Below are 110,554 nucleotides of genomic sequence, written 5' to 3' on the forward strand. Positions count from 1 at the left end.
CTCGACGGCGGCCTTGGCCCAGCCGTACGAACCGGCGCCAGTGTGTGCGGAGATGGACCCGATGGTGATGATTCGGCCGTTGTCGGCGATACGGTCGCGCAAACCCGCCGTGACCAACGCGGCGGTGAAGACATTGGCGCGGAAATTGGCCGTCCAGGCGGTGTTCAGGGTGGCGAGGTCGATGTTGTCGTCGCGGAGGAAATCGGTGTTACCGCCGGCGTTGTTCACCAATACCTCAACGCGTTCCGGCAAGGCCGGCAAGGCCGCCTCGACGGCCTCGTGATCGCCGGCGTCGAACGCGACCGCCTTCGCACCGAGCAGCGCCGCGGCCTCGGCGAGCACGCTCTCGCGGCGGCCGGTGATCGTCACGCGGTCGCCGGCGCGCGCGAACGCCGCCGCGATGGCGTAGCCGATTCCCGTGCCACCGCCGGTGACCACTACTTCCCGGTTCATCACTTACATCCTTTCCCCAGTGGACGAACACAGACCGTACCGGGATCGGCCTAGGATCTGCCGTATGACTGAGATCGACCCCGCGTCGACGGCGCTCGTGCTCGTCGACTTCCAGGAGCGCATCGTCGCGATGCCGACGACGCCGTTCGCCGGGCCCGAGGCCGCCGCCAACGCCGTGCGCCTGCGCGACGCGTTTTCCGAAGCCGGCGCGCAGATCGTGATCATCCAGGCGATGCGCCCGGGCTCCGAGGGCGCGCCGGGCAGCGACGTGATCCCGGAGCTGAAGCCGCGCAACGGCGAAAAGCTCGTGGTCAAGGCCACGATCGGCGGCTTCTACAACACCGATCTCCACGCGCACCTGCGCGACGCGGGGCGTGCGCACCGTCGTGTTCGGCGGCATCGCGACGGAGTTCGGCGTGGAGTCGACGCTACGCGCCGCCGCGGACCACGGGTACGCCGTGATCGCCGTGTCCGACGCGATGACGGGCCTTTCGGACGTGTCACACGAATCGTCCACCACGAAGATCTTCCCGCGGCTCGGCACGGTGCTCACCACGACCGAAACCCTAGCGGCGCTGGGATGATCGACAAACTCGCGTGGCTGCACGTGGTGGACGGCCGCGTGCTCGCGGCGGTGTCTTCGGGCAAGGACACGTGGTACCTGCCGGGCGGCAAGCGCGAGCCGGGCGAGTCGGACGCCGAGGCGCTGGTGCGGGAGATCGCGGAGGAGCTGACGGTCGCGCTGGACCCGTCGTCGCTCGCGCCCGCCGGCGTGTGGGAGGCGCAGGCGGACGGGCGTTCGGCGGGCACGGTGGTGCGGATGACCTGTTACACCGGCACGTTTTCCGGCACCTTGGCGGCTTCGAGCGAGATCGCCGCCTTCGATTGGCTGGGTTTCGAGGACCGTCCCCGGGTGTCCGCGGTGGTACAGCTCATCTTCGACGACCTGCACGCGCGCGGCGTGCTCTAGCTGTCGCCGAGCTGCTTCTGCATCGCCGCGGCCAGCGCGTTGAGCCCCGACAGCGGGCGCACCATGACGACGAGCTCGTCGATCTCGCCGGCTCCGTTGGTGCGCAAGAAGTCGCAGCCCTCCACTTCACGGTCGCCGACGCGCGCGGTGAAGACGAGGGCGTGGCCGTGGTCGTCTTTCAGTTCCCGCTGGTAGCCGAAGTCCTCGAACACCGCGAACGCCGCGCGCAGGATCGCCGCGACCTGCTCGCGCCCCTGGTAGGGCCGGTGCACGGCGGGGCTGCGGAACACGGCGTCCTCGGCGAACAACGCGATGGCGGCGTCGAGGTCTTTGGTCTCGACGGCTTCCCGGAAAGTCTTCATCGGATGATCGTCAAGCACCGGCGCCGTTCGGACAAGCCCCCAGCTCAGCCCAGCAACCTCGGCTTGTGCTCCAAATGCGACAACCCGTTCCAAGCCAAGTTCACCAGATGCGCCGCCACCTCATCCCGCTTCGGCTTGCGCGCGTCCAGCCACCACTGGCCCGTCAACGCCACCATCCCCACCAAAGCCTGCGCGTACAGCGCCGACAGTTTCTCCTCGTACCCGCGCGCCGCGAATTGCTGGGCGAGGATGTGTTCGACCTGGCCCGCGATGTCGTTCAGCACGGTGGAGAAGGTGCCCGTGGAGCTGGCCACCGGGGAGTCGCGGACGAGGATGCGGAAGCCGTCGTGGGAGTCCTCGACGTAGCTGAGCAGGGCGATCGCCGCTTGTTCGAGCATGACGCGCGGGTGGCCGCCGTGGAGGGTGTTGACCATGCGGTCGAGCAGGAGCTGCGTTTCGCGGTCCACGACGACCGCGTAGATGCCTTCCTTGCCGCCGAAGTGTTCGTAGACGACGGGTTTCGAGACGTTCGCGCGGGAGGCGATCTCTTCCACCGAGGTGCCGTCGAAGCCCTTCTCCGCGAACAACGCGCGCGCGACGAGGAGCAGCTGTTGCCGGCGCTCGCTGCCCGTCATGCGGACGCGCGTCACCGGCGCCGCCGGTCGCGCACCGGTGACCGCTGCTTCGCGCTTCGCCCTTCGTCTCCCCGCCATGCGCAGCAGGGTAGCCGCAGCGTGTCACGCCATCGGAGTGAGCACCGTTCGTGAGAAGGCGCCGCCCGAAGCGGCGGAGTGCGCGACAGCCTTGTCGACCTCGGCCAATCCGAACCGCGTCACCCGCTCCGGTGCCAGGTCGAGCGCACCCGACGCGACAAGGCGGATGATCCCGACGTTGGCCGCGCGCGGGTACATCCATTGGCCCCGCACCGTCACCGAGTTCCGCATCAGCCACGGGTACGGCAGGGACAGATCCGCGCCACCGAGCATGCCGACACCGCCCATCAGCACCACGCGGCCGTGTTCGCGCACGGTCATCGCGGCGGCGCGGGCGACGGACGCCGGGGCCCGCGGCGGGAGCAGGTCGAGCACGAGGTCGACGGGACCGTTCGCGCCCATCGCGGCACGGTCCGTGTCGGCGTCGCCGCAGAGCTCGACCGGCCGCACGCGCGTGCCGAACCGGTCGGCCAGCAGGTCGAGCACCGCCCGGTTGCGGCCCGGCGCCACGACGCGGCCGGCACCCATCGCCAGGGCCACGGCCACCGCGCAGCTGCCCAGATTGCCGGTCGCGCCGCTGACCAGCACCGTCTCTCCGGCCGCGAGCCCGCCCGCGAGCAGGCCGCCATACGGGATCACGTGCACGCCCAGCGCCGCCCACCGCACGGGATCCACGCCGGCGGGCAGCGGATGGACGTTTTCAGTGGGCACGCGCATGAGCTCGGCGAACGCGCCGTCGTGGAAGTACCGCGACAGGCGCGCGCCGCCCTCTCCGCGGGAGCTCCAGCCCTGCAGCGTGATGTCGGGGGTGAGGGCATCGTCGCGGGCGCGAACGGTCGAATCGCACCACACGAGGTCACCCGGAGTCAGTTTGGTCGCGTCCGTCCCGACGCGTCGCACCCGCCCGATCCCCCCGATGCCGGGCACCACGGGCGGTTCGAGCGGATACCGCCGTTCACCGCTGAACACTTCGGCGGCGTACGGGGGCACGATCGTCGCGAGGACCTCGACGAGCACTTCGCCGTCCGGCGGATCGGGCACCTCGCCGACGACGAGCGGGGAACCGAAAGCGGTCAGGGTGGCTGCGCGCACGGGAAAGCCTTTCTGCTCAAGCACTTTCCCGAACGGTAGGACCACGCGAAGGCATGCCGGAAGCGAAGATCAGTCAACCCGGGTGTGCGTGATCCGCATGGTCCGGGCACGACACGAGCCGCCGGCGAAGACGCGGCGCGCTCAGGCGAACGCGGTGTTGCGCGCGTGACCCTCCCAGGCCGTCAGATCGGCGCGCACCTGGTCGAGGTGGCCGCCGATGGCGTCGACGGCGTCCGCGCCGAGGGCCAAGCGCAGCGGGGTGTCCGGGGCGTCGAGCGCGGTGAGGATGGCCGCGGCGGCCTTGGCGGGGTCGCCGGCCTGCGTGCCGTCGGCGTCGACGACGAGGCGGCGCGTGGGGCCGACCGAATCGGCGTAGTCGTCGATCTCGCCGCTGCGGCTCGTGCTGCCCCACAGACCGGTGCGGAATGCGCCCGGCTCCACGATCAGCACCTTGATCCCCAGGCGGCCCACCTCGTCGGCGAGCCCCTCCGACAGCCCCTCCAACGCGAACTTCGTGCCGCTGTAGGCCGAGAACCCCGCGAACGACAGCTGCCCGCCCATGCTGCTCAGCTGCACGATCGCGCCGGAACGCCGCTCGCGCATGTGCGGCAGCGCGGCGCGCACGAGGGCCGCGGGGCCGAAGACGTGCACGTCGAACAGCGACCGCAGCTCCTCGTCGGTGGTCTCCTCGAACGCGCCGACGTGGCTGCGGCCGGCGTTGTTCACCAGCACGTCGAGCCGGCCGTGCCGAGCGATCACCGACGAGACAATGGCGTCGACCGCCGCGAGGTCCGTGACGTCGAGCGCCACCGCCTCCACCTGGTCCGGGTGCGCGGCGACGACGTCGGCCAGCGTTTCGGTGCGCCGCGCCGCCGCGACCACCACGTCGCCGGCCGCCACCGCGGCCTCGGTAAGCGCGCGGCCGAAGCCACTGTTCGCGCCGGTGATCAGCCAAACCTTGTTCATGTCCTGAGCCCCTTTCGCTTCCACCGACTCTGGGCGAAATTCGCTCGCGGGTCCAAGACCTGCTGTGATAACCATTGGCTATGGACGTGCACGGCCGCGATCTGCGGTACTTCGTCACGGCCGCCGAGGAGCTCCACTTCACGCGCGCGGCCGAGCGCCTCTACGTCTCCCAGCCCGCACTGAGCAAGCAGATCCGCATGCTCGAACGCCAGCTCGGGGCGCCATTGTTCGATCGCGACCGCCGCGAGGTCCGGTTGACGCCGGTGGGCGAGGCCTTGCTGCCGCACGCCCGCCGGGTGCTCGCGGAGTGGGACGCGGCGCACGACGCCGCCACGCAGGCGAAGGCCGAGCAACGCGGCACGCTCGTCGTCGGCATGAGCACGAGCCCCGGCCGCGGCGGCATGCTGCCCGCGATCCGGTCGAGGTTCACCGACGAGCACCCGAACGCCCGGCTCACGCTCCGCCAGGTCGGCTGGCACGACTCCACGGCGGGGCTCGCCGACGGCTCGACCGACGTCGCGTTCGTGTGGCTCCCGGTGCCGGGCGCCGAACGCTACAGCTGGGTCGTGGTCGCCGAGGAACCTCGTCTGGTCGCGATGTCCGCCGCCCACCCGCTCGCCGGGCAGTCCACAGTGGACTTCACCGACCTGCTCGACGAACCGTTCCTCGCCCTGCCCGCCGACGCCGGCCCGCTGCGCGACTACTGGCTCGCCCCGGAAGCCCGCGGCGGCCACGCCCCCGTGATCGGCGCCGAGATCAGCAGCGCGGACGAAACCTACGAGGCCCTCGTCGACGGCCGCGGCGTCTGCCTCATCGCCGCCGGCAACGCACCCCTGCTCACCCGCGGCGACGTCGTCGCCCTCCCGGTGCGCGGCGTGTCCCCGAGCCGCCTCGCGCTGGCGTGGCGCAAGGACGACACCCGGCCGCTGGTCCACGGGTACGCGCGCGCCGCCCGGCTGGCCACCCAACGCGATCCGGAGCGGTGAAACCCGGCCCGGTCGAACCAGCCCTCAAATAAAAGCGGACCACCGAAAACCGGTGGTCCGCTAAGAAAACAGAAAGACTCAGCCCTCGGAAGCGATCCTCGCCAGCCGCTGCGGAGTCGGCCAGCGCACGTCGTGCACCCAGCCGAACTTCTCGAACATCCAGATCAGGCGGGCCGACATGTCGATCTGGCCGCGCTTCACGCCGTGGCGGGCCGAGGTCGGGTCGGCGTGGTGCAGGTTGTGCCAGGACTCACCGAAGGAGAAGATCGCCAGCGGCCAGAAGTTGGCCGAGCGGTCACGCGCCGCGAAGGGGCGTTCGCCGATCATGTGGCAGATGGAGTTCACGGACCAGGTCACGTGGTGCAGCACGCAGATGCGCACGAGGCCGGCCCAGAAGAACGCGGTGAGCGCACCCCAGAACGACCACGAGATGAGGCCGCCCAGCAGCGCCGGCAGCGTCAGCGACAGGAGCGCCCAGAGCCAGAACAGGTCGTCGACCTTCCGGATGGCCGAGTCCTTCACCAGGTCGGGCGCGAAGCGGGCCTGGTTGCTCGTGTCACGCTCGAACAGCCAGCCCATGTGCGCGTGCCAGAACCCGCGGGCGATGGCGGCCGGCGAGGTGCCGAACATCCACGGCGAGTGCGGGTCGCCGTCGCGGTCGGAGAACGCGTGGTGACGACGGTGGTCGGCCACCCAGGTGATCACCGGGCCCTGCAAGGCGATGCTGCCGGCGATGGCCATCACCACACGCAGCCACGGCTTGGCCTTGAACGACCCGTGGGTGAAGTACCGGTGGTACGCGACGGTGATGCCCAGGCCGCTGACGCCGTAGAACACCACGAACAGCGCGACGTCGACCCAGGTCAGTCCCCAGCCCCACGCGAACGGGACGGCGACCAGCAGGGCCACCAGCGGCGCGAGCACGCCGAAGTACACGGACAGCTGCACGCCGATGCCGCGCTGACCTTCGATGATCGGCTTGGGGCCCTTCGGGGCCGGCGGCTCTCCAGCGGGCTGGGAACGGTCGAGGGTGGCCGTCATACAGTTCACTTCTTCCTACGAGCCCCTGCGAAGGGTGACCTAACCTACGATGCCGTAAGTTACGGTACAGGAGGTTTCGAGCCCTGGGGAGGCCCGAAATGTCTGTTCCGGTCCGGCGCGGTTCAACCCGTGAAGTACCCCGGGCGCGGGCGCTTCACCCTCCCGCCACCACTGTCGCCGATCATCGCTATCCTGACCAGGATCGATCCGCCGTAGTGTAATCGGCAGCACTTCAGATTTTGGTTCTGACAGTTCAGGTTCGAATCCTGGCGGCGGAGCAGGCGTGTGACCAACCCGAGGCGAGACAGCGAAGCGATGGGGGTGTGGGGCGGCTGAGCGATGGAGCGATCGACCCCGGAACCGCCCGGCGTCCGACTCTCGTCGAGATGTCCGACGCGTGGCTGGTCGGCCGCGCGCGTGAGCTGATCGCCGCCGTCCAGCGGCAGGAGTTCGACAAGCAGCTCGAGATCGTCGAGATCATGGACGGGCTGCTCGAGGAAACCCTGCGCCGCGGCGAACCGACGCTGGTCGCGCAGCTGCTGCGCGCGTCGGCGTTCGCCCGCCTGGTCACGCGCGGGCTGGCCGCCGAAGCGGAGCCGCGGCTCGACGAGATGCTCGCCCACACCCGCCGCCACGGCCTGTCACTGCTGCGCGCCGACGCGCACGCGTTGCGCGGGCGCCGGCTGGTGCTGGCCGCGCAGGAAGATGCCGCGCTCACTGAGATCGCCCGCGCGCTCGCGATCCTCGACGACTCCACGATCCCCGACCGCCAGGTCGGCGTGCGCAACTGGAACCGCATGCAGTCGATGGCGCTCATCGACTGCTGGATCGTGCTCAACCAGCTGGGCGTGTACGAGGCGGCCGAAGAGGTCATCAGCCGCGCCCACCAGGCGATCCGCGAGAGCGCGAGCCCCCACGAGATCACGCTGCAGCTGATGAACCGCGTGAAAATGCTGGTGGGCTGGGGCCTGCGCCTGGAGCGCATCGAGCAGTACGACGAGGCGGCGGAGAAGTTCCGCACCGCCGCGTCGATGGCGGTGGCGGCCGAGGGTCCGTTCGCCGAATCGCTGTTCCCGCGCAAGGCCGGCGTCTCGGCCGTGGACCAGGTGGGCGTACTCGCTTCGGCGCTGGCGCTGCACAACCCGGCCGCGGAACACGTCGACCGCCTCAACCAGATGCGCCACGGCCACCACTTCCCGCACGAGCAGGAGATCGTCGCCATCGCGCTCGCGCGTTGCCTCGACCGAGCCGGGCGCCGCGAAGAAGCGCTCGACGTGCTGCGCGAGACGCGCAAGGCGATGTCCGAGGACATCTCCCAGCCGTCGATGCGCCTCAACATCGCCCGCGAGCTCGCGCGGCTCGACACCACGCCGGACTACGCGTCGGGCGCCAGCAAGTCGCTGATCGACTACGCGACCACACTCGAGGCCGAGATGTGGACGCTGCGCGAGTCGCAGATCGCCACGCTCAACGCGCGCCGCGAACACGAACGGCTGTCGGCCGAACACGGTGCGATCACGCAGCAAGCGCTGCAGGACCCGCTCACCGGCCTGCCCAACCGCCGCGCGCTCGACGAACGCCTGCGCGCGCTGGCGTCGTCGGCCGACGCGCAGCCGCTCGCCGTCGGGCTCGTGGACCTCGACGGGTTCAAGGGCGTCAACGACAAGCAGTCGCACGCCGAGGGAGACAACGTGCTCCGCGTCGTCGCGAGCACGCTGCGTGACGCCCTGCGCGGCGACGACGTTGTCGCGCGCTACGGCGGGGACGAGTTCATCGTCCTGCTGCCGGGCGCGCCCGCGTCGGCCGCGAAGATGGCGCTGGGGCGCGCGGTGAAGTCGGTGGCGGAGCTGCCGCACCACCTTTCGCACGGCGTCACCCTGTCCATCGGGCTGGTGTCGCTGCGGCCGCAGGAGCGGGCCGAGCAGGTGCTCGCGCGCGCGGACGCGGCGATGTACGAAGCAAAACGCGGTGGGGGCAACCAGGTCACCTCCGCGAATTCGATGGCGGGCGACGCCGGCGCGAGCTGGCCCGCGGAGAGCATCCCGGCCGACCCCTCGTGGGGCGCCGAGGAGCCCACGTAGGATCGTTGCCCGTCGGAACGAGCCGGTAAATCGTTGTTGGGAGTCTCGTTGAGCGGCCCGCTGAGCACGCTGATCCTCGCCGCGGGTGAGGGCACCCGCATGCGTTCGTCCACCCCGAAGGTGCTGCACCCGATCGCCGGGCGCCCCTTGGTGGAACACGCCGTCCGCGCCGCGGCCGGACTGAACCCCGAACACCTGGTGGTGGTGATCGGCCACGGCCGCGAAGCCGTCGGTGCCGAGCTGGCGCGCGTCGGCGAAGTGCTGGGCCGCGAGGTCACCACGGCCGTGCAGGCCGAGCAGAAAGGCACCGGCCACGCCGTGTCGTGCGCGCTGCACGAGCTGCCCGCCGGCCTCACCGGCACCGTGCTCGTGAGCTACGGCGACGTGCCGCTGCTCGACACCGAGACCCTCGCCGCGCTGCTGGCCGAGCACACCGGCTCGGGCAACGCGGTCACCGTGCTCACCGCCGTGGTCGAGAATCCGGCCGGCTACGGGCGGATCGTGCGCGACGACGCGGGCGTGGTCCAGTCGATCGTCGAGCACAAGGACGCGACGCCGGCGCAGCACGAGATCACGGAGATCAACTCGGGCGTCTACGCGTTCGACGCCGCGGTGCTCACCGACGGTCTCTCGCGGCTGTCGACGGACAACGCGCAGGGCGAGCTGTACCTCACCGACGTGCTGGGCATCGCCCACCACGACGGCAAGGGCGTCGGCGCGCTGGTGGTCGACGACCCGTGGGTCACCGAGGGCGTGAACGACCGCGTGCAGCTGGCGACGCTGGGCGCCGAGTACAACCGCCGGATCGTGCGCCGCTGGCAGCGCGAGGGCGTGACCGTGACCGACCCGAACACCACGTGGATCGAAGCGGACGTAACGCTCTCGCGCGATGTGCTGCTGGAGCCGAACACGCAGCTCAAGGGCACCACGTCGATCGGCGAAGGCTCCGTGGTCGGCCCGGACACGACGCTGACCTCGGTGACGGTCGGGGCCGGCGCGTCCGTGGTCCGCGTACACGCCGACCAGTCCGAGCTGGGCGACGGCGTGAACGTCGGCCCCTACACCTACCTGCGGCCCGGCACCAAGCTGGGCGCGAAGGGCAAGCTGGGCGCGTTCGTGGAGACGAAGAACGCGCAGATCGGCACCGGCACGAAGGTGCCGCACCTCACTTACGTGGGCGACGCGACCGTCGGCGACCACAGCAACATCGGCTGCTCCAGCGTCTTCGTGAACTACGACGGCGTGAACAAGCACCAGACCGTCGTGGGCTCCCACGTGCGACTCGGTGCGGACAACACACTCGTGGCGCCGGTGCGGATCGGTGACGGCGCTTACAGTGGAGCGGGTGCGGTGATCCGGGAGGACGTGCCGCCTGGTGCACTTGCGCTCTCGGCGGGGCCCCAGCGCAACGTCGAGGGCTGGGCGGTCCGGCGCAGGCCGGGCACGCCCGCGGCGGAGGCGGCGGAAGCCGCGCTCGCCGCGAGTGAGGACACCGCCGTGTCCGTGTCGGAAGCAGGAAACGACGGGGAGTCGCCAGCATGAGTCCGAAGCAAGGTACGCCGAAGAAGAATCTGATGCTCTTCTCCGGCCGGGCGCACCAGGAGCTCGCGGAAGAGGTCGCCAAGCACCTCAACGTGACCATCACCCCGCAGACCGCGCACACGTTCGCCAACGGTGAGCTGTTCGTGCGGTTCGAGGAGTCGGTGCGCGGTACGGACGCCTTCGTGATCCAGGCGCACACCACGCCCATCAACGAGTACGTGATGGAGCAGCTGATCATGGTGGACGCGCTCAAGCGCGCCTCCGCCAAGCGGATCACCGTGGTCATGCCGTTCTACCCGTACGCGCGGCAGGACAAGAAGCACAAGGGCCGCGAGCCGATCTCGGCCCGGCTCATCGCCGACCTGTTCAAGACCGCGGGCGCCGACCGGATCATGACGGTCGACCTGCACACCGCCCAGATCCAGGGCTTCTTCGACGGCCCGGTCGACCACCTGATGGCGCAGTCCGTCCTCGCGGACCACATCAAGGCGACTTACGGCGACGCCGACATCACGGTCGTTTCGCCCGACTCGGGCCGCGTGCGGCTGGCGGAGAAGTGGGCGCAGCAGCTGGGCGACCGGCCGATCGCGTTCATCCACAAGACGCGCGACCCGGACAAGCCGAACCAGGCCGTGGCCAACCGCGTGGTCGGCAAGGTGCAGGGCAAGCTCTGCGTGCTGATCGACGACATGATCGACACCGGTGGCACGATCGTGAAGGCCACGGAGGCTTTGATCGAGGAAGGTGCCGCCGACGTCGTCATCGCCACGACGCACGGGATCTTGTCGGACCCCGCGACCGAGCGGCTTTCGCAGTGCAAGGCGCGCGAGGTCATCGTGACGAACTCCCTGCCGATCCCCGACGAGAAGCGGTTCCCGGGGCTGACGGTGCTGTCGATCGCGCCGATGCTGGCGGAGGCGATTCAGCAGGTGTTCGAGGATGGCTCGGTGACTTCGTTGTTCGACGGGGCTGCCTGACAGTTTTGGGTTTTCCTTTTCGCCGTCGGTGGATTTCGATCCGCCGGCGGCGAAACTGTGTGTGCCGCGTGGCGTGGCGCGGCTAGGTTCGTGCGTCATGGGGAACTTCAAGTTCGGTGTCAGTCTGCGGACTGTCGATTCGTCGTTCGTCGGCTTGTGCCGGCGGGCCGAGGAGCTCGGGTACGACGCGATCAGCGTGCCCGACCACCTGGGCGCCGGCCGCCCCGCGCCGTTTCCCGCGCTGGTGGCCGCGGCGGCTGCCACTTCTCGACCGCGCGTGGGGACGTTGGTGTCGAACCTGCCGTTCTACAACGTGGCTTTGTTCGCGCGAGATGTGGCGAACACCTGGGTCCTGACCGGTGGGCGGTTGGAGCTGGGGCTGGGTTCGGGCCACATGAAGTCGGAGTTCGACGAGGCCGGGTTGCCGTGGCTGAAGGCTGCCGATCGGATCGCTTACCTGCGTGATGGCTTGGCCGAGCTGCGTTCTCGGTTCGGCGCGGATCTTCCGCCGCTGCTGATCGCGGGCAACAGCGACGGGGTGCTGTCGCTGGCGGCGTCTGATGCGGACATCGTGGGGTTCGCCGGTCTGCGCCAAGCCCCGGGTAAGCCGCCGGGGACGTTCGTGCTGGATCCGGCTTCGGCGATGGATGCGCGGGTGGCGTACTTCCGGTCACTCGCGGGAGGTCGGGAAATCGAGTACAACATGCTGGTCCAGCGGGTGGTCGTGACCGACGATCGCCGCGCCGCCGCCGCGGAATGGCAGGCGTTGACAGACCCGGAACCCGGCGTCGACGAGCTCCTCGAAGCTCCGCAGCTGTTGCTCGGAACGGTCGACGAAATCGTCACGCAGCTCGTCGAGCGCCGGAAACGGTACGGGTTTTCGTACATCACGGTTTTCGACTCGATGATGGAGACGCTGGCACCGGTGGTCGCTCGGTTGCGCGGCCGTTGACCACCGAGTGATCCACAACTCGATCATCCCCGTGCGCGGTTCTCCGTCACCCGGTCGACCAAGCCGTACACGAGGGCCTCGGCCGCGGTGAATCGCCGCTGCCGCTCGGCATCCGCGCGAACTCGCTCGACGGGTTGACCACTGCCGGCCGCGATCAACCCCACGACTTCGCTGGTCCACTTGTCGAGCAGAGCGAGCCGCACCGGCGACGGATCCGGCTGGAGCTGAGGAAGGCTCAACGCGACCACGGCCTGCGGGATGGCGGACCGCTTGCCGGGCGTGCCACTCGACACGAGCAGCTGTGCCATGCCGGCGGCCAGCCCCATGGCGCAGGTGGCGACGTCCGGTTTGACGAGGTCCATCGTGTCGAGGATGGCCATGCCGGCCGTGACGGAGCCACCGGGCGAGTTGATGAAGAAGGTGATGTCGGCACTCGCGTCCGCGTCCTCGAGGAGCAGCAGCTGCGCGGTAATCGTGTTGGCGATCGCGTCGTCGATCTCGGCGCTCAGGACGACGATGCGCTTTCGCAGCAACTGTTCGGCGTGCGCACTGAGGTCAAGGCTGCGAGAACCGGCCGGCTCTCGCTCGCTGTGGCCGGCGTGGTCTGCCGACGCCGGGTGCCGGCCGGAACCGGGGTGCCGAACCTCGGAGGGGCCCGAAACGTAGTGGGAGACAATGCCTCCCCCGGTCTCGTCGATGTCGCGGCGGCCGGGCTCTTCGCCGGTTCCGCCCGCCCTCTCGGCGGCGACCGCGGATTCGGAAGCCAGCTCGTCACCCAGGTCCCGCTGCGCCCGCACGGCTCCGGTCGAGGGGCGGAGAATCCCGCGCAGCCGCCGAGCCACGTCATCGCGGCGCGTCACAGCCGGACCTCGCGCCGTCCAGAGCACGGCGGTTCGCGATCAGTGGCGTGGCTTCCGAGCGGCTCAGTCATACGCGCGACGGTAACCATGCGCTTCGGGAGCGGTCCCGGGCAACGCAGCGGACACGGTTTTCAGTCCCCGGCCACGCTTTCCGCCGCGGAACGCACGGCAGCCACCGCGTCGCCGGCGATCAACGTCAGGACGCGGCCCAGCAGGCCCTCGGGGACGGCTTCGTCGTCGATGTCCCCTTCCACGGCCAGGCCGTTGCTCAGCGCCAGCAGGATCACCGCGAACTCTTCGGCCGGCAACGGCAAGGAGAAGCCGAACCCCGAAGCCAAGCGCTCCAACGCGGCCGCGATCGTCCGCCGGACAGCGCGGCGACGGTCGCGCAAGGCAAGTCTGCGGTCAGCGTCGTGGTGCGCCAGGGCGAAGAACTCCGCCAACAGCCGGTGCCACACCGCATCCGTGCGCATTTCGTGCATCAACACCGCCGCGACGTCCGCGAGGCCGGCCGCGCCGGTGCCGGCGGAGGCGAAGCTCTCGAGGCTGGCGGAAAGCCGGTGCGCCGCGTGTTCCTCCATCAACGCCAGCACCAGTTCGTCTTTCGACGCGAAGCTGGAGTAGACCGCGCCCTTCGTCAGGCCGGCGGCGGCCGCGACCTCGGTCAGCTTCGAGGCCTCGATGCCCCGGTCGCCGAAGACCTGGAACGCCGCGTCGAGGATTCGGCGGCGCGTTTCAGCGCGCGTCGGCCGCGTGCGGCCCGGTGCGGGCATCGGGGTGAATCCTCCTGATCAAGGGCTTGACTTTCACGAAGTCAACTCAATACCTTCAGGTATCCAATACCGGGAGGTATTCGATGTCAAGCGCACAGCGGTACCTCGAGAACGGCACCTGGCACGAGCGCACGTTCGCCCAGCTCCACGAAGACGTCGCCCGCTCCCACGAGTCCAAAGTGGACGATCCTCTGGTCATCACCCTGCCGGAAGAACCGCTCCCCGCCGCCATCGAGAACGAACTGCCGCGTTCTCCCTCGAAACCGGGATCAATCCGGACAAACACACCTGGCACGCCGACGAACGACTGCGCTCGGTCATCGCCCGTGACGTGGAGTCGGTGAACGCACGCTATTCTCCGCCCGAGCGAGTCCGGGACTTCGCGCTCGTACGCAAGCTGTTCTCCGTCGAGTCCGGTGAGCCGACCCCGGCCCTCGAGATCCGCAGGAACGTCGTCGCCGCGCTCTACCCCACCCCCTGAACCACCGGCAACGCCGCCGGTGACCGTGAGGAAGGACCCTTCTCCATGAGGAAACTGCGGACCAAAGCGGCTGTGCTGGCCGCCGTGGCGCTCGTGGCGGCCGCGTTCACCGCCGCGCCCGCGCAGGCGGCCGGCGGCAACAACGACCCGTCATGCCGCCCGAGCGCGGCGCACCCCCGGCCCGTGGTCTTCCTCCACGGCTTGGGCGCCACCTACTACGAGGACCTCAACTTCCTGCAGTCGGCCGTCGCGGCCAAGGGCTACTGCACCTTCAGCCAGACCTACGGCGCCTACCCGGGCTTCCCCGTAGTCGGCGGGCTGCGCCCGATCGCCGACTCGGCGGGCGAGATCAAGCAGTTCATCGGCCAGGTGCTCGCCGAGACCGGGGCGTCGCAAGTGGACATCGTGGGCCACTCCGAGGGCGGCTTCCAGTCCCTCTACGTCACGAAGACCCAGGGCATCGCGGACAAGATCGGCTCGGTCGTGTCCATCGCGCCGCCCACGCACGGGACCACGTTCGCCGGCCTCACCAAGCTCGCCTACCTGCTCGGGCAGGGCGAGCGCGACGCCGTCGGCAAGGCCCTGTCCACGCTCGGCTGCCCCGCCTGCGACGACCTGATCACCGACGGCGCCGCCGTGAAGAAGCTGACCACCGGTCCCATCGCACAGGCCGGCGTGAAGTACACCGTGATCACCTCGCGCTACGACGAGCTCGTGACCCCCACCGACACGTCGTTCGTGCGCGAGCCGGGTGTGGTGAACGAATACGTGCAGGACACGTGTCCGTTCGACCCGGTGGGCCACATCGGCGAGGCGTATGACCTCAACGTCTGGAACCTCGTCACGAACGCCCTCGACCCGGCCCACGCCACGAAGTTCTTCTGCACCGTCGGCTCCCCGGGCTGACCCGAGCCGGGGCCCCTCGGTTTCGAGGGGCCCCGTCCGCGGTCAGTACGCGACGGTGAAGCGCGCCCGGCTGTGGCGCGCCTCGTCGATCTCGTCCACGAACGCGATCGCGAAGTCGTCACCGCCGATCTGCGAACGGCCCTCCTCGTCGGACAGCAGCACGTCGCCACCCACACGGAACGACCCCGTGCGCTCGCCGGCGTTCCACGCGCCGAACTCCGCGGCCGGGCTCACGTAGAACCATTCGACGTCGCCGGGCAGCTCGCGCAGGGCGGCCAGAACCTCGGCGTGGCTGCTCGCCTCGGGCTTGTACGCGTCCGGGAAGTCCGGCGTGTCCAGCAGCCGCGGGCCACCCTCGGCCACGAGCAGCGAGGCCGCGCCGCCCACGAACGACAGCCGCGCACCGGCCGCGCGGGCCGCGTCGGCGAGCGTCGGCAACGCGTCGAGCAGCTTCTGCCCCTCGTCGTTCACCCGGCCCGGGGTCGCGATCACGATCACGTCGGCCCCCTTCGTCACGTCGGCGACGAACCCGGCGTCGTGCATCGAGCCCGTGCGGGCCTCGACCTCGGCGGGCAGGCCCTCGGCCTTGCGCGCCACCCCGACGACCGCATGCCCGCGCCGCAGCGCCTCGTCCGTGATCCGGCCACCGGCGTACCCCGTCGCGCCGAACACCACCAGCTTGCTCATCTTCCGCTCCTCCTGAGGACACCTCGACGACGTCGAGGGTACGAACGGAAGATCCACTACTTCAACGAAACCAACGCACCCCGCGGTAGGCGTGCAGGTCAGGCGCCGAGCAGGGCGAACGACTTCGCGAGCTCGGCCTTCACCGCGTTCGCGTCGAAGGGCACGTGCACCTCGCCGACGGCCGTCGGCTTCGCGAGCACCTGGTAGCTGGCGGTGCGGTTGGGCAGCGAGAACTTGACCGAGCACGACATCGTGATGGTCGCGTCGGCCGCCGCGTCACCCTGCGTGGTGCAGGTCTTCGAGCCGAGCGAATCGGCGCTGACGTCGATCGTGAGCGTCACGTGCACCACGGGCTTCGAGCCCGAGCTGTTGCCGACGACGCTGTTGGTCACGTCGACTGTGGCGGTGCACGAGCCGACGAAGTCCTTGCAGTCGAGGCGGTCGTTGGTGACCACCACGCTCGACTGCGCGAGCCCGTCGAACGGCTGTCCGAGCCCGCCGACCGTGTTGTCGAAGTCGGTGTGGAACTTCTTGAGCGCGTCGCCGGTCAGCGACTTCACCTGGAACCCGGTGCCGAGCTTCGGGCCGCCCAGCGGGTCGAGCAGCGCCGGCGCGAACGAGACCACGCGGAAGGGCTGCGCGGTGGTCACCTGCAGCGCGCCGAGGCCGCCGCCGAGCTGGTAGACCTCCGTGCCGTCCTCGAGCTTGCGCTTCACCGGGTCGGCCGTCTGGTTGAGACTCGACAACGATTTGACCAGCCCGGTCACGAGCTGGTCCGGGGCGAACCGCGCGCCGGGGTCCATCGGCAGCTCCGTACCGACGGTGTGCACCCAACCGGCACCGAACTGCGTGCTGTTTTCCTCGAGGCCGTGCGACTTCCAGTAGTCGGCGTCGGCGGAGAGGTAGAGATCGTCCCCGAGCTCGGTGACCTGCACCACGTGACCTTCGAACGGCAGCGCGCCGAACCCGTCACCATTGCGAGTGATGCGGAAACCGAGACCGATCGGCTTGCCCGACGCGTCCTTCACCGTGGTGTCGAGCTCCAGCGCGGGCGCCTTGCCCAGCGCGTCCAACGCGGCGTCCACGGCATCTCGCTGCTGCGCCAGCCGGTCGGCTATCTGCTGGTCAGCGGCGGAAACCCCCGCCGAACCCGTCACCGCGACCTGACAACCCGCCAGCACCCCACCCAGTAGTACGACCGCCGCGGCGATCCATCGAGCCCGCATTCTCGCCCCTCTTTTCCGCGGGGATCATCCCATGCCCGCGGCACGCGCCTGCACCACCGGAATCGAGTCGTCGCCCGCCGGCCGACCCAAGGTTTAGTCGTGCGGGGCCACCCACCGCAACCTCCTTGTCGAACGAGGGTTTACACTTCTCGAGTTGTCTCGGCGAGGCGGGAGCACCCTGTGGTGCCCAGCGTGATCGACGCGGCGGCTCGAGAAGCCCCGTGGAATGTGCACGCTTGGAAACTCGCCGCCGTATGCAGCCGATTTTGAACGCTGATTTGTGAACACCGCCCCGAGCAGAGATCGACGATCCCCGCCGCCACCTGCTGCACCGAATTGTGATTTGAAGGAGTGCTACACCGTGTCCGAGGTACGTCTTTCCGTCGAGCCGCGCACCGAGTTCGGCAAGGGCGCCGCGCGGCGCACCCGTCGCGCCGGCAAGATCCCCGCGGTCCTCTACGGGCACGGCTCGGACCCGCGGCACTTCGCGCTGCCGGCCCTCGAGTTCGCCCGCGTCGTCCGTGAGAACGGCAGCAACGCCGTGCTCACCCTCGACCTCGAGGGCTCCAGCGAGCTGGCGCTGACCAAGACCATCGTCGTGCACCCGCTGAAGAACTACATCGAGCACGTCGACCTGCTCGTGGTTCGCCGCGGCGAGAAGGTCACCGTCGACGTGCCGGTGGTCGTCACCGGCACCGCCGGCCCGGGTGGCCTGGTGAACCAGGACCTCGGCGTCGTGCAGATCGAGGTCGAGGCGCTGCACATCCCGGACCAGATCGAGGTCTCGGTCGAGGGTCTCGAGATCGGCACCCAGATCACCGCCGCGCAGCTCACGCTGCCGCAGGGCGCGAACCTGGTGACCGACGGCGAAGCGCTGGTCGTGGCCGTGAACGAGCCGCAGCGTGAAGAGACCGCCGGCGAAGAGGCCGTCACCGAAGGCGGCGAGGCTCCCGCCGGGGACGCCGAATAAACTCACTTCCGTGAGTGAAGACCTGCCTGGGGCCGGCGAGCTGATCGTGCTCGCCGGCCTCGGTAATCCCGGGCCCCAGTACGCCGGCAACCGCCACAACGTCGGCTTCATGGTGCTCGACGAGCTGGCCACCCGCATCGGGGGCAAGTTCAAGGCACACAAGAGCGGCGCCGAGGTGCTCGAGGGGCGGCTTTCGGGCCGTCGCGTGGTGCTGGTGAAGCCGCGTTCGTTCATGAACCTCTCCGGCGGGCCCGTGGTCGGCGCCGCGCGGTTCTTCAAGGTCGAGCCCTCGGGCGTCGTCGTGGTGCACGACGAGCTCGATGTGCCGTTCGGCGCGCTGAAGCTCAAGCTCGGCGGCGGCGACAACGGGCACAACGGCCTTCGTTCCATCACCAAGTCGCTCGGCACGCGTGAGTACTACCGCGTGCGCTTCGGCATCGGCCGCCCGCCGGGCCGCCAGGATCCCGCCGATTTCGTGCTGAAGGACTTCTCGACGGTCGAGCGGAAGGAGCTCCCGTTCGAGGTCTCCGTGGCCGCCGACGCCGCCGAGGCGCTCGTGGCCAAGGGGCTCACCACGGCCCAGAACGAGTTCCACGCAGGCTGATCAGCCGGTTGCTCTCTGTTAGTGATCATGAGTGGCGCTGCGTAGTTTTTCCTCACTCGATGGGCGGCTTATAGGGCCCTGATCGAGTCGTCCCGACGCGCTCGGGGTTCCCGGTGCCTCGGTGACCGGTTAGGACGGAATGCGGGAGTCCGCACACCGACCCTGAATCGGAGAATGTTTCATGTCGTTCACCGCCGAGGACCTCACCGAGGTCACCTTCGGTAACGCCCCGATCGGCCGCCGTGGCTATGCCAAACAGGAGGTCGACGAGTTCGTGCGGCGCATCGCGAAAACGATCGCCGAAGAGGACGACCTGACCGCGGCCGAAGTCCACCACGTCATGTTCAACAAGCCGCTCATCGGCAAGCGCGGCTACGACGAACGCGAAGTCGACCAGTTCCTGGACACCGTGGAGGAACAGCTGGCCGACCTGTCCGGCCGGCGCGCTCCCGCCGTGCCCGGCGCACGCGACGAACACGAGGCGACCGCCTCCCGGGCCCCGCGTCCGGAGGTGACGGAGAACGCCGAGTCCTTCCAGGACCGGTAGGTCTTTCCGGCCTTGACGACGTCGTTCCCCCGCGGCGCTTTCCCGGCCTGCGTTTGTCCTTCTTCCTGAAACAACCCCGCCCTCCGGACTTCCCAAGCCCCGAGAACACGGAACCGGCCCGCTCACTGTGGTGAGTGGGCCGGTTCCGTGTTCTGCCTACGTTGCCGGTCGAACCCGAGGTCAGTGGTCCGCGTTGTGCGCGATCTTGTCCGCGTACTGCACCGCAGTCGCCGCGCGCTTGACCTTGCCCGAGGGCGTCTTGGGCAGGCTGCCGGCCGGCAGGACCACCACGGCGAACGGGCGCATGTCCACGGCATCACGGACGCGGGCGGCGACCTGCTTCGACAACGCGCGTTCGGCGTCCGCGTCGCCGGCCAGCTTGGACTCCACGACGACGGCGAAGCGTTCGCGGCGGCTGCCCGCGTCGAGGCGGACGGCGACGGCGTTGCCGGCGCGCACGCCCTCGACCGACGTGGCCGCGCGTTCGATGTCGGTGGGGTACAGGTTGCGGCCGCCCATGATGATGACGTCCTTGCGGCGGCCGCAGATCACGATCTGGCCGTCGATGAGGTAACCGAGGTCGCCCGTCTTCATCCAGCCGTCGGCGTCCTGGGTGTCGAGGGGGCCGTCGACGGTGAGGTAGCCCGGGGTGACGGCCGGGCCGCGGAGGCGGATTTCGCCGACTTCGCGGTCGCCCAGCAGCGAACCGTCCGCGGAGACGATGCTCGCCTCCAGGCCGTCCAGCGGACGGCCCAGCACGGCGAAGGAGCGCACCGCGTCCGTGCCGCGCCGAGAGTCGCCCTCAGGGACCGGGACGGCGCGGTCGTCCGCCTCCAGGGCGTCGGCCTCGACGACGTCCAGGGTGAGACCCGTGAACAGCGGCGCGAAAGACACCGCCAGAGTCGCCTCGGCCATGCCGTACGCCGGGAACACGCACTCGGCCGGCATCTTGAAGCGTGCGCCCGCGTCGACGAAGGTCTGGACGGCCGTCTCGTCGATCGGCTCGGCGCCGTTGAGTGCGATGCGGAGCTTGGACAGGTCGTAGGCGTTGTCGTCCTCGACGCGGGCCATGCGGCGGCCCACGATGGCGTACGCGAAGTTCGGCGCGGCCGTGGTGGTGCCGTTGTACTTGGAGATCAGCTCGGGCCAGATCAGCGGGCCGGTCAGGAACTCGACAGGCGTGATCTTCACCAGCTCCACGCCGAAGGTCATCGGCACGGTCAGGAAGCCGACCATGCCCATGTCGTGGAACGTCGGGAGCCACGACACCATCACGTCGACGTCGAAGTCGAACTCCGCGCGGTCGACCATGGCCTTGACGTTGGTGTAGAGGTTGCCGTAGGTGATGCGCACGGCCTTGGGGTCGGCCGTCGAACCGCTGGTGAGCTGCAGCAACGCGGTGGCGCCCTCGTCGGTGGGCACGACCTCGGCCAGCGGCTCGGCCTCGGCCAGCTCCGTGATCAGGCGGTGCTGGATACCCTTCTCGGCCAGCACGGGCGCGAGCTGGTCGAACGGCTCGCCCAGCACCACCAGCCCGGCGCCGATCATCCCCAGCACCTTGACCGTGTCCTCGGCCCACTCGGCGAGGTCCGTGCGCGCCGTCGGCTGGTGCAGCATCGTCACGCTGCCGCCGGCCAGCCACACGGCCTGCACGGTGGGCGCGATGAGCACCGGCGCCGCGGCCAGCACGGCCACCGCGCTCCCGGGCTTCAACCCGCCCGCGACCAACCCACCGGCAATCTTCTTGGCCTGGTCGTGAACCTCGGCCCACGTCCGGCGAACCGGCTCCTTGGGCTCGCCCGTGACCATGCCGCGCTGCTGACCCCGCCCCGTCGCCGTCTCGACGAGCGTGTCCACGAACCGACTCATGCGCGACAGATTACTGTCTTGTTGTCAACGCTCGCCTGCGGCGGCGTGAACAGCGTCGATCAAGCCGTCATTCGAGCGCTTCGGACGTCTCCAGCCACGTCGCCTCGACGTCTTCCTTCTCCGCGTGCACGCTCTTCAGCTCCGTGTTCAACGCGATGAGCTTGTCCGGGTCCGTGGCCGCCTCGAGCAGTGCCGCGTGCAGCTTCTCCTCGCGTTTGGCCAGCTGGTCGAGCTTGCGCTCCAGCCGGCCGAGCTCCTTCTGCGCGGCCCGGATCTCCGCGTTGCTGCGCTTGGCCTCGGCCTTCTCCGGAGCTGCCGACGCCCCGCGCCCCGGCGTCGCCGCCTGCAGCTTCGTGCGGCGGTTGAGGTACTCCTCGATGCCGCCGGGCAGGTTCGTCACGTGGCCGTCGCCGAACAGGGCCACGGTCGTGTCGCAGACGCGCTCGACGAGGTAGCGGTCGTGCGAGACCACGACCATCGTGCCGGGCCAGCCGTCGAGCAGGTCTTCGAGCTGCTGCAGGGTGTCGATGTCCAGGTCGTTGGTGGGCTCGTCGAGCAGCAGCACGTTGGGCTCGGCCATCAGCAGCCGGCACAGCTGCAGCCGGCGCCGCTCGCCACCCGACAGGTCACCGACGGGCGTCCACTGCCGTTCGGCCGGGAAGCCGAGCTTCTCGCCCAGCTGCGACGCCGTCATCTCCTGCTTGCCGAATACCACGCGCCCCGCCACCTGCTCGATCGCCTGCAGCACGCGCAGGTCGGCCGGCAGGTCGTCGAGCTCCTGGCGCAGGTGCGCGAGCGCGACCGTCTTGCCCTCGACCCGCCGCCCCGTCTCGGGAGTGACGTCGCCGCCCAGCAGCTTGAGCAGCGACGTCTTGCCGGACCCGTTCACGCCGACGAGACCCACGCGGTCACCCGGCCCGATCCGCCACGTCACGTGGTCCAGCAGCGTCCGGTCGCCGACGCTGAACGACACGTCTTCCAGCTCCAGCACCGTCTTGCCGAGGCGGCGCTTGGCGAACGCCATCAGCTCCACGGAGTCGCGCAGCGGCGGCACGTCGGCGATCAGCGCCTCGGCGGCTTCCACGCGATAGCGCGGCTTCGACGAGCGCGCCTGCGGGCCGCGGCGCAGCCACGCCAGCTCCTTGCGCGCCAGGTTCTGCCGCTTCTCCTCGGCCGTCGCGGCCAGGCGCGCCCGCTCGGCGCGCGCGAAGATCCAGTCGGCGTAACCACCTTCGTACTGCTCGACGCGCCCTCCTGTGACCTCCCACGTGAGGCTCGCGATGGTGTCGAGGAACCACCGGTCGTGGGTCACGACCACCACGGCGATCCTGCGCGCCAGCAGGTGGTCGGCCAGCCAGCGGACACCTTCGACGTCCAGGTGGTTGGTGGGCTCGTCGAGCACCACGAGGTCGAGCTCGCCGGTCAGCGCCGCGGCCAGCGCGACGCGACGGCGTTCGCCACCGGAGAGGTTCGCGGTCGGGGTTTCGAGACCGATCGCCGTGATGCCGAGTCCGTCCACAATGGACCGGACGCGCGCGTCGGCGGCCCATTCGTGTTCCGCGCCATAGCGTTCGAGTACGACGTCGCCGACCGTGCTGCCCGAAGGCAGCTCGGTTCGCTGGGTGACGACGGCCATGCGCAGGTCACGAACATGGCTCACCCGGCCGGAATCCGGCTCGCTCAGACCCGCGAGCACCTCCAGCAGCGTGGTCTTGCCACCACCGTTGAGACCGACTACGCCGATGCGCTGTCCGGCGGCGACGCCGAGAGAAACGCTGTCCAGCAGCGGTTTCACCCCGTACGACTTGCTCACCGACTCCAGGTTGACCAGGTTGGCCATCCGATTCAGCCGATCCTTTCCACAATGGACAGATGTTCAGGCGTGCACACGCGGTGGCGTGCCACGGGGTGCGTCGTCGCCGCCGACCAGCCGGGCGCCAGGCACCGGGCCATGGGCGACGCGCACGGTTCGGCACACGCCGGCGCCGGACAGCTCGGCCGCCACCTCGACGGCGGCCTGCGCGTCGGCGCAGAGGAACGCGCACGTGGGCCCCGAGCCGGACACACACCCGGCCAGCGCACCCGCGTTCACGCCCGCGCGCAGCGTGCGGCGCAAGCCGGGACGCAGCGACACGGCGGCCGCCTGCAGGTCGTTGCCCAGCAGCAGCGCGAGCTGACGGGGGTCGCCCGACGCGAGGGCCTCGACGACCGGGGTGTGCGAGCCGATGCGCGGCGGGTTGCCTTCGGCGCGCAGGCGGTCGAGCTCGCCGAACACCTTCGGCGTCGACAGGCCTTCGGTGTCGAACGCGAGCACCCAGTGGAACGTGTGGCGCGACAGCACGGGCACGAGCTGCTCACCGCGGCCGGTGCCGAGCGCGGTGCCGCCGTAGAGTGCGAAAGGCACGTCGCTGCCGAGCTTGCCCGCGATGGCGGCCAGCTCGTCGCGCGTCACGTCGAGCTTCCACAGCGAGGCCAGGCCGACGAGCGTCGCCGCCGCGTCGGCGCTCCCGCCCGCCATACCGCCGGCGACGGGGATGCCCTTGCGCAGCACGATCCGCACCTTCAGGTCGTCTCCCTCGGCGCGGCCGGCGTAGGTGGAGAGCTCCTGGGCCGCGCGCCAGGCGAGGTTGGTGGCGTCGGTGGGCACCGACCCCTCCCCCTCGCCGAAGACCTCGAGCCCCGGGTCGTCGGTGGCCGCGACGGTCACCTCGTCCGTGAGCGACAACGCCTGGAAGACGGTGACCAAGTCGTGGTAGCCGTCCTCGCGCAGGTCACCGATGGCCAGGTGCAGGTTGACCTTGGCCGGGACCCGGACGGTGACTGGTGGTGGAACTACGGCGAGCACCCGTCAAGCCTACGTGGCCGGGCGCCTGGGCTCCCCACCAGGAGAAAACAGGCATCCTCAGGACGGCTGTCCCAACCTCTCGGACACGTCGACGCCAACCTTGGACCCCGGGACCCGCGCACCGCGCGAGGAAGGGCCCGTTGAAGGAATCGGAGTCCTTCAACGAGCCCTTCACGGCACCGACGGGGTCGGCTGGGGTCAGGCGGCGACGCTCTGCGCGGCCCGCACGGCCGGCGTCACGTGAGCGCCGCGGTCGGCAATCCACGCCAGCGCCGCGTCGGCTCGCTCGCCGCGGACACCGATGCGGAAACGAGCGATCGGGGTGTCACCGATGCGCGTGAGTCCGCCGCCGATGGTGGCGACCTCCACGTCGAAGCGACCGGCCGCCTCGGGCAGCAGGGCGCCGACGGACGCGAAGCCGATCAGCACGACGTCGGCGGACCGGTCGTACTTCGCGGCCTGCGCGCGGGCGGTCTCGATCACCGGCAGCACCGCCTGCGCGGTCCAGCTGCCCGGCGAGGCGATGAGGTCGAGCACGTGACCGCGTTCGACGACCGCGCCGTCTTCGAGCACCGCGACGTCGTCGCAGACGCGGCGGACGACGCCGGCGTCCGGAGTGGTCAGCAGCACGGTGGTGCCCAGCTCGGCGCGCGCCCGGTCGAGCACGGCCAGCACGGCGCCGGCCTCCTCGGGGGCGATGCCGGCGGTGGGGTCGTCGGCGAGCAGCACGGCCGGGCCGGCGGCGAGTGCCCTGGCCACGGCGACGCGGCGCAGCTGGCCGGGCGTGAGGTCGGCCGGCTTCTGCGCGGCACGGGCGGTGAGGCCCACGAGGTCGAGCAGGTTGCCGACGCGGGTCTTGCGCTGCGGCCCGTCGATGCCGAGCTGCTCCAGCGGGGTGGCGATGTTGCCGGCGACGGTGCGCTCGGCGAGCAGCTCCGGCTTGGTGCCGACGACACCCAGCTGGCGGCGGACCTCACGCAGCCGGCGGCCGTCGAGCGCACCGGTGTTGAGGCCGTCGAGCCGCACGACACCGCGGTCCGGGCGCTCCTGCAGCGCGATGCAGCGGGCGAGCGTGGACTTGCCGGAGCCGGCGGGGCCCACCACGCCGAAGAGGGAACCGGCCTGCACGTCGACGCTCACATCACGCAGCGCGGCGACCGGATTTCCGTTGAGGGGAAAGGACTTGGACACGTTTTCGACAGTGATCACGAAGAGAGCTCCAGGCATGAGGCGCAGCACCGTTTCCGGGCGCGCCGGGCGTCACCGAATTACCGTCCTTTTCGGACGGTGCGCAGAATTGCGGAAGAAAGGATCAGGCGATGACTGTGGAGCGTCGACACGCACATACCGTGCGGCGACCTTCATCGACGACGCGCCGCCGGGTCAACAGGAGCGGGCGGGCTACCCTCTGCATCGGAAACAGCCTCCATCGGTCCTGGCTGTAGCACCTGCCCCATGGGGGGTGGTTGCTGCGACTTCGGCGAGCCAGGTCTCTCAGTCGCTCGGGATGGACGTTTCTGAGTAAAGCCGATCCCATTGGGTGAACGCAAGCGCGTTGGTGCAGATCACACGAGTGGTGGTGCCCGGATACCGGGACACCCGCAGCCACATCGTGGACCCCGAAAGCTCCGGCACCGAATTTCTTCCGCGCGGCGAATCCGACGCCTATTCCACTGTGGACGCTGCCGATCCCTGGTGGAGCTGCGATTCCGGCACGGGAATCGCGGGGCAGCTCGCACGTGGGTAAATGACGGTTCGGCGAGGTAGTTCGCCACGGCGAGACACTTCGTCTTCCCGGCCGGACGTCCACTCCCGTCCACGAGTCGAATCCGGACGTCCGTCACGCCCGTTTGTGATACGTGCGTATCGGATACAGTCGTACCACTACAGCGGAGGAGGACCGTGGCGCACCGGGTCGACCACGAGCAGCGCCGGCGCGAGATCGCCGGGGCGGTGTGGCGCATCGCGGCCGAACGCGGGCTCGACTCCGTGAGCATGCGCGAGGTGGCCGCCGAGGCAGGCGTGTCACTGCGGCTGGTGCAGTACTACTTCGAAACGAAGCACAACCTGCTCGTGTTGTCCCTGCGTTACCTCCATGAACGCGGCGAGCAGCGCACGCAGGCCCGCATCGCGGCACAGCTCGACCAGAGCGTGCGCGGCGTGGTCCGGACTCTGCTCACGGAGCTGCTCCCGCTGGACGCCGAGCGCGAACTGTCGCTACGCGTCCACCGCGCCTACTTCAGCCGCACCCACAGCGACCCGGCGCTGGCGAAGGTGTTCCTGCACGCCGAGACGCCGATCGAAGACCTGCTCACCAGCCTGTTGCGCCGCGTGGCGCTCCCGCCTGGCGTCCAGCCGCGGCACGAGGCCAACCTGCTGGTCGCGGGCTTCACCGGCCTGGGCCTCGACGTCCTGCACGGCCGCTTCACCCCGCCCGAAGTCCTCGCGACGCTGGACTACCACCTGCGCCGGATCTTTCAGGCTTGAGCCGCGAGCCGGACGAAGTCGTGCACGTCGAGCTGCTCGCCGCGCGTCTTCGGGTCGATTCCGGCCGCCACGAGGAGCTCGCCGGCGCGATCGGCCGAACCGGCCCAGCCGGCGAGGGCCGCGCGCAGCGTCTTGCGGCGTTGGGAGAACGCGGCGTCCACGACCGCGAACAGGCGTTGCCGCTCGACGCCCTCCATCGGAGTGCCGCGTTCGAAAGCCACGAGGGACGAGTCGACGTTCGGCACCGGCCAGAACACCGACCGCGGCACGGCGCCGACCTTGCGCGCCGGCCCGTACCAAGCGAGCTTCACGCTGGGCACGCCGTAGATGCGGCTGCCGGGACCGGCGGCCATGCGGTCGGCGACCTCCGTCTGCACCATCACCATCCCGCGCTGCAGCGAGGGAAGCTCGGCCAGCAGGTGCAGCACGACGGGGACCGCGACGTTGTACGGGAGGTTCGCGACCAGCGACACGGGTTCGGCCGGCAGATCAGCCGCGCTGATCCGCAACGCGTCGGCGCCGACCACGCTCAGCTGATCCGCGACGGAAGAAGCGCGTTCGGCGGCAGTGCGCGGAAGCCGCGCCGCCAGCTTCGGATCGATCTCGACGGCCACCACGCGGGCCCCGGCGTCGAGCAGGCCCAGCGTCAGCGACCCCAGCCCGGGTCCGACCTCGAGGACGACGTCGCCCGGCTGAACTCCGGCCAACTCGACGATGCGGCGAACCGTGTTGGGGTCGTGCACGAAGTTCTGGCCGAGCTTCTTCGTCGGCCGGACGTCGAGCTCGTCCGCCAGCCCGCGGATCTCGGCAGGCCCCAGCAGTTCAACCACCGGGGAAGCCTACCGAGCCTCGGGAACCGCCGAACTCAGGCCCGCTTGCCGCAGACCGGCCAGGCGCTGTAGCCACCGCGGGCGTCGCGGACCTTCTCGGCGATCGAGATCTGCTGGGCGCGCGAAGCCTGGTTCGGGTAGGACGCGTACGCGTCGCCGCCGTAGGCGTCCCAGGTGCGCTTGTCGAACTGGAGGCCGCCGTAGTAGCCGTTGCCGGTGTTGATGGACCAGTTGCCGCCGGCCTCGCACGCCGCGATGCGATCCCAGGCGGAACCGTCGCCGATCGCCGGGTCGGCGGGCTTCATCGAACCGACCTTGAGGATCTTCGGCTTGGCCTCGAGGAGGACCTTGACCGAGACCTGCTCGCGGGAGATCTCTTCGCCGTTCTTCTTGGTGACCTTGTAGGTCACCATCTTCTGGCCCGCGGTGCCCGGGTCCTCAACGGTGGTCTTGCCCAGCTCGAGCGTCGGGTCGTCGACCTTCTGCACGTCGGGGTCGATGGTCTCCTGCTGGTTGACCATCGAGACGCCCATGCGGCTGACGTGGACCTCGGCGCCGTCCTTGAGCGAGACGTTCAGGCCACCCTCGACCGCGTCATCCGGGCCGAGGCTCATCTTGAAGTCGGAGAGGAGCTCCTTGGTGGTCACCGCGTTGGTGGTGACCTGGCGCGGCGCGTTGGTGCCGTCGAAGAGCGTGACGTGCTTGAGGGTCTTGACCTGCACGGTCGAGCCCTCGAGCGGCAGCTCGCCGGTGCCCGGCATCGACGTCCAGGCGCCCTTGCCCATCATGTCGGCCATGCCGAGCTGGGTCATGGCCTCGCCGAGCGTGGTCGCGCGCACCCAGGACGGGCGGGACACACCGTCGACGACGAGGTTCAGCTGACGACCGCGCTCGAGCTTGATGACGCCGCCGTCACCGACCTCGGCCTGCGGCGAGGGCGAAAGCGAGTCGTGGGCGCCGACCGAAAGGCCGGCGTCTTCCAGGACCTCGCCGACGGTGTCGCCGTAGCTGTGGACGGTGACCTCGTGGCCGTCGACGTCGACGGTCACGCTCTTGTTCATCGCCAGCGCCGCGGCACCGCCGCCGCCGACGGCGATCAGGACCGACAGCACCGCACCCTTGAGGAAGCGGCGCTTCCAGACGCGGGTGGCCTCACGCAGGCCGTCCTCGACGGCGGCCTTCTTGGCCTCCGGAGAAGCGGTGCGGTCCTCGGCGAGCTCGTCCGGGAGGGCGAGCGGCGGGAGCATCGTGGTCTCGGCGTTGATCAGGCGGATCAGCTCGTCGACGTCGACGTCGATCTCGGCCATCATCGCGTCGGCGTCGGGCCCGAGGGCCGCGAGCACGTCCTGTTGGGTCACGTACAGCTCGTCGGAGAATCCAAGCTCTCCATAGGCGGTGTCGTCGAGCTCTCGCTCGAGCACGGCCACCGAACCGGCGGAAGAGAATAGGGTCTGCGCAGCACCACGGTTCTCGGTGCTATGGCGCGAGGCACCCTGCCTGCTACCAGTCACTGGGTCGTTCCCTTTCCCAGGACAGGACGTGTCACCACGACCTGTTCCTTCGTCGCGACGCGCCATTCGGCGCGCCTCTCAAGTCCGACACCCCCAGTCAGCGCCATCGTCACGGTCCCGAGTCGTACCAACCTCGGTGCCGCTTCCCCGACGTGCACTGACGTGACTGTGGGCGTATCAGCCAGATCCGCGTCTGCGGTTCCGACCGGCACGATCACGGGACAGTAACGGAGGTCGCCGGGTTGCGCAAACACCCCCCGGAGTGTCGTGACCTGTGTCACTCGTCAGTGTGGGCTAGTGCGTTCCCCGAACGTCGCAATCCGTTCAACCCGTTGTGACACTGGGCAATTGGTAGACGCGTTCGGCAGTGGTCCGGACCGCTTGGGCCACTTCGTGGACCGCTTCGCCCCTCAGCGCCGCGAGGTGCCGGATGGTATATGCGGTGCAGTAGGGCTCGTTCGGGCGCCCACGGAACGGGTGGGGGGTCAGGAACGGCGCGTCGGTCTCGGCGAGGTACTGCCCCGTCGGCGCGAGCCGGGCGGCCTCGTGGAGCCCGCGGGCGTTCTTGAAGGTGACGGTGCCGGCGAACGAGAGCACGTAGCCCTTGTCGAGGCAGCGACGCGCGATGTGCTCGTCGCCGGAGAAGCAGTGGAAGACGACGGTGTCCGGTGCGCCCTCTTCGTCCAGGATGCGCAGCACGTCCTCGTGGGCGTCGCGGTCGTGGATCATCAGCGTCTTGCCGAGGCGCTTGGCGAGGTCGATGTGCCAGCGGAACGCGTCCTGCTGGGCGTCGTGCGGCGAGTAGTCCCAGTAGTAGTCGAGGCCGGTCTCGCCGACGGCGACCACGCGCTCGGCCGACGCCAGACGCTCCACTTCGGACTTGTCGGCGTCGGAGAACTCCTTGGTACGCGTGGGATGGATTGCCACGGCGGCGAACACACGCTCGTCCCACGTGGACGCGTCGACGGCCCAGCGCGCCGAGGCGAGGTCGTCGGCGACCGTGACGACGCGGGCCACGCCGGCACGTTCGGCGCGGTCGACCATGGCCGTCACGTCGGCGGCGGTCACCGCTCCGCAGGCGTCGAGGTGGGTGTGGGCATCCACGACCGCGGCGGGCAGGCGGTCGGGAATCGGCGGCAGTTCGCGCTTGTCTTCACCCATGCCGTGAATCTACTGCGCGGCGAAGCCGCTCCGTTGAGGGCGGTGGAGGGGAGGAAGGCGGAGTAGACGGCATGACGAAGGGCGCCCCGCGTGAGTCCTCGAGGCGCCCTTCACAGCGTCGACAGTGCTACTTGACGATCGGGGCCCAGTCGGGGCCGTCTTCACCGAGCTTCGGGTCGAGCTTGGTGAACAGCGGCGTCGGCTTCTGCAGGGGACGGCCGACCTCGATCGGCCGCGACTCCCACTTGGCCTGCTCGCCCGCGTAGTCACCGGTGAGGATCGGGTTGATCCGGCCCGGGATGTCGAGGTCCTCGACCTCCTGCAGCTGCGGCTGCGCGGCCCACACGCCCGTGCCGCCGAGCGCCTCGTGCACCTTCTGCGCCGAGTGCGGCAGGAACGGCGTGAGCAGCGTGTTCGCGTCGCTGACCACCTGCAGCGCGGTGTGCAGCACGCTGTCGCGGCGCGCGGGATCGTCCTTGAGCTTCCACGGCTCCTGGTCCGACAGGTACCGGTTGGCGGCCGTGACCACGCGCATCGCCTCCGACGCCGCCGCCTTGAAGCGCGAGCGGCCCAGGTGGGCGCCGGCGACGTCGAACGCCTTGCGCGACAGCGCCTTCAGCTCCTCGTCGGCCGCCGTGGGGGCGTCGGGGCGCGGGATGGCGCCGACGTTCTTGTGCGCCATCGAGATCGAGCGGTTCACGAGGTTGCCCCACTCGTTGGCCAGCTCGAAGTTGGTGCGGCGGACGAACTCGTCCCACGTGAAGTCGGTGTCCTGCGTCTCCGGGCCCGCCACGGAGATGAAGTAGCGCAGCGCGTCGGGGCCGAACTCGCGCAGGAAGTCGTGCACGTAGATGACCGTGCCGCGCGAGGTGGAGAACTTCGAGCCGCTCATGGTGAGGAACTCGCTGGACACGATCTCGTCCGGCAGGTGCAGCTTGCCGTACTTGCCCGCCTGGCCGCCGTGGTCGCCCTCGCCGTTGTGGCCGAGCAGCAGCGCCGGCCAGATCTGGGCGTGGAAGGTGATGTTGTCCTTGCCCATGAAGTAATAGGAGCGCGCGTCGGCGTTGTTCCACCACTCCTGCCACGCGTCGGGGTTGCCGGTGCGCCGCGCCCACTCGACGCTGGCGGAGAAGTAGCCGATCACGGCGTCGAACCACACGTAGAAGCGCTTCATCGACTGGTCGCGCCAGCCGTCGAGCGGGATCTTCACGCCCCAGTCGAGGTCGCGCGTGATCGGGCGCGGCCGCATGTCGTCGATGAGGTTCTTGGTGAAGTTGAGGACGTTCGGACGCCAGTCGTTCTTCGTCGACAGCCAGTCGCCGAGTGTCTTGGTGAACGCCGGCAGGTCGAGGAAGTAGTGCTCGGTCTCGACGAACTTCGGCGTCTCGCCGTTGATGCGCGAGTGCGGGTTGATGAGCTCGGCGGCGTCGAGCTGGTTGCCGCAGTTGTCGCACTGGTCGCCGCGCGCGAACTCGTAGCCGCAGATCGGGCAGGTGCCCTCGACGTAGCGGTCGGGCAGCGTGCGCCCGGTCGACGGGCTGATCGCGCCGCGAGTGGTCTTGGGGACCACGTACCCGTTGCGGTTGAGCGCGAGGAAGATCTGCTGCGTGACCTCGGCGTGGTTGCCGGTGGACGTGCGCGTGAACAGGTCGTAGGAAAGCCCGAGGCCGCGCAGGTCCTCGTCGATCTGACGGGTGTACTTGTCGGCGGTCTGCTGCGGGGTGAGGCCCTCGTTGTCGGCCTGGACGGTGATCGGAGTGCCGTGTTCGTCGGTCCCGGACACCATGAGCACCCGGTTGCCGGCCATTCGCTGGTAGCGGGAGAAGACGTCGGACGGGACGCCGAATCCGGATACGTGGCCGATGTGGCGGGGGCCGTTGGCGTAGGGCCAGGCCACCGCTGTCAACACAGAGGTGCTCATACCTGTTTAGCCTACGGAAACCGTCCAAGGCGTTTGTGGGCGGTACGCGAAGGGAGAAGCGGTGTCGGCGACGCGTCTGCTCGTGCTCGGGGTCGTGCGCATGTTCGGCCGGGCGCACGGCTACCAGGTGCGCCGGGAGCTGCTCACGTGGTCGGCGGAGAAATGGGCGAACGTCCAGCCGGGTTCGATCTACCACGCGCTGAAGAAGATGGCGGCCGAGAACCTGCTGGAGAAAGTGGACGTCGAGCCGGGCGACTCGGGGCCCGACCGCGTCGCCTACCGGCTCACCGACGACGGCGAGCAGGAGTTCCAGCTGCTGCTGACCCGGGCGTTGTCCGATCCCGAGGTGGGTCATCCGGAGATGTCGGCGGGCATCGGGCTCATGCCCGCGCTGCCCCGCCAGCACGCGATCAGCCTGCTGCGGCAGCGGCTCGTGCACCTCGAAGGTGAGGAACGACGGGCGCGGCTGATGCTCGACGACCAGGCCGACTGGGGCCAGCCGGCGCACGTCGTGGAGCTGTTCCGGCTGTGGGCGGGCATCTCGGGGGCGAGCCACACGTGGCTGGAGAACCTGATCGAGCGCCTGGAGAAGGGCGAGTACGTGATGGCCGACGACGACGAACCGTTGTTCCGCAAGCCGTCGGAGTAATCAAGTTTGACTAGCGTTCGCGACTCCGGCACTGTGTGCTCGTCGATTAGTCAACTTTGACTAGTTGATCTCTGGGAGGAGAGGGGTTCTTCATGATCACGGCACGCGGCCTCGAGCGGCGGTTCCGCCGCAAGGGCCGGGGCGGGGGTGAAGTCCACGCCGTCAAGGGGGTCGACCTCGACGTGGAGGCCGGCGAGCTGGTGGGGTTCCTCGGCCCGAACGGGGCGGGCAAGACGACGACCCTGCGCATGCTCACCACGCTGCTGAAACCGTCGGCCGGGACGGCGACCGTCGGCGGGCACGACCTGCTCGCAGATCCGCTGGGGGTCAGGCGCAACATCGGCTACGTCGCGCAGGGCGGGGGCGCGTCGCCGGAGGTGCGCGTCGCCGAGGAGATCGAGCTGCAGGGCCGGCTCTACGGCATGTCGAAGGCCGACGCGATCGCGCGCGGCGCGGTGCTGAGCGAGCAGCTCGACCTCGCGGGGCTGGACCAGCGGCTCACGAAGACGCTGTCCGGGGGTCAGCGGCGCCGGCTCGACATCGTGCTCGGGCTCGTACACAACCCTGGCCTCGTGTTCCTCGACGAGCCCTCGACCGGGCTCGACCCGCAGAGCCGCGCGAACCTGTGGGACCACATCCGCCGGCTCCGCGCGGAGCACGGCGTGACGATCTTCCTGACCACGCACTACCTCGACGAGGCCGACGCTTTGGCCGACCGGCTGATCGTGATCGACGACGGCCGGATCGTCGCCGAGGGCACGCCCGATTCGCTGAAGTCCCGGGTTTCGGGCGACGGCGTGGTCATCGGCGTCGACCCTGCCGTGACGACGGAGGCCGCCGACGTCGCCCGGCAGCTGGCGGGCGCGCACGAGTTCGACGTGGCGGACGGGCTGATCCGCTTCCGCGTGCCGCGCGGCGACACGGCCATGCCGGAGCTGCTGCGCGCGCTCGACGCGAAGGGCATCGTGATGGAGTCCATGCAGGTCACGCGCCCGACACTCGACGACGTATTCCTCACGCTGACCGGCCGCACCCTGCGCGACGCCGAGCAGCCGAGTTCCCCGGAGGTGTCCGGTGTTGCTTGACACGTGGCTGATCTTCCGCCGCGACATGACCGCGGCGCTGCGCAATCCCGCGTGGCTGCTGATCGGGATCATGCAGCCGCTGCTGTACCTGTTCTTCTTCGGGCCGTTGCTCGTGAAGACGCTCAACGCGCAGGGGATATCCGACGTCGACGGCTGGATGGTGCTCACGCCCGCGCTCATCGCGCAGCTGGCGCTGTTCGGCAGCTCGTTCGTCGGGTTCTCACTGCTGGCCGACTACCGCTCCGGCGTGGTCGAGCGGCTGCGCGTCACCCCGGTGAGCCGCGCGGCGCTGCTGCTCGGGAAGGTGCTGGCCAACGCGTTGCAGGCGGTGGTGCAGTCGGTGCTGATCATCGTGCTCGCGTACCTGGTGTTCGACCTCGACGCGCCGGCGGGCGGGGTGCTGCTGAGCCTGCTGATCGTGTTCCTGCTGGCGCTGACGCTGGCTTCGTGCTCATACGCGCTGGCGCTCACGTTGAAGAGCGAGGAGTCGTTCCCCGCGCTGCTCAACGCGGTGCTCATGCCGCTGCTCCTGCTGTCCGGGATCCTCATCCCGATCACGGCGGGGCTGGCGCCGAAGTGGCTGTACACGATTTCGCAGATCAACCCGTTCCGGCATGTGGTGGACGTGGAGCGCAACAGCTTCCGCGGCGACTACTCCATGGACGCGCTGTTCACCGGCAGCGTGGTGGTGCTCGTGATGGCCGTGCTCGCGATCTGGTGGGGCACGCGCACGTTCCAGCGGGAAAACGCCTGATCAAAGCCGGGACACGCCGGGTCTTCGGCCGCGCCGCTTTCGGGCCGGGGACGTAAGGTGGCCTCTCACCCGTCGTGGGGCTGGCAGGGGCGCAGAGTGACCGAACCGGAGAGCGAGCGTGGGCTCACCCTCACCCATCGAGAGCAGGTGCTCGACTGGGCGTCGGTGCGTGCCGCCGACGTCCGCTTCGCGTCGGTGACGATCAGCGAGAACGTGAACTGGAGCGACCCCGGCGCCGAGCGCATGCTCGCGTCGGCCCAGTACGCGGGCATCCACACGGGCGCGCGGCACTACGCGCGGCCCGGCGCCGTGCACGACCAGGCCGACCACTTCGTGCGGACGGCCAGCAAGCTGGGGGCGTTCGCGCCGGGGTCTCTCGCGCCCGCCCTTGAGGTGGACGCTGTCAGCGTCGACGACCGGTTCGTGAAGTCGTGGATCAAGCACGTGCGGCACGCCGCCCGGATCCGGCGCGTGCTCGTGTACGCCGGCCACGACTGCTGGGCCCGCCGCCTGCACCCCGACCGCTGGGCCGACCCCGACGTGGTGCTGTGGCTGGTGCGGCACAACGGCATTCCCGGCCGGCCCGGCTGGTTCCACGCGCGGCTGGGGCTGCACCAGCACGCGTTCTCGGCGCTGCCGGGCGTGGCGGGACCGGTGGCGCAGGACGCTGTGGTCTATCCGTTCACGATGTCTGACGTGCTGCTCTGATCACGGTTTCGGCTTTTTGTCGGTGTTCGTTGGCAAGATGTGCGAGTGCGCTTCTTCCGGCAGCGGTTGACCACGGACGTGACACCTTCACGGGCCGTCGCGTTGTTGTCCGCTTCTGCCGCTTCCACCGGGCGCCCGCAGCCGGCGGCGTTGTGCGGGTCGTGGTTCGGGTCCTCGGCGGTGGTGGCGCCCTTTGTTTCGGTTTCCGCTCGGGCGTTTCCTGCCGGCTCTTTGGAGGTTGCCGCGCCCCCGGGGTGCGTCGGGGGCGGGTGGTTCGGGTACCTGTCGTACGACTCGGCTGACCCGTCGGGGCGGTCTTCGGGGGTGCCTGCTTCGGCGTGGGGGTGGGCGGATCACGTGCTGCGGTGGGATTCCTCGGGTGCGTGCTGGTTCGAGTCGCTGGCCGATGAGCCCGGGCCGTTGTTGTCCACTGTGGAGTCTGCGCTTTCCGGCGCTGGCTCTTTGTCGTGGACTGCTTCGCCGCTGGAGCGGCCTTCTGCCGCAACGCACGAGCAGGCCGTGAAATCGTGCGTCGCCTCTATCGAGGCTGGGGAGCTTTTTCAGGCGAACGTCTGCACGCGGTTCACGGGGACGTTCTCGGGATCTCCCGCCGCGTTGTTCTCGGAGGGAGTTTCTCGCCTGTCCCCTCGGCGCGCTGCTTTTGTCGCCGGCTCTTGGGGTTCGGTGGTGTCGCTGTCACCGGAGCTGTTCCTGTCGCGGCACGGCCGGCGGGTGCGTTCGACGCCGATCAAGGGCACGTTGCCGCGCCGTGGTTCCTTTGACGATGGAAACGCGGAGCTCCTGCGGCAGTCGGTGAAGGACATCGCCGAGAACGTGATGATCACCGACTTGGTGCGCAACGACCTCGGCCGGGTGTGCGCGGTCGGGAGCGTGGTGGTGCCTTCGCTGCTCAGGGTGGAGCCGGCGCCGGGGGTGTGGCATCTGGCGTCCACGGTGGAGGGTGTACTGGCCGAGGGCGTCTCGGATCCGGCTTTGCTGGACGCGACTTTCCCGCCGGGTTCGGTGACTGGTGCCCCGAAGATCCGTGCTCTGGATGAGATCGCTTCGCTGGAACCAGTTGCGCGCGGGGTTTACACGGGCGCGGTCGGGATGTTGTCCCCGGTGGCCGGCCTGGAGCTGAACGTCGCCATCCGCACTTTCGAGATCTCCGGCTCCCGGATTTCTTTGGGCGTCGGCGGCGGTATCACGGCGGATTCGGACAGCGCGGCGGAGTGGCAGGAGTGCCTCCACAAGGCTGCGCCTCTGGAAGTTCTCCTGGCCACTCCACCTGCGGTTTAGCCCAGCGGCCGCCTTTCGCTCTGCCCACTGGGCGGCGGCCCGGTCGTTCGTGCCGGCCTACCCGGCCGAGCGTCGTGTCGTTACTTGCGGGGATCCAGCAGGAGCTTGCCGACCGTGCCGCGGGAGCGGAGGGCTTCGTGGGCCGCGCGGGCGTCGGCGAGGGCGTACTCGCCGCCGGCGATGGCGCGGAGCTTGCCGTCCTGGATGAGGGTGAAGAGCTCGGTCAGGGCGGTGCCGAAGACGTTGCCGGGCAGGCGGAAGACGTGCGGCAGCCACATGCCGGTGACCGTGGTGCTGTGGCCGAGCACGTTGCGCAGCTCCACGGGCTTGGGCTGCTGGCGGCCGGCCATGCCGTAGAACGCGAGGCGGCCGAACGGGGCCAGCGCCGCGATGCTCTGGTCCGTCGTGGTGCCACCGACCATGTCGAGCACGATGTCGACGCGCTTGCCATTGTTGGCCTGCATGAGCGTCTCGGTCATGTTCTCGGCTCGGGAGTCGACCGCGACGTCGGCGCCGAGCTGTTTCGCGAGCTCGCGCTTCTCTTCGCTGCTGGCCGTCGCGATGACCCGCCCCGCACCCCACACCTTCGCGAGCTGCACCGCGATCGACCCGACCCCACCGGCCGCCGCGTGGACGACCACTGACTCGCCGGGCTGCAGGTGGGCGTTCTTGCGCAGCAGGATCCACGCGGTCGCGCCCTGGACCAGCATGGACAACGCGTTGAGATCGTCGACGCCCTCGGGCACCGCGAACGCCATCGCCTCCTCGGCGACGGCCTTCTCCGCGTACCCACCCCCACCGTTGAGCAGCGCGACGACCCGCTTCCCGTCCTGCGTCCGCCCGACCACCTCGCCCCCCGGCACGAGCGGCAGCTTGCTCGGCGCCAGGTACGAGTTCTCCGCCTGATGCGTATCCGCGTAGTTCACCCCGACGCGATCCACGTCGATCAGCACCTGCCCGGCTTGGGGCGTCGGCTCCGGCAGCTCGACCGGGGTCAGGACCTCGGGACCGCCGAACTCGGTCACCTGCACAGCACGCATGACTTCTTCTTTCGTCGTCGGGTGGTGAGACATTCTGCCAGATGTCTCACCCGTGCGACACTCCGTGGTAACGTCTCGCCCCATCGACACACCCTTCCCCTCCCGCCCGGACGCGGCTTCCGCGTTCGCCCTGGCGCGCTCGTGGTTCGCCGCGGGCCGCCGCGTCGACATGCGCGAACTGGCCGTGTCTTTGGGCGTCTCCCGCGCCACCCTCCACCGCTGGGTCGGCAGCCGCGACCACCTGCTGGCGGAGATCCTGTGGGCCGAGACTTCCCTGGTGTTCAACACCGTCACCTTCACCGGCCGCGGCGGGGCTGGAGTGGCGGACGCGATCGGTTCGTTCGTCTCGACGGTCAACTTGTCGCTGGCCTTCCGCACCTTCTTGCAGCGGGAACCGGAGCGAGCGTTGCGGTTACTCACAACGAAGGCGAGCGTGGTCCAGTCACGAACCATCGCTCAGCTCCTCGACCTCCTGACAACGGAAACCTCAGCGGGCCGGCTGGCTCCCCCGTTGCCCCTACCGGACCTCGCCTACGTCCTCGTCCGCCTGGGCGAATCCTTCATCTACACGGACGTCATCACCGGCGAAGAACCCGACGCAGAGAAGGCGCGGGCCGCGGTGTCCGCCCTACTCAGCTGACCGGCGGTCGACTTCGTCCTGCAGCAACGCCGTGAACGACGGCCACCCATAGGACGGCGCCTCTTCACCTTTGATGTACAGGACAACTTCCGAGCCGGCCGCGTGCGGGCCTCCGATGACGTAGAACTCGCGCTCCGAGTGCGTCCCGACCACAACGAGGTCATCGGCACGCGCGACCCGACTGCGAAGCGACGGGAACTCGTCAAGCGCTTCTCTCTTGATGCCGAGGATGTGCGGATAGAACAGATCGGTGTCCTCAAACAACAATCCGCCGGCTCGACGCCCCATGAGGGACAGGAACCTCCGCCACTCCCGCGGAAGCTCGGCGACGCTCTGATCGCACCTGACCTCTTCGACCTCGGCATCCGACAGGCCGACGACGCCCGCCTTCCCATACCGATCACGCAAGACGCGCGCCATCGCATCGACGCCGGTCAACGACCCCGCCCGCGGGTAACTCGGAACGAAGCGATCGCCCGCTCGACCGACCTCACTTCCGAGAAGCGACCACAGCGTCATAAAGGTCCTTTTTAGACACCCCGGCCCCCTCAGCCACCTCCGAAGCCACCGCCTTCAACCTCTCCCCAGCGGCGACCCGGGCGGACACCTCGGAAATCAGGTCCGAAACCGACACCTCGGGCGCCACAGCCCCCTCAAGCACCACCGTGATCTCACCCCGGACCCCATCAGCAGCCCACTCAGCCAACTCACCCAGAGTGCCCCGTTTGACCTCTTCGTACGTCTTGGTCAGCTCACGACAAACAGCAGCCCGCCGCGAAGCACCCAAAGCCGCGGCAGCGTCCGCCAACAAAGACCCCACCCGGTGCGGCGACTCGAAGAACACCACCGTCCGAGGCTCCGATGCCAAAGAGGCGAACCACCGGGAACGCTCCCCCGGCTTCCGCGGCGCGAAGCCCTCGAAGCAGAACCGGTCACAAGGCAACCCGGACAAAGCCAACGCCGTCGTCACCGCGGACGGGCCCGGCAGGCAGGTCACCGGGATGTCCGCATCGACGCAAGCCGCAACCAGGCGGAAGCCCGGGTCCGACACCGAGGGCATGCCGGCGTCCGTCACGAGCAGCACCGTCTCGCCGGAGTGCAAGGCCTCCAGCAAGCGAGGCAGCCGGGCGACCTCCACGTCCTCGTAGAAGGACACCACGCGCCCGGAAGGGGCGACGCCCAAGGCGGCAGCCAGTGAGCGCAGGCGGCGGGTGTCCTCGGCGGCGATGACGTCCGCCGAGGCCAGGGCGGAGACCAGGCGCGGCGAAGCGTCACCCGGGTCGCCAAGGGGGGTGGCGGCGAGCACGAGACGTCCCATGCCCGCCAGCCTAACGACACGACCATCACACCCGGGGTCGTAGTATCAGGCCCCGTGACCGCGCTGCTGACCCGTCCCGACGACGAGAGCGTGCGGCCGGACCCGGTCGACGCGCTGCGACCGCCGACCGACCGCGAGGCCACCCTGCTGGGCCGCGGCATGCCGACCGACCGCCTGCGCGGCTGGCTCGTCACGCTGATCCTCACGGTGATCGGCGGCGTCGTGCGCCTGCAGAACCTCGGGGTGCCCACCGATCACGGCACGCCGGTGTTCGACGAGAAGCACTACGTGCCCCAGGCGGCGCAGATGCTGCGCAACGGCGGGTACGAGGACAACGCCGGCTACGAGCTCATCGTGCACCCGCCGCTGGCGAAGGACTTCATCGCGATCGGCGAGTGGCTGTTCGGCTACAACGGCTGGGGCTGGCGCATCATGCCGGCGCTCGCGGGCACGCTGATCATCCTGCTCACCATCCGCATCGCGCGGCGGCTCACGCGCTCGACGCTGCTCGGCGGCATCGCGGGCGTCCTCGTGATCAGCGACGGCGTGCTGCACCTGCAGTCGCGCATGGGGATGCTCGACATCTTCATCGCGTTGTTCGTGGTGGCGGCGTTCGCGTGTGTGCTGTGCGACCGCGACCAGGTGCGGCAACGGCTGGCTGTCGCGGTGCGTGAGGGCTGGGTCAACGAGTCGGTGTGGGGGCCGAAGCTCGGGTTCCGCTGGTGGCGCTTCGCCGCGGGCCTGATGATCGGGCTGACGTTCGGCGTGAAGTGGTCGGCGCTGTACTACATCGCGGCGTTCGGCCTGCTCACGGTGTTCTTCGACGTCGCGGCGCGGCGCGCGGCGGGCGTCGAGCGGCCGTGGATGGGAACGATCCGGCGGGACGTCGCGCCGGCGTTGTGGGCGATCGTCGCGATCCCGCTGCTGATGTACTTGGCCGCGTTCTGGGCGTGGTTCGCCAGCGAGACGGCCACCGACCGGCACTACACCGAGATCAAGGACATCGCCCCCGGCCTGTTCGCCTGGGTGCCGCCCGCGTTGCGCTCGCTCGGCGACTACACGCTCAACGTCCTGCACTTCCACGAGACGCTGCTGACCCCCAAGGACAACCCGCACCCGTGGGAGTCGAAGCCGTGGACGTGGCCCATGGGCCTGCGGCCGATGCTCTACTACTACGACGGCGCCGTCACCGGCTGCGGCGAGTCGCGCTGCGTCGGCGCGACGATGCTGATCGGCACGCCCGCGATGTGGTGGCTCGCGCTGCCGATGCTCGGCTGGGGCCTGTGGCGCTGGATCTTCCGCGCCGACTGGCGCTACGCCGCCGTGCTCACCGCCTACTTCGCCGGCCTGCTGCCGTGGTTCACGAACATCGACCGGCAGATGTACTTCTTCTACGCCACGCCGATGGCGCCGTTCCTGGTGCTCGGCCTCGTGCTGGTGCTGGGCCAGATCCTCGGCGGCGCCCGGCGCGGGTTCGAGCGGCGGGGCACCGGTCTGCTCGTCGTGGCGCTTTACACGGGACTCGTGGTGGCGAACTTCGTGTGGCTGTGGCCGATCCTGAACGGGGTGCCGATCACGACCGCGCAATGGAACGCGGAGATGTGGTTGCCCTCCTGGCGATAACGGTTGTGGCGGTGAAGTAGGCGCCTGGCGGCACCCCGACGGCCCGCCGGAACGCCGCGACGAACGCACTCGCCGTCGCGTACCCCACCCGGTGTGCGACGGTCGTCATCGGCAGGCCTTCGGCGAGCAACGGCAGCGACGCCCGCAGCCGCGCCTGCGTGCGCCAGGTCCCGAACGTCATGCGGCAGTCGCGCACGAACGCGCGCGCCAGCGTCCGCTCGCTCGCCCCGACGGCGCGGCCCAGCTCGGCCAGCCCGCGGCGGTCGGCGGGGTCGGCGAGCACCATCGCCTCGACGTCACGCGCCCGCGGATCCTCCGGCGACGGCACCACGATCGGCGCGACGTCCACCGGCTCCAGCACGTCGAACACCACGGCCTCGGCGCGTTCGCGGGCCTCCGGCGCGGGGTTGCCCGTGAGGTACTCCAGCAGCTCACGCAGCAGCGGTCCCACCGCGACGATCCGCGGCTGCGCCCACGTGACGGGGCAGCGCTGTGGGTCCGCGTAGACGCCGCGCAGCTCCGCGTTGGCCACGGCCCCCGTCCGGTGCCGGACGCCGGCGGGCACCCACAGCGCCCGCGTGGGCGGCAGGACCCAATGCGCCTCGCCGATGCCGACGGCGACCACACCCTCGGCCGCCCAGACGAGCTGGTGCACCGGGTGCTCGTGCCACGGGTACCACGCGCCCGCGGGCAACCGCAGCTCGCCAAGAAGCATCGCCCCGGCGTGACCGTCCCACGACATGACCTGGCAGCCTATCGCCTATCGGTCACGCGTGGCGGTTTCTACCGTTTGAGGCATGCCCATGAACCTCATCCACCGCCGCCTCTGCTCCTCCGACAAGTGGGCGTCGATGATCGCCCAGGTGCTCCCACCGTGGCTCGCGCAGTACGACCTGGGCGACGACGTCCTCGAAATCGGCCCCGGCTTCGGCGCCACCACGCGCGTCCTGCTCGACGCGGTGCCTCGGCTGACTCTGCTGGAGATCGACCCGGCTTCTGCCGGGTTGCTGCGCGCCGAGTTCGGGTCGCGCGCTTCCGTGGTCGAAGGCAGCGGCGCGGACATGCCCTTCGACGCGGGGCGCTTTTCGGCCGTCGTGTGCTTCACGATGCTGCACCACGTGCCGACGTCGGCTTTGCAGGACTCGATCTTCGCGGAGTCGTTCCGGGTGTTGCGGGGCGGAGGTGTCTATTGCGGCACGGACAGCCAGCTGAGCTTCCGGTTCCGGCTGCTGCACCTGGGCGACACGATGAACGTCGTCGACGCTTCGACGCTGCCGGCGCGGCTGTCGTCAGCGGGGTTTGGGGCGGTGGACGTGCGGCACCGGCCAAGGGAACTGCTGGAGTTCTCGGGCGTGAAGCCTGGTCAGTAGCTGACGCGCCGCTGCCACCACGGCCATTCCGGCGGGGCCGTGGGATCGAGCACTGTCTTGCGGCGGAGCTCGTCGTCGGCCGGCTTGATGAGCGCACGCACGGCGGCCCTGCTTCGCCCCGGCAGGGCTCCTAGCGCCGCTTCCAACGTCCAGCGGATCAGGTTCTCACCGCAGGGACAGTCGTCCAATCGGTGGGCTTCGAGCCGCCGAGGGTTACGGGCGTGCCGTTGCAGGTTTCGGAGCGCTTCGCCGACATCGCCAGGCCCCAGCACCGTCGCCTCGACTCGGTGGACGTCACCCAACGCCCATCGAGGCAGACCTGGGATACGCGAGAACTGGCGATGCGGACGAGGTCTGACAGGCAGCGTCGCGCGCACAGCGGCCGGCGATCTACGCGCCATGGCCCTTTCGGCAGGTTGTCATGCCTCGATCATGCCGCACGGTGCCACCGAATTTCAGCGGTGCAACCGCCGCGGCACGATCTGCGTCACCGGGCCATCAGGAGACTTGCCGGCACGCGAAAGCCAGCCCTCGACCTCGCGGCGCACAGCGCTCAACGTCGGACGGCGGCGAGGTTCCGGATCGAGCGACGCACCCAAGATCCGCGCGTGCGCGGAGCGCACCGGCAGGCGCGAGACGGGGTCCGCGCGGGCGGCGGCCATCAGCGCGGCCATCGGCGTCTCGCGAGTGCCGCGCGGGGGCTGGCCGGTGAGGGCGTAGCTGATGGTGGCGGCGAGCTGCCACGCGTCGGACGCGGGGCTGGCCTGGGCGCCCATCGCCTGTTCCGGGGCGACGAAGTCGGGCGTGCCGATCATCATGCCGGTGGCCGTCATCTTGGAATCGCCCTGGCTGCGGGCGATGCCGAAGTCGATGAGGTGCGCCAGGCCGGCCGGGTCGAGGACGATGTTGGACGGCTTGATGTCGCGGTGCAGCACGCCCTTCTCGTGCGCCGCGACGAGGGCGCCCGCCATCGTGGACCAGAGGCGGCCGGCGGCGACGTCGTCGAGCGGACCCTGCCCGTCGACGACTTCTGCGAGCGGGCGGCCTTCCAGGTACTCCATCACGAGTGCGAGGCCGTCGGGCTCCTCGACCAGGTCGTACACCTTCACGCAGTTCGGGTGGTTCACCACAGCCAGCGCCCGAGCCTCGCGCTGCATGCGCTCCTCGGTGTCGCGGTCCGGCGCGTGCGCGATCTTCAGCGCGACAGTGCGGTTGAGCTGTGTGTCGACGGCCTCCCAGACCGTGCCGAATCCACCGTGACCCAGGCGGCGGACACGGCGGTAACGACTACCGCCGGCACCGCGCGAGCCGGGCGGCAGCGGAACCGGGCCGGGTGCGGCGGCCAGTAACCCAGGCTCTGGCGCCGAAGCGAGCGCCGTGGCCGGATACGGCTTGTTGACGGGCGGGGGCGGCGGCAGCTGCGGACGAGGCGCGACCTGCGACACCGGCTGACGCTCCGGCGAAGACAACGGCGCACGGTCCGGCTCCCGACGCGGCTCCGGCCGGTTGATCACCGACCACGGCGGCGGCCCGACCAGGCCGACGGGGATCAGGCCCAGCACGCTGAACGGCAGGAACCCGAGCCAGAAGTGCACAGCCACGTTGGCCGTCATCCCGACGCTCGCCACCGCCATCACCACGAACGGGATCCAGAAGAACCGCGACGGCCACTTCGGCCCGCGCCGGAACGCCGTGCGCGCCTGCAGCATCACGAACAGCAGCGAGCCCGCGGGCAGCACCGTGAACGCGAGCAGGTAGATCCCGAACGACAGCTTCAGGCCCTGGTTGTAGAACAGCGCCTCGTAGACGTTGCTGCCCCCGCCCAGGTACGTCTTCTGCACGCCGGCGAAGCAGTAGTCGGTGCTCAGCGACGCGGCTTCGGCGTGCGACAGGCCGCCGCTCCCGCCCCCGTTGATCGCGCGGAACGTCTCGGAGATGCCGTTGGACAGCAGCCACGGCAGCACCAACACGCTGACCACGCCGATCAACCCGAAGACGGTGAGCGTCGTCGCGTCGTAGCGGTTGCCCGTGCCCTTGCGGACGATGGCCACCACCAGCGCCCCCAGGGCGGGGAACAGCGCGACGAGCGCACCGGCTGTGGTCGTCGCCCAGACCCAGTCGCCCGGGCAGAACCCCGGCCCGAACAGGGTGTGGGCGAACGAGAGCAGCGCGCTCGCGAATCCGTTCACCGCCTGGTTCCCCTCACTCTCGGTGGTCATGTGGTACCGCCACGCGGCCGAACTCCGTGGTCCAGCTTAAGACGCACACCGCCTTCGCGGGGTTGCCGGGTCTATGGGTCGTGACCGTCGTGAAACCTGCGCGACACCCTCGTCAGGGCCATCATGAGTGACGGGTCCGGCCGACCGGATCGAGTGACGCTGTCGAGGGAGACACCGTGGGCGCTTATTCCGAGACCTACCGGCGCAGCCTGGACGATCCCGAGGGGTTCTGGCTGGACGCGGCGAGAGCGATCGACTGGACGAAGCCACCGACGAAAGCCCTGGACGCCTCGCGGGAACCCTTCTACCGCTGGTTCCCCGACGGCGAGCTGAACACGGCGTACAACGCGCTCGACCGCCACGCCGACGGCGGCCGCGGCGGGCAGCCCGCGTTGATCTGGGACTCGCCGGTCACCGGGCAGAAGCGGCGCTACACCTATGCCGAGCTGCGCGACGAGGTGGCGGTGTTCGCGGGCGCGCTCAAGGCGCTCGGTGTGACGCGGGGCGACCGCGTGATCCTGTATCTGCCGATGATCCCCGAGGCGGTCGTCGCGATGCTGGCGTGCGCGCGGATCGGGGCGGTGCACTCGGTGGTGTTCGGCGGCTTCGCGCCGAAGGAGCTCGCGGCGCGCATCGAGGACGCGAAGCCCAAGCTCGTGCTCGCCGCGTCGTGCGGGATCGAGCCGACGCGGCTGGTCGAGTACAAGCCGATCATCGACGCGGCGCTGGAGCTGACCGAGCACCAGCCGGACCACGTCGTGGTGTTCCAGCGCGAGCAGGCGCCCGCGGAGCTGTCTGGAACGGACCTGGACTGGGTGGACCTCGTCGAGACCGCGCAGCCGGCCGATCCCGTGCCGGTGAAGGCCACGGACCCGCTCTACATCCTCTACACGTCCGGCACCACCGGGAAGCCGAAGGGTGTGGTGCGCGACGCGGGCGGCCACGCCGTCGCGCTGGCCTGGTCGATGGGCGCGGTCTACGACGTCCACGCGGGCGACACGTGGTGGACGGCGTCCGACGTCGGGTGGGTCGTCGGGCACTCCTACATCGTCTACGCGCCGCTGCTGATCGGGGCGACAACCGTTCTGTACGAGGGCAAACCCGTCGGCACGCCCGACGCCGGCGCGTTCTGGCGCGTGATCGCCGAGCACGGCGTGGAGGCGCTGTTCACGGCGCCGACGGCGTTGCGCGCGGTGAAGAAGATCGACCCGGGCGCGGCGGAGCTCAAGAAGTACGACCTGGCCAAGTTCCGCACGCTCTTCATGGCCGGCGAGCGCCTCGACCCCGAGACCTACCACTGGGCGAGCGACATCCTCGGCACGCCGGTGATCGACCACTGGTGGCAGACGGAAACGGGCTGGCCGATCGCCGCCAACCCGCGCGGCCTCGAGCCGATGCCCGTGAAGCCCGGGTCGGCGACGAAGCCCGTGCCGGGCTGGGACGTGCGCGTGCTCGACCAGGGCGGCGACGAGCTGCCCTCGGGCCGCGAAGGCGCGATCGTGATCAAGCTGCCGCTGCCGCCCGGCTCGCTGCCCACGCTGTGGGGCGACGACGAGCGCTACCGCGAGGCCTACCTGTCGCGCTTCCCCGGCTACTACCTCACCGGCGACTCCGGTTACCTCGACGAAGACGGCTACCTGTTCGTGATGGGCCGCACCGACGACGTGATCAACGTGGCCGGCCACCGCCTGTCGACGGGGTCGATGGAGGCCGCGCTCGCGTCGCACCCGGCCGTGGCGGAGTGCGCGGTGATCGGGGTGGCCGACGAGCTCAAGGGCCAGGTGCCGCGCGGGTTCGTGGTGCTGAAGGCGGGCGTGGACGTCGACGAGGGCCAGCTGCACGACGAGCTCGTGGCCGTGGTGCGCCGCGATGTCGGGCCGGTGGCGGCGTTCCGTGACGTCGCAGTGGTCGAGGCGCTGCCGAAGACGCGTTCGGGGAAGATCCTGCGCAAGACCATGCGCGGGATCGCCAACGGACGCGAGGAGCCGGTGCCCTCGACGATCGAGGACCCGGCGGTGCTCGACGCCCTGCGGGCCGTGCTGCAGCGCTGACATTTCTCCAAGACGGGCGGCGGTGCGCGGGCGCATCGTCGTCGGTATGAACGACTACCTCCACGTGGTCCACGACGGCCCGGCCGACGCGCCGCCGCTGCTGCTCATCCACGGCTCGGGAGCCACGAGCGGCTCCTGGAGCGAGGTGGTGCCGGCGTTGGCCGAGCGCCACCACGTCATCCGCGTCGACCTGCCCGGCTGCGGGCGGTCGACGCCACCACCGTCGTTCGCCGTGCCGCGGCAGGCGAGCCGGGTGGCGGCGGTGCTCGACGAGCTGGGGCTCGCCCGCGTCGTCGTCGCCGGGCATTCGAGCGGCGGCTACGTCGCCACCTCGCTCGCGGAACAGCGGCCTGACCTGGTGGGCTCGCTCGCGTTGGTCAGCACCGGCCCGCGGCTCGACGCGCTCCGGCCGCAGCCGCTGATCCTGCGGCTGCTGCTGGCGCCGCCGTTCGGCCCGGTGCTGTGGCGAAGGCGTTCGGACGCGGTCATCCGACGTGGAATCGGGGCGACGATGGCCCGGCCCGTGGCCATCCCGGACGACATGGTCACCGAGCTTCGCGGGACCACCTATCGCGCGTTCCGGCAGGTGCTGCACCACAACGGCGCGTACCTCGCCAAGCGCGGCCTGCCCGAGCGGCTGGCGGCGCTCGACGTGCCGGCGCTGGTGGTGTTCGGCGCGGCGGACCCGCGGTGGGACCCGTCGTCGGCGCACGACTACGACGCCGTGGCGCGCGTCGAGTACCTGCCGGACGTCGGGCACGTGCCGCTTGTCGAGGAGCCCGCGAAGACCGGCGAGCTGCTGCTGGCCTTCGCGGCAACCCGCCTGTGACCCATGCCGTCTAGCGTGGTCACGTGCAGGCCTTCGACTGGACGGGCGTGGACATCGCGGTCCCGCCGCGACGGCTGCCGGGCATCCGCATGGCCGGGTTCCGGCAGGCGGTGCCGGCGCCCGTCGACATCACGATGGTGGCGCACCCGGCCGTCACGGTGCTCGTGGACCTGAGCGACGGCCTCGGCTACGAGGCTTTCGGACGGCGTGGGCGCGGCAGCGTCGTCGTCGGGCTGTGTCCCGGCGAGCTGCGGGCCGCCGGCCGGATCGGCGAGTGCTTGCAGATCCGGCTCGAACCGGCCGTGTCCGCGGCGGTGCTCGGGGACACGCTGAACGGGGCCGTCTCACTCGAGGACGTCTTGGGCCGCGACGCCGCGCGCTGGGAGGATCGGCTGCGCGCGGCGGCGTCGTGGGACGACCGGTTCGCACTCGCGGCCGAGCTGCTGAGGCGGCGGCTGGGATCCCGCCGCGTCGATCCGGAGGTGGCCCAGAGCTGGCGGCAGACGTTGGCGGCCCGGGGGCTCGCGCGTGTCGAGGGGCTGGCGGACGAGGTCGGGTGGAGCCGCAAACGGCTGTGGGCGCGGTTCCGGACGCAGCTCGGCATCACGCCGAAACGCGCCGCGCGTCTGGTGCGGTTCGATCACGCGGCGCATCTGCTGGCGTCGGGGCGGGCACCTGCTGAGGTTGCCGCGGAGAGTGGGTTCGCCGACCAGTCGCACCTGCACCACGAGGTGAGGGCGTTTTCGGGACTGACGCCCGCGGCCGTCGCGGTGGCGCCGTGGCTGGCGATCGACGACGTCGCGTGGCCCGCCGCACCGAACCGTTCGCGATGGGCGTGACGGGGCAGGCAACCGGGTGCGGGAGGTCCGGGCGATCCTTTCGGCTGTTGTCCACGGCCTGCCTAGTGGTCTATACCTCTTAGGGTCTGTCTTCTCCCCGACCGGAGGTAGTCCGTGAGGAAGAGCTTGTCCAGAGCCGTGCTGGGGGCGACCGTGCTGAGCCTCGCGGCGCTCGGCCTGCCGGCGTCGGCGACGGCCGCGACCGCCGCGCCCGAACGCAGCGTCACCGACATCGTCCCGCTGCCCGTGCAGGCCAAGGCCGACCCGAAGGCGAACTTCACACTGTCCCCGCTGACCGTGATCCGCTCGGGCAAGGGCACGAACCAGGTGGCCGACTACCTACGCGGCCTGCTGCGCCCCGCCACCGGCTACCCGCTGCCGGTCGTGCCGGTGAACGCCGGCCTGCCCGCCATCTCGCTCGACCTGGGTCACGCCGACAGTCGCGTGGGCACCGAGGGTTACCAGCTGTCGGTGGCGAAATCGGGCGTGACACTGCAGGCCAACACCGCCGACGGCCTGTTCGAGGGTGTGCAGTCGCTGCGGCAGCTGCTGCCGTCGGCGATCGAGGCGAAGAGCGTGCAGTTCCGCAAGTGGACGATCGCGGGCGGCACCGTGCTCGACTACCCGCGCTTCGGCACGCGCGGCGCGATGCTCGACGTCGCGCGGCACTTCTTCAACCCGACGCAGGTGAAGACGTACATCGACCAGCTGGCGCAGTACAAGATCAACACGCTGCACCTGCACCTGGCCGACGACCAGGGCTGGCGCATCGAGATCAAGAGCTGGCCACGCCTGGCGACCGAGGGCGGCAAGGGCGCCGCGGACGGCGACCCCGGCGGCTACTACACGCAGGCGCAGTACAAGGACATCGTCGCCTACGCGGCGTCGCGGCACATCACGATCGTGCCGGAGATCGACATGCCCGGTCACACGAACGCGGCCCAGTCGGTGTACGCGGAGCTCAACTGCGACGGCGTCGCGGTCCCGCCGCGCACCGACACCGAGGTCGGCTACAGCTCGCTGTGCATCGACTCGCCGACGACGTACAAGTTCGTCGAGGACGTGATCCGCGAACTGGCGGCCATCACGCCCGGCAAGTACCTCGGCATCGGCGGCGACGAGGCGCACTCGACGTCCGACCCGGACTACAAAGCCTTCTACGCCAAGGTGAACCCGCTCGTCGCGAAGTACGGCAAGCTCATCACGGGCTGGCACGAGATCGCGAAGTCGGACCTGCCCGCCACGGCCATGCCGGAGTACTGGGACCAGGGCGGCGCGAACCCCGACCTCGCCGCGTTCGCCGCGCGCGGCGGCAAGGTGCTGATGGCGCCGTCGAACCACGCGTACCTCGACATGAAGTACACCGAGGACACGCCGCTGGGCCAGGACTGGGCCGGCCTCGTGGAGGTCAAGGACTCCTACGACTGGGATCCCGCGACGTTGGTGCCGGGCGTCGGCGAGAGCTCCGTTTCCGGCGTCGAGGCTCCACTGTGGACGGAGACCATCCGCACGAACGACAACATCGAGTACATGGCGTTCCCGCGCCTGCCGGGCCTGGCCGAGATCGGCTGGTCACAGCAGTCCGGACGCGACTGGGACACCTACCGCGTGCGGCTGGCGAAGCAGTCGCCGCGCTGGGTGGCGCAGGGGATCGACTTCTACCGCTCCCCGCAGGTGGACTGGAAGTAGTTGTCTTACCGAAGGCCCCTTCCCTGGGTTTCTCAGGGAAGGGGCCCTTTTCAGCCCGCGTTGCGCATCCGCCAGCGCTCCACCGACGAGCGGATACCGCCGGAGTACGACGGCGAAAGCGCAGGCGTCGCCAGGATCTTCTCCGCGCGCTGGACTCCCGCTTCCGCGATGCGCGGCTCGAGCTGCGCGAAATTGGCGAACGCGATCAGGTGCACCTCGGCCACGGTCGGCGCTTGGACGTCGGACTCGACCACGCGCACAGCCCCGGACGTCGGCACGCGGCCCGGCCGCAGCACGCGCAGGTACCAGCCGCACCGTCCGGAGTCGATCATTGCCGGCACGACATCCTTGCGTCCCGTCCGCATGGCCAGCTTGAAACACGGCTGCCGCGGCTGCGACACCTGCAGCCGCGCGTCGCCCCACTCCCAGACGTCGCCGATCCGCACGCGCGTCTCGTCCGCGCCGCTCACCGCGAGATTCTCCCCGAACGCCCCGAGCTCGACGTCGAACCCGTCAGCCGTCCACGCCGCGTAGTGCTGCGCGGGGTAGACGTAAACGGCTTTGTCGACCCCGCCGTGCACCCTCAGGTCGGCCTGCTCGTCGCCGTCGAGGTTCAGCCGCGTGAGCTCCAGCTCGGGCGCGGCCACGCGGTCCTTGACGATCGCGCTGAGCACCGGCCGCTCCCGCCGCCGCCCGAGCACGGCAGGCCGTCCGACGAAAACACCGGCGAGTTCGAGTGTGGTCACGTTCGCGAAGCTAGCACGCGGCCCGCCGCAGGTCAGGTGCTTTTGGCCGCCACTGAAGCCGGCCCGCGAGGCGTGCCGAGGCAGTGGTCGCAAACGCTTGCGCCGAGCGTCGCAGAACCTACCCGGCACGGTCGGCACACGACCTGGCGCGACTGGTGCGATCGGCAGAATTCGGTCGTTTTGGTGGCGACACGAGCCGATTGATCTTGATTCAGGGAGTTCTGCGGTGTGGTCTGGAGCACTACTGCACGCAGGCAGGAGGGTTCCGACGATGAGACTGTGGCCCCGGCGCCGCGCCTCCCGAGCTTCGCGGCGCGCCCGCGACGACATCGCAGCGCTGATGCCCTACGGTCCGTATTCCTCCGTGCGCGTCCGCGACGACGCCCTCGAGCCTGGCGCCGAAGGGCGGAACGTCGCGTATTGCTGCTTCACCGACCCCGACGAGGCAACGCGGTGCCACGCCGCGTGGCAGCAGCACGCTCCCGCTCTGACGAGCATGCTCCTCCACGACCGTCGCAGCGCTTTCGAGCCGGATGTCGAGGGCTCTTACCTCCACGCGGACGGAACACGGCACGTCGGGCTGCCGCCCGAGATCACCGCACTGATGACCGAGCTGGCCCCGCCGAGCGCCAAGGATCTGGCTGACCGCCACGCCCTCGAGGCCGAGCAGGTCCTCGAAGCGGTGCGAGCGGAGAAAGCCGCGTGGGAAGCGCGGCAGCCGAAGGAGGTCGTGCTGGCCGAAGCAGGCGACGACTCCCCGATCGCGCACCACGACAAGTTCATCAAGGCCACCCGGATGACCGCCGGCGGGCAGCCCGTCGATCGGGTGAAGTTCCACTTCGCCGAGTTCACCGGCGACGAGCCGGAACCAGCCATGCCCGAGCGCGGCGACACCGATGACGATCGGCGGCGCCTGGTCTGCGACGAGTTCGACGTGGCTCGCGCGCTGTGGGCGAAGGCGGTCTACCGGCGTGAGGCCACGCCGGTGCTGCGCGCCGCCGCGTCCGCCTGGCCCGAGGTCGCCGAGTCCTTCGCCCGGATCGGCCAGGCCTGGTCGGACCTCGACGACCCGCCACACGGCTGGGAAGTCGCGGTCAAGCGGCTGCTCGACGCCCATGACCACGCGCGGCCCATCGTGGAGAACTGGGAGCACCTCCACGCCCGAAAACTGGTCACCGTCGGCGCCGAGCTGACCTACAGCTGCGGTGAGCTGACCGAGCTTCGCAAACAGCTGAGCGTCGAGCTGGGTATCGACAACATCGAGGAGTGGCACATCGGCCGCGTCGAGGACGACACCGCTGATCCGCTCAACGCCGACATCCGGGACGGGGCGAGCGTGCAGCTCGAAAACCTCATCCAGCCCCAGCGCGACCGGCTCGCCCTGATCGCCGACGTCGCGGGTCGCCTGACGGCGTGAGCACAGCGGCATCCGCGGCCGCACCGGTCTGAACCGGTGGATTCAGGGGATCGGCGGTGGCCGTCTCACCGAAACCGTTTCCTCCCACGGGAAAGGACACCGGTTGTGGCCCGGACCCCGGCTTCTTCGCCGGATCCGGGCCACACCTGACCGCTCGGGCTCAGCCGTTCAGCGCCGCCGACTCCGCGTCGCTGAAAAGGCGCGACCTGATGAGGAAACGCACGCCCTCCGGCGCCTCCAGGGAGAACCCGCTGCCGCGGCCCGGGACTACGTCGATGGTGAGGTGCGTGTGCTTCCAGTACTCGAACTGCGGGCCCGACATCCAGACCGGCACGGCGTCGATGCCGTCGACGGCGATCGTGGAGGAACGCGAGTCCCTCACGGCGCAGATCCGGCAGGTCTCCCTCAACAGCACCGACCCGGACACGCTCTGGTCGTTCTGGGAAACCTCCTGTGGCGCGGACGACCTCGAGGTGCTCGACACCCTGTGCGCGGCCTTGGATCCGGCGGATCCCCGGCTGGCGGTGGCCCGGACGCACCGTTCGCGGCTGAGCTGAGCCTCGGCCTTGTTCCGGCGTTGCGTCAGGCTTTCGCCGTCTCCCGGATGGCCTCGTCGACGGAGCGGTGGACGGGCGGGTCGACGAACAGCTCACGCAGGAACAGCCCGTCGAGGTGCTCGATGGTGAGACCGGGCTGCTTGCCGGTGAGGCCGTTCACGCGACCGCCGAGGCGGAACATCGCCCGGACGACGCCGGCGGGCAACGTGCGGACCGAGCGAGGCTTTCCGGCGGCGCCGGCCATGCGGGTGAGCATGTCCGTCCAACGCAGGTTTTCCTCGACCACGGGGAGGTCCGCGCCCGAGCCGTCCTCGAGAGCGTCGACGGTCACGATGCCGACGCCCCGCGCACTCGTCGCCGCGCTGCCGCCCCGGGGCGCGAACAGCGGCGCCGACGACCGCACCCACTTCACCACCGGCACCGACCACTCCGGCACCCGCCCGGGCGCGACGCCGAACACGTACGGCACCTCGATGATCGCCACCGGCAGGTCCGGCCCGGCCGTCTCGCGGGCGAGCTTCGCCTGCTCGATCCGGCTGCGCACGTACGGGTGCTTCGCCGCCAGGCCCCACTCGGGGTGCACGCGGTCGAAGTACGTGTAGTACGACGCGAGCACCGCCGCCCTCGTGCACCCGACCTCGCGCGCCGCCTTCAGCAGCGCGACCACCGGCGCGACGTTGCCCGCGTGCAGCCGCGGCGCGACCGGTCCCTTGTCGACCCTCCGGTCGTCGCTGCCGCCGGCGAACACCACGCCGTCATGGCCGGCGAGGAGCTCGCGAAGGTCGTCCTCCGAGGCCGTCGTGACGTCGAGGACTCGGTCGACGCCTTCGCGGGGCGTGCGGGCCACCGTGGTCGCCTCGTGCCCGCGCAGCCTCAGCTGCTCCAGCACGTGGTGTCCCAGCAATCCGCTTCCACCCACCACCATGATTTTCATGGCGAAGATCATCGCGGACTGGCCCGCCATGGTCCAGCGGCCTTCACCCCACCCTCACGCCGGGCCGCGGCGGCAACGCCCGCAGCGCCCACACGGACACCAGCACCGCCACGACGAGCACCACCACGCCCTCGATCAACGCCGCGGCCGCCACCCCACCGGAACCGGGGAACGACGACAGGTCCAGCGCCGTCGCGAGCCGCACCATCGAGACCGCCGCCCCCAGTAACGCCAGCGCCAACGTCACCGGCCTGCCGTGCACCGGCGGCCAGAACAGCGGCACCAGCGCGAGCCCGTACCAAGCCACGCAGGACACCGCGGGCCAATCGAGCACCGAGGCTTGGTCCGGCCGCGTGGCACCCACCAGCATCACCAGCACCGCCGCCCCGAGCGCGACGGCCAACGCCACCAGCCACGGCCGCGTGTCCCGCGCCGGCTCGTCCTCGTGGAACGCCGAGATCCCCAGCACCAGCCCGACCCCGAGCAACACGGCCACCCACTGGCTCACCACGAACGACGGCGCCCCGCCCACCGCCTCGACCGTCGTCCGCACCGCCGAGACAGCCGCGCTCGCGACCCCGACGAGCGCCGCCGCCCGCCCGGCCTGGAACCGTCCGAAGAGGACGAACAAAAACGCGACCAGCCACGGCCCCGCGAAGAAGTCGAACGCCGACGGCGCGGCCAGCACGAGCAGCCCACCCAGCACCGCCACCCGCACCCCGGCCCCGACGGCCAGCGACCGCTCGGGCGCACCGCCGCCCCCGAGCCTGAGCCGCAACGCCAGAGCCGCGACGCTCGCCACCTCGGCCAGCGCGGGCCGCCCGAACTCGGCGGCGTACTCGGCTTGGTCGAGGGTCGCGGGATCGCCTACTTCGCTTGCCGCGGACTGGTTTCCGCTCTCTAACCCAGCAGAAGCCCCGACATCTCCGGTACCCGACGTCGGCCCTGTGGCGCCCGCCAGCGTCACGTCTCCACCGGCTGTCTCTCGTGCCTCAGCAAGATCGTCCAGCGCGCTGCCCAGCCCAGCGTGATCGAAATCGACAGCGCCGTCGTTGACGATTTCTCCTGTCACAAAAGGGTTTCCAACCTCGACCCGCCCCAGCTCCCCCGCCAGGAAGGTCGCGACCATGTCCTCCTCCCAGCGCTCCCGGTACCACTGCGGCAACAGCCGCAGGACGGCTCGGTACCGTCTCTCCAGCTCCGTCACGTTCCCTCCCCAGCTACGAAGTTCACGCGTGTCTTGCCTGCCAGCCGCGCAGGCGGGCCGTTGCTGCCTCGGCGTTGGCGTGTTGGCGGGCGGCCTCGGTTGCGACCGCGTCGGCGCCTGAGCGGGTCAGGCGGTAGTAGCGGCGCAGCCTGCCCTGAAGGACCTCTTCGCGGTCGCGCTCCACGAGGCCCTCCGCGGTGAGGCGGTCGAGGGCGCCGTAGAGCGTGCCGACCTTGAGCTTCACACGCCCCTCCGACAGTTCCGCGACTTCGCCGACGATGCCGTAGCCGTGCCGCGGGTCGCCGACCAGCGCGGTGAGGATGAAGAAGACCTGCTCGGACATCGCCATGAACCCAATGTATCGCCGAGCGATATATTTCGGCAAAACCCATCCGGGTGAAACCCCGGAACCCCGAGAGGAAGTGAACCTCACGTAGACACCGTCTACTAGAGTTTGATAGACAGTGTCTACAAAGTGAACCACGGGTTACGGAGATCGACATGGGCTTTCAGAAATTCGTCGCCGTCGGCGACAGCTGCGCCGAGGGGCTCGACGATCCGTACCCGGACCACAGCCAGTACCGCGGCTGGGCGGACTTCGTCGCGGGCCGCCTCGCGCAGGACGAGCCCGATTTCCGCTACGCCAACCTCGCGGTGCGCGGCAGGCGCCTCGACCAGATCATCGTCGAGCAGTTGCCTGCCGCCGAGCGCCACGAGCCCGACCTGATCGCCCTGTTCGGCGGCGGCAACGACGTGATGAGCGGCGGCTGGAGCGCCCGCACCGTCGCGCGGCGCGTCGATGCCGCGATCCGCCGGTGCACGCACATCGCGCCCACGGTGGTCACCTTCACCTTGAGCGACATCGCCCACCGCATGCCCTTCGGCGCCCGTATGCACCCGCGCGTGACCGCCCTCAACGACGCCATCCGCGAAGCGTCCGTGAGCTACGGCGCCAAGCTCGTGGACTTGTGGCCCGACCACGCCGCCCACGACTCGCGCTACTTCGGCCCCGACCGCCTGCACCTGTCCGAAGCGGGCCACCTGCGGGTGGCCGGCCACGTCCTGAACCGCCTCCACGTCGGCCACGACGACGGCTGGCTCCAGCCGCTCCCCGGCTTCCCCGCGCGCCCGAGCCTGCGCGCGGACCTGCAGTGGTTCTGGCAGGAAGTCATGCCGGTCGCCATCACCCGCCTGCACAACCGCCTGATCGGCCGCTCGCCCGGCGACGGCTTTTTCCCCAAGCGCCCCGACCTGCTGCCCGTCGCGTTCTCCGAAGCGCAGATATGAGCGCCCGCCAGCGGCTGATCACCACCGCGGAGACCCTGCTCGCCGACGAAGGCGTGGATGCCGTGACGTTGCGGGGCATCGCGAAGGCAGCCGGCGTCTCCCACGGCGCGCCCCTGCGGCACTTCTCCGGCCGCGCCGAACTGCTGTCGGCCGTCGCGACGCTCGGCTTCGCGCAGCTGCTCGAACGCGGCGCGAAGCTGCCCGAAGGCAACCCGCGTGAGCGCGTGACGGCCGCCTGCCACGCGTACGTAGCCTTCGCCCTCGCCAACCCCGCGATGTTCGAGCTGATGTTCCGCCGCGACCTCATCAACCCGGCCGAACCCGGGCTCGTGGCCGCGAGCAGCGCCGTCTTCGACTACTTCGCCGACCTCGTGCGCCTCGACCGCGAAGCCGCGCACGACGACCGGCTCAAGCCCGGCACCGACCCGCGGCTCGTCGCGGCTTCGCTGTGGGCCGCCCTGCACGGGCTCGCGCAGCTGTGGCTGTGGGGCGGCCTGGCCGGCGCCAGCTTCGCGCCGTCTCCGGAATCGGCCCTCGCGGTGACGCTCGACGCGTACCTGGGCTGACGCTCGGCGGGGAGCAGCTCCGTGGTCTCCCCGGCCCCGGGCGCTCCCCGCCGAGCAACGCCGAATGGGTGACCATTCGCGCCAGACGCTATCCGGACGAACCGCCCACGCGAATCCCTCTTCCGCCGCAGCCGGCGGTAAACCTTGGCGGTACGCGCCGTGCCGGCGTACCGCGCCGGTCGTAGCCGGCTGGGTTTCCACCGGTCAGGCCGGTAGCTTCGCCTCCGTGCCGGTGTACGGGGTGGGGGTGGTGCGCGGACTTCGCATGCACCCGCTACTGGCGGACAGCCTGCTCGCGGCCGCTGTCGCCGTGTTCCTGCTGGCGGGCGCGGCCGTGCGCGGCGGCGAGCTGGGCGACCGGCCGGGCGCGTTCGGATTGGTCCTCGCGGCCGTCGGTGCCGCGCCGCTGCTGGTCCGCCGCCGGTTCCCGATCGGCTCGCTGCTGGCCGTGACGGCGCTGATGGGCGCGTTCTACCTCTGCGGTTTCCGCGCGACACTCGGCCAGCCCGGCATCCTGATCGCCGCGTACACGGTGTGGGCGCGCTACCCGGCGAGCAAGGCGTGGCCGTCTTCGGCGCTCGCGATGGCCGCGTACGAGGCGACGATGATCGCCGGCGGCGCGTCGCACCCTGTCGGCGATTCGGTGATCGCCCTGCTGCAGGCGTCCGCGACCATCCTGATCGGACACTCCGTCCACGTCCGCGCCAACCGCCTGCGCGCCACCGCCGAACGCGCCGATCGCGCCGAACGCGAGATCGAGCTGGAGGCGCAGCAGGCCGTCGCCGAGGAACGCATCCGCATCGCGCGCGAGCTGCACGACGTCGTCTCGCACCACCTTTCAGTGATTTCCGTCCAGGCCAATCTTGCGAAGTACGTCTTCGAAACCGCGCCGGACATGGCTCGTGGCGCGCTCGACACGATCACCGGAACCACCACCGAAGCCCTCGACGAGCTGCGCCGCCTCCTCAGCGTGCTTCGGCCGCCGCAGTACGAACCCGGCGAGTACCGCCCGCAACCGGGCCTCACAGACCTGCCCGCGCTCGTCGCGAGGCTGAGCGACGCCGGCCTCACCCTCGGACTGCGCGTCACCGGCACGCCGCGGCCGCTGCCGCCCGGCCAGCAGCTGTGCGCGTACCGCGTGGCGCAGGAGGCCCTCACCAACGTGCTCAAGCACGCCGCCGACGCCACCGCCGAGCTCACGCTGGACTACGGCGACGAGGGCCTGCGCCTGCTCGTCGTCGACTCCGGCGGCGGGCCGCCGCCGCGCGTAAACCACGCTGGTCACGGGCTGGTGGAAATGCGGGAACGCGCGCGTATGTACGGTGGCGTGATCGAGATCGGACCGCGCGAACCCGCGGGGTTCGCCATCGAGCTGACCCTGCCCTACCCGACCGCCGGGCGGACCACCGGAGAACCGTCGTGACCAGTGTGCTCGTGGTGGACGACCAGGATCTCGTCCGCGCGGGCTTCGTCGCGCTGCTCGGTGCGGTGCCCGGCATCGACGTGCTCGGCGAAGCGCGCGACGGGCTCGAAGCCGTGGACAAGGCGTTGCGGCTGAAGCCCGAAGTGATCCTGATGGACATCCGCCTGCCCGGGCTCGACGGCGTCACCGCCACGGGACGCATCCTCGCCGCGGCCGGGCCGGAGAAGCCGCGTGTGCTGATCCTGACCGTGTTCGACCTCGACGAGTACGTTTACGCGGCCCTGCGCGCGGGCGCGGCCGGGTTCCTGCTCAAGGACAGCCCGCCGGAGACGCTGATCGCCGGCATCGAGGCCGTCGCGCGCGGCGACATGCTGTTCGGGCCGACGATCACGCGTCGACTCGTGGAGGCGTTCACGCGCACGCCGCCGCCCGGCCGCCCGGAACCCAAGCTGAGGTGCCTGACCGAGCGCGAGCTGGAGGTGCTCCGGTTCGTCGGCACCGGCGCGACCAACGCGGACATCGCGACCGAGCTGCTGGTGAGCGAGGCGACCGTGAAGACGCACCTCAACCGGCTGATGACGAAGCTCGGCGTTTCGAGCCGCGCGCAGGCCGTGGTCGTGGCGTACGAGACGGGCATGGTGCGGCCGCGCGGCTGATCACCAGCCGGCGGGCAGCGCGAGTCCGAACTCCTTACGCAGCGCGGTTTTCGCGGCGGGCAGGCCGGCCATGCCGTGCACACCGGGGCCCGGCGGGGTCGCGCTGGAGCAGAGGTAGACGCCGCTCAACGGGGTCGTGTGGGGGTTCCAGCGGATGACCGGGCGGGCGAGCAGCTGCCGCAGCGTCACGGCGGCGCCGGAGATGTCGCCGCCGACGTAGTTCGCGTTGTAGTTCTCCAACTCGACCGCGGGAACCCCGCGTGCGGCCAGGATCGTGTCGCTGAACCCCGGGGCGAAGCGCTCGATGCGGCGGCGGACGACGTCGGTGGCGTCGAGCGGATCGCCGTTGGGCACGTGCGCGTAGGCCCAGATCGGCTGCTTGTGCGGAAGTCCGCGCGAGGGATCGGCGGCCATCGGCTGGGCGAGCAGCACGTACGGCTCCTCGGCGCGCTGCCCGCCGGCCACGGTGTTCTCGCCGGCGCGGACCTGCGCGGCCGTCCCTCCGATGTGGACGGTCGCGGCCTTGGCCAGCTCCGGCTCGCGCCACGGGATCGGCTCCGACACGAGGAAGTCGACCTTCGCCGCACCCGGTCCGTAGCGCACGTTCTCGAGCGCACGACGGTAGCCGGGTGGCACGAAGGGACCCGCGAGTTCGAGCAGGCCACGCGGGCTGACGTCGAGCAGCACCGCGCGGGTTTTCGCGAACTCCCGCAGGTCCGTTACGCGGCTGGAGGTGTGGACGCGGCCGCCGTGCACCATGAAATCGGCGGCGAGCACATCGGTGAGCACCTGCGTGCCCCCGCGCGGGACCGGCCAGCCGCCCGCGTGCGCGAGGTGCCCGAGCAGCACGGCGGTGCCCCCGCCGGCCAACGACGGCAGCCGGCCCATCGGGTGCGCGGCGACGCCGGCGAGCAGCGCGGGGGCTTCGGGACCGCGGAACAGGACCTCGTCGATGCCGGTGCCGAGCGCGAGGATCCGCGGCGCGAGCAGGGCGGCGACGGAAGGCCGCGGCGGCCGTCTCAGGTCGCCGAGCAGCAGGTCGGTGATCTCGGCGGTGTGCTCGACGAGCGGTCCCATCAGGCGGCGCCAGCGCTCGCTGTCGGCGCCGAGGCGTGCGCAGGTGCGGTCGAGGTCCGCGTAGGCGAGGCCGGTGCGGCGCTCGTCGACGGGATGTCCGTACGCGACTTCAGGCCGGCACAGCTCGACGCCGTGCGCGGCGAGGTCGAAGCCCTGGAAGAACGGCGACGCGACGGCCATCGGGTGCACGGCCGAGCAGACGTCGTGGACCACGTCGGCGTCGAACAGCCGCGCCGACCGCGCGCCCCCGCCGAGCTCCGGCGCGGTTTCGTGCAGGTCGACCGCGAGACCGGCGCGGGCCAGCAGCACGGCGGCGGCCAGGCCGTTGGGGCCGGAGCCGACGACCACGGCGTCAGCGGGCGAATCCACTCACTGATCGTATCGACACGCGGGCACCCTGCCACGTGTCCGAACACCTGATCGAATATTGTCGTACCCCGCGCCTACCTTGGACCCCACGCCGGCCCGCCCGGGCCCGGCCCAGCAGGAGAGGGGGATCATGCCCGCCCACGACACGCAGCTGGAGCGCATCCGCAAGCTGCTCGCCAAGGCCGAAGACCCGGCGGTGACCGCGGAAGAAGCCGAGCTGTACAACACGAAGGCGGCCGAGCTGATCGCCCGGTACGGCATCGACAACGCGATGCTCGCCGCCGCCGGGCAGGGCTCGGACGACATCGCCGTGCTGAAGATCCCCATCGAAAACCCGTACAGCCGTGACAAGGCGAGCCTGCTCACGAACATCGCGTACCCGATGCGCTGCCGCACGTTGCTGCACCGCGTGGGCCAGGGTGTGGACGCGGTCACGGTGTTCGGCTTCAAGTCCGACCTCGGGCGCGTGGAGCTGCTGTTCACGAGCTTGTTGCTGCAGGCGAGCACCCAGCTCACGCGCGTGCGGCCCGACGACCGGGTGTTCCGCGAATCGCTCGCCGCGTACCGCCGCACCTGGCTGCACGGCTTCGCGCGCGCCGTCCACGATCGGCTGGTGCGGGCGGAGGACACGGCGGCGCGCGAGCATCCGGGTTCGGGCGGGCAGTCGGCCGAGCTGGTGGTGCGCGACCGGAACACGCTCGTGCAAAGTGCGTTCGACCGCGAGTACGGCGACTTGCGCGCGGCCGCGCCGCGCCGGCTCTCCGGTTCGGGGTACCGCGAAGGCCATCAGGCCGGCACGCGCGCGACGCTCGACCCGTCCGCGCTCGCCCGGCGCAGGCAGGCCCTGCCGGTGCGCTGATCAAATTCTGGGGCTGTCCCGAGGATTCGCGGTTTACCCTGCGAGCCATGAACGTTGCCGGTCACCTCGTCCCTCGTCCGGAGCCGCCCTCGGCTTCCGGCGGGAGAAGCGGTGCCTGGTCGTGAGCGGCGAGCCGGCCGTGCGCGTCGAGGACCTCGCGACGCGTCCGGATCTGCGCCGGCCCGCGCTGGAGCTGGGCGTGGTTGGCGGGGAGTTCCTGGCGCACGACGTGATCGGCGACCTCGCGGCGTCCGCAAGGCTGGCAGCGCGCTGGCCGGAGTTCTTCCTGGTGCTACTGGAAGACGACGTGCCGGTGGCCCGGGCGGCGGCGATCCCCGTGGCGTATCCGACGGATGAGCGCACCGAGTTGCCCGACCACGGGTGGGACGGTGCGCTGTTGTGGGCCGCGCAGGACGTGATGGACGACCGCGAGCCGACCACGCTGGTGGCGTTGGAGGTCAACGTCGCCGAGCGCGCGCGGGGCCAGGGCGTCGCGGCACTGGCGCTCACGGAGCTGAAGAACCGGGCCCGGCGCGCGGGGCTGTCGCGGCTTGTGGTGCCGGTGCGCCCGACAGGAAAAGCCGATCACGCCGTCGAGTCCATTGTGGACTACGTCGCCCGGCGAGACGAGCAGGGCCGGCCGGCGGACCCGTGGCTGCGCAACCACCAACGGCTGGGCGCGCGGCTGGTGAAGATCGCGCCGTTCGCGATGACCGTGATCGGCACGCTGGACCAGTGGGCGAAGTGGACCGGCGTGCGGCCCGGCGACGGCCTCACGACAGTGCCCGGTGGGATCGCGCCCGTGCTGGGGTCGGTGGCGCAAGACCTCGGTGTGTACGTGGAGCCGAACGTGTGGCTGGAGCACCCGCTCTGACCTGGGTTATCGTGGTGGCGTGTGCACTCGTCGGCAGGAGCTCGTGACGCCGATCTACGGCGACCACTCCTACCGGTGTGACTTCTACGGCTGACGACGTCTTCCGTCCCCGTTGGAACGTCACCACAACCGAAGAGGAACACAGTCATGCCCGAAACCCATCCCGCCACGGCCTGGGCTCTCAAGCACATGCCTCTCACCGCGCAGGCGGTCGCCGAACTGACCCCGGTGCTCGCCGGGAAGCGGCTGGCGATGTGCCTGCACGTCGAGCCGAAGACAGCCGCACTCGTCACGCTGCTCGTGCGCGCCGGTGTCGACGTGCGGCTCACCGGCTCGCCCGGCACCACCCACGACGACGTCGCCGACGCGCTCGGCGAGCTGGGCGTCGCCGTGTTCACCCGCCGCGGCGACGGCGAGGCCGAGCACGTCCGCAACATCGAGCGCGTGCTCGAGGTCGAGCCCGACCTCACACTGGACAACGGCGGTGACCTCACCGTTTCGCTTCTCGGCTCCGGCACGCCGGCGGGTTACCTCGGCGGCACCGAGGAGACCACGACCGGCGGAATCCGGCTGCGCGAAACAAAAGCACGGCTCGGCAAGCCCGTGGTCGTGATCAACGACTCGCGGCTGAAGCTCCTGGTGGAGAACGAGTTCGGCGTCGGGCAGAGCGTGGTGCAGGGCTTCCTCAACGCCACCAACCTCATGGTGCCGGGGACGCGGGCCGCGGTGCTCGGGTACGGCCCGTGTGGCAAGGGCGTCGCCGACACGTTGAGCCGGCTCGGCGCACGCGTTTCGGTCTGCGACACCGACCCGATGCGGGCGCTGGAGGCGATCCTCAACGGCCACCGCGTCGGCACCGCCACCGAGGTCGTGGCCGACGCGCAGCTGGTGTTCACCGCCACCGGCCACCCCGGTGTGCTGGGCGCGGCCGAGCTCGCGGCGTTGCGCGACGGCGCGGTGCTCGCCGGCGTCGGGCACTTCGCGTGGGAGATCGACCGGGCGGAGCTCGACGCGCGGACCGTCCGCACCGTCGAGTACGGCGCGCCTTCGCGACGCACGGGCCACGTCCTCGACGACGGCCGCGAGATCGTGCTGCTCGACCAGGGCCGGATGCTCAACCTCACGGCCGCCAACGGGAACTCCATCCAGGCCATGGACCTCGGCCTCACGCTGCAGGCCCGCAGCCTCGCCGCCGTCGCCGCGGGCGGGCTGGCCGACGAGGTGCAGCCCGTGCCCACGGACGTGGAGCACCGCATCGCAACCGACCTCGTGGCCGCATTGCGCTAGCTACTTCTCCAGGCCCGACGGCAGGAAACCGTGCTCGGACAGGTCGAACCAGTTGCCTTCCGGGTCGATCGCGCGGTACTCGGCGAACGGGCGGTCCCCGCCGCGCAGCACCGGTCGGGGCACGCCCGCTTCGGCGAGCTTCTCCGCGATCGGCGGGATTTCCGGGACCTGGAAACCGAAGTGGTTGAAGCCGGTGGCGACGTCGCCGTCGAGCTGCTGCTGGATCAGCGCCAGGTTGAGGTAGCCGTCGGTCACGAAGTGACTGCCGTCGGGGTCGGTGTGGAACAGCTCCATGCCGAACTGCTCGCAGTAGAACGCGGCCATGCGCTTCGCGTCCTGCACGACGAAGGCGAGGTGACGCAGGCGAGGGCGGGTCATGCGGTGGGTCCCTTCGGGATCATGTTGTGAAAGGCGGCGATCGTCGGTTCGCCGTCGTGGCGGACCACGGCTTGCGCGTGCGTCACGACGCCGGCGGGCCCGATCTCCGACGTCGCGTGGACGAGCGAAAGCTCTGGCGACAGCCGGCGGATCAACGTGACCTCGGCGGACAACGTGGTGCCGCGGTACGCCGTGGCGAACAGCTGCGCGTGGCCTGTCTCCACGGCTTCGCGACCGACGAGCGCTTCGCCGCGCACGTTGACGAAGTCGACGTCGGACGCGAAGACGGAAGCGAACTGCGTTGCGTCGCCGCGGGCCCAGCCGTCGGCCATGGTGCGCCAGAGCGCGCGAATCGACTCGTTCACGCCGTCACCATCCCTACGCGCAGCGGGAGCGATTCGCAGTCGCCGTTCCACGCGGCCAGCGAGTAGTAGAACTCGCCGTGCTGCCGTTCGAGGTAACACACGACGTTGAGCGGCCAGCCAGTGCCGCGGAAGACGTACGCGTCCATCGGCGTCGGGCGTTCGCTGAGCGGGCGGCCGCGTTCGCATTCAGGCCCGAGGCGATGCCAGTCCGGGTGCAGGTGGACGGACCCGAGCACGTCCAGACCACGCGCGTCGGCCTCGCGGGTGATGCGCAGCAGATCGACGGGATCCAGCCACCACGCGCGCACCGAATTCTCATACGCGGAGCCGAATTTCGGCACGATCGTGGTCGCGAACTCTTCACGTGCGCTCGGGTCGGTGACCCGCGCGTTGCGGCCGAACGCGAGGTCCGAGACGATCAGCGCGTCTTCTGCGAAGGTGCCGAGCAGCACGGCGAAACACGGTCTCGGTTCCTCGGGCGTGATGAACGCGTATTCGATGGCCGCGGCGTGGAGGAACCGCTGCAGCACTTCGTCGGAGAACAGCACGGGAAGCGTTGTTTTCCCGATGAGCGGAACGGGGACCAAAGATGTCACGCCGGGCACCGTAACCAGGCGCGATGCGGTGTGGCCATGATCATCACGGGATCGGCCCTATTGCATCCGGCGATAATGTTTTCCCCATGCGCCTGGAAATCCGGCACCTCGAACTCGTGGTCGCAATAGCCGAAGCCGGCAGCCTGCGCAGAGCCGCGGCCCGCCTGCACCTCACGCAGCCGGCGGTGACCACGCAGCTCAAACGGATCGAGCAGTTCCTCGGCGGGCCACTGTTCGTCCGTTCGGCCGAAGGCGTGCTGCCCACCCACACCGGCACCGAGCTGGTGCGCGACGCGCAAAAGGTGCTGCACAGCTTCGACGCCCTGCAACGCTCGGCGCGCCTCAACGCGCGACACGAAGCGGGCGCGCCCGTGCGCGTCGGCGGAATTCCGGCGCAGCAGTTCAGCCTGCTGGTGAACGCGTTGACGACCATGCTGCCCCGGCGCGACGTCACCAGCCGCACGATCCGCGAAACCACCGCGCTGACGGCATTACTGCGCTCGGGTGAGCTCGACGTCGCCGTGATGCGCGCGTTCCCCGGCTTCCCGCTGATCCCGCCCGACGGCGTCGAGTACCGCGTGCTGCTGCGGGAACCGTTTTTCATCGGCGTCGCGGACCACCACGCCTTGGCCGCGCGCGGCGAGGTCGCGCTGGCCGACCTGGCGGGCGAGAAGTGGGTGATGCCCGACCGTGACGACAGCGGGATGAACGAGTTCTTCGCCCGCACCTGCACGTCGGCCGGCTTCGACCAGCGCATCACGCACCTGACGAACGAGGCGCACGTCGCGTTCGCCCTCACCGCCGAGGGCCGCGCGATCTGCCTGCTCTACCCCATCGGCACCGACCGCACGGGCATCTCGACGGTGTCGCTGACCGGCACCCCGCTCTACCGCGAGCTCGTCCTCGCGTGGCGCACCGACTCCCCGATCGCTTCACTGGTGGACGAGATGTGTGCCAAGATCGACGCCGGGTACCTCGCCCTGGTCGAGGACTCGCGGTTCTACCGGAAGTGGTGGCACGACGGCGGTTCCGCGTTCGCGCTGCCGCTGTGAAAATTGCCGCAGTGAAGTTGCCGCTGTGAAGTCGTCGCTGTGAAGGAGTCGCCATGCCGATCCGCGGTCTGAACCACGCCGTCCTCTGGGTCCGCGACGCCGCCCGCAGCAGCGCCTTCTACGTCGACGTCCTGGGCTTCCGCGCGGTGCACACCTCGGACCGCGCCGTCTTCCTCCAGGCCCCCGACTCCCACAACGACCACGACCTGGGCGTCTTCACCCTCCCGGACGCCACCGCGGCTCCTTCCGGTTCCGTCGGCCTGTATCACCTGGCGTGGGAAGTCCCCACCCTCGCGGACCTCCAGACCTACCTCACCGCCCTCACCACCGCGGGCGCCCTCGTCGGCTCCACCGACCACGGCACCACGAAAGCCCTCTACGCCAAGGACCCCGACGGCCTGGAGTTCGAGATCTGCTGGCTCGTGCCGCAGTCGCAGATCACCGACGCCGACCGCGCCCACAACGGCCCCCTGGACCTGGCCACGGACATCACTCGTTTCGGCGCTGACACGCCTGGCGAATCGGCCCGCATTCCTGCTTGAGGCTTGCCCAACTGTCCACTCAGGAAAGGCCCTGTCGCCGCCTCATCCGTGGATCCTCCGACGGATCCGCATACATTGGCGGACAACCACCCCAGCGGCTTCCAGCCGCAGCTCGTAATGCCACGGCTCATCCCGATAGAACTGGCACAACCGATACCGCGCACCGTGCTCCGACAGCCACACCCGCGCCCCCGACGGACCGACGTCCACCGCACGCCCCGACACGTGGGCAGAAGTGTCCGGAGGAGCCACCCACCGCGCCGCTTCGGCCGCCGAGCCGTACCGCACCACGGCCTCCGCGAGCAGCCATTCCTGATACTCCGGCGACCGCCACCCACCGTTGACGAAGATCTCCACACCCTGCGCCGCAGCATCGGTGGCGGCCCGACGAAACGCGGTGAGCAGAGTCGGATCGAGATTCAGGTTTGTCGGTTTCACAAAGGCCTCGACTGCGCCCCCTTTCACTCGGGGCGGGTCGCCCCACGCCACCGCCCCGTCACGACAAGGACCCCTGCGACGATGCAACCACGACCGCTGCACTCTGGAGCGTCCACAGACAGCCAGCCTCGTGCGGGCAACCTCCGCCACAACTTGGCAGCTTGGTCGATGTCAGCAATCGTCGGTACTGTCGCGGCGAAGTACGGATCCACAGCCCAGCCACAACGCATGCACGACGCCCCAGGCTCGCACGACGCCTTCTTCCACAACCAGACCGACGCCGGCTCCATCCAGTTCGGCAGCGACAAACAAACCCTCATCGGGATCACAATCGGCTGCCATCTCACCGCCGCGACCAAGAAACTCGGCCACCTTCCGCCAACGCCCACCTAAAACGCAACCACGTTGGGGGTCCGGGGGCGAAGCCCTCCCGGGCGGGGCCTGGGGGTTGCACCCCAGAAAACACGCGGAACACAAAACGGCCCGCGCCCTCCGCGGGCACGGGCCATCTATTGGGTGGAGCTGAGGGGAATCGAACCCCTGACCTTCTCGATGCGAACGAGACGCGCTACCAACTGCGCTACAGCCCCCAAGGAGCATGAGCCCCTTGTTCAGTGCTCGTAGAGCGTATCAGCTGCCCCAAGAGCACCGAACTTCGGGGGTCACTCCCCGACCGCCCTGCGGTACGGGCTGGTCCCCGGCTCGTCGAGCTCCTCGAAGGCCGGGTCTTCGTCGTCCAGGTCGACCACGACAGCCTGGCGGCGGATGCGTGACATGGGCGACGGCTTGCGTTCCACGATGTCGCGGGGCGTCGGGGAGACGACCTCCAAGTCGTCGTCCTCCTCGGCGACCGGAGGCGCGACGGAGGCCGAAGCGGCAGGACGTTCAGTGCGGCGCGGCGCCGGAAGGGGCTCCCGCGCTTCTCGAGAGTCCCGGCCATCCCGCGCATCCCGGCCCTCCCGCGCATACCGCGCCATCCGCCGCTGCCGGATGTCGTCTTCGATGCGGACCTGGCGGCGCAGGTAGGCGAGGTACCCGACCAGGATCACGTCGACCACGGCGTTGCCCCACCACACCACGGACATCGCGAAGCCCGCGAAGGCGGCCGACGCGACGGCGAGGATAAGCAGGATCACCACGATCCGCTGGCGGAACGCGTACTTCGCCCGCGCGGCGATCTCCGCCGCTTCCGGGTCGAAGCCGCCGCGGCCGGGGCGGTAGCCGGGGCGCGAGCGGGCGGGCTCGTCGCGCACGTCGACGGCCGGCTGCGGCAGCGGCTCGGGTTCCGGTTCTTCCTCTTCGAGGTCGGAGTCGAGCTCCGCCTCGAGTTCGGCGAGGTCGTCCTCCACCGAAGGTTTCGCACTTTCGGACACGGCGAACTCCTCCTGTCCTTCATTGCGAGCTCCCCCGCTGCGCACGACACGCGCTGCGAGCGCGGACGACGGCGTCCGTGCCACCTGCTGGCGCTTGCGAGCCACCATGGGCACGAGAACGACGAGCCATGCCGCGGCGAGCGCCACGATGATCAGCGAGCTGGGCATCCCCCGTCACCTCCCCCGATCCTCTGCTGTAGTCACGCTAGCCACAACAGTCACACACGAGACGCAGACTCGCCGGGTTCGATCACGAAATTGCCTCACCGGATTAGGTGAATCTCACAGTATGTGGTAACGCGTGATCGGAACCGGACCCGTAGTCACCATCAGAGCAGGTCGGCGCGTCCCAGGGCCACGAGCCGGGAGACGAGGCCGTCGCCGATCTCCTCTTTCGTCACGGCGAAGCAGAGGTGGTCGCGCCAGGCGCCGGCGACGTCGAGGTAGCGCTCGAAGAGGCCCTCCTGCCGGTAGCCGGCCTTGGTGAGGACGCGGATGCTCGCGTTGTTCTCCGGCCGCACGGTCGCCTCGAGCCGGTGCAGGCCGGACGCTTCGAAGGCGTGATCCGTCACGAGGGCGACAGCCGCTGTCGCGACCCCGCCGCGCACGATGTCCGACGACACCCAGTACCCGATCCAGGCCGATCGCAGCGAGGCGCGGATGACGTTACCCACCGTGATCTGGCCCGCGAACTTTCCGTCGACCGTGATCGTGAACGGCAGGCACTGCCCGCGCCGCGCGAGACCCCTCAGGGCCGCCCACTGCGAGGGCCACGACCAGAACGCGTTGCGATCGGGCCACGGCCCGATCCCCGTCGGCTCCCACTGCTCGAGGTGGTCGCGGTCGCGCAGGCGGATGCGGCTCCACTCGCCGGCGTCGCGCAGCCGCACGGGCCGCACGCTGACGACCCCGGCCGCCACGCGCAGTCCGCCGAGCTTCGCGGGCCAGCCCGGGTGGCGGCTTTCGACCGGGTACGAGTACGAGCCCACTACGCCCGCTGCGCGAGGAACGTGACCTTCACCTGTTCGCCCGCCGCGACCTCGGTGAGGTCCTCGTCCACCGTGATCAGGCAGTTCGCCTCCGCCAGCGACGCCAGCAGGTGCGCGCCCGACGTGCCGAGCGGCTGCACGAGGTACTCGCCGTTGGCCTCGTCGCGCAGCAGCTGGCCACGCAGGTAGCCGCGCCGTCCCTTTGTCGACGTGATCGGCGACAGCAACCGTGCACCGACGATCCGCCGGTGCGGGTTTCGCGTGCCGCGCGCGGCGCGGATCAGCGGCCTGACCAGGACCTCGAACACCACCAGGGCGCTCATCGGGTTGCCGGGGATGAGGAACGTCGGCACGGAGTCCGGGCCGAGGCGTCCGAAGCCCTGCACCGAGCCCGGGTGCATCCCCACTCGCGTCATGTCGATGTGGCCGAGGTCGGACAACGCGGCGTGCACCTCGTCGCCGGAAGCGCCGCCGGCGCCGCCCGCGACCACCACGATCTCCGACATCAGCAGCCGGCCCTCGACGATCTCGCGCAGCCGCTTCGGGTCGCTCGGCACGATGCCGACGCGGCTCACCTCGGCGCCGGCGTCGCGCGCGGCCGCGGCCAGCGCGTAGGAGTTGACGTCGTAGACCTGGCCGGTCGAGGGCGTGCGGTCGACGTCCACGAGCTCGTCGCCCACGGACACGATCGACACGCGCGGCCGCGGGTAGACCAGCACCTTCGCGCGCCCGACGGCGGCCAGCAGGCCCACCTGCGCGGACCCGATGGTGTCGCCCTTGCGCACGGCGACGTCGCCGATCTGCACGTCTTCGCCCGCGCGGCGCACGTACGCGGCGGAAGGCACCGACTTGTGCACGGTGAGCTTGGCCTGGTGCCCGTCGGTGTACGCGGTGGGCACGACGGCGTCGGCGAGCGTCGGCAACGGTGCGCCGGTGTCCACGCGCACCGCCTGCCCCGGCTGCAGCCGCCGCGGCTGGCGGGACCCGGCCTGGATCTCGCCGACCACCGGCAGCTGCACCGGCTCCTCGCCGGCGGCGCGGACGTCGACACTGCGCACCGCGTAGCCGTCCACGGCAGCCTGGTCGAAGCCGGGCAGGGCGTGCTCGGCGACCACCTCCTCCGCGCACAGCAGGCCCTGCGCCTCGGAGATCGCCACGCGGACCGGCCGCGGCCGGACGGCGGCGTCCAGCGTCAGCGCGATCTGCGCGTCGACAGAGCGCAGCTCCGCCTCCGCGGGTTCCGGGGCCTCTTCGGCCGGGGCAGCGTCGAGGGAGTCCGTCATGGGCGTTCGGTCCCGATCCGTTCGGTCAGCCACGTCCGTAACGATGGCCCGTATTCGGGCGTTTCAAGCGCGAAATCGACGGCGGCGCGCAGGAAACCACCCGGATTCCCCAGGTCGTGTCGTCCGCCGCGGTGCACGACCACGTGAACGGGGTGGCCTTCCTTGATCAGCAGCGCCACGGCGTCGGTCAGCTGGAGCTCGCCGCCGGAGCCCGGCTCGATCCGGCGCAGCGCGTCGAAGATCGCCCGGTCGAGCAGGTAACGCCCGGCCGCCGCGTAGGTCGACGGCGCGTCTTCCGGCCGCGGCTTCTCGACCATGCCGTGAACCTGCTTCACGTCCGGGTCACCGGTGTCGGAGACGTCGAACACGCCGTAGGGCGAGATCTGCTCCTTGGGGATGTCGAACGCGCAGAGCACGCTGCCGCCGTACTGCGCGCGCACGGCCGACATGCGGTCGAGGACACCGGTGGGCAGCACGAGGTCGTCGGGCAGCAGCACGGCGACGGCCTCGTCCTCGTCGGTCAGGTTCGGCTCGGCCTGCGCGACGGCGTGGCCCAGCCCCAGGGCCTGCTCCTGGATGGCGACCTCGACGTCGAGCAGCTCCGTGCCGCGGCGCACCTTCTCGAGCAGCTCGGTCTTGCCCTTGGCCTCGAGCGTCTTCTCCAGCTCGGGCTGCGCCTCGAAGTACTTGACCACGGCGTCCTTGCCGGGCGAGGTCACGATCACCAGGCGTTTCGCCCCCGCGGCCGCGGCTTCGCTCGCGACGAGCTCGATCCCCGGTGTGTCGACCACGGGCAGCAGCTCTTTCGGCACCGCCTTCGTGGCCGGCAGGAACCGGGTCCCGAGTCCGGCCGCAGGCACGATGGCTGTTCTGAACGTCTGGGAGGTTGAGGCGCCCGTCATGGGCGCAAAGCCTAACGTGGTCGCATGCTGGCACCGGGCAATGAGCACCTGAGCAAGGCGGAGTGGCGTGCGCGAGTTCTTCAGGCGCGCGCCTCAGTGAGCCCTTCGGAGCACGCGGCGGAGGCCGAGGCGCTGGCTTCCGCAGCCGCTTCGGTGGCGGCGGGGACCGTGTGCGCGTACGTGCCGTTCGACACCGAGCCGGGGTCCGTTTCGCTGCTCAACGCCCTGGTCAAGGCGGGTTCACGCGTATTGCTGCCGGTGATCCCGGACGTCGTCGGACCGCTGGATTGGGCCGTCTACACGGACGAGTCGACGCTCGTGCCCGGCCGGCTGCGCGGCATTCTCGAGCCCTCGGGGCCGAGGTTGGGGGTCGACGCCGTGTCGGAGGCCGATGTGGTGCTCGTGCCCGCGCTCGCCGTGGACCGGCGCGGGGTGCGGCTCGGACGTGGCGCTGGTCACTATGACCGGTCGCTCACTTCGGGCGACGCGGACCGGTTCGCCGTGGTCCGGGCCGAGGAGCTGGTGGATTCGCTCCCAGGTCAGGCCCATGATGTCCCGATGACCGGGGCACTGACCCCCGCCGGCCTGGTTCGGTTGCCCGCTCCCACAGTGATGTGAGCCAGGGGGAATTGCGCACGGGGAATGCCGTCCAGCACAATTGGGTTGGCACTCTTGTCTCACGAGTGCCAGTTGCATGAAGGAGCTCCAGTGCCCACGTACCAGTACGCCTGCAAGGAATGCGACCACCGCTTCGAGGCGGTGCAGTCCTTTTCCGACGCCAGCCTGACCGTCTGCCCCCAGTGCTCCGGTCCGCTGCGCAAGGTCTTCAGCTCGGTCGGCGTGGTCTTCAAGGGCAGCGGGTTCTACCGCACCGACTCGCGCGACGCGTCGAAGTCCTCGACCACGGCCGCCACCCCGGCGAAGTCCGAGACCAAGACGGAGACCAAGAGCGAGTCGAAGACTGACTCTTCATCGTCCTCCTCGACCACGACGAAAACGGCTTCGACCTCCTCCTGACCCCGGAGTTATCCACAAGGGGGTAGTTGTCCACAGGTCGCGGAAGTTCCTCTTTCCGCTGGTCACCACCGTCCCTAACGTCGGTTTCGTGCAGCACCGCGCCGCACGTGAACCGACGAGGGGACGACCGTGGACACCTTGCTCAACCGCCTGACCGATCTGCACTTGCTGCGCGGCAGGCGTGCCCGGCTGCTTCGCCGGTTCCTGGCCGCGGCCTTGCTGCTGGCCGGCTTGCTCGTCCTTCTGCACCCAGCCTCCGCCCGTGGTGCACCTTCCACCGCCACCGTCGTGCCCGCGCGGGATCTGCCCGCGGGCTCAGTGCTGCGCGCCACCGACCTCCGGCTGGCCGACCTTCCCGACGACGTCCGGCCGGCCGGCGCGCTCGGTGACGTCAGTGCGGCTGTGGGCAGGCTGCTGTCCGGCGCCGCCCGTGCGGGTGAGCCGCTCACGGACGTCCGCCTGCTGGGAACGACTCTCCCCGCCAAGGGGGAATCCGGCACGGTCACGGTCGCCGTCCGGCTGGCCGACGCGGGCGTGGCGGAGCTGCTGCGGCCGGGTCAGCACGTGGACGTCGTGGCGGCTCCCGATGCCACGCACACCGCCGCTGAGCTGGTGAAGGACGCCACGGTGGTCACCGTGCACCGTCCCGAAGGCGGGGGCCAGGGGGTGATCGCACCCGACAAAGGCCCGTTGGTGCTCCTCGCGCTCCCTGTGAACGTTGCCACCGAGGTCGCTGCGACGTCGCTGGAACGACCGGTTACGGTTACTCTCCGCTAACCCGTCCCTGTTCCGATGGGCGACGGCACCCCCAACTGAACCTCTCGAGGAGTGGCACATGCTGAAGGGCTTCAAAGACTTCCTGATGCGCGGAAACGTCGTGGACCTCGCGGTCGCGGTCGTGATCGGCGCCGCGTTCACCGCGATCGTCACCGCGTTCACCACGGGTCTGATCAAGCCACTGATCAACGCGATCGGGGGCAGCGACGCCGCTCAGGGCCTCGGCTTCTACATCTTCGAGTCGAACAAGGGCACGTTCCTGGACTTCGGCTCGGTGATCAACGCGGCGATCAACTTCGTGATCGTCGCCGCGATCGTGTACTTCCTGTTCGTGCTGCCCGTGAAGCACCTTCAGGAGCGTCGCAAGCGCGGTCAGGAGCCGGGTCCGTCGGAGCCCACCGACGTCGAACTGCTCAAGGAGATCCGTGACCTGCTGCGTGAGCAGGCCACCAAGTCGGACGTCTGAGGGTCAGCGGTCGTGGTGCGGCGGCCGGTTCTCCAGGTACCAGGAGTCCGGGGTGTCCCCGCTCAGGCCTCGCTCGTCCGAGGTGGTCTCGGGCAGCACGTCACCGAAGATCTCATCGACTCGGCGGCGCTCGGCCGCGGTGTCGGGGGGGCGGGGTTCTTCACGTGGCATGACCCCATCGTCCCACCCGCTGTTTGACAACTGCAGAGAGACGCGAATCGCCTGGCCCTCGGGGTGACGGGCCAGGCGCGGCGGCCGATGCGAGAGGGGTTCAGACCTCGTCGAGGCCGGAGAGCTCGTCGATCACGTGCGGCACGAGCGACGACAGGGTCGCCATGCCGTCGCGCACCGCAGCGCGCGAGCCGGCGAGGTTGACCACCAGCGTGCTGCCCGAGACACCCGCGAGGCCCCGGGAGATGCCGGCGTCGACCGCGCCCGCGGCGAGGCCTGATGCGCGCAGCGCCTCCCCGATGCCCGGGATCGGCCGGTCGAGCACGCCGGCCGTGGCGTCGGGCGTGCGGTCGCGCGGCGACACGCCGGTGCCGCCGACGGTGATCACGAGGTCGGCACCGCCGATCACGGCGGTGTTGAGCGCGTTGCGGATGCCGGCGGTCTCGGCCTCGACCACCACGACGCCGTCGACGATAAAGCCGGCCTCTTCGAGCAGCTCGGTGACGAGCGGTCCGGTGTTGTCCTCGTGCTCCCCGTGGGCGACCCGGTCGTCCACGATCACCACGAGGGCCCGGCCCAGCCGCTGTGCGCTCCGTTCCATGCCGACACCGTATCCGGTGAGGGCACCCGCCCGCCGCCGTGGGCGGGTGATTCCTGACGATTCGGTGACGTGGTCCGGCAGGAACGGGCGTGGTCCGGTCCGCGCGCCCTAGCCTCGGCGGGGTGCGAGTACTGATCACCGGTGGAGCCGGGTTCATCGGGTCCCACGTCGCGGACCGATTGGCCGACGCGGGCGACGAGGTCGTGGTGCTGGACACCCTCCTGCCCACCGCGCACGGCACGGCCACGCCGCCGGAGTACACGGGCCGCCACCTGTTCGTGCGCGGCGACGTCACGGACCCCGACGAGGTCGCCGAGCTGCTTGTCGGCGTCGACGCGGTGTGCCACCAGGCGGCCGTCGTCGGGCACGGCGTGGATCCGTCGGACGCGCCGTCGTACGCGCTGAACAACGACTACGGCACGGCGGTGCTGCTCGCCGGGATGCACGCGGCCGGCGTCCGCAAGCTCGTGCTGGCCTCGTCGATGGTGGTCTACGGCGAGGGCCGCTACTCGTGCCCGCGCCACGGGATCGTGCCGCCTTCGCCACGGCGGAAGTCCGATGTGGACGCCGGACGGTTCGAGCCCACGTGCGGCGACTGTGGCGTGGAGCTGCACTGGCAACTTGTGCCCGAAGGTGCACCACTTCTGCCCAGGAGTACTTACGCCGCAACGAAACTGGCGCAGGAGCACCTCGCCGGCGCGTGGGCGCGGCAGACAGGCGGCACGGTGTGGGCGTTGCGCTACCACAATGTATACGGCCCGCGGATGCCGCAGAACACGCCGTACGCCGGGGTGGCGTCGCTGTTCCGTTCGTCGCTCGAGCGCGGTGAGGCGCCGACCGTGCTGGAGGACGGGCGGCAGCAACGGGATTTCGTCCACGTCCACGACGTCGCCCGCATCAACGCCTTGGCGTTGCACGCTGAAGGGCCGAGCGGAGACATCACGCCGCTCAACGTCTGCTCGGGTGATCCGCACACCGTCGGCGACCTCGCGCGGGAACTTGCGCGTGCGTACGGCGGGCCAGAGCCGCGGATCGTCGGCGGTGCGCGGCCCGCGGACGTCCGGCACGTGGTCGCCGATCCCGCTCTGGCCAGGAAATTGCTGGGGTTCACGGCGGAAACGACGTTCGAGGACGGCATCACCTCGTTCGCCACGGCGGAGTTGCGCGCGCCCGTCGGCGCTTGAGACCCGCTTGAGACGAAGGTCACTTCCCGGAATTATTTCCGGGCGCAGTGATCTTGGTCGTGTGCATGCGGTCCATCGAGGTGGGGAACATCGAGATCCATGCGCTGGCCGACGGCCGGATCCGGCTGCCGGCGCCGTTCTTCCCGGGACTCGACGCGGGGAGACATCCCGGCGCGTTCGCGGAAGACGGCACCGTCCACGTGCCCACGGGCGCGTTCCTCGTGCGCGGCAACGGCCGGACGATCCTCGTCGACGCGGGGCTCGGCCCGCGTGAGATCGAGTTCCCGGAGGGCCTGCGGCCCGACGACGGCGACATGGGCGCGGGCGGCGGCCTGCCCATCGCGCTCGCCGAGGCCGGGTGCTCGCCAGCCGACATCGACACGGTTCTGTTGACGCACTTGCATTCCGACCACGTCGGTTGGCTGGCTCCGCAGGGGAAGCCGTACTTCCCGAACGCCACGGTGCTCTACGGCGCGCAGGACTGGGCCGCGCTCGTCGAGCCGGTCGGGCGCCACGACTGGACGCGGATCGGCCTGGAAACCGTGCGCAGCCACGGACATCTGCGTGCCTTGAACGGGGACGCGGAGATCGCGCCGGGCGTCACCGCGCGGCACGCGCCCGGGCACACTCCGGGTCACTACGTCGTGGACATCACCGCGGACGACCGTCGCGTGGTGCTGCTCGGCGATGTGCTTCACACGCCGGCGCAGCTGGTCGACTCGAACATCCGGTTCATCAGCGACAGCGATCCGTCGCTCGCGCTGCTCACGCGCCAGCAGTGGCTGCGCCAGGTCGCGGGCACCGACACGATCGTCGCGCCCGCGCACTTCCCGGGGATGCAGTTCTTCCGCGTGACCGCGGACCGGGTGGCGGAGCCGGTGGAGGCGGTCACCGTCGGCTGACCGCGTCCGTCCACTGTGGTCGGTCGTGCGATGGATCGGTCAGACGGACGCGGCAACCTTGGCCAGCGGCAGCCGGACCTCGAACCGGCAGCCGGGGCCGTGGTTGTGCACGCCGATGTGACCGCTGTGGGCTTCCACGAGTCCCTTGGCGATCGCCAGGCCGAGGCCACCACCGGAGGTCGTGCCGCTGCGGTCGGGGGTGCGGGCCTGGGTGCCGCGGAAGGCGACGTCGAAGACACGGCCGATCTCGTCGTCCGGGATGCCGCCGCAGGAGTCGTCGACGGCGAGGATGGCCTGGTCGCCGTCGATGTCGAGCTGCACGGCGACCGTGCCGTCCGGCGGAGTGTGGCGAATGGCGTTGGAGACGAGGTTGCGCACGATCCGCGCGAGCTCCGGGTCGCTGCCGGACACGACCGGCCAGGCCTCGGCGTTCTCCAGCACACGCACCCGTTTGCGCTCGGCCACGGGTGACTGTGCGGCGACCGCGTCGCTCACGACGTCGCGCAGCGGCACGGCGGACATGGTGAGTTCCAGCGCGCCCGCGGTGATGCGGGAGAGCTCGAACAGGTCGCCCACCATGCCCGAAAGCCGGGTGGTCTCGCCGCTGATGCGCTGCGCGTAGTCGGCGACCTCGTGACGTTCGGAGACCACTCCGTCGGCCAGCGCTTCGGCCATGGCCTGGATGCCGGCGAGCGGGCTGCGCAGGTCGTGGCTGATCCAGGCGACGAGCTCGCGCCGGGACGCTTCGGCGGCGCGTTCGCGTTCACGCGCCTCGCGCTCCCACACGCTGCGGCGCGCGATCACGCGGCCGAGCACGATCGCGGCGGGCACCGTGACGAGGGCGACGAGCAGGCAGACGAGCAGCTCCGTCATCAGGGCCTCGGTGAACATGAAGCCGCTGATGCCGATGACGCCGACGAGCAGGGCGATCACGGGGATGAGTACCAGCACCGTCATCGTGGTGGCCAGCGAGCGGTTGCGCAGCTTGTAGAGCACCAGCCCGCCCACCGCGGCCACCGGAAGCGCGAACAAGAGCGCGAACGGCAGGATGTGCAGGACGTGGGTGAGCATGTCCAGGGCGGATTCACCGGTGTTGATCATGACTGCTCCCGGTCGTAGCGGTAGCCGACGCCCCAGACGGTGGCGACCCGCGTCGGCTTGGCCGGGTCGCGTTCGATCTTTTCGCGCAGCCGTCGCACGTGGACGGTCACCGTGGACTGGTCGCCGAAGTCCCAGCCCCACACCTTCTCGAGCAGGTCGGCGCGGGAGAAGGCCACGCCGGGGTGGCCGAGGAAGAACGCGAGCAGGTCGAACTCGCGCGTGGTCAGCGGCAGCTCGGCACCGCCGAGGGTGGCCTGGCGGGCGGTCATCTGCAGGCGCAGGTCGCCGTCGACGAGCTCAGGCGCGGGAGGCGCGGCGCGCGGCATGCGGGCGCGGCGCAGCACCGAGGCCACGCGCAGCGCCAGCTCCTTGGGGCTGAAGGGTTTGGTGACGTAGTCGTCGGCTCCCAGCTGGAGGCCCGCGATGCGGTTTTCCTCCTCGCCGAGGGCGGTGAGCATCACGATGGGCACGTGGCTCACCTGGCGCAGGCGGCGGCAGACCTCGAGACCGTTGATGCCCGGCATCATCACGTCGAGCACCACGAGGTCGGGGTCGCGTTCGGCGAACAGCGCGAGGCCCGCGGCGCCGTCACCCGCGACGTCGACCGTGAAGCCCGCGACCTCAAGGTAGCGACGGACGACGTCGCGCACCGTCTCGTCGTCGTCGACCACGAGCACGCGCCCGGCCTGGTCCTCCATGCCTCACCTCACCAGCTCGTCAGAAGAAGATGGTTGACCGCCAAGGCGGTCAACGCCTGCCCGGCCAGCCACCAGCGGCGGCCGGGTGCGGGCAGCAAGGCCGTCATCGGCAGCAGCCACGCGCCGAACGGTAGCCAGATGCGTTCCACCTCCGCCTTCGACAGGCCGGACACGTCGGCGAACACGATCGTGACCACGGCGGCGATGCCGAGCAGCAGCACCGGGTCGCGCAGCAGGCCGCGGCGCGACTCGGGCAGGAACGCCCCGGTGACCCCGCGGCGAGCGGCGGCCACCACCGCCGGGCCGGCAGCGACGGCGACGGCGGCCAGGTCGGCCCACACCCAGTACGAGTATGGCCGAAGGGTGGCGATGCCCTGGTAGTAGCGCTCGACGACGAGGTGGTAGCCGTCGAGCCACCAGAAGCCGGCCAGCGCGAAGGCGGCCACCACGGCCAGGGCGCCGACCACCGCGAGAGCGGCGGCGCGCCACTGGCGGCCGAGCACGGTGACCGCGAGCGCGACGAGGCCGAGCAGCACGAGGCCATAGGAGAGGAAGGCGCCGTAGCCGAGGAGCACGCCCGAAGCCAGCGCGGTGGGCACGGCGTAGCGGCGACCGTGGGTGAAGCCGACGGCGGCCAGTGCGAGCAGGGCGATGCCTGTGGCCGTGACGCCGGCGAAGAGGCCGTCAGCGGAGACGCCCAGCCACACCGCGCCCGGCGAGAGCACGGCGAAGGGCAGCACGGCGCGGGCGGCGCTCTGGCGGCCGAGGAGGGCGACGGTGGCCGGCACGGCGACGGCGACGAGCGCGGCGACCAGGACCACGGCGGTGGAGGCCCAGGCGCCGCCGCGCAGGCCCAGGTGGTCGAGCCAGACGAACACCAGCGTCGCGCCCGGCGGATGGCCGGAGACGTGCGTGGTCCACGAGTCCGGCTGGAAGTCGAGGATGCGGGAGCTGAACTCGCGCAGGAACCGCGGGATGTCCGTGATGCCCGGCACCTCGTGGAGGTACTCCTGCGGGGTGGTCAGGCGGCCGGTGAAGCCGCGCGACCAGCCGTCGATCATGGCGAGGGAGAAGATCCAGGCGAGTGACGTCGCGTACCCGGCGGCGAGGGTCCGTCGCCAGGACAGCCGGGCCGCGACCGCGGGGCCCCACAGGACCACGGCGGCCGCGACCAGCACGGCGAACACCGAGCCCGGGCCCACGTGGGGCAGCCAGTGGGCGAAGATCGGCGCGGTGGGCGCGTAGATGACCACACCGGAGTTCGGACGGTTGTAATAGACACCGACGGCGGCCGTGGCGGCGACCAGCGCGAAGGCGCCGCCGACCGCGATCACGTCGCCGCGCGCGCCGGCGCGGCTGGGCTCGGGTGGTGGCGCGGGCGGCTCGGCGAGCCGGGCAGCCGAAGTCGACTCGCTCATCGACCGCACGATAACCCCGGCCGAGGTCTCTCACGGGACTGGAAGAGGCAGCCGTGAGAACTCGGTAAGAACTGGGTACGCGTCATGATTCGGTAAGCACCGCAAGGGTTCTCGACCGTCCACTACGGACCTAGCGTACGCCGGGTGAGCGATCTTCAGGTAGACGTCGTGCTCCCGTGCCTCGACGAGGCGGGCGCGCTGCCCGGTGTGCTGGCCGCGCTGCCGGCGGGATTCCGCGCGATCGTGGTGGACAACGGCTCGTCGGACGGCTCGCCCGACGTGGCGGCCGCGCTCGGCGCGAAGGTGGTGGACGAGCCTCGGCGCGGGTACGGCGCGGCCGTGCACACGGGGCTCGAGGCCGCGACGGCGGACATCGTGTGCTTCGCCGACGCCGACGGCTCCCTCGACCTCGGTGACCTGCCGCGTCTGGTGGCCGCGGTGGAAGGCGGCGCCGACCTCGCGGTGGGGCGCCGGGTGCCGACACACGCGGGCGTGTGGCCGTGGCACGCGCGGGCGGGCAATGCCGTGCTTTCGCTGCTGCTGCGCAGCCGGGGGCTGCCCGTGCGCGACATCGCGCCGCTGCGGGCCGCGCGGCGGGACGCGTTGCTGGGGCTGGGCGTCACCGATCGCGCCTTCGGTTATCCGCTGGAGCTGCTGATCCGTGCGCAACGCGCGGGCTGGCAGGTGCGGGAGTTCGACGTGACCTACGGGGAGCGTGCGAAGGGCACGAAGTCGAAGGTGTCGGGGTCGGTGCGGGGCACGCTGCGCGCGGTCCGCGACTTCGGGCGGGTGCTGGCCCGATGACTTCCCGGTTCTGCGTGCTCGTGGTCGCGAAGGCGCCCGTGCCCGGCTTCGCGAAGACCCGCCTGTGCCCGCCCGCGACGGCGCGGCAGGCCGCGGAGATCGCCGCGGCGGCGTTGCTCGACACGCTCGACGCGGTGTGCGCGACGCCGGGCGCGCTGCCCGTGGTCGCGATGACCGGTGATCTCGGCTCGGCCGCGCTCGGAAGCGAGATCGGCCGGTCGCTGCGGCGCGCGACGGTGATCGCCCAGCGTGGCTGGGACTTCGGGGCGCGGCTGGCCAACGCGCACGCCGACACGGCGTCGGTGCACGCCGCGCTGCCGGTGCTGCAGATCGGCATGGACACACCGCAGGTGACGCCGGAGCTGATGGGCGCGTCGATCGAGCCAGTGCTGCACGGCGTGCACGACGCGGTGCTGGGGCCGGCCGAAGACGGCGGCTGGTGGGGGCTCGGGCTCAGGGACCCGCACCACGCGCAGGTGCTGGCGGGCGTGCCGATGTCGCAAGAGGACACGGGCGTTCGCACGCTTCGGGCGCTGGCCGCGGTCGGTCTGGCGGCGGGGCCACTGCCGGAACTGTCCGATGTGGACACTATGGGTGACGCCGTGCGCGTGGCCGCGGAGGCGCCACGCGGGCGGTTCGCGGCGGCCGTGCGTGCGGTCGAAGGACGGGAAGTGGCGTGAGAAAACTGAGTACCGGCACGGAGTTCGACCGCGGGCTGCTGGGGCAGCACTGCTGGCTGGAGCTCGCCAACGGCGACCGGGTCGACCTGCCCGTCGACCGCTGGACCGACGGGTGCGACCTGGGCGACACCGTGCTGCTCGGCGCGTGCGACGGCCCGACGCTCGACATCGGCTGCGGCCCGGGCCGGCTCACGGCGGCGTTGGCGAAGCGCGGTGTGGTGGCACTGGGAGTGGACAGCTCGCCCACAGCCGTGCGGCTGACGCAGGAGCGGGGCGCGGTGGCGTTGCGGCGCGACGTCTTCCAGCCGCTGCCCGGCGAAGGACGCTGGCACCACGCGTTGCTGGCTGATGGAAACATCGGCATCGGCGGCGAACCGGTCGTGCTGCTGGACCGGATGCGGGAGCTGATCGCGCCCGAGGGGGACGTGCTGGTGGAGCTGGAGCCGCCGGGGCGGGGCGTGCGGCGGGAGGCGGTGCGGCTGCTGCCCGGCTCGTCGGGGCCGTGGTTCGGCTGGGCGTGGGTCGGGGCCGACGCGATCGCGGAAGTCGCCATGCGCGCGGGGTTCCGCGTGGACTGGACCACGAGCCGGGGCCACCGCTGGTTCGCGAGGCTGGAGCGGGCATGACCGACGAGAAGCCCACCGGCCGGGATCTGGCCGACGAAACTCCCGCGGACGAGGCACGAGCCGGAGGCTCCGTGGACACCGAGGCAGAGCCCGAGCCGTCACGGGAACACCGGGTCGTCGCGGCGTGGAAGCGCTTCGACGCGCGCGTGTCCGAGGCGCAGGGGCGGTTCGGCGAGCGGGCCGCGCAGGCGCGGGCTGGTGCCGCGCGCGCGAAAGTCCGGGCGGAGCAAGCGAAAGCGCGCGTCGACGAGCGGATCGAGAAACTGCCGATCCCGCGTGAGGAGCAGTTCAAGGGCGGGGCGCACGGCGAGCGCGTGACGGCGCGGATCGGGTCGCTGCTGGGGCTGGCGTTCCTCGTCTGCTTCGTCACGGGCCTGCTCAGCCACCTGATCCAGCACCCGCCGGAGTGGTTCTTCTGGCCCAGCCGTCCGGTGTGGCTGTACCGCCTGACGCAGGGCGCGCACGTGATCTCGGGCATCGCCGCGATCCCGTTGCTGCTCGCGAAGCTGTGGAGCGTCTTCCCGAAGCTGTTCGAGCGGCCGCTGGTGAAGTCGTTGCCGCACGCGCTGGAGCGGGTGTCGATCCTGGTGCTGTCGGGGTCGGCGTTCTTCGAGCTGAGTTCGGGGTTGCTGAACGTCGCACAGAACTACCCGTGGAACTTCTACTTCCCGGAAGTGCACTACGCGGTGGCGTGGGTGGCGATCGGGTCGGTGGTGGTGCACGTGGCGGTGAAGCTGCCGATCGTGCGGCGGGCGCTGACCCGCGAGGCGGTGCTGGCAGAAGAGCCTGAAACGAAGCCTGCAGCTCAGCCCGAAGAGCGGCCGGCGAAGAAGGCCGAGAAGAAGCCGGTCTACGGGTTCACCCGCCGCGGTTTTCTGCGGACTACGTGGATCGCGACGGGCGTGGCGGTGCTGTCCACCGCGGGCGCGACGGTGCCATGGCTGAAGGACGTCTCCGGGCTGTCGTGGAAGACCGACAAGGGCCTGCAGAAGCTGCCGGTGAACCGCACGGCCGTCGCGGCGCGCGTGACGCGGACCGCGGTCGATCCGAGCTGGCGGCTGTCGGTGGTGACGCGGGGCGGGACGAAACAGCTCACGCTGGCCGACCTGCGGGCGCTGCCCCAGGTGAGCGCCGACCTCCCGATCGCGTGCGTCGAGGGCTGGAGCCAGATGGCGAGCTGGCGCGGGATCTCCTTCCCGACGCTGCTGCGCGCGGTCGGGGCCGAGCCGGGCGCGGAGGTGCGCGTGTCGTCGCTCGACAAGACCGGCCTGTACGGCGCCAGCACGCTCCCGGGCGAGCACACGGCCGACGACCTGACCCTGCTGGCGTTGGAGCTCAACGGCGAGGTGCTTGACGTCGACCACGGCTACCCGTGCCGAGTGATCGCGCCGAGCCGTCCGGGCGTGCTCCAGACGAAGTGGGTCGAAAAGCTGGAGGTGCTGTGAAGGTCATCCGGATCTTGCTCGCGCTCGTGGGCCTGGCGGCACTCGGCTTCGGCGCGTCACTGTTCATCGACTACGCCGCGCCCGCGTGGCCGGAGAGCTTCAAAACCGTGCTGTGGATCGGCGGCGGCCCGATCGTGAACGACGCTGTGTTCGCGCCGGTGGCGGGGTTCCTCGGTCTGCTGCTTTCGCGTGTGCTGCCCGCGGCGTGGCGGGCACCGGTTCAGGTGGGGGCGGTGCTGACGGCCGTGCTCGGGTTCATCGCGTTCCCGTTGCTGTGGCGCACTTACGGCGTCATCCCCAAGCCGGGCCTGCACGACGGCAACACGTGGGCGGGGCTGCTGCTGACGCTGGCGGCGGTGTGGGCCGTCGTGATCCTCACCGGGGCGGCCCGCATGGTGCTCGCGCACCGGAAGCCGCGTCACCCCGCGGCGAAGAGCGTTGCCGCGCAATAACCCCGAGAAGACGCCGAAGACCTCTCCGTACCGCCTCCGACTCGGTACGGAGAGGTCTCCGTGCGGGGTGTGAGGTGCCCACAGGTTGCGCGGGCTAAACATTGATTGCCCACGAATTTTCCTTACCGGGCAAAGAGCCTGGTCACAGTGCTGGGAATGACCGAGGAATCTTCCGGACAACGCAACCGCCCGCGCCTGAAGCGCCGCGAGCCGGATGCCGCCATGCCGTCGGCGGTGACCGAACTCGCCGCCCAAAGGCTCTTCGAGCTGCCGAGCGCATTCGCCCGCACCGGGAACCAGCCCGCGGAGTTCCGCCGCGAGCAGCCTTGCTGAGCCCCGGCGACAACCGTCACCCGCCGCGAGGCCACGTGAGTCCGAGCCTGTCGCCGAACACCGCGGCAATGCAGAACGGCCACGCGCGACCGGCATCGAGTGCCCGGTCGCGCGTGGCCTTCAAGGGTCCGGCCCCTGCCCAGGGGGTCGAGCCGTGGTTGGTCTCGGTCGCGCCCGGCGACCGAGCGATCAGTTGGCCGGTACGGGCTGGCCGCCGAGGGTCACCTGCACGGTGCGGCCGCCGGAGAGGGTGAACGTCGCCTTCTCGTCGGGGGCGCGGGTGCGGACGGCCGCGATGAGCGTGTCGGCGCTGTCGATGGTGCGGTCGTCGATCTTCGTGACGATGTCGCCCGACTTGAGGCCGGCCTTCTCGGCGGGGCTGCCCGGCGTGATGTCGCCGAGCTGCGCGCCGCCCTGCGGGGCGTCGGCGACCTTGGCGCCGATGAATGTCTGCGTGGCGTGGCCGGTCTTGATGATGTCGTTGGCCGTGCGGCGCGCCTGGTCGATCGGGATGGCGAAACCGATGCCGACGTTGCCGCCCTGCGCCTGACCGCCCTGGCCACCCTGCCCGCTGTTGGGGCTGTAGATGGCGGAGTTGATGCCGATGACCTGACCGTTCATGTTCGCGAGCGGGCCACCGGAGTTGCCGGGGTTGATCGCGGCGTCGGTCTGGATGGCGTCCATGACCGTGGTCTGGTCGGTCTCGTCGCCGCCGGCCTGCACCGGCCGGTGCAGGGAGCTGACGATGCCGGAGGTGACCGTGCCGCTGAGCTCGAACGGCGAGCCGATGGCGACCACCGGCTGGCCGACGCGCAGGTCGTCGGACCGGCCGAGCTCGACCGGGGTCAGCCCGCTGACGTTGTTGACCTTCACCACGGCGATGTCGGTAGTCGGGTCGCGCCCGACCACACTCGCGGCGGCCTTCCTGCCGTCCTGGAACACGGCCTGGATCTGGCCGCCGTTGGCGGCGACCTCGACCACGTGGTTGTTGGTGAGGATGTAGCCGTCGGTGCTGAGCACGAACCCGGAGCCCTCACCCGCGGCCGTGCGGCCGGAGACCTGCAGCTCGACGACGCTCGGCGACAGCTTCTGCGCGACGGACTCGATGGAGCCGGCCGGCGCGTTGCCCGTCTGCTGCGCGGGCTTCGGCTGGTCGAGCGCGTTGACCGACGGGCCGGACGAGCCGCCCGTGAGGTAGCCGACGGTGCCGCCCGCCACGCCGCCGATGACAAGCGCGATCGCGGCGACGGCCGCAAGCAGCTTGCCCGGGCCGGACTTCTTGGGCGCGGGGGCCGGGGGAACGCTGTAGGTCCCCGGGGCCGCGTACTGCTGCTGCGTCGTGCCACCTGTGGGCGGGTACGGGTTGTTGTAGCCCATCGGACCGGTCTGCGCGCCCTGCGCGGACCACGGGTTCGCCGTGGCGTAGCCGGGGTTCTGCTGCTGCGCCTGCTCGCCGTACGTGGGCTGCTCGCCATACGTGGGCTGCTCGCCGTACGTGGGTTGCTCACCGGACGCGGGCGCGGGTGACGCGCCGGGGGCGGTGGGCTGGCTCCAGGCCGCCTGACCCTCGGTGCCCGGTTGGGCACCCGGGTTCTGGCGACCCGCCGCGGAGTCGTGCGCGTGGGGGTCGTTCTCGGTCATGTCCTCACCTAAGCGGCCGGGCCTGAGAGGTTCCTGAGCCGAACCTGTGTTTCGCAGATGAGTATGCCGCGCCCGGTACTCAGCCCGCCGCGCGAAGGCGCTCCGCGATCTGCTCGGGCGTGGCGTCGTTGATCCACACGGCCATGCCGGACTCGGAACCCGCGAGGTACTTGAGCTTGTCCTTGGCCCGCAACACGGAGAACAGCTCGAGGTGCAGCCACGCCAGGTCGCGGTCGCGCCGTGCGGGTGCCTGGTGCCACGCGGCGATGTAGGGCAACGGGCGGTCGTACAACGCGTCGCAGCGGCGCAGCACGTCGAGGTACACGCGGGCGAAGTCGTCGCGCTCGGCGTCGGTGAGCGCGGGAATGTCGGGCACCTGGCGGTGCGGCACGACCTGGATGTGCACCGGCCAGCGCGCGGCCGGCGGCACGAACGCCGTCCAGTGCTCGCCTTCCACAAGCACGCGCGCGCCGGACTTCTGCTCGGCCGCCAGCACGTCGCCCATCACCGCGCGCCCGTGTTCTTCGCGGTACGCGCGCGCGACGTCGAGCATCCGCTCGGTTTTGGGCGTGACGAAGGGGTAGCCGTAGATCTGGCCGTGGGGGTGCGAGAGCGTCACGCCGATCTCTTCGCCGCGGTTCTCGAACGGGTAGACCTGCTCGACGCCCGGGGTCTCACCCAGTGCGAGCGTGCGGTCGGCCCACGCGTCCACGACGAGGCGCACGCGTTCGGGGCTCAGCTGGGAGAACGAGCCGCCGTGGTCGCTGGAGAAGCACACGACCTCGCAGCGCGCGCGGCCCGGCGCCGTCGGCACGAGGCCGAGCTCGTCCACAGTGGACGGATCGCCGTGCGCGTTCTGGGAAAAGGACGGGAACCGGTTCTCGAACACGACCACGTCGTAGTCGGGCTCCGGGATCTCCGTGGGACGCCCCGGCGTCGTCGGATCGAGCGGGCACAGGTCGGCCGGCGGCTTGTAGGTGCGCGTCTGCCGGTGCGCGGCCATGGCGACCCACTCACGGGTCAGCGGGTCGAGGCGGATCTCCGACGCCGCGGCCACCGGCGGGAGGTCGCGGGTGTCCTCGGCGGTGCGCTCGTGGTCGCCGTCGTGGTCGAAGTAGATGATCTCCCGGCCGTCCGCCAGGTGTCGCAAGGTGCGTTTCACGCGTCTTCTGCCTCGAGGTTCTCCGCCGTTTCGGCGATCATCAGTTCTCCGACCCGCTCGGTGAGGCTCTCCCTCGCCGAGTCGGGAAGTCCGTCGTCGGTCACCACGACGTGGGCCTCTTCGAGGTCGGCGATCGTGGAGATGCCGACGGTGCCCCACTTCGTGTGGTCGGCGAGCACCACCAGCCGCCGGCCGGCCTCGACGAGCGCGCGGTCGGTCTCGCTCTCGGTGAGGTTCGGGGTGGTGAACCCGGCACCCTCGGCCATGCCGTGCACGCCGAGGAAAACGAGGTCCAGGTGCAGCGAACGCAGGCTGTGCACGGCGACCGGGCCGACGAGCGCGTCGGACGGCGTGCGCACACCGCCGGTGAGCACCACCGTGCGGTCGGGTTGCGTGGACGCGCGCAGCACGTCGGCGACCTGGATGGAGTTGGTGACGATCGTCAGCCCCGGGATGGGGTCGAGCGCGCGGGCCAGCGTCCACGTGGTGGTGCCGGCGGACAGGCCGATCGCGGTGCCCGGCTTGACCAGGCCGGCGGCGAGCTCGGCGATCGCCTCCTTCTGGGCGCGCTGGCGCACGGACTTCGCCTCGAAGCCGGGCTCGTCGGTGCTCTTGCCGACCACCGAGGTCGCGCCGCCGTAGACCTTCTCGACCAGGCCGCGGCCGGCGAGCACGTCGAGGTCGCGGCGCACCGTCATGTCGGATACGCCGAGCCGCGCGACGAGGTCACTGACGCGGACCGCACCGGTCCGGCGTGCCTCCTCGAGGATCACCGCCTGTCGCTGACGTGCGAGCACCGCCACTCCTCAAGCACGAACCATCAACCACACAAAATCCTACACGATCAAACATGCGGTGTGCGGGACGTGCCACCGGGGCATACCCCGGACGGGCGAGGAGTCAGCCTGGAGCGCCCGGCAGCCGGATCGTGAGCAGCGCTCCACCTTCCGGGGCGTGCATGGCGTAGACCGCGCCGCCGTGGCGTTCGGCGGCCTGCTTCACGATCGACAGGCCGAGGCCGGAACCCGGCAGCGTACGGGCTTCAGAGGAGCGGTAGAAGCGGTCGAACACCTTGGGCAGGTCCTCCTCGGCGATGCCTGGGCCGGAGTCGGCGACCTCGACCACGGCCGTTCCGTCACCGAGGGGCCGCAGCGTCACCCGCACGCGCGAACCGGACGGCGAGAACTTGACGGCGTTGTCCAGCAGGTTCAGCACGGCCCGTTCGAGGGAGCTGTTGTCGCCGGTGAGGACCCACGGCTGCAGGTCCACTTCGAACTCGATGTCCCCGGCGCGGCGGCGGGCGCGGTCGAGCGCGCGCTCGACGACCTCGACCAGCTCCACGCGTTCGGTCTGCTCGCGCGGCTCGTCCTGGCGGGCGAGCTCCACGAGGTCGCCGATGAGCTGGGTGAGCTCGTCGAGCTGCCCGCGGATGTCGGCCTCGATGTCGGCGCGGTCCTCCTCCGGCAGCGAGCGGGCGCCCGGCCGGCTGGCCGAGAGCAGCAGCTCCAGGTTGGTGCGCAAGGAAGTCAGCGGCGTGCGTAGCTCGTGGCCGGCGTCGGCGACGAGCTGGCGTTGCCGTTCCTGGGAGACGGCGACCGTGCCGAGCATCGTGTTGAAGCTCTGGGTGAGGCGGGCGAGCTCGTCGTCGCCGCTCACGGGAATCGGCCGCAGGTCGCCGGTGGCGGCGACGCGCTCGGCGGCCGACGTCAGCCGGTCGACGGGCCGCAGCCCGGTGCGCGCCACGGCCGTGCCGGCACCGGCGGCGACCACGATCCCGGCGCCGCCGACGAGGAAGAGGACGACCGCCAGCTCGTTGAGCGTGCGTTTCGTCGGCTCCATCGACTGCGCGAGCACCATGGCCTCGCCGTGCCCGGACGGCAGTGCGACCACGCGCGTGTCCGTGGACAGGTCGGTGCGCAGCGACTGCGGCGACTCCCCCGTGGCCACCGCGAGCTCCTGGGGGCCGTACGGCGGCGGCGAGCCGGCCTGCGGGTAGATCAGCTTGTTGCTGTACGCGTTGAGCTGGCCGATCTGCAGGTCGGCGCTCGCCAGGAACGCGCCGGGCACCTGCTCGAGCTGCGTCTGCACCGGCGGCGAGTTCACGGCCGCCTGGGCGCGCGCGAGCAGGTTGTCGTCGAGCTGCTGGTAGAGGTTGCTCGACACGATCATGTACGCGCCCAGCGACACGAGCGCCACGGCGCCGGCCACGCAGGCGGCGGCCAGCAGCGTCACGCGGCCGCGCAGCGAGAAGCGGCGCGTGCCCCAGCGGTCGCCGCGCGGGTCGGTGACGTCGACGGTCGAAACGGCGGTGCCCGTGGGGGCGTCGGTCACGGCGGGGTTTCGCGCAGGACGTAGCCCACTCCCCGCACCGTGTGGATCAGCCTCGGTTCGTTGCCGGCTTCCGTCTTGCGACGCAAATAGCCGACGTAGACCTCCAGCGCGTTGCCCGACGTCGGGAAGTCGTAACCCCATACTTCCTCCAGAATCCTTCCGCGGGTCAGCACGTGCTTGGGGTACGAGAGGAACAACTCGAGCAGCGCGAACTCGGTACGGGTGAGACTGATCTCGCGGCCGCCGCGGCGGACCTCGCGAGTGCCAGGGTCCAGCGTGAGGTCGGCGAACGACAGCACCTCGCTCGTCTCGCCCTGCTGGGGGTCCGGCACGGCGCGGCGCAGCAGCGCGCGCAGGCGGGCCAGCAATTCTTCGAGGGCGAACGGTTTGGGCAGGTAGTCGTCGGCGCCGGCGTCGAGGCCGGAGACCCGGTCGGAGACCGTGTCGCGGGCGGTCAGCACGAGAATGGGCAGGTCGTCGCCGGTGCTGCGCAGGCGGCGGGCCACCTCGAGCCCGTCGAGGCGCGGCATCATCACGTCCAGCACCATCGCGTCCGGCCGGTTGGCGATGATCGTCTCCAGGGCCTGCGCACCGTCGCTGGCGAGCTCGACGGTGTACCCGTTGAACTCCAGGGACCGCCTGAGCGACTCACGGACGGCTCGATCGTCGTCCACCACAAGGATGCGCATGACGTCAGTCTTACGCAGAGTGCTGAGACCCGCCTAAGAACACACGCAGAACTCACAAAGAGTCGGTATCACCAGGCCGGGCCACCGGCGCGTTCCAGTGCCGCCACAGAGCCACCAGCCGAATCGTTACCACCACGGCCGCCGCGACGACCGTGACCACACTCGACGGCAGTGGCAGAGCGTGACCGATCGCGACGAGCACCGCCCCTGCGAGCGCGGCGACGGCGTAGATCTCCTTGCGGAGGACCAGCGGGATCTCGCGCAGCAGCAGGTCACGCAGTGCGCCGCCGCCGATGCCGCTGGTCATGCCGATCAGGCACGCGGCGTAGGCGGTGGCGCCGGCGTTGAGCGCGATCGTCGTGCCGGCCGTCGAGAAGACGCCCAGGCCCAGCGCGTCGGCGAGCAGCACCGCGCGCCTCAGCCGCGCGACCTGGGGGTGGAACGCGAACACGACCAGCGCCGTCGCCGCGCAGACGGCGAGGTACGGCCAGTTCCGCAACGTCGTGGGCGGGTGGATGCCGAGCAGGACGTCACGGATGATGCCGCCGCCCAGCGCCGTGGTGAGGCCGACGACGATCACGCCGAACACGTCGAGGCGCGCCCGGACGGCGGCCAGCGCCCCGGACGCCGCGAACGCCACCAGCCCGAGCAGCTCGAGCGCGGTCAGGACCATCCGCTACTGGTCGAGCAGCCCGCCGCGGTAGGCCAGCAGCGCGGCCTGCACGCGGTTGGCGGCACCGATCTTGGAGAGCACCGCGGACACATACCCCTTGACCGTGGCCTCCGACAGGTGCAGCCGCCCGCCGATCTCCGCGTTCGACAGCCCCTGCCCGATCAGCGCGACAACCTCGCGCTCGCGTTCGGACAGCGACGCCAGGAGTTTGCGCGCCGGCTGCGCGGCCCGCTGCTCGTCGCGATGGGACTGGACCATGCGCGCCGCCACGCCCGGGTCCAGCACGGCGCCGCCTTTGGCCAGGTCACGGATGGCGCGCAGGAGAGCCGAGGGGTCGATGTCCTTCAGCAGGAAGCCGTTGGCCCCGAGCCTCAGCGCGAGGCTCACGTACTCGTCGATGTCGAACGTCGTCAGCATCGCGACCATCGGCGGGTCCGGCAGTGCGAGGATGGCCCGCAGCGCGCGGATCCCGTCGTCGGGTGCCCGCATCTTGATGTCGAGCAACGCCACGTCGGGGTGGTAGCGCCGCGCCACCTCCACCGCGGATCTGCCGTCGCTCGCTTCACCCACGATCTCGATGTCCGCGGCCCCGGACATCATGGCGCGCAGGCCCGAACGAACCAATTCCTCGTCGTCCGCGAACATGAGCTTGATCAACGAAGCCCTCCGGCAGCCGGTGGTCGAAGCGGTTCCCCGCTTCCCGTTAAGGAAGATTACCTACTGTTGTTCAAGGTTTCGAAACCAGACACGACCAGGTGACGTGACTGGTCCGGCCGGGTCCCTGATCGTGCTGGTCTCCGCCTACCGGGGTCCCCCACACGGGCGACGCCATCGGTCGGGCGCGCAGGTGGTCCGGACCCACGGCCACCCGGCGTGCGGGTGGGCGTCCGGACTCGACAGAAAAGGCAGAAAGAGTTAGTACTCCTCCTGCCACTCCCAACGTATAGCGCACCCCCGGCCTTGCGGCAAGACCCCGGTGGTCCTGCAAAATCGTCGGCTCGGCCGGAATTCGCGGAGCTCTTCGCGCCGGCGACCATCGAAGTACGGGGGAACCAATAGTGAGCGGGACCGAGCTCGTGCTGGATTTCCGGGAGATCGACCGGGACCAGATCGACCTCGTCGGGGGCAAGGGCGCACATCTGGGGGAGCTTTCACGGATCGACGGCGTCCGCGTACCGCCCGGGTACTGCGTGACGACGCACGCTTTCCGCCGGGTGCTGGCGGGAGTGCCGGAGCTCGGAAGCGGTCTGGACCGGCTGGCGCGGCTGGACCCCGACGACCGGGAGACGATCGCCGCCCTGAGCGGCCAGGTGCGCGAGGCCGTTTCCGCGGCCGCCATTCCGGACGACCTCGCGGCGGCACTGCTCGCGCCGCTGAGCCGGCTGGACGAAAGCGCGGCCTACGCCGTGCGTTCCAGCGCGACGGCCGAAGACCTGCCGACGGCCTCGTTCGCGGGCCAGCAGGACACGTACCTGAACGTCGTCGGGCCGGCGGCGATCCTCGAGCACATCCGGCTGTGCTGGGCCTCGCTGTTCACCGACCGGGCCGTGACCTACCGCCTGCGCAACGGTTTCGACCACCGCCGGGTCCACATGGCCGTGGTGGTTCAGCGGATGGTGCTGTCAGAAGCGTCCGGGATCCTGTTCACGGCCGACCCCATCACGTCGAACCGGAAGGTCACGACCGTCGACGCGGGTTTCGGCCTCGGCGAGGCGCTCGTTTCCGGGCTGGTGAACGCCGACAGCTACCGGGTGCGCGAAGGGGAAATCGTCAAGAAGACGGTGTCGGCCAAGCAGCTCGCCATCCACACGTTGCCCGGCGGCGGCACCCGGAAGGACGCGCTCGCACCGGAAGACCAGGAGCGCCCGGCGCTGACCGACGAGCAGGTGCTGCAGTTGGAGCGGCTGGGCCGCCGCATCGAGGCGCACTTCGGCCGGCCCCAGGACATCGAGTGGTGCCTGGCCGACAGTGAGTTCCAGATCGTGCAGAGCCGGCCGATCACCACACTGTTCCCGATCCCGCCCGCCGCCGACGACGGCAACCACGTCTACCTCTCCGTCGGGCACCAGCAGATGATGACCGACGCGATGCGGCCGCTCGGCCTGTCCGTGTGGCAGCTGACCACACCACGGCCCATGGCGGAGGCGGGCAGCCGGCTGTTCGTCGACGCCACCCCCGGCCTCGCGACGAAGGCCGGGCGCGCCGGGTACCTGGAGATGATGGGGGCGTCGGACCCGCTGATGCGCGACGCGCTGCAGACGGTGCTCGACCGGGGTTTCCTGCCGGAGCCGACGGAGGGCGGCGCCGCGCCGCTGCCGTTCGGCGTCGCACCCGAGCCGATCGAGACGGACCCCGCGATCGTCCGCGGGCTGATCGCGGAGAGCAGGGCGTCGCTGGCCGCGCTCGAGCGTGAGATCCGGGAGAAACGCGGCGCGGAGTTGTTCGATTTCATCCTCGCGGATCTGCAGGAACTGCGGCGGCTGTTGTTCAATCCGCGCAGCCACCAGGCGATCATGGCCGGAATGGACGCGACGACGTGGCTGAACAAGCAGCTGCGCGAATGGCTGGGCGAGGAGAACGCCGCCGACACGCTTTCGCAGTCCGCGCCGGACAACGTCTCGTCGGAAATGGGCCTCGCCCTGCTGGACGTCGCCGACGTCCTCCGCCCGCACCCGGAAGTGGTGGCGTTCCTCCGGACCGTGCGGGACGAAAGCTTCCTGGACGAACTGCCCGCGCTGCCGGGCGGAAGTGAAGCGCGAAAGGCGATCCAGGGCTACTTGGACACGTACGGCATGCGTTGTGTCGGCGAAATCGACATCGCGCGGCCACGATGGAGCGAACGTCCGAGCACGCTGCTGCTCGTGCTGCTCGGCAACGTCGACAACTTCGAGCCCGGCACGGCGCGACGGCGCTTCGACCAAGGGCTGCGGGAAGCCGCGCAGGAAGAACAGGAACTGCTTTCGCGGTTGCGCGTTCTGCCCGACGGCGCACGGAAAGCCGAAGAGACCAAGGCGATGATCGACCGGCTGCGCACCTTCGTCGGCTACCGCGAGTACCCCAAGTACGGGATGATCAGCCGCTATTTCCAGTACAAGAAGGCACTGCTGGCCGAGGCCGAGCGGCTCGTGGCGGCCGGCGTGCTCGAGGCTCCGGAGGACAGCTTTTCGCTGCGGTTCCAGGAACTGCACGAGGTCGCCCGCACCGGAGTCGCCGACGCCGACCTCATCCGGCGGCGCACGGAACAGTTCGCGGCGGACCAGGCGCTCACCCCGCAGCGGGTCCTCACCTCCGAGGGCGAGACCGTCTCCGGGAGCTACCGACCTTCGGATGCACCGGCCGGCGCATTGCCCGGCCTGCCGGTGTCCGCGGGGACCGTCGAGGGCCGCGCCCGCGTCGTCCTGGACCTCTCCGAGGCCGACCTGGACACGGGCGACATCCTCGTGACCGCCTACACCGACCCCAGCTGGTCGCCGGTGTTCGTCACCATCGCCGGCCTGATCACGGAGGTGGGTGGCTTGATGACCCACGGCGCGGTGGTCGCCCGCGAATACGGCCTGCCCGCCGTCGTCGGCGTCAACCAGGCCACTCGGCTGATCCGAGACGGGCAGCGGATCCGCGTGAACGGCACCAACGGCTACGTCGAGTTCCTCGACTGACGCCTGGCCGTCGGGGATCACCCGATCCCCGACGGCCCTACGGCTTGATCAGCGGTTCTGCACGGTGTCGCTGAACTGCTGCTGGCAGCTCTGGATCTGGGACTGGTCGGTGCCGGCCTTCTGCACGCAGTCCTGCAGGTCGCCGATCTGGCTGCCGAACGTCGCGAAGATCGAGCCGACCAGGATGGCGAGCAGCAAGCCGATGACCAGGCCGATGCTGCCGGTGACGATGCCGGCGATGGAGGCGCCCTTGTTCGTCGCCTGTCCGCGGTTGGCACGCTTCACGCCGAGGATGCCGAAGACCAGCGCGAGGACGCCGAGGATGATGCCGCCCCACACCGTCCAGCACAGAACGAGGGCGATGATGCCCAGCACGAGGGCCGTAACGCCGAACCCATTGCGCGGCGCGCCCACGGGCTGCTGCTGCCCGTAACCGGCGCCAACCGGCGGCGCGGCGAACGGGGCGCTCTGGCCGGCCGGGTACTGCTGGTACTGCTCAGGGTTGTCGGGCGTGCTCACGTGCTTCCTTTCAACGATGGGAACCGGAACTTTACGACCCGGCGCACGCCTTATCGGGCGGATGGCCTGATCGTTACCAATCGTGCGTATGTTGTTTGACCTGGCCTCCCGGAACCCGTTGCGGTCTCCCCGGCCGGCCGGCCCCGAGCAGCCACCAGATCCGGTCTCCGGTGTGCCGGTTCCCTGCCGATCGGGTCCCCACCTGGGCGAGGCCGCCGGTCAGGCAGGTAGGTGCTTGTCAGAGGGTCCGGGACCGGTAAGCTGCTGTCTGGCTACACATGCCCTCGTAGCTCAGGGGATAGAGCACCGCTCTCCTAAAGCGGGTGTCGCAGGTTCGAATCCTGCCGGGGGCACCCTGCTCCACCAACGCGGATCGCCCGTCTACCAGCGCAAGCGCTGGTGATGGGCGATCGCACGTTATGCGGCTGTGTGCGGTCAGATGTGTCCAGTCGCCCCGAGGGCGCCCCGAGGCCGAGGACCATCTGCCGCCTTCCCGGTCGGCCTGCTTCAGGGGGCCTGCGCTTCGCGAGAATGCAGGGCGCCGTCCGCTCGGGCTTTCTCGGCGATGGCCTGGAGGGCGGAGATGTGCTCGGCGAGGGTGGCGCGGCCGGCGGTGGTGAGGTTGAGCCAGGTGCGCGGCCGCTTGCCGACGTAGCCCTTGCGGATTTCGACGTAGTCGTTCTTGGACAGTGTGGTGACCTGTTTGGACAGTGCGGAGTCGGAGAGCTGCACCGAGTCCCGGACGAATCCGAACTCGGCCCATTCCGCGGCGGCGAGCAGGGAGACGATGGCCAGTCTTGTTGGATCCAGCAGGAGCTGGTCGAAGTCGGCCACCGGTTCAGTCCCTCTCCTGCCGGCGCAGCAGCCACAGCTTGAACCCGGGGTCCACGAACACGATGTAGAGCCCGGTCAGCGCACCGTAGTAGACCTTGCCGTGCGGCACGTCGAGCGTCCCGGTGACCACGGCGACGGCGATCCCGATGCCGAGGATGGGCGCGATGCGCAGCAGACGCGCGGCGACGGACAAGCTCCGGTCCGACACCAGCACCGGGCGGCCGAGGAAGGCGCTACCCGACCGGGTGGTCAGGCCCAGGGCCAGTACGACGACGAGCCCCAAAATCGCCCAGCCCACCCAGGCTTGCGCCGGCGGGAGCAGGTCGCTGGCCGCACAGCCGAGGAAGACGGCCACGCCGCCGGTGATCGACAGCCACCGGGAGCTCGCGACGGAGGCGATCACCCGCTCGCGGCTCTCGTGGATCGTGCGCAACGCCGCCACCGCCTCGTCCGGCGTGGGTTCGTTCACCATTGCCGCCCCCTTGTCGGTTCTGTCCACTTCACGGTCCGCCTCCCCTGGGCAAGTACTTTCCCGAAGAGAAAGATAGTCTCTACTTTCCATCCAGGCAAGTAGTTGCCTCAGGGGTGATACGGCAGCGGATCGTCCAGCCCTTCCGGGGACCGCAGAGGTGGTGACGGACCGGCACTTGGGTTCAAAAGCGACTGTCCACTCGAGACTCCGGGACCGGGTATCTAGTAGGCCGGACATGGCAGTGCGGGCCGCCCCTTGAGAGGGACGGCCCGCACCGTTTACCGGGGAGGGGTCAGAACTTGCCGGCGCGAACCTGCGCCAGCGTGACGCGCGAGGACTTGTAGGTGGCGGACAAGTCATTCCACGCGGAGGTGAGCGGGAGGCCCGTGTGGGCGTCGATGGTGAGGACCTCGGCGTCGGTGCCGCCGAAGAGGGCCGGGCCGGCGGTCAGGGTGAGGGTGGGGCGGCCGCCGGTGGTGGAGTTGGCGACGGAGACGGCCGGGATGGTGGAGAGCAGGCGGAGGACGCCCGCGCGGACGTCCGGGTTCTCGGCGCCGCGGAAGAGGGCGTCGGTGGCGTTGGTCCAGAGGTTGTTGTCGATGCGGTTCTGCAGGTCCTGTCCGGTGGGGCGCGGCAGGGGCGTCTTGATGCCCTTCGCCTTGAGGATCGGCTCGTCCTTGGCCATGGCCTTGTCCCACACGCGCTGCGCGTCGGCGGGGCTGAGGCCCAGGCCCCAGGCGTTGGGGACGGCGTTGACCATCCGGGTGCGCGCCTCGGTGAGGTCGCCGGTCGCCGCGAAGCGGGCGGCGGCGACCTTGGCGGCGTCGATGGGCTCGGCGAGGTTATCGTGGTGCGCGATGGCGACGGGGAGCTGCTGCGCCGTTTCCGTGAAGTAGACGTCGCCGCTGTCGGTGTAGAGGTTGTAGGTGACGTAGGGACTTCCGTCGGGCGCGGTCGTGGTCCGGATGACCAGCGACGCGTCGCCCTGCACGGAGGCGCCGCTCGCCTTCACCGACGCGGCCAGGGTCACGAGGCGAGACTCAGGAGCCGACGCGGCGGGAGCCTGGGCCGGGGACTGCGGTGCAGGAGCCGCGACGGACACGACGAGGGCCGCCACCGCGGCCGCGCCGACGGCGCCGAGGCCGATCTTGCCCGGCACGCCCAGGCGGAAACCGCGGGCCCAGGCGAACTTCGCGCGCCGGGCCGGAGCCGCGACCGGTGTGGCCGGGGATTCCGTCATTGCCGCGCCGAGCGTCGCCCGCGCCCGTTCGTACGCCTGCGGGCGCAGCGGCGCGACGTCCTTCAGCCGGCCGACCAGTTCCAACTCGTCCATGATCACAAGCCCTCCTTCACAGTGGTGAGATTCGTCAAGAGCGCGGCCACTTCAGGCGCGTTCCGCAGCGCCTTCCGGGCCTGGTGCAACAGGCGGCGCGCGGTCCCGGCCGGCAGGCCGAGCACCCGCGCCGCGTCGGCGACGGTCAGGTCCTCCCAGGCGACCAGGGTCAGGACCTCGCGTTCCTCCGGTTTGAGCTCCGCCAGGGCCGCCCGCAGCCCCGCCTGCGTGTCGACGCGGGCGTCGACAGCCGACCAGGGGTCCCAGCCGTTCGCGAGATCCCCTGCGTCCGGCACGAGGTCCTCGGCCGGCCGCGACCGCCAGTGCCGGCGCAGGGTGTTGAGCGCGACGCCGTAGAGCCACGGGCGCGCCTCGGGGAACGACCGGTCGTACGTGCTCCGGGACGCGAAGGCCGCCACCCACACTTCGCCGAGCAGGTCCTCCGCCGCGTCACGGCCGACCCGCCGGGCGAGGTACGCGCCGATCGCGCCTTCGTGCCGGGTGATCACCTCCACGAAGGCTTCCCCGTCGCCGTCGAGCGACCTGCCGATCAGTTCCGCGTCCGACGTCATGCCGCTCCTCGTCTTTGCTCTGACCTTCCACCCGGGGATTGCCGGCTCGTCCCCAAAGTGTTCAGAACCTCCTCCCGAGAGCGCCGACGAACGCCGGTGTCGGCGCGCCGAGGCCGGTCACGTCGTCGTAGCCGGGGGTGGCGGTGAGCGCGTCGTCCTCGCCGAAGGTGGTCAGCCGGCCGGGGTCGATGTCGGTGAAGTCCTGCGCGCCGAGCGCGATCGGCGGGTCGGCCGGGTCCACGGGCAGGATGTCGCGCAGCGCGTTGCCACCGGCCAGCCCGTAGAACACGGGATTGGCGAACCCGAGCGGGTGCCCGGCGGCCTGCATCGCGTCGGCCTCGAGGCCCGCGATCAGCGGCGCCGACGCGCTCGTGCCACCACCCTCGGGGAGTTCCTCGTAGCCGGCGTCGGGGTCGGACAGGCCGGTCGCGCCGATGAGCCAGCCGTTGCCGGCGCCGGCCGAGACGTCGGGGATGACGCGGCCCGCCGCGGCGGTGCGGCCGTGCGTGGCGAGGCTGTCAGGCACGATGTGCTTCTGGTAGGCGGGTTCGGGGAACTTCCGGCTGATGCCGCCGCCGGAACCGTCCTGGAACACACCGGGCGGCGGCGCGTCGTAACCCGTTCCGGCCGCGTTGATCGACGTGAGGCGGTCGCCCCACGGGTAGTCGGCGACCACGGAGCCGTCCGCGCCGATGGCGAGGCTCGTCCCGCCGACGGCCGTGCTCCACGGGTCCGACGCCGGGAACAGCGGGTCGTCGTCGACACCCCCACCGCCGCCGTCGCCGCTGGAGAAGTCGAACCCGATGCCCTCCAGCGCGCCCTGCTGCAGGATCGGGTCCCACGGCGCCATCGACGCCGGCGAGAAGCCCAGCTCCGGCAGGCCGAACGAACCGGACGCGACGTCGGCCAGGTGCTCGTCGACGATCCGCGTCACCCCGTCCAGCCAGCTCGGCAGCAGGTCCACGTCGAAGTCGGCGCAGTCGATGCCGAGGTAAACGATGTGCGCGTCGGGCGCCGCGAGGTGCGCCGACTGGACGTCGATCGCCTCCTCCTCCGTCGGCGCGCCGCCCTTCGTCTCGCACGTGCTGTCCGCGTCCGGGCCGATGTTCTCGGTGTACTGCCCCGGCGCGAAGACGGGCTCACCGTGTGCGGCGAAGAAGCGGTTCGAGTCGGCCTCCAGTGTGGGGGTGTGGCCGCTGAGCAGGACGGCAACGGTCGTGCCCTTGCCGGTGTACGGGCTCGAGGTCAGGCCGTACGCGTGGCGCACCTGGTCGGGGGTGTAGCCGCAGAGCTGGGTGGGGGCGGTGGTGTGGCCGAAGGCCGGCGGGATCGGCTGAGTGTGCTGGCCCCAGTACTGGGAGCAGGGGAAGTCCGTGGCTTTTGCGGCGTTTGCTCGGGGTGCGGCCGCGCTCGTGCTTGTGTTGCCCAGGGCCAGCTGGTCGATCCCCGTCACGCTGACGATGTTCCCGGCCACCGCCGCCGGCACCGAAAACCCGCCCACGACACCGGCTTCGCGGATCGTCGTCGAGCCCTTCGGCCCGCTGATGACCGTGTCGAACTCGCTGATCTGCGTGGCGAACGCGGCATCGGCCTGCACGACGGTCGCGCTCACCGCGAGGTAGTGCTGGTTCGTCGCGGTGACCGTCATCCCCTGCGCTCTCACCCACGCGCTGACGGCGGAGACCTGCGCCGTGGTCGGGCCGAACTCGTGGTTGACCTGGGCGGGCGTGAGGAAGTGGCCGTAGCGGGCGTCGGCCGGGTCGGACACCGCCCGCGCGGCATCCGCCAGCCCCGGCCGGTCGGCCAGGTACACGCGCAGCGCCACCTGCCGGCCGGCGTCGAGCGGGTGCGGCGTGCCGCCGATGTCCCCGGGGTTCGGGCTGGGCAACTCGACGCGCCCGGGCGTCCCCGCGGAGGCCGGCAGCGCCGTGGCCGTCATGACGCCCAAGGCGGCCGCCGTGGCGAGCACGGCGCTTCGGCGGAAGAACCTCTTGTGTGTCTTCACATCCGGCTGTTGCCGGGAGGGGTGCGGAAGTGTTCAGGCGGAGACGCGGTGCTGGACGACGACCGGGATGACGCGGGTGGTCGTGCCGCGGTCGAGGAAGCCGGCGGTGTCGGCGGTCAGGGGGCGAAGTCATTCCTCGGCCTCCCGGTTCGGGGCGTTCTCGGAGAGCGCCGTGATCTTGGCACGGTGGCGTCCACATCGGACGATCGGCGTTCGGCCGTACCGGACGAGCGTCCGGCGACGATTGGTCTCTCGGGTGAAGCCCGCGCGCGGATTCGCGTTCGGAGTTCGCGCGCGAGAACTTGACTTGGAGTCAAGTCAGCTTTAGCTTGAAAAGACCGAAACGGCCTTGGAGGAGGAACACATGGCTTCACCGGCGAAGCTCTCCCACGTCGTCCTGTAAAGCAGGCAGGTGCCGAAGATGCGGGACTGGTACGTGAAAACCCTCGACGGCCGGGTGGTGCACGAGACACCCGACATGGTGTTCGTGACCTACGACGACGAGCACCACCGCATCGCGGTCGCGGATCCGACGTCGGCGATGGCCGACGGGGAGGTCGCGGCGCTGCTGGGCGGCCCGCGGAGCGAACTCTCGGCCGAGGAGCTGGCGGCGCTGCCGTTGCACGGGCTGGCGCACGTGGCGTTCACCTACGGCAGCCTGCGTGAGCTGCTCGAGACGTGGGAACGCCTCGACGCCGACGGGGTGCGGCCGCTGCAGGCCGTGAACCACGGGCCGACGACGTCGGTCTACTACGCCGACCCCGACGGCAACCAGATCGAGCTCCAGATCGACAACTTCCCGACCACCGAGGAGGGCACGGCCTTCATGCAGTCCGAAAGCTTCGCGCGCAATCCGTTCGGGGTGGTGTTCGACCCGGCCGCCCTGCTCACCGAGCTGCGCGCCGGGAAGTCCGAGGCCGAGCTGACGGTGCCGACGTGGTGAGTGAGGCGCGGTTCGCGTGCGAGGACGTGGTGCGCGCGTCGTTCCGGCTCATCGACGAGGGCCACGCGAGCGCGTCGGCCGAGTGCTACACCGACGACGCGACGCTGGTCATGGCCAGCACCAAGGAGATTCGCGCGGAGGGTGGGCAGATTCGCGAGGCCATGCGTCGCCGGGAGCAGGAGGACCGGCCGACGCTGCACGTGGTGTCGCCGTCGTGGTTCGACCTCGACGGCGACCGCGCCGAATGCGGCTGCGACCTGCAGGTGTACGCCCTCGGCGACCCAGCCGCGCCGCCGCACCTGCGGACGGTGAGCCGCGTCCACGACGTCCTGACTCGCGAGGCAGGACGCTGGCGCATCGCCGAGCGCCGCATCACCGTGCTGGCCGGGGCCGGCTGATGCGCCTCTACCGGACGACGCAAGGGCTGGCGCGCGGCGAGGGCGACGAGTTGCTGCTGCTCGACGTGCCGCACCACGACGTCGCCGAGCTGCTGGTGGACAACGCGCAGGACGCCGCCGTGCGAGGGCGGTTGCCGCTCGCGGAAGCCACGTTGCTGGCGCCCGTCGCGCAGCCGAAGACGGTGGTGATCGTCGGGGCCAACTACGCCGGGCACATCGCGGAAGCCGGGCTGAAAGTCCCGACCACGCCCGCGTTTTTCCCGATCACGCCGGGGCCGGAGCTGTTCGTCGGGACCGGGAAGCCGATCGTCCTGCCCGCCGAGGCACCGGATCGGGTCGACTACGAAGCCGAGCTGGCCGTCGTCCTCGGGGCACCGGCCGGCGACGTCAAAGTCGAGGACGCCGCGCGCTGCATCGCGGGTTTCACCGTCGCCAACGACGTGTCGGCGCGCGACGTCCAGTTCCGCGGGATGCGCGACGGCGCCGTCGTCGACTTGTCACTTCTCCAGCGCGCCAAGGGGTTTCCGACGTTCAAGCCGCTCGGCCCCGTGCTCGTGACGCCGGACGAGCTCGGCGACGACCTCGCCGTCACCACCCGGGTGAACGGTGTGCTCAGGCAACAAGGGCGCACGAGTGAGATGCTGTTCCCGGTGGCCGAGCTCGTCGCGGCTGTTTCGGCGAAGATCCCGCTGGCGGCGGGAGACGTCATCCTCACCGGAACGCCCGCCGGCGTCGCACTCGCGTCGGGTGATTACCTGCGGGCGGGTGACGTCGTCGAGGTGAGTGTCGAGGGGATCGGCAGCCTGCGCAACGAGGTGAGCACAGGAGGCAGCTGACATGAGTTCCGAGAAGCGCACGGCGTCGCCCCGCGGGCAGCGGCGCGCGGCGCTGATCGAGGTGGCCGCCGACCTGTTCACCCGCAAGCCCTACGACGAGATCTACATCAGCGAGATCGCCGAAGCCGCGGGCGTCGCGCACGGGCTGCTGTTCTACCACTTCAAGGACAAGCGCGGCCTGTACCTCGCGGTGCTGCAGCAGGCGCTCGACGAGCTCATCGAGCTGCACCGCCCGCGCGACGACGAGCACACGCGCGAGCAACGCATGCGCGGCCTGCTGCGCCGCCACATCGAGTACCGGCGCGCGCACGTCCACACCATGCTCGCGTTCATCCGCGCCGGCGGCCAGGACCCGGAGGTGGACGAGCTCTTCGAACGCGCCCGCCGCGCCGGCGCCGAGTTCGTGGTCGACCTGCTGGGCCTCACCACGGAACCGCCGCCGCGCGTGCGCGTCGCGATCCGCGGCATCATGGGCATGCTCGACGAAACCACGCTCGACTGGCTCACCCACGACTGCGACGTCCCCGCGACCGAACTCGAAAACCTCGTGTACGACGCGGTTGTCGCCATCCTCGCCACGGTGTCGTCGGCGTACCCCGAGCTGGGCGAGGCGGTCGCGGAGCTGCACGCGGCGGCGTGAGGCGAGCTCGCGGCGGTAAGTTCTCGATGACCGCACCGGATTCGGGGTTAGGGGAAGCATGAAAGCCATCACCGTCCAGGATCGCGCCGCCGGTGTCGGCGGGATGTCCCTTGTGGACCGGCCCCATCCGCACGCCGCGGAGAACGACGTGGTCGTGCGGGTGCACGCGGCCGGCTTCACGCCTGGTGAGCTCGAGTGGCCCGGCACGTGGACCGACCGGGCCGGGCGGGACCGGACGCCGAGCGTGCCCGGGCATGAGCTGTCCGGGGTGGTGGCCGAGCTCGGGTACGGCACGACCGGGCTCACGGTGGGACAACGCGTGTTCGGGCTCGCGGACTGGACGCGGGACGGGTCGCTCGCCGAGTTCGCGGCCGTGGAGGCCCGCAACCTGGCACCGTTGCCCTCGGACATCGACTACACCGCGGGTGCGGCGTTGCCGATCTCGGGGCTCACGGCGTGGCAGGCGCTGTTCGACCACGGCCGGCTCGAACCCGGGCAGACGGTGCTGGTCCACGGCGCGGCAGGGGGTGTCGGGTCGATCGCGGTGCAGCTCGCACGGGAGGCGGGGGCGACGGTGATCGGGACCGGGCGGGGGCACAACCGTGAGGCGGCCCTGGACCTCGGCGTGCATTCGTTCGTTGACCTGGAGGCCGACCGGCTGGAAGACGTCGGTGAGGTCGACCTGGTGCTGGACGTGTTCGGCGGGGAGATCGGGGACCGTTCGGCGGGGGTCGTCCGCGCCGGTGGGACTTTGGTGACCATCGCGGGGCTGCCGAACGCGTGGCCGCGGGACGGGCGCGCCATCTTCTTCGTGGTCGAAGCCGACCGGGCGCGGCTGGCCGACCTGGCGCAGCGGGTTCGCGACGGGCGGCTGCGGGTCCTGGTCGGGGCCGTCCATCCGCTGGAGGAAGCCGCCGCGGCTTTCGCGCCGGGCCGGCGCAGCCAGGGAAAGACGATCATCCGCACGATCTGAGCCGGCGTGAACGCGCGGGATCAAGCACGTTCACGCGCGTTCACGCCGAACCTGCAATCGTTTACAACGCTAAACAGAAGGACGTCACGCACTCTGAGCCAGCAACGAATGCGTCCCGAACGTCCGTGAGTGGTACGTCAGCGGAGCCGCCGTGGCCGTCGAAGCGGAGACGACCCGTCCGAAAAGGACGATGTGGTCCCCACCCTCGACTTCCTGGCTCACCGCGCATGCCAGCCACCCGGGAACACCCGCCAGCCGAGGCAGTTCGTTGTCGCGCTGCCAGTCGACACCGGCGAACTTCTCCCCCATCTCGAGCTTCTTCGCGAACGACCGTGCCGTCTCGGCCTGCGCCGCGCCGAGTACGTTCACCCCAAAGCGCCGCGACTTCCGGATCAACCCCAGGAGCCGAGACGTTTTGTCCAACGACACCAGCACCATCGGCGGATCCATGGACAGCGACGTGAACGCGCTGACCGTCGTCCCGTGCGGCGAGTCGTCGTGGAACGCGGTCACCACCGAGACCGGCGTGGCGACTCCGGCCATGACGTCGCGAAAGTCGTTCTGCAACTGCGTGAGCATGCTACCTCCTTGTGGCATGGGTAACGTCGGTCGAAAAAATCCACAATGGACTCGGTGATCGCGCACCCGCCTTTGACTACCGACGGATCGATGCCGTAGTTCTCGGCCCAGCGCGTGGCCAGCACCATCACGACCCCATGCCCGCCCGCCGAATGACCGGCGACAACCACCCGCCGCGGATCCGCACCGACGGTAGGGCCGTAGGGAATGTCGAGGAAACACTTCAAGCCGGACACCCGGCGGCGCACCGAGGTCGAGCGGACTGTCCACAAGAGACCATCACTTCGTCAGAAAACGAATTCCCGTTCCCGCGGGTCGAGGCCGCGTGCGTTGGTGCTCTGGGTGAATTCCGCGAAGTCGGACAGGAACCGGCGAAGCAGGGACCGGACCTCTTCGTCCTTCAGGTTTCCCTCGTCGTCGAACTTCATCTTGCCCAGGCTGACCGCCACTTCCGGCCGGCCCATCAGCACCGCGTCGAAAAACAGGAGGGCACCGCGCAACGCCGACTGGCCGCGCAGCGTTCCGCCGGTGCCGATGCTCGCGCCGACCAAGCCGATCGGCTTGAACCGCAGGCAGTTGAACGGCGGCGGGAACGACAGCCAGTCGAGCAGGTTCTTGAACGCGCCCGGCACGCTGTTGCAGTACTCCGGCGTCGCGAGCACGAGGCCGTCCGCCGCACGCACCCTTTCGGCGATGGCCCGCACCACCGCGGGCGGCTGCCCGTCTTCGAGGAGGTCGACGTTGAGGTTCGGCACCTCGCTCCAGTCGTCGAGGAGATCGAGGGTGACGCCGGCGGGCGCCTCGTCAGCAAGAGCCTTGAGCAGGCCGTGGTTGTAGGAGCCGGAACGAAGGCTTCCGCAAATTCCGAGAAGACGAAGATCTTTGGTCATGAGAATCAGCCGCTCTGATCCAGGACCACGGGACCAGAACGAGCTGGCACGGCCGCGATCGCGTTGACTTCGAAATGAAGACCCCTGGGCACGAGACGGGAAACCTCGACTGTGGTCGAAGTAGGCATCGCGGGGAACAGTTCGCGCATCACGGTCGTGACGATCGCGTTGTCCCGTTCGACATCGGTCAGGAACTTGGTGAGGGAAACTACGTGCTCCAGGCCCGCTCCCGCAAGCGCCAGAACCCTTGCGAGGTAGCGGAAAGCCCGGCGCACCTCGGCTTCGACCTCCGGCGAGTCGTCGTCGCCGTCTGGCACACCCGGACACCCGGCGACGAAAACCAGTTCGCTGCCGGGCGAAATCCGGATTGCCGGGGTGAAGGGCAAATCGGGAGTGTGGAAGATTTCGGAAGCGTCGCCATAGGACGTGAACGCAGGAGTTCGAGGATCGTGCACGACGGTGCACCTTTCGTCTTACAAACGTTTGCAGTACTATAAGCAGGCGTTCCGGACCCGTCAAGCAACGGTTGTGCAGCGCTTCACCGGCGCGAATCCGGGCGGGCATCAACCAGACCACCACCTCGGCCATGCCGTCGAAACGACGGCGGCGCAACGCATCCAAGGAGGCACCAGCCCGTGAAGAAGACCTTGCTCAAGGGCGGCTCGGTTCTGACGATGGACCCGGCACTCGGCGATTTCCGCGGCGACGTGCTGATCGGCGACGACAGGATCCTCGACGTCGCGCCGAAGATCGACGAGAGCGAGGTCGACGAGGTCATCGACGCCGCCGACTCGATCGTGCTGCCCGGCCTCATCGACTGCCACAACCACCTGTGGCAAGCCCCCATCCGCGGCCTGGCTTCAAGCTGCTGGGGCCGCGAGTACTTCGGCGTCATCCACCCCCTCGCCGGCCGCTACCGCCCGCAGGACATGCACGACGCGACGTTCGGCGCCGGTTCGGAGCTACTGCTCAACGGTGTGACCACCGTATTCGATTTCTGCCACGCCACCAACTCAACGGCGCTACCCCGCATCGGCGGCCGGGCTCGTCAAGTTGCTCCTGCTGCTGCGCGATTCCGGATTCTCGCTGTTCGAAGCGAAGGAGCTCGTGACGGCCCGCGCGATGCCGCCGCACACCTGGCGTGAACTCCAGCAACGCAGGCTCGCGGAACTCGACGAGCGCATCGCTTCAGCCCAAGCCGCCCGGGCCGAGATCACGAGCGGGCTCGCGGGAATCTTCGGCAGCGCACCGAACTGAACCAGGGCACCGAATCGAAGACTTCCGCTGGGGGCGCCGACCTCGTCGACGCCCCCAGCCCGCTACGCGGTGGCCGCCACCTCGTTCTCCGCAGCCGCACGCCGGACCCTCACCGTGCGGAAGATCGGCGGCAACGCGGCCAGGATCGCCAGCACGACCGTGGCCAGGCCGATCAGCGCCGCGCGCTCACCCGCGCCGTACCACGGCAGATCGAGTCCGCTGTCGAGCGAAATCACACCCGGGCCGCTGAAGGCGAACGAAATCGCCATGATCGCCAGGGTGAGCGGGTACTCGCCGCCGCCCAGCGAGTTCCAGAGCGCGCCGCTCTTCGCGCTCATGGCGAAACCCGCCACCAGCATCGTGCCGGCGCCGATGGCCGCGCCGAGTGGCGTGGCGAAACCGACGACGATCAGCAGCGCCGCACTCAGCTCACACCAGGCGGCGAGCTTCGCCAGCGGCCGCGCCGGCACCTGCCCGAGTGCCGTGAAGACGGCCGCGATCCCGTCCAGGCCCGGGCCCCGGAACCACCCGCGCAGCTTCTGGGTGGCGTGCGCGTACAGGATGAACGCCACCAGCAGCCGCAGGAGCAACAGACCGACATCGGCCATCGTCACACTCATTTCCAGGTACCTCCGAACTAGAATCACCGTCGTCGGCGAAACGCAAATCGCGAGACGCTCAGCCGAAATGCACTGAGCGCGAGAACCGTGCCACGGTCGTTCCCGGGAATCCAGGTATTCGTCCCCCAGAACTGGACACGGCATTTGATATCCGAAATCGACGACAGTAAGTTTCCGACCGCCGGTCGCGGTCGCGCCGCTTCGCCCACATCGCGAGAAGTCGTGTCCGGCCTCGCTGGACACCGGTGCTGACTTCGACGCTCGGCGCACCTAGCGTCTGCGCCATGGCACCCGTCTTCCTGCTCACGCCCGGCACCGACGCCGGGCGTCCGGATGTGGCCGGGACGCTCACACCGTCAATTCAAAGGATCGGCACACCGCACGCGGAGTCGGATTCGACAAATTGAACGGCGCACCTGGTCGACGACGCCATGAACAGTGCGACTAAGGAGAATTCATGACCACGGAATCCGCTGCGCCTGTCGCGCAGAAGGTGCCCAGCCGGGAAGAGCTGGTCGAGCGTGCGAACAGCCTGCGTGCTCAGCTGTGGGAAGCCGCCCCGGAAGTCGACCGCGAGCGCCGCCTGAAGACCGCGAACTTCGAGGCCATTCGTGATGCCGGGCTGATCCAGCTGTTCGTGCCGAAGCGGCTCGGCGGGTTCGACGCGGGCATGCGGACCTTCCTCGAGGTGACGATCGCGCTCGGTCGCGGCTGCGCCTCGTCGGCCTGGGTGACCGGGGTCCTCAACACCGGCAACTGGTGGGCCGCCAGCTACTCCGAGCAGGCGCAGGACGAGGTCTGGACGACGAACCCCTTCGCCACCACCGCCGGCGTGCTGGCTCCCACGTCCGAGGTCGAGGTCGTCGAAGGCGGCGTGAAGCTCAACGGCAAGTGGGGCTACGCCTCGGGCTCGAACCACTGCGACTGGGCCAGCGTCTGCTATCCGAGCGTGGTTCCCGGCCGCCGCGACCTGAACCTCGCGCTGGTGCCGATGAAGGACCTCACGGTCGAAGACACGTGGTTCATCGCCGGCATGCGCGGCACGGGCAGCAACACCCTCGTCGCCCGCGACGTGTTCGTGCCCGAGCACCGGCTGCGCTCGGCCACCGGGCTGTTCAACGGCGACCACGTGCACACGGGCCCGAACGTCAGCCACCGGGTCAGCCTCGCGGGCCTGGCCTCGCTCTCGCTCGCCGGTGCCCAGCTCGGCCAGGCGCAGGCGGCGTTGGACTACGTGATCGAGAAGGCGCCGAAGCGGTCCATCACGACCACCACGTACTCGTCGCAGTCGGAGTCGGTCGGGTTCCAGATCGACGTCGCGGAGGCGTCGGCCATGATCGACGCGGCCGTCAAGTCCACTCAGGACGCGGCCGACCAGCTCGACGACTACGCGGCCAAGGGCGAGCACCCGCCGGAGGTCGTGCGCACGGGTCTGCGCGTGGGCATGGCGCGCGCGATGCGCCAGACCTTCCACGCCGTCGACCTCCTGATGACCGCGCACGGTTCGTCGGCCTTCGCCGAGGTGAACCCGTTGCAGCGCATCTGGCGCGACGCCGGGGTCGCGTCGCGGCACGCGGCGTTCAACATGCGCGTCAGCCAGGAACTGGCGGGCAAGTCCCTGCTCGACCAGAACCCGAGCTCCGTCAGCTTCCTCGTCTGAAAAGGACAACTCGATCGTGATCGACGTTCACGCGCACTGGTTTCCCCCCGCACTCACCAAGGAGTTCGACCGAGTCGCCGGCAAGAAGGTCTGGCCCGAGCATAGCCCCGAGCTGATCCCGCGGGTCGAAGAGCTCGAGGCCGACGGCGTGAACCTGCAGGTGCTCGGGCTCGGCCACAACCAGCCGTACTTCGAAGACGCGAGCCAGTCGTTGCACTGCGCGAAGTTCGCGAACGACCTCTACGCCGAGGCGGCCGACTTCGACGGCCGGCTCGAAGCCTTCGGCGCGATTCCCCTCCCGCACACGGAGCAGGCCATCGCGGAGGCGGTCCGCTGCCTCGACGAACTCCACTTCGCCGGGATCGGCCTGGGCACGACCGCCATCGACACTTCGCTTGACGACCCCGCCTACGAGGAACTCTGGGCCGAGCTCAACCGCCGCCGCGCGGTCATCTTCGTGCACCCGGTCGGCACGCCCGACACGTTCTCCACCGGGCTCGACGCGTTCATGATGGGGCCGAAGTACGGCGGCCCCATGGAGGCAACGCTGGCGACGACGCACCTGGTCGTGTCGGGTGTGACGCAGCGGTACCCGGACATCCGGTGGATCATCGGCACGATGGGTGGCTCGATCGGCTACCTCTGGCGGCGGTTCGAGGAGATCACCGAGTCGATCCACCAGGACCAGTGGCTGGAGACCAATCCCCGCCAGGAGCTCAAGAAGCTGTACTACGACACCACGCTGACCGACGACCCGGCCGCGATCAAGTTCTTCGCCGACTCCTTCGGCGCGGACCGGCTCGTACTCGGTACGGACGCTCCCCGTGTGCGCGCCGGTGACTGGGCGAACCGGATCAAGGCGGTCCCCGGTTTCGACGAGCAGCAGCTGCGTGGCGTGCTCAACGACACCGCGGCGTCGCTCGGGATCGGGAAATAGCCGTTCCCTCGAATCCCTCGAATCCGGGCACGGCTCAGGCATCCGCCGGGGCGAATCTCTCGGGAGATTCGCCCCGGCGGTCGCGGTGGCCGGCGTGGTCAGTGACCTCGTTTGACGTGCTGCACAGCCGCGGTTTCCTCCGGTGGGTCGGGTGTCAGGAGTGAGCCGGGCACGGCGGGGCCGGCGGCGCCGAGTTTGTTCATCTTCTTGGGGACCGTCGCGCCCTGGTAGTCGAGCGGGATGGGGTGGCCGTGGTCGTCCACCGGGCCGAGGGGCTGGTGGATTTCCAGGTAGCCGCCCGAGGGCGAGCGGGTGATGATGCCCGTCTCGATGCCGTGTTCGAGGACCTCGCGGTCGGCGCGTTGCAGGCCCAGGCAGATGCGGTAGGTGAGGAAGTAGGCCAGCGGCGGCACGATCAGCACGCCGATGCGGCCGGCCCAGGTGGTCGCGTTGAGGGAGATGTCGAACTGGTCGGCGATGATGTCGTTGAAGCCGGACAGCTCGATCACCAGGAAGAAGCCCAGCGCCATCATGCCCAGAGACGTGCGGACGGGCGCGTCGCGCGGGCGTTGCAGGATGTTGTGGTGCGCGGTGTCCTTCGACAGCCGCCGCTCTATCCACGGATAGGACAGCAGCAGTGTGAACAGCAGCGGCATCCCGATGGCGCCGGGGAAGAACACTGCCGGGATCGTGTAGTTCCCGAGGTAGACCTCCCAGGCGGGCCAGATGCGCAGCAGTCCGTCGGCCCACGCCAAATACCAGTCCGGTTGCGAGCCCGCCGAGACCTGCGACGGGTTGTACGGGCCGATGTTCCAGATCGCGTTGATCTGGAACATCCCGGCCAGCAACGCGATGACGCCGGTGACGATCGTGAAAAACGCCCCCGCCTTCAGCGCGAACGCCGGGAAGATCCGGATGCCGACGACGTTTGTTTCCTTGCGCTTCACGCCGGGGAACTGGGTGTGTTTCTGGTACCAGACGATCGCGAGGTGTGCGGCGATCAACGCCAGCATGATGCCCGGGATGATCAGGATGTGGACCGTGTAGAGCCGCGGGATGATCTGATTACCCGGGAACTCGCTGCCGAACACGGCCCAGTGGATCCACGTGCCGATCACCGGGATCGACAGGATGATCCCCGACAACGTCGCCCGGA

Annotated in this window: 118 protein-coding genes, 3 tRNA genes, 2 pseudogenes and 1 riboswitch (2 of these 124 cut by a window edge); of the genes and pseudogenes, 62 read left to right on the plus strand and 61 right to left on the minus strand. The window is 70.2% G+C overall.

Annotated elements, in window-relative coordinates:
- Positions 1-453, minus strand: partial view of an SDR family oxidoreductase gene (locus AB0H62_RS25890; protein ID WP_220244301.1) — the 5' portion only. It extends 267 nt beyond the left edge of the window; 453 of the gene's 720 nt are visible here — the first part of the coding sequence; the start codon lies at positions 451-453; its stop codon lies beyond the left edge, outside the window.
- A gap of 130 nt (positions 454-583) precedes the next feature.
- On the opposite strand from AB0H62_RS25890, the pseudogene AB0H62_RS25895 reads away from it, so the two are divergent.
- The 3 genes and pseudogenes from AB0H62_RS25895 to AB0H62_RS25905 all read left to right on the plus strand — a co-directional run.
- Positions 584-754 (plus strand): annotated as a pseudogene (locus tag AB0H62_RS25895) (isochorismatase); the annotation flags it as partial.
- A gap of 115 nt (positions 755-869) precedes the next feature.
- The gene (locus AB0H62_RS25900) at positions 870-1,037 is read left to right on the plus strand and encodes an isochorismatase family protein (protein WP_360589047.1); all 168 of its coding nucleotides are present in this window, start codon (positions 870-872) and stop codon (positions 1,035-1,037) included.
- On the plus strand, positions 1,034-1,423 hold the full coding sequence (locus AB0H62_RS25905; protein WP_220244303.1) for an NUDIX domain-containing protein: 390 nt from the start codon (positions 1,034-1,036) through the stop codon (positions 1,421-1,423). The genes AB0H62_RS25900 and AB0H62_RS25905 overlap by 4 nt, the downstream gene beginning before the upstream one ends.
- On the opposite strand, the gene AB0H62_RS25910 is transcribed toward AB0H62_RS25905, so the two are convergent.
- The 4 genes from AB0H62_RS25910 to AB0H62_RS25925 all read right to left on the minus strand — a co-directional run bounded on the left by AB0H62_RS25910 (position 1,420) and on the right by AB0H62_RS25925 (position 4,556).
- Positions 1,420-1,785, minus strand: coding sequence for a nuclear transport factor 2 family protein (locus AB0H62_RS25910; RefSeq protein ID WP_220244304.1), 366 nt, complete (start codon positions 1,783-1,785; stop codon positions 1,420-1,422). The genes AB0H62_RS25905 and AB0H62_RS25910 overlap by 4 nt on opposite strands.
- 44 nt (positions 1,786-1,829) lie before the next feature.
- The gene (locus AB0H62_RS25915; RefSeq protein WP_220247130.1) at positions 1,830-2,420 is read right to left on the minus strand and encodes a TetR/AcrR family transcriptional regulator; all 591 of its coding nucleotides are present in this window, start codon (positions 2,418-2,420) and stop codon (positions 1,830-1,832) included.
- Between the two features lie 102 nt (positions 2,421-2,522).
- Positions 2,523-3,590 carry a zinc-binding alcohol dehydrogenase family protein gene (locus AB0H62_RS25920; RefSeq protein ID WP_360589050.1) on the minus strand — a complete coding sequence of 356 codons (1,068 nt, stop codon included), beginning with the start codon at positions 3,588-3,590 and terminating at the stop codon, positions 2,523-2,525.
- Between the two features lie 141 nt (positions 3,591-3,731).
- Positions 3,732-4,556, minus strand: coding sequence for an oxidoreductase (locus tag AB0H62_RS25925; RefSeq protein WP_220244305.1), 825 nt, complete (start codon positions 4,554-4,556; stop codon positions 3,732-3,734).
- A gap of 80 nt (positions 4,557-4,636) precedes the next feature.
- On the opposite strand from AB0H62_RS25925, the gene AB0H62_RS25930 reads away from it, so the two are divergent.
- Positions 4,637-5,542 carry a LysR family transcriptional regulator gene (locus tag AB0H62_RS25930; RefSeq protein ID WP_360588700.1) on the plus strand — a complete coding sequence of 302 codons (906 nt, stop codon included), beginning with the start codon at positions 4,637-4,639 and terminating at the stop codon, positions 5,540-5,542.
- A 78-nt stretch (positions 5,543-5,620) separates the two neighbouring features.
- Here the strand turns inward: AB0H62_RS25930 and AB0H62_RS25935 are convergent, their stop codons facing one another.
- Positions 5,621-6,583, minus strand: coding sequence for an acyl-CoA desaturase (locus AB0H62_RS25935; protein WP_220244307.1), 963 nt, complete (start codon positions 6,581-6,583; stop codon positions 5,621-5,623).
- A 206-nt stretch (positions 6,584-6,789) separates the two neighbouring features.
- Here AB0H62_RS25935 and AB0H62_RS25940 point away from each other — a divergent pair.
- The 5 genes from AB0H62_RS25940 to AB0H62_RS25960 all read left to right on the plus strand — a co-directional run bounded on the left by AB0H62_RS25940 (position 6,790) and on the right by AB0H62_RS25960 (position 12,135).
- Positions 6,790-6,861: transfer RNA gene (locus tag AB0H62_RS25940), tRNA-Gln, on the plus strand.
- 108 nt (positions 6,862-6,969) lie between these two features.
- A complete protein-coding gene (locus AB0H62_RS25945) occupies positions 6,970-8,664 on the plus strand; it encodes a GGDEF domain-containing protein (protein ID WP_360588703.1) in 1,695 nt (564 codons plus the stop codon).
- A gap of 48 nt (positions 8,665-8,712) precedes the next feature.
- Positions 8,713-10,206 (plus strand): bifunctional UDP-N-acetylglucosamine diphosphorylase/glucosamine-1-phosphate N-acetyltransferase GlmU, encoded by a 1,494-nt coding sequence (gene glmU, locus AB0H62_RS25950; protein ID WP_220244309.1) that lies wholly within the window; start codon positions 8,713-8,715, stop codon positions 10,204-10,206.
- A complete protein-coding gene (locus tag AB0H62_RS25955) occupies positions 10,203-11,183 on the plus strand; it encodes a ribose-phosphate diphosphokinase (RefSeq protein ID WP_220244310.1) in 981 nt (326 codons plus the stop codon). The genes glmU and AB0H62_RS25955 overlap by 4 nt, the downstream gene beginning before the upstream one ends.
- A 97-nt stretch (positions 11,184-11,280) precedes the next feature.
- Entirely contained in the window at positions 11,281-12,135 is an 855-nt protein-coding gene (locus AB0H62_RS25960; RefSeq protein WP_360588705.1) for a TIGR03621 family F420-dependent LLM class oxidoreductase, read from the plus strand.
- Between the two features lie 23 nt (positions 12,136-12,158).
- On the opposite strand, the gene AB0H62_RS25965 is transcribed toward AB0H62_RS25960, so the two are convergent.
- Complete coding sequence (locus tag AB0H62_RS25965) at positions 12,159-12,995, minus strand: ATP-dependent Clp protease proteolytic subunit (RefSeq protein WP_360588707.1); 837 nt, start codon at positions 12,993-12,995, stop codon at positions 12,159-12,161.
- 131 nt (positions 12,996-13,126) lie between these two features.
- On the minus strand, positions 13,127-13,768 hold the full coding sequence (locus AB0H62_RS25970) for a TetR family transcriptional regulator (protein WP_360588709.1): 642 nt from the start codon (positions 13,766-13,768) through the stop codon (positions 13,127-13,129).
- A 340-nt stretch (positions 13,769-14,108) separates the two neighbouring features.
- Here AB0H62_RS25970 and AB0H62_RS25975 point away from each other — a divergent pair, with 340 nt between their 5' ends.
- Positions 14,109-14,249 carry a hypothetical protein gene (locus tag AB0H62_RS25975; RefSeq protein ID WP_360588711.1) on the plus strand — a complete coding sequence of 47 codons (141 nt, stop codon included), beginning with the start codon at positions 14,109-14,111 and terminating at the stop codon, positions 14,247-14,249.
- A gap of 45 nt (positions 14,250-14,294) precedes the next feature.
- Positions 14,295-15,155, plus strand: a complete 861-nt coding sequence (locus tag AB0H62_RS25980; RefSeq protein WP_360588713.1) for an alpha/beta fold hydrolase — start codon at positions 14,295-14,297, stop codon at positions 15,153-15,155.
- 42 nt (positions 15,156-15,197) lie between these two features.
- On the opposite strand, the gene AB0H62_RS25985 is transcribed toward AB0H62_RS25980, so the two are convergent.
- A complete protein-coding gene (locus tag AB0H62_RS25985) occupies positions 15,198-15,842 on the minus strand; it encodes an NAD(P)H-binding protein (RefSeq protein WP_360588715.1) in 645 nt (214 codons plus the stop codon).
- Positions 15,843-15,940: 98 nt separating this feature from the next.
- Positions 15,941-17,068, minus strand: coding sequence for a hypothetical protein (locus AB0H62_RS25990; protein WP_360588717.1), 1,128 nt, complete (start codon positions 17,066-17,068; stop codon positions 15,941-15,943).
- A gap of 361 nt (positions 17,069-17,429) precedes the next feature.
- Between AB0H62_RS25990 and AB0H62_RS25995 the strand changes: the two genes are divergently transcribed.
- The 3 genes from AB0H62_RS25995 (at position 17,430) to AB0H62_RS26005 (ending at position 19,189) form a co-directional block, all read left to right on the plus strand.
- Positions 17,430-18,038, plus strand: coding sequence for a 50S ribosomal protein L25/general stress protein Ctc (locus AB0H62_RS25995; RefSeq protein WP_360588719.1), 609 nt, complete (start codon positions 17,430-17,432; stop codon positions 18,036-18,038).
- Positions 18,039-18,048: 10 nt separating this feature from the next.
- Positions 18,049-18,642 (plus strand): aminoacyl-tRNA hydrolase, encoded by a 594-nt coding sequence (gene pth / locus AB0H62_RS26000; RefSeq protein WP_220244317.1) that lies wholly within the window; start codon positions 18,049-18,051, stop codon positions 18,640-18,642.
- A gap of 181 nt (positions 18,643-18,823) precedes the next feature.
- Positions 18,824-19,189 (plus strand): DivIVA domain-containing protein, encoded by a 366-nt coding sequence (locus tag AB0H62_RS26005; RefSeq protein ID WP_220244318.1) that lies wholly within the window; start codon positions 18,824-18,826, stop codon positions 19,187-19,189.
- A gap of 180 nt (positions 19,190-19,369) precedes the next feature.
- Here AB0H62_RS26005 and AB0H62_RS26010 read toward each other — a convergent pair whose 3' ends face one another.
- From AB0H62_RS26010 to AB0H62_RS26025, 4 genes are all read right to left on the minus strand, one after another.
- Positions 19,370-21,058 carry a fatty acyl-AMP ligase gene (locus AB0H62_RS26010; RefSeq protein WP_360588722.1) on the minus strand — a complete coding sequence of 563 codons (1,689 nt, stop codon included), beginning with the start codon at positions 21,056-21,058 and terminating at the stop codon, positions 19,370-19,372.
- Positions 21,059-21,125: 67 nt separating this feature from the next.
- Positions 21,126-22,898 (minus strand): ABC-F family ATP-binding cassette domain-containing protein, encoded by a 1,773-nt coding sequence (locus AB0H62_RS26015; protein ID WP_360588724.1) that lies wholly within the window; start codon positions 22,896-22,898, stop codon positions 21,126-21,128.
- 36 nt (positions 22,899-22,934) lie between these two features.
- On the minus strand, positions 22,935-23,903 hold the full coding sequence (locus tag AB0H62_RS26020) for a 4-(cytidine 5'-diphospho)-2-C-methyl-D-erythritol kinase (RefSeq protein WP_360588726.1): 969 nt from the start codon (positions 23,901-23,903) through the stop codon (positions 22,935-22,937).
- Positions 23,904-24,101: 198 nt separating this feature from the next.
- Entirely contained in the window at positions 24,102-25,112 is a 1,011-nt protein-coding gene (locus AB0H62_RS26025) for an ATP-binding cassette domain-containing protein (protein WP_360588728.1), read from the minus strand.
- A 214-nt stretch (positions 25,113-25,326) separates the two neighbouring features.
- Positions 25,327-25,417, minus strand: a riboswitch (SAM riboswitch).
- 388 nt (positions 25,418-25,805) lie between these two features.
- Between AB0H62_RS26025 and AB0H62_RS26030 the strand changes: the two genes are divergently transcribed.
- Positions 25,806-26,390, plus strand: coding sequence for a TetR/AcrR family transcriptional regulator (locus AB0H62_RS26030; RefSeq protein ID WP_220244323.1), 585 nt, complete (start codon positions 25,806-25,808; stop codon positions 26,388-26,390).
- On the opposite strand, the gene rsmA is transcribed toward AB0H62_RS26030, so the two are convergent.
- The 4 genes from rsmA to metG form a co-directional block, all read right to left on the minus strand.
- Positions 26,381-27,220, minus strand: a complete 840-nt coding sequence (gene rsmA, locus AB0H62_RS26035) for a 16S rRNA (adenine(1518)-N(6)/adenine(1519)-N(6))-dimethyltransferase RsmA (protein ID WP_220244324.1) — start codon at positions 27,218-27,220, stop codon at positions 26,381-26,383. The genes AB0H62_RS26030 and rsmA overlap by 10 nt on opposite strands.
- A 35-nt stretch (positions 27,221-27,255) precedes the next feature.
- Entirely contained in the window at positions 27,256-28,641 is a 1,386-nt protein-coding gene (locus tag AB0H62_RS26040) for a resuscitation-promoting factor (RefSeq protein ID WP_220247135.1), read from the minus strand.
- 414 nt (positions 28,642-29,055) lie between these two features.
- Positions 29,056-29,892 (minus strand): TatD family hydrolase, encoded by an 837-nt coding sequence (locus AB0H62_RS26045; protein WP_360588731.1) that lies wholly within the window; start codon positions 29,890-29,892, stop codon positions 29,056-29,058.
- 127 nt (positions 29,893-30,019) lie between these two features.
- Positions 30,020-31,813, minus strand: coding sequence for a methionine--tRNA ligase (gene metG, locus AB0H62_RS26050; RefSeq protein WP_360588733.1), 1,794 nt, complete (start codon positions 31,811-31,813; stop codon positions 30,020-30,022).
- A gap of 61 nt (positions 31,814-31,874) precedes the next feature.
- On the opposite strand from metG, the gene AB0H62_RS26055 reads away from it, so the two are divergent.
- The 5 genes from AB0H62_RS26055 to AB0H62_RS26075 all read left to right on the plus strand — a co-directional run bounded on the left by AB0H62_RS26055 (position 31,875) and on the right by AB0H62_RS26075 (position 36,308).
- Positions 31,875-32,462 carry a helix-turn-helix transcriptional regulator gene (locus tag AB0H62_RS26055; protein ID WP_220244327.1) on the plus strand — a complete coding sequence of 196 codons (588 nt, stop codon included), beginning with the start codon at positions 31,875-31,877 and terminating at the stop codon, positions 32,460-32,462.
- A gap of 92 nt (positions 32,463-32,554) precedes the next feature.
- Positions 32,555-33,547, plus strand: coding sequence for an ATP-binding cassette domain-containing protein (locus AB0H62_RS26060; protein WP_220244328.1), 993 nt, complete (start codon positions 32,555-32,557; stop codon positions 33,545-33,547).
- A complete protein-coding gene (locus tag AB0H62_RS26065; protein ID WP_220244329.1) occupies positions 33,537-34,301 on the plus strand; it encodes an ABC transporter permease in 765 nt (254 codons plus the stop codon). Before AB0H62_RS26060 ends, AB0H62_RS26065 begins: the two co-directional genes overlap by 11 nt.
- 96 nt (positions 34,302-34,397) lie before the next feature.
- Positions 34,398-35,009 carry a GH25 family lysozyme gene (locus AB0H62_RS26070; protein ID WP_220244330.1) on the plus strand — a complete coding sequence of 204 codons (612 nt, stop codon included), beginning with the start codon at positions 34,398-34,400 and terminating at the stop codon, positions 35,007-35,009.
- Between the two features lie 45 nt (positions 35,010-35,054).
- Entirely contained in the window at positions 35,055-36,308 is a 1,254-nt protein-coding gene (locus AB0H62_RS26075) for an aminodeoxychorismate synthase component I (protein ID WP_220244331.1), read from the plus strand.
- A gap of 80 nt (positions 36,309-36,388) precedes the next feature.
- Here the strand turns inward: AB0H62_RS26075 and AB0H62_RS26080 are convergent, their stop codons facing one another.
- A complete protein-coding gene (locus tag AB0H62_RS26080) occupies positions 36,389-37,348 on the minus strand; it encodes an NADPH:quinone oxidoreductase family protein (RefSeq protein WP_220244332.1) in 960 nt (319 codons plus the stop codon).
- Positions 37,349-37,400: 52 nt separating this feature from the next.
- Here AB0H62_RS26080 and AB0H62_RS26085 point away from each other — a divergent pair, with 52 nt between their 5' ends.
- Positions 37,401-37,988 (plus strand): QsdR family transcriptional regulator, encoded by a 588-nt coding sequence (locus tag AB0H62_RS26085; RefSeq protein ID WP_255638461.1) that lies wholly within the window; start codon positions 37,401-37,403, stop codon positions 37,986-37,988.
- On the opposite strand, the gene AB0H62_RS26090 is transcribed toward AB0H62_RS26085, so the two are convergent.
- Positions 37,977-38,507: a hypothetical protein gene (locus AB0H62_RS26090; RefSeq protein ID WP_220244333.1), complete on the minus strand. Its 531-nt coding sequence runs from the start codon at positions 38,505-38,507 to the stop codon at positions 37,977-37,979. The genes AB0H62_RS26085 and AB0H62_RS26090 overlap by 12 nt on opposite strands.
- Entirely contained in the window at positions 38,479-39,306 is an 828-nt protein-coding gene (gene rsmI, locus AB0H62_RS26095; RefSeq protein ID WP_220244334.1) for a 16S rRNA (cytidine(1402)-2'-O)-methyltransferase, read from the minus strand. Before rsmI ends, AB0H62_RS26090 begins: the two co-directional genes overlap by 29 nt.
- 54 nt (positions 39,307-39,360) lie before the next feature.
- On the opposite strand from rsmI, the gene AB0H62_RS26100 reads away from it, so the two are divergent.
- Positions 39,361-40,929, plus strand: coding sequence for a phospholipid carrier-dependent glycosyltransferase (locus AB0H62_RS26100; protein ID WP_220244335.1), 1,569 nt, complete (start codon positions 39,361-39,363; stop codon positions 40,927-40,929).
- On the opposite strand, the gene AB0H62_RS26105 is transcribed toward AB0H62_RS26100, so the two are convergent.
- Positions 40,880-41,671, minus strand: a complete 792-nt coding sequence (locus AB0H62_RS26105; protein WP_360588740.1) for a helix-turn-helix transcriptional regulator — start codon at positions 41,669-41,671, stop codon at positions 40,880-40,882. The genes AB0H62_RS26100 and AB0H62_RS26105 overlap by 50 nt on opposite strands.
- A gap of 55 nt (positions 41,672-41,726) precedes the next feature.
- Between AB0H62_RS26105 and AB0H62_RS26110 the strand changes: the two genes are divergently transcribed.
- Complete coding sequence (locus tag AB0H62_RS26110; protein ID WP_220244336.1) at positions 41,727-42,299, plus strand: class I SAM-dependent methyltransferase; 573 nt, start codon at positions 41,727-41,729, stop codon at positions 42,297-42,299.
- Positions 42,300-42,754: 455 nt separating this feature from the next.
- Here AB0H62_RS26110 and AB0H62_RS26115 read toward each other — a convergent pair whose 3' ends face one another.
- Positions 42,755-44,518 carry a serine/threonine-protein kinase gene (locus AB0H62_RS26115; protein WP_360588743.1) on the minus strand — a complete coding sequence of 588 codons (1,764 nt, stop codon included), beginning with the start codon at positions 44,516-44,518 and terminating at the stop codon, positions 42,755-42,757.
- Positions 44,519-44,694: 176 nt separating this feature from the next.
- Between AB0H62_RS26115 and AB0H62_RS26120 the strand changes: the two genes are divergently transcribed.
- The 4 genes from AB0H62_RS26120 to AB0H62_RS26135 all read left to right on the plus strand — a co-directional run bounded on the left by AB0H62_RS26120 (position 44,695) and on the right by AB0H62_RS26135 (position 49,926).
- Positions 44,695-46,569: a propionyl-CoA synthetase gene (locus tag AB0H62_RS26120; RefSeq protein WP_360588745.1), complete on the plus strand. Its 1,875-nt coding sequence runs from the start codon at positions 44,695-44,697 to the stop codon at positions 46,567-46,569.
- 46 nt (positions 46,570-46,615) lie between these two features.
- Positions 46,616-47,398, plus strand: a complete 783-nt coding sequence (locus AB0H62_RS26125) for an alpha/beta fold hydrolase (protein ID WP_360588747.1) — start codon at positions 46,616-46,618, stop codon at positions 47,396-47,398.
- Positions 47,399-47,421: 23 nt separating this feature from the next.
- Complete coding sequence (locus AB0H62_RS26130) at positions 47,422-48,237, plus strand: helix-turn-helix domain-containing protein (protein WP_360588749.1); 816 nt, start codon at positions 47,422-47,424, stop codon at positions 48,235-48,237.
- A 114-nt stretch (positions 48,238-48,351) separates the two neighbouring features.
- Positions 48,352-49,926 (plus strand): beta-N-acetylhexosaminidase, encoded by a 1,575-nt coding sequence (locus AB0H62_RS26135; RefSeq protein WP_360588751.1) that lies wholly within the window; start codon positions 48,352-48,354, stop codon positions 49,924-49,926.
- Positions 49,927-49,976: 50 nt separating this feature from the next.
- Here the strand turns inward: AB0H62_RS26135 and AB0H62_RS26140 are convergent, their stop codons facing one another.
- A complete protein-coding gene (locus AB0H62_RS26140; protein ID WP_255638464.1) occupies positions 49,977-50,672 on the minus strand; it encodes an MOSC domain-containing protein in 696 nt (231 codons plus the stop codon).
- A gap of 271 nt (positions 50,673-50,943) precedes the next feature.
- On the opposite strand from AB0H62_RS26140, the gene AB0H62_RS26145 reads away from it, so the two are divergent.
- On the plus strand, positions 50,944-52,089 hold the full coding sequence (locus AB0H62_RS26145; protein ID WP_220247897.1) for a hypothetical protein: 1,146 nt from the start codon (positions 50,944-50,946) through the stop codon (positions 52,087-52,089).
- A 160-nt stretch (positions 52,090-52,249) separates the two neighbouring features.
- Here AB0H62_RS26145 and AB0H62_RS26150 read toward each other — a convergent pair.
- Positions 52,250-52,441: pseudogene (locus tag AB0H62_RS26150) on the minus strand (DUF779 domain-containing protein); the annotation flags it as partial.
- 7 nt (positions 52,442-52,448) lie between these two features.
- Between AB0H62_RS26150 and AB0H62_RS26155 the strand changes: the two are divergent.
- The gene (locus tag AB0H62_RS26155; protein WP_220244342.1) at positions 52,449-52,646 is read left to right on the plus strand and encodes a hypothetical protein; all 198 of its coding nucleotides are present in this window, start codon (positions 52,449-52,451) and stop codon (positions 52,644-52,646) included.
- A gap of 25 nt (positions 52,647-52,671) precedes the next feature.
- Here the strand turns inward: AB0H62_RS26155 and AB0H62_RS26160 are convergent, their stop codons facing one another.
- From AB0H62_RS26160 to AB0H62_RS26170, 3 genes are read right to left on the minus strand one after another with little or no spacing between them, the layout of a single operon-like run.
- Complete coding sequence (locus AB0H62_RS26160) at positions 52,672-53,580, minus strand: NAD(P)H-binding protein (RefSeq protein WP_220244343.1); 909 nt, start codon at positions 53,578-53,580, stop codon at positions 52,672-52,674.
- Positions 53,581-53,623: 43 nt separating this feature from the next.
- Positions 53,624-54,787 (minus strand): hypothetical protein, encoded by a 1,164-nt coding sequence (locus AB0H62_RS26165; protein WP_360588754.1) that lies wholly within the window; start codon positions 54,785-54,787, stop codon positions 53,624-53,626.
- Positions 54,788-54,809: 22 nt separating this feature from the next.
- Positions 54,810-55,136: a PadR family transcriptional regulator gene (locus AB0H62_RS26170; protein WP_360588756.1), complete on the minus strand. Its 327-nt coding sequence runs from the start codon at positions 55,134-55,136 to the stop codon at positions 54,810-54,812.
- Positions 55,137-55,288: 152 nt separating this feature from the next.
- Here AB0H62_RS26170 and AB0H62_RS26175 point away from each other — a divergent pair, with 152 nt between their 5' ends.
- From AB0H62_RS26175 to AB0H62_RS26190, 4 genes are all read left to right on the plus strand, one after another.
- A complete protein-coding gene (locus AB0H62_RS26175; RefSeq protein WP_220244345.1) occupies positions 55,289-56,074 on the plus strand; it encodes an SGNH/GDSL hydrolase family protein in 786 nt (261 codons plus the stop codon).
- The gene (locus AB0H62_RS26180) at positions 56,071-56,640 is read left to right on the plus strand and encodes a TetR/AcrR family transcriptional regulator (RefSeq protein WP_360588759.1); all 570 of its coding nucleotides are present in this window, start codon (positions 56,071-56,073) and stop codon (positions 56,638-56,640) included. The genes AB0H62_RS26175 and AB0H62_RS26180 overlap by 4 nt, the downstream gene beginning before the upstream one ends.
- Before the next feature lie 226 nt (positions 56,641-56,866).
- A complete protein-coding gene (locus AB0H62_RS26185; RefSeq protein WP_360588761.1) occupies positions 56,867-58,063 on the plus strand; it encodes a sensor histidine kinase in 1,197 nt (398 codons plus the stop codon).
- Positions 58,060-58,719, plus strand: a complete 660-nt coding sequence (locus AB0H62_RS26190) for a response regulator transcription factor (protein WP_220244347.1) — start codon at positions 58,060-58,062, stop codon at positions 58,717-58,719. Before AB0H62_RS26185 ends, AB0H62_RS26190 begins: the two co-directional genes overlap by 4 nt.
- Here AB0H62_RS26190 and AB0H62_RS26195 read toward each other — a convergent pair whose 3' ends face one another.
- Positions 58,720-60,165 carry an NAD(P)/FAD-dependent oxidoreductase gene (locus tag AB0H62_RS26195; RefSeq protein WP_360588763.1) on the minus strand — a complete coding sequence of 482 codons (1,446 nt, stop codon included), beginning with the start codon at positions 60,163-60,165 and terminating at the stop codon, positions 58,720-58,722.
- 130 nt (positions 60,166-60,295) lie between these two features.
- Here AB0H62_RS26195 and AB0H62_RS26200 point away from each other — a divergent pair, with 130 nt between their 5' ends.
- The 3 genes from AB0H62_RS26200 (at position 60,296) to AB0H62_RS26210 (ending at position 63,185) form a co-directional block, all read left to right on the plus strand.
- Positions 60,296-61,024, plus strand: coding sequence for a DUF2786 domain-containing protein (locus tag AB0H62_RS26200; protein ID WP_220244349.1), 729 nt, complete (start codon positions 60,296-60,298; stop codon positions 61,022-61,024).
- Between the two features lie 139 nt (positions 61,025-61,163).
- Positions 61,164-61,898 carry a GNAT family N-acetyltransferase gene (locus AB0H62_RS26205; RefSeq protein WP_220247141.1) on the plus strand — a complete coding sequence of 245 codons (735 nt, stop codon included), beginning with the start codon at positions 61,164-61,166 and terminating at the stop codon, positions 61,896-61,898.
- Positions 61,899-62,045: 147 nt separating this feature from the next.
- Positions 62,046-63,185 (plus strand): adenosylhomocysteinase, encoded by a 1,140-nt coding sequence (locus AB0H62_RS26210; protein WP_220244350.1) that lies wholly within the window; start codon positions 62,046-62,048, stop codon positions 63,183-63,185.
- On the opposite strand, the gene AB0H62_RS26215 is transcribed toward AB0H62_RS26210, so the two are convergent.
- Genes AB0H62_RS26215 through AB0H62_RS26225 form a run of 3 tightly spaced genes read right to left on the minus strand, consistent with a single transcriptional unit; the run spans position 63,186 to position 64,524 of the window.
- Positions 63,186-63,563, minus strand: a complete 378-nt coding sequence (locus tag AB0H62_RS26215; RefSeq protein ID WP_220244351.1) for a VOC family protein — start codon at positions 63,561-63,563, stop codon at positions 63,186-63,188.
- Entirely contained in the window at positions 63,560-63,928 is a 369-nt protein-coding gene (locus AB0H62_RS26220) for an SgcJ/EcaC family oxidoreductase (RefSeq protein WP_220244352.1), read from the minus strand. The genes AB0H62_RS26215 and AB0H62_RS26220 overlap by 4 nt, the downstream gene beginning before the upstream one ends.
- Positions 63,925-64,524: a hypothetical protein gene (locus tag AB0H62_RS26225; RefSeq protein ID WP_360588767.1), complete on the minus strand. Its 600-nt coding sequence runs from the start codon at positions 64,522-64,524 to the stop codon at positions 63,925-63,927. The genes AB0H62_RS26220 and AB0H62_RS26225 overlap by 4 nt, the downstream gene beginning before the upstream one ends.
- An 86-nt stretch (positions 64,525-64,610) precedes the next feature.
- Between AB0H62_RS26225 and AB0H62_RS26230 the strand changes: the two genes are divergently transcribed.
- Positions 64,611-65,576, plus strand: a complete 966-nt coding sequence (locus AB0H62_RS26230) for a LysR family transcriptional regulator (protein ID WP_360588769.1) — start codon at positions 64,611-64,613, stop codon at positions 65,574-65,576.
- A gap of 53 nt (positions 65,577-65,629) precedes the next feature.
- On the plus strand, positions 65,630-66,118 hold the full coding sequence (locus AB0H62_RS26235; RefSeq protein WP_360588771.1) for a VOC family protein: 489 nt from the start codon (positions 65,630-65,632) through the stop codon (positions 66,116-66,118).
- A gap of 42 nt (positions 66,119-66,160) precedes the next feature.
- On the opposite strand, the gene AB0H62_RS26240 is transcribed toward AB0H62_RS26235, so the two are convergent.
- Positions 66,161-66,556, minus strand: a complete 396-nt coding sequence (locus AB0H62_RS26240) for a M15 family metallopeptidase (protein WP_360588773.1) — start codon at positions 66,554-66,556, stop codon at positions 66,161-66,163.
- A 168-nt stretch (positions 66,557-66,724) separates the two neighbouring features.
- On the opposite strand from AB0H62_RS26240, the gene AB0H62_RS26245 reads away from it, so the two are divergent.
- Positions 66,725-66,949, plus strand: a complete 225-nt coding sequence (locus tag AB0H62_RS26245; RefSeq protein ID WP_360588775.1) for an LppA family lipoprotein — start codon at positions 66,725-66,727, stop codon at positions 66,947-66,949.
- Between the two features lie 124 nt (positions 66,950-67,073).
- Here the strand turns inward: AB0H62_RS26245 and AB0H62_RS26250 are convergent.
- From AB0H62_RS26250 to AB0H62_RS26270, 5 genes are all read right to left on the minus strand, one after another.
- A tRNA-Ala gene (locus AB0H62_RS26250) sits at positions 67,074-67,146 on the minus strand.
- Between the two features lie 72 nt (positions 67,147-67,218).
- A complete protein-coding gene (gene glpR, locus AB0H62_RS26255; RefSeq protein WP_220244401.1) occupies positions 67,219-68,097 on the minus strand; it encodes a gephyrin-like molybdotransferase receptor GlpR in 879 nt (292 codons plus the stop codon).
- Between the two features lie 161 nt (positions 68,098-68,258).
- Complete coding sequence (locus AB0H62_RS26260; RefSeq protein WP_220244402.1) at positions 68,259-68,918, minus strand: GNAT family protein; 660 nt, start codon at positions 68,916-68,918, stop codon at positions 68,259-68,261.
- Entirely contained in the window at positions 68,918-70,201 is a 1,284-nt protein-coding gene (gene glp, locus AB0H62_RS26265; protein ID WP_220244403.1) for a gephyrin-like molybdotransferase Glp, read from the minus strand. Before glp ends, AB0H62_RS26260 begins: the two co-directional genes overlap by 1 nt.
- Positions 70,198-71,103, minus strand: coding sequence for a UTP--glucose-1-phosphate uridylyltransferase (locus AB0H62_RS26270; protein WP_220244404.1), 906 nt, complete (start codon positions 71,101-71,103; stop codon positions 70,198-70,200). The genes glp and AB0H62_RS26270 overlap by 4 nt, the downstream gene beginning before the upstream one ends.
- A gap of 24 nt (positions 71,104-71,127) precedes the next feature.
- Between AB0H62_RS26270 and AB0H62_RS26275 the strand changes: the two genes are divergently transcribed.
- The 4 genes from AB0H62_RS26275 (at position 71,128) to mscL (ending at position 73,363) form a co-directional block, all read left to right on the plus strand.
- Complete coding sequence (locus AB0H62_RS26275; RefSeq protein WP_360588779.1) at positions 71,128-71,721, plus strand: 5-formyltetrahydrofolate cyclo-ligase; 594 nt, start codon at positions 71,128-71,130, stop codon at positions 71,719-71,721.
- Positions 71,722-71,811: 90 nt separating this feature from the next.
- Entirely contained in the window at positions 71,812-72,120 is a 309-nt protein-coding gene (locus tag AB0H62_RS26280) for an FmdB family zinc ribbon protein (RefSeq protein WP_220244406.1), read from the plus strand.
- Between the two features lie 129 nt (positions 72,121-72,249).
- A complete protein-coding gene (locus AB0H62_RS26285) occupies positions 72,250-72,897 on the plus strand; it encodes an SAF domain-containing protein (RefSeq protein ID WP_360588781.1) in 648 nt (215 codons plus the stop codon).
- Positions 72,898-72,955: 58 nt separating this feature from the next.
- Positions 72,956-73,363 (plus strand): large-conductance mechanosensitive channel protein MscL, encoded by a 408-nt coding sequence (gene mscL, locus AB0H62_RS26290; protein WP_220244407.1) that lies wholly within the window; start codon positions 72,956-72,958, stop codon positions 73,361-73,363.
- 3 nt (positions 73,364-73,366) lie between these two features.
- Here mscL and AB0H62_RS26295 read toward each other — a convergent pair whose 3' ends face one another.
- Positions 73,367-73,534: a hypothetical protein gene (locus tag AB0H62_RS26295; protein WP_220244408.1), complete on the minus strand. Its 168-nt coding sequence runs from the start codon at positions 73,532-73,534 to the stop codon at positions 73,367-73,369.
- Between the two features lie 100 nt (positions 73,535-73,634).
- The gene (locus tag AB0H62_RS26300) at positions 73,635-74,135 is read right to left on the minus strand and encodes a MogA/MoaB family molybdenum cofactor biosynthesis protein (protein WP_220244409.1); all 501 of its coding nucleotides are present in this window, start codon (positions 74,133-74,135) and stop codon (positions 73,635-73,637) included.
- A 122-nt stretch (positions 74,136-74,257) separates the two neighbouring features.
- Between AB0H62_RS26300 and AB0H62_RS26305 the strand changes: the two genes are divergently transcribed.
- Both AB0H62_RS26305 and AB0H62_RS26310 read left to right on the plus strand, forming a co-directional pair.
- Entirely contained in the window at positions 74,258-75,319 is a 1,062-nt protein-coding gene (locus tag AB0H62_RS26305) for an SDR family NAD(P)-dependent oxidoreductase (RefSeq protein WP_220244410.1), read from the plus strand.
- A 65-nt stretch (positions 75,320-75,384) separates the two neighbouring features.
- Positions 75,385-76,221 (plus strand): MBL fold metallo-hydrolase, encoded by an 837-nt coding sequence (locus AB0H62_RS26310; RefSeq protein ID WP_220244411.1) that lies wholly within the window; start codon positions 75,385-75,387, stop codon positions 76,219-76,221.
- Between the two features lie 39 nt (positions 76,222-76,260).
- Here the strand turns inward: AB0H62_RS26310 and AB0H62_RS26315 are convergent, their stop codons facing one another.
- The 3 genes from AB0H62_RS26315 to AB0H62_RS26325 are packed head-to-tail and all read right to left on the minus strand — an operon-like array spanning position 76,261 to position 79,438.
- Positions 76,261-77,322 (minus strand): HAMP domain-containing sensor histidine kinase, encoded by a 1,062-nt coding sequence (locus tag AB0H62_RS26315; protein WP_220244412.1) that lies wholly within the window; start codon positions 77,320-77,322, stop codon positions 76,261-76,263.
- Positions 77,319-78,020: a response regulator transcription factor gene (locus AB0H62_RS26320; RefSeq protein WP_220244413.1), complete on the minus strand. Its 702-nt coding sequence runs from the start codon at positions 78,018-78,020 to the stop codon at positions 77,319-77,321. Before AB0H62_RS26320 ends, AB0H62_RS26315 begins: the two co-directional genes overlap by 4 nt.
- 8 nt (positions 78,021-78,028) lie before the next feature.
- Positions 78,029-79,438, minus strand: a complete 1,410-nt coding sequence (locus AB0H62_RS26325) for a hypothetical protein (RefSeq protein WP_360588786.1) — start codon at positions 79,436-79,438, stop codon at positions 78,029-78,031.
- Positions 79,439-79,582: 144 nt separating this feature from the next.
- Between AB0H62_RS26325 and AB0H62_RS26330 the strand changes: the two genes are divergently transcribed.
- The 6 genes from AB0H62_RS26330 to AB0H62_RS26355 all read left to right on the plus strand — a co-directional run bounded on the left by AB0H62_RS26330 (position 79,583) and on the right by AB0H62_RS26355 (position 83,778).
- Positions 79,583-80,242, plus strand: coding sequence for a glycosyltransferase family 2 protein (locus tag AB0H62_RS26330; RefSeq protein ID WP_360588788.1), 660 nt, complete (start codon positions 79,583-79,585; stop codon positions 80,240-80,242).
- Positions 80,239-80,922, plus strand: a complete 684-nt coding sequence (locus AB0H62_RS26335) for a DUF2064 domain-containing protein (RefSeq protein ID WP_360588790.1) — start codon at positions 80,239-80,241, stop codon at positions 80,920-80,922. Before AB0H62_RS26330 ends, AB0H62_RS26335 begins: the two co-directional genes overlap by 4 nt.
- The gene (locus tag AB0H62_RS26340) at positions 80,919-81,548 is read left to right on the plus strand and encodes a class I SAM-dependent methyltransferase (protein ID WP_360588792.1); all 630 of its coding nucleotides are present in this window, start codon (positions 80,919-80,921) and stop codon (positions 81,546-81,548) included. The genes AB0H62_RS26335 and AB0H62_RS26340 overlap by 4 nt, the downstream gene beginning before the upstream one ends.
- A gap of 254 nt (positions 81,549-81,802) precedes the next feature.
- Positions 81,803-82,993, plus strand: a complete 1,191-nt coding sequence (locus AB0H62_RS26345; protein WP_360589052.1) for a molybdopterin-dependent oxidoreductase — start codon at positions 81,803-81,805, stop codon at positions 82,991-82,993.
- Positions 82,990-83,445 carry a hypothetical protein gene (locus AB0H62_RS26350; RefSeq protein WP_255638470.1) on the plus strand — a complete coding sequence of 152 codons (456 nt, stop codon included), beginning with the start codon at positions 82,990-82,992 and terminating at the stop codon, positions 83,443-83,445. The genes AB0H62_RS26345 and AB0H62_RS26350 overlap by 4 nt, the downstream gene beginning before the upstream one ends.
- 156 nt (positions 83,446-83,601) lie before the next feature.
- On the plus strand, positions 83,602-83,778 hold the full coding sequence (locus tag AB0H62_RS26355; RefSeq protein WP_360588794.1) for a hypothetical protein: 177 nt from the start codon (positions 83,602-83,604) through the stop codon (positions 83,776-83,778).
- Between the two features lie 189 nt (positions 83,779-83,967).
- Here AB0H62_RS26355 and AB0H62_RS26360 read toward each other — a convergent pair whose 3' ends face one another.
- The 7 genes from AB0H62_RS26360 to AB0H62_RS26390 form a co-directional block, all read right to left on the minus strand.
- Entirely contained in the window at positions 83,968-85,419 is a 1,452-nt protein-coding gene (locus AB0H62_RS26360) for a trypsin-like peptidase domain-containing protein (protein ID WP_360588796.1), read from the minus strand.
- Between the two features lie 79 nt (positions 85,420-85,498).
- Positions 85,499-86,581: a galactose-1-phosphate uridylyltransferase gene (gene galT, locus AB0H62_RS26365; protein ID WP_360588798.1), complete on the minus strand. Its 1,083-nt coding sequence runs from the start codon at positions 86,579-86,581 to the stop codon at positions 85,499-85,501.
- On the minus strand, positions 86,578-87,378 hold the full coding sequence (locus AB0H62_RS26370; protein WP_220244421.1) for a DeoR/GlpR family DNA-binding transcription regulator: 801 nt from the start codon (positions 87,376-87,378) through the stop codon (positions 86,578-86,580). Before AB0H62_RS26370 ends, galT begins: the two co-directional genes overlap by 4 nt.
- Before the next feature lie 103 nt (positions 87,379-87,481).
- Complete coding sequence (locus AB0H62_RS26375) at positions 87,482-88,912, minus strand: HAMP domain-containing sensor histidine kinase (RefSeq protein ID WP_360588800.1); 1,431 nt, start codon at positions 88,910-88,912, stop codon at positions 87,482-87,484.
- Complete coding sequence (locus tag AB0H62_RS26380) at positions 88,909-89,601, minus strand: response regulator transcription factor (protein ID WP_220244423.1); 693 nt, start codon at positions 89,599-89,601, stop codon at positions 88,909-88,911. Before AB0H62_RS26380 ends, AB0H62_RS26375 begins: the two co-directional genes overlap by 4 nt.
- A 52-nt stretch (positions 89,602-89,653) precedes the next feature.
- Entirely contained in the window at positions 89,654-90,274 is a 621-nt protein-coding gene (locus tag AB0H62_RS26385; protein ID WP_220244424.1) for a trimeric intracellular cation channel family protein, read from the minus strand.
- Positions 90,275-90,277: 3 nt separating this feature from the next.
- Positions 90,278-90,931, minus strand: a complete 654-nt coding sequence (locus AB0H62_RS26390) for a response regulator transcription factor (protein ID WP_220244425.1) — start codon at positions 90,929-90,931, stop codon at positions 90,278-90,280.
- Positions 90,932-91,332: 401 nt separating this feature from the next.
- Here AB0H62_RS26390 and rph point away from each other — a divergent pair, with 401 nt between their 5' ends.
- The gene (gene rph / locus AB0H62_RS26395) at positions 91,333-93,930 is read left to right on the plus strand and encodes a rifamycin-inactivating phosphotransferase (protein ID WP_360588803.1); all 2,598 of its coding nucleotides are present in this window, start codon (positions 91,333-91,335) and stop codon (positions 93,928-93,930) included.
- A gap of 48 nt (positions 93,931-93,978) precedes the next feature.
- Here rph and AB0H62_RS26400 read toward each other — a convergent pair whose 3' ends face one another.
- Complete coding sequence (locus tag AB0H62_RS26400) at positions 93,979-94,449, minus strand: DUF4190 domain-containing protein (RefSeq protein ID WP_360588805.1); 471 nt, start codon at positions 94,447-94,449, stop codon at positions 93,979-93,981.
- Positions 94,450-94,729: 280 nt separating this feature from the next.
- On the opposite strand from AB0H62_RS26400, the gene AB0H62_RS26405 reads away from it, so the two are divergent.
- Positions 94,730-94,802, plus strand: a tRNA-Arg gene (locus AB0H62_RS26405).
- A 154-nt stretch (positions 94,803-94,956) separates the two neighbouring features.
- Here the strand turns inward: AB0H62_RS26405 and AB0H62_RS26410 are convergent.
- The 5 genes from AB0H62_RS26410 to AB0H62_RS26430 form a co-directional block, all read right to left on the minus strand.
- A complete protein-coding gene (locus AB0H62_RS26410) occupies positions 94,957-95,283 on the minus strand; it encodes a transcriptional regulator (RefSeq protein WP_360588807.1) in 327 nt (108 codons plus the stop codon).
- A 4-nt stretch (positions 95,284-95,287) separates the two neighbouring features.
- Positions 95,288-95,755, minus strand: coding sequence for a hypothetical protein (locus AB0H62_RS26415; protein WP_360588809.1), 468 nt, complete (start codon positions 95,753-95,755; stop codon positions 95,288-95,290).
- Between the two features lie 292 nt (positions 95,756-96,047).
- Complete coding sequence (locus AB0H62_RS26420; RefSeq protein ID WP_220244429.1) at positions 96,048-97,088, minus strand: hypothetical protein; 1,041 nt, start codon at positions 97,086-97,088, stop codon at positions 96,048-96,050.
- 2 nt (positions 97,089-97,090) lie between these two features.
- The gene (locus tag AB0H62_RS26425) at positions 97,091-97,660 is read right to left on the minus strand and encodes a sigma-70 family RNA polymerase sigma factor (protein ID WP_220244430.1); all 570 of its coding nucleotides are present in this window, start codon (positions 97,658-97,660) and stop codon (positions 97,091-97,093) included.
- Positions 97,661-97,721: 61 nt separating this feature from the next.
- Positions 97,722-99,665: a S53 family serine peptidase gene (locus AB0H62_RS26430; protein ID WP_266118203.1), complete on the minus strand. Its 1,944-nt coding sequence runs from the start codon at positions 99,663-99,665 to the stop codon at positions 97,722-97,724.
- A gap of 421 nt (positions 99,666-100,086) precedes the next feature.
- On the opposite strand from AB0H62_RS26430, the gene AB0H62_RS26435 reads away from it, so the two are divergent.
- Genes AB0H62_RS26435 through AB0H62_RS26455 form a run of 5 tightly spaced genes read left to right on the plus strand, consistent with a single transcriptional unit; the run spans position 100,087 to position 103,455 of the window.
- On the plus strand, positions 100,087-100,608 hold the full coding sequence (locus tag AB0H62_RS26435; protein WP_220244432.1) for a VOC family protein: 522 nt from the start codon (positions 100,087-100,089) through the stop codon (positions 100,606-100,608).
- Positions 100,605-101,006: a nuclear transport factor 2 family protein gene (locus AB0H62_RS26440; protein ID WP_220244433.1), complete on the plus strand. Its 402-nt coding sequence runs from the start codon at positions 100,605-100,607 to the stop codon at positions 101,004-101,006. The genes AB0H62_RS26435 and AB0H62_RS26440 overlap by 4 nt, the downstream gene beginning before the upstream one ends.
- Positions 101,006-101,842 (plus strand): fumarylacetoacetate hydrolase family protein, encoded by an 837-nt coding sequence (locus AB0H62_RS26445; RefSeq protein ID WP_220244434.1) that lies wholly within the window; start codon positions 101,006-101,008, stop codon positions 101,840-101,842. Before AB0H62_RS26440 ends, AB0H62_RS26445 begins: the two co-directional genes overlap by 1 nt.
- A 1-nt stretch (position 101,843) precedes the next feature.
- On the plus strand, positions 101,844-102,482 hold the full coding sequence (locus AB0H62_RS26450; protein WP_220244435.1) for a TetR/AcrR family transcriptional regulator: 639 nt from the start codon (positions 101,844-101,846) through the stop codon (positions 102,480-102,482).
- A gap of 58 nt (positions 102,483-102,540) precedes the next feature.
- On the plus strand, positions 102,541-103,455 hold the full coding sequence (locus AB0H62_RS26455) for an NADP-dependent oxidoreductase (RefSeq protein WP_220244436.1): 915 nt from the start codon (positions 102,541-102,543) through the stop codon (positions 103,453-103,455).
- A gap of 84 nt (positions 103,456-103,539) precedes the next feature.
- Here AB0H62_RS26455 and AB0H62_RS26460 read toward each other — a convergent pair whose 3' ends face one another.
- The 3 genes from AB0H62_RS26460 to AB0H62_RS26470 form a co-directional block, all read right to left on the minus strand.
- Positions 103,540-104,034, minus strand: coding sequence for a flavin reductase family protein (locus tag AB0H62_RS26460; RefSeq protein WP_220244437.1), 495 nt, complete (start codon positions 104,032-104,034; stop codon positions 103,540-103,542).
- A gap of 287 nt (positions 104,035-104,321) precedes the next feature.
- On the minus strand, positions 104,322-104,924 hold the full coding sequence (locus AB0H62_RS26465; protein WP_220244438.1) for an NADPH-dependent FMN reductase: 603 nt from the start codon (positions 104,922-104,924) through the stop codon (positions 104,322-104,324).
- A gap of 5 nt (positions 104,925-104,929) precedes the next feature.
- Positions 104,930-105,379 carry a RidA family protein gene (locus tag AB0H62_RS26470; protein ID WP_220244439.1) on the minus strand — a complete coding sequence of 150 codons (450 nt, stop codon included), beginning with the start codon at positions 105,377-105,379 and terminating at the stop codon, positions 104,930-104,932.
- 180 nt (positions 105,380-105,559) lie between these two features.
- Here AB0H62_RS26470 and AB0H62_RS26475 point away from each other — a divergent pair, with 180 nt between their 5' ends.
- Both AB0H62_RS26475 and AB0H62_RS26480 read left to right on the plus strand, forming a co-directional pair.
- Positions 105,560-106,069 (plus strand): amidohydrolase family protein, encoded by a 510-nt coding sequence (locus tag AB0H62_RS26475; RefSeq protein ID WP_360588815.1) that lies wholly within the window; start codon positions 105,560-105,562, stop codon positions 106,067-106,069.
- Positions 106,032-106,181 carry a hypothetical protein gene (locus AB0H62_RS26480; RefSeq protein ID WP_360588817.1) on the plus strand — a complete coding sequence of 50 codons (150 nt, stop codon included), beginning with the start codon at positions 106,032-106,034 and terminating at the stop codon, positions 106,179-106,181. Before AB0H62_RS26475 ends, AB0H62_RS26480 begins: the two co-directional genes overlap by 38 nt.
- Before the next feature lie 62 nt (positions 106,182-106,243).
- On the opposite strand, the gene AB0H62_RS26485 is transcribed toward AB0H62_RS26480, so the two are convergent.
- Positions 106,244-106,801, minus strand: a complete 558-nt coding sequence (locus AB0H62_RS26485) for a DoxX family protein (protein WP_220244460.1) — start codon at positions 106,799-106,801, stop codon at positions 106,244-106,246.
- A gap of 457 nt (positions 106,802-107,258) precedes the next feature.
- Between AB0H62_RS26485 and AB0H62_RS26490 the strand changes: the two genes are divergently transcribed.
- Together AB0H62_RS26490 and AB0H62_RS26495 are read left to right on the plus strand one after the other, a co-directional pair.
- Positions 107,259-108,461 carry an acyl-CoA dehydrogenase family protein gene (locus AB0H62_RS26490; protein WP_360588819.1) on the plus strand — a complete coding sequence of 401 codons (1,203 nt, stop codon included), beginning with the start codon at positions 107,259-107,261 and terminating at the stop codon, positions 108,459-108,461.
- A gap of 16 nt (positions 108,462-108,477) precedes the next feature.
- Complete coding sequence (locus tag AB0H62_RS26495; protein WP_360588821.1) at positions 108,478-109,398, plus strand: amidohydrolase family protein; 921 nt, start codon at positions 108,478-108,480, stop codon at positions 109,396-109,398.
- Between the two features lie 98 nt (positions 109,399-109,496).
- On the opposite strand, the gene AB0H62_RS26500 is transcribed toward AB0H62_RS26495, so the two are convergent.
- Positions 109,497-110,554, minus strand: partial view of a ubiquinol-cytochrome c reductase cytochrome b subunit gene (locus AB0H62_RS26500; protein WP_360588823.1) — the 3' portion only. Its footprint extends 538 nt past the window's final position; only the last 1,058 of its 1,596 coding nucleotides appear in the window; its start codon lies beyond the right edge, outside the window — the gene reads right to left on this strand; the stop codon is at positions 109,497-109,499.

This window comes from Amycolatopsis sp. NPDC050768, from assembly GCF_040654155.1.
In the GTDB taxonomy this organism is placed as follows: domain Bacteria; phylum Actinomycetota; class Actinomycetes; order Mycobacteriales; family Pseudonocardiaceae; genus Amycolatopsis.

Coding starts and splice junctions, on each gene's coding strand:
- rsmI (WP_220244334.1), bottom strand. CDS start 39,306: ATGGGACGTCTCGTGCTCGCCGCCACCCCCCTTGGCGACCCGGGTGAC.
- AB0H62_RS26315 (WP_220244412.1), bottom strand. CDS start 77,322: ATGATCAACACCGGTGAATCCGCCCTGGACATGCTCACCCACGTCCTG.
- AB0H62_RS26445 (WP_220244434.1), top strand. CDS start 101,006: ATGCGCCTCTACCGGACGACGCAAGGGCTGGCGCGCGGCGAGGGCGAC.
- AB0H62_RS26160 (WP_220244343.1), bottom strand. CDS start 53,580: ATGAAAATCATGGTGGTGGGTGGAAGCGGATTGCTGGGACACCACGTG.
- AB0H62_RS26490 (WP_360588819.1), top strand. CDS start 107,259: ATGACCACGGAATCCGCTGCGCCTGTCGCGCAGAAGGTGCCCAGCCGG.
- mscL (WP_220244407.1), top strand. CDS start 72,956: ATGCTGAAGGGCTTCAAAGACTTCCTGATGCGCGGAAACGTCGTGGAC.
- AB0H62_RS26455 (WP_220244436.1), top strand. CDS start 102,541: ATGAAAGCCATCACCGTCCAGGATCGCGCCGCCGGTGTCGGCGGGATG.
- glp (WP_220244403.1), bottom strand. CDS start 70,201: ATGACGGACTCCCTCGACGCTGCCCCGGCCGAAGAGGCCCCGGAACCC.
- AB0H62_RS25910 (WP_220244304.1), bottom strand. CDS start 1,785: ATGAAGACTTTCCGGGAAGCCGTCGAGACCAAAGACCTCGACGCCGCC.
- AB0H62_RS26415 (WP_360588809.1), bottom strand. CDS start 95,755: ATGGTGAACGAACCCACGCCGGACGAGGCGGTGGCGGCGTTGCGCACG.
- AB0H62_RS25935 (WP_220244307.1), bottom strand. CDS start 6,583: ATGACGGCCACCCTCGACCGTTCCCAGCCCGCTGGAGAGCCGCCGGCC.
- AB0H62_RS26295 (WP_220244408.1), bottom strand. CDS start 73,534: ATGCCACGTGAAGAACCCCGCCCCCCCGACACCGCGGCCGAGCGCCGC.
- AB0H62_RS26485 (WP_220244460.1), bottom strand. CDS start 106,801: ATGAGTGTGACGATGGCCGATGTCGGTCTGTTGCTCCTGCGGCTGCTG.
- AB0H62_RS26335 (WP_360588790.1), top strand. CDS start 80,239: ATGACTTCCCGGTTCTGCGTGCTCGTGGTCGCGAAGGCGCCCGTGCCC.
- AB0H62_RS26105 (WP_360588740.1), bottom strand. CDS start 41,671: ATGTCGTGGGACGGTCACGCCGGGGCGATGCTTCTTGGCGAGCTGCGG.
- AB0H62_RS26230 (WP_360588769.1), top strand. CDS start 64,611: ATGCGCCTGGAAATCCGGCACCTCGAACTCGTGGTCGCAATAGCCGAA.
- AB0H62_RS26360 (WP_360588796.1), bottom strand. CDS start 85,419: ATGACCGAGAACGACCCCCACGCGCACGACTCCGCGGCGGGTCGCCAG.
- AB0H62_RS25930 (WP_360588700.1), top strand. CDS start 4,637: ATGGACGTGCACGGCCGCGATCTGCGGTACTTCGTCACGGCCGCCGAG.
- AB0H62_RS26005 (WP_220244318.1), top strand. CDS start 18,824: ATGTCGTTCACCGCCGAGGACCTCACCGAGGTCACCTTCGGTAACGCC.
- AB0H62_RS26180 (WP_360588759.1), top strand. CDS start 56,071: ATGAGCGCCCGCCAGCGGCTGATCACCACCGCGGAGACCCTGCTCGCC.
- AB0H62_RS26175 (WP_220244345.1), top strand. CDS start 55,289: ATGGGCTTTCAGAAATTCGTCGCCGTCGGCGACAGCTGCGCCGAGGGG.
- AB0H62_RS26435 (WP_220244432.1), top strand. CDS start 100,087: ATGCGGGACTGGTACGTGAAAACCCTCGACGGCCGGGTGGTGCACGAG.
- AB0H62_RS26010 (WP_360588722.1), bottom strand. CDS start 21,058: ATGAGTCGGTTCGTGGACACGCTCGTCGAGACGGCGACGGGGCGGGGT.
- AB0H62_RS25970 (WP_360588709.1), bottom strand. CDS start 13,768: ATGCCCGCACCGGGCCGCACGCGGCCGACGCGCGCTGAAACGCGCCGC.
- AB0H62_RS26270 (WP_220244404.1), bottom strand. CDS start 71,103: ATGACGGGCGCCTCAACCTCCCAGACGTTCAGAACAGCCATCGTGCCT.
- AB0H62_RS26045 (WP_360588731.1), bottom strand. CDS start 29,892: ATGGGTGAAGACAAGCGCGAACTGCCGCCGATTCCCGACCGCCTGCCC.
- AB0H62_RS25990 (WP_360588717.1), bottom strand. CDS start 17,068: ATGCGGGCTCGATGGATCGCCGCGGCGGTCGTACTACTGGGTGGGGTG.
- AB0H62_RS26245 (WP_360588775.1), top strand. CDS start 66,725: ATGTCAGCAATCGTCGGTACTGTCGCGGCGAAGTACGGATCCACAGCC.
- AB0H62_RS26080 (WP_220244332.1), bottom strand. CDS start 37,348: ATGCGTGCTGTGCAGGTGACCGAGTTCGGCGGTCCCGAGGTCCTGACC.
- AB0H62_RS25945 (WP_360588703.1), top strand. CDS start 6,970: ATGTCCGACGCGTGGCTGGTCGGCCGCGCGCGTGAGCTGATCGCCGCC.
- AB0H62_RS26115 (WP_360588743.1), bottom strand. CDS start 44,518: ATGACCACCGAGAGTGAGGGGAACCAGGCGGTGAACGGATTCGCGAGC.
- AB0H62_RS26170 (WP_360588756.1), bottom strand. CDS start 55,136: ATGGCGATGTCCGAGCAGGTCTTCTTCATCCTCACCGCGCTGGTCGGC.
- AB0H62_RS25955 (WP_220244310.1), top strand. CDS start 10,203: ATGAGTCCGAAGCAAGGTACGCCGAAGAAGAATCTGATGCTCTTCTCC.
- AB0H62_RS25915 (WP_220247130.1), bottom strand. CDS start 2,420: ATGACGGGCAGCGAGCGCCGGCAACAGCTGCTCCTCGTCGCGCGCGCG.
- AB0H62_RS26450 (WP_220244435.1), top strand. CDS start 101,844: ATGAGTTCCGAGAAGCGCACGGCGTCGCCCCGCGGGCAGCGGCGCGCG.
- AB0H62_RS26060 (WP_220244328.1), top strand. CDS start 32,555: ATGATCACGGCACGCGGCCTCGAGCGGCGGTTCCGCCGCAAGGGCCGG.
- AB0H62_RS26465 (WP_220244438.1), bottom strand. CDS start 104,924: ATGACCAAAGATCTTCGTCTTCTCGGAATTTGCGGAAGCCTTCGTTCC.
- AB0H62_RS26425 (WP_220244430.1), bottom strand. CDS start 97,660: ATGACGTCGGACGCGGAACTGATCGGCAGGTCGCTCGACGGCGACGGG.
- AB0H62_RS26145 (WP_220247897.1), top strand. CDS start 50,944: ATGAGACTGTGGCCCCGGCGCCGCGCCTCCCGAGCTTCGCGGCGCGCC.
- AB0H62_RS26380 (WP_220244423.1), bottom strand. CDS start 89,601: ATGCGCATCCTTGTGGTGGACGACGATCGAGCCGTCCGTGAGTCGCTC.
- AB0H62_RS26090 (WP_220244333.1), bottom strand. CDS start 38,507: ATGACGCTGTGGTCGCTTCTCGGAAGTGAGGTCGGTCGAGCGGGCGAT.
- AB0H62_RS26320 (WP_220244413.1), bottom strand. CDS start 78,020: ATGGAGGACCAGGCCGGGCGCGTGCTCGTGGTCGACGACGACGAGACG.
- AB0H62_RS25925 (WP_220244305.1), bottom strand. CDS start 4,556: ATGAACAAGGTTTGGCTGATCACCGGCGCGAACAGTGGCTTCGGCCGC.
- AB0H62_RS26310 (WP_220244411.1), top strand. CDS start 75,385: ATGCGGTCCATCGAGGTGGGGAACATCGAGATCCATGCGCTGGCCGAC.
- AB0H62_RS26215 (WP_220244351.1), bottom strand. CDS start 63,563: ATGACCCGCCCTCGCCTGCGTCACCTCGCCTTCGTCGTGCAGGACGCG.
- AB0H62_RS26325 (WP_360588786.1), bottom strand. CDS start 79,438: ATGAGCGAGTCGACTTCGGCTGCCCGGCTCGCCGAGCCGCCCGCGCCA.
- AB0H62_RS26300 (WP_220244409.1), bottom strand. CDS start 74,135: ATGGAACGGAGCGCACAGCGGCTGGGCCGGGCCCTCGTGGTGATCGTG.
- AB0H62_RS26235 (WP_360588771.1), top strand. CDS start 65,630: ATGCCGATCCGCGGTCTGAACCACGCCGTCCTCTGGGTCCGCGACGCC.
- AB0H62_RS26200 (WP_220244349.1), top strand. CDS start 60,296: ATGCCCGCCCACGACACGCAGCTGGAGCGCATCCGCAAGCTGCTCGCC.
- AB0H62_RS25905 (WP_220244303.1), top strand. CDS start 1,034: ATGATCGACAAACTCGCGTGGCTGCACGTGGTGGACGGCCGCGTGCTC.
- AB0H62_RS26385 (WP_220244424.1), bottom strand. CDS start 90,274: ATGGTCCTGACCGCGCTCGAGCTGCTCGGGCTGGTGGCGTTCGCGGCG.
- AB0H62_RS26275 (WP_360588779.1), top strand. CDS start 71,128: ATGCTGGCACCGGGCAATGAGCACCTGAGCAAGGCGGAGTGGCGTGCG.
- AB0H62_RS26015 (WP_360588724.1), bottom strand. CDS start 22,898: ATGGCCAACCTGGTCAACCTGGAGTCGGTGAGCAAGTCGTACGGGGTG.
- AB0H62_RS26110 (WP_220244336.1), top strand. CDS start 41,727: ATGCCCATGAACCTCATCCACCGCCGCCTCTGCTCCTCCGACAAGTGG.
- glpR (WP_220244401.1), bottom strand. CDS start 68,097: ATGCCCAGCTCGCTGATCATCGTGGCGCTCGCCGCGGCATGGCTCGTC.
- AB0H62_RS26355 (WP_360588794.1), top strand. CDS start 83,602: ATGACCGAGGAATCTTCCGGACAACGCAACCGCCCGCGCCTGAAGCGC.
- AB0H62_RS26125 (WP_360588747.1), top strand. CDS start 46,616: ATGAACGACTACCTCCACGTGGTCCACGACGGCCCGGCCGACGCGCCG.
- metG (WP_360588733.1), bottom strand. CDS start 31,813: ATGAGCACCTCTGTGTTGACAGCGGTGGCCTGGCCCTACGCCAACGGC.
- AB0H62_RS26420 (WP_220244429.1), bottom strand. CDS start 97,088: ATGGACGAGTTGGAACTGGTCGGCCGGCTGAAGGACGTCGCGCCGCTG.
- AB0H62_RS26210 (WP_220244350.1), top strand. CDS start 62,046: ATGCCCGAAACCCATCCCGCCACGGCCTGGGCTCTCAAGCACATGCCT.
- AB0H62_RS25980 (WP_360588713.1), top strand. CDS start 14,295: ATGAGGAAACTGCGGACCAAAGCGGCTGTGCTGGCCGCCGTGGCGCTC.
- AB0H62_RS25985 (WP_360588715.1), bottom strand. CDS start 15,842: ATGAGCAAGCTGGTGGTGTTCGGCGCGACGGGGTACGCCGGTGGCCGG.
- AB0H62_RS25960 (WP_360588705.1), top strand. CDS start 11,281: ATGGGGAACTTCAAGTTCGGTGTCAGTCTGCGGACTGTCGATTCGTCG.
- AB0H62_RS26460 (WP_220244437.1), bottom strand. CDS start 104,034: ATGCTCACGCAGTTGCAGAACGACTTTCGCGACGTCATGGCCGGAGTC.